We start from the raw sequence: 113,799 nt of genomic DNA, 5'->3' as shown, positions 1-113,799 counted from the left end.
CAACTGCCTGTACCTGGCCGGTCCTGATATCGCCTGCGGCATCGATATCCAGCACGCCGCCGGTCGATTGCGTGAGGGAAAGCGTATTTCCGTCGACGCCAAGCGTCGCCGTGCCACCACTGTCGATGTCGACTGCGACACCGCTTGATGCGCCAGTCACCTTCAGCGGTCCGTTGGTGCTGGTGAGCGTCAGGTTACCTGCACCGCTGTCATCGCTGTCCGCCGTGGCGCTTGTGAGCACCAGGCGACCGGAAGCGGTTGCGGTTACGTCGTTACCGGCCGTAACGGAATTGGCATCGATCGTCGTGGCAGCACTCAGGATCGCATCGTTCGCAGCCGTTATGTCTCCGGTCGAACGTACCGCGTCGGCGCTCGAGTTAAGGATCACGTTCGAACCCGTCAGGGCCTCGGCGAAACCGAATGTCGTCGTATTCGGGCCAGAAGCTCCCTGATATTCAAGGAACACGGAATCGTCGCCCGTACCGCGCGCGGTAGCCGACATGATGGAGATCGTGCCGGGCGCAGTCACGCGAACATCGTCACCGGCCGACAGGGCACCGCCGGAGAATGTGCTACCCGCCTCGGCGAAAAGATCGTCACCCGCGTTGACTGTCTGGACGTTGGTTGCGCCGCCGGACCGCAGGAGAACATGCCCCGATGCCGGGTCGCCGGCAAGCGACGTTGCGATCGTACCCGTCGCGGCAAGCGAGCCGCCAGCCAAAAGGAAAATGTTGCTGCCGTTTGATCGGGCATCGCCAATTGTAATATCGCCCGCAGCCGCAAGGCGTTGGAACGAACCCATCGAGAGGATGCTGCTGTCGCCGGTAATGTCACCGGCCAACGAAGTTACAAGTATGGTGCCGCCAGCAATACCGGTGCCGACAAGGTTGCCGAATGTGATGTCGCCCTGCGCCTGAATATCCAGCGCACCGCCAGTGGTGGTTACATCACCGAGGCTCGCCGTGCCGCCGCTGTCGATATCGGCAGAGACGCCGGACGATGCACCGGTGACGGTGAGCGGACCGTTGGTGCTGGTAAGCGTGAGATCACCGGTGCCGTTGTCATCGCTATCAGCCGTGGCGCTGGCGAGGGTGAGATCATCGGTCGCGGTGGCGGTGAGGTTGCCACCTGCACTGACCGCGCCTGCCGCAAGCGTCGTGGCGGAAGTGAGAGTCACGTCGAGGCTGGACGATACATCGCCCAGGTCGAGCACGCCGGTGGTCGAGGCAACGCTCGTGTTGCCCCCGGTCGCTGCAAGATTGCCGGTGTCGATATCGCCAGTGGCGTCGATGGCCAGCGCGCCGCCGGTGGTGGTGACATCACCGAGGCTCGCCGTGCCGCCGCTGTCGATATCGGCAGAGACGCCGCCCGATGCGCCGGTGACGGTGAGCGGACCGTTGGTGCTGGCAAGCGTAAGGTCGCCGGTGCCGTTGTCATCGCTGTCAGCCGTGGCGCTGGCGAGGGTGAGGGCATCGGTCGCAGTGGCGGTGAGGTTGCCACCTGCACTGACCGCGCCTGCCGCAAGCGCCGTGGCGGCGAGTGTGACGTCCATAAACGAGGACACATTGCCCAGGTCGAGCAGGCCAGTGGTCGAGGCAACGCTCGTGTCGCCGCCGGTCGCTGCAAGATTGCCGGTGTCGATGTCGCCTGCGGCATCGATGGCCAGTGCGCCGCCGGTGGTGGTCACATCGCCGAGGCTCGCCGTGCTGCCGCTGTCGATATCGGCGGAGACGCCGCTCGATGCACCGGTGACGGTGAGCGGACCGTTGGTGCTCGCAAGCGTGAGATCGCCGGTGTCTGCTGTGGCGCTGGCAAGGGTGAGGGCATTGGCCGCAGTTGCGGTGAGGTTGCCGCCCGCGCTGACTGCGCCGGCAGCAAGCGAGGTGGCGGAGGTGAGAGTCACGTCGAGGCTGGACGACACATCGCCCAGGCCGAGCAGGCCGGTGGTCGAGGCAACGCTCGTGTTGCCGCCGGTCGCTGCAAGATTGCCGGTGTCGATATCGCCCGCGGCATCAATGGCAAGCGAACCGCCGGTGGTGGTTACGTCGCCAAGGCTCGCCGTGCTGCCGCTGTCGATATCGGCGGAGACGCCGGACGATGCGCCGGTGACGGTGAGTGGACCGTTGGTGCTGGCAAGCGTGAGGTCGCCGGTGCCGTTGTCATCGCTGTCTGCCGTGGCGCTTGCCAGCGTCAGTACGTCGGTTGCGGTGGCGGTGAGGTTGCCGCCTGCACTGACTGCGCCGGCAGTAAGCGAGGTGGCGGAAGTGAGAGCCACGTCGAGGCTGGACGACACATCGCCCAGGTCGAGCAGGCCGGTAGTCGAGGCAACGCTCGTGTCGCCGCCGCTCGCTGCAAGATTGCCGGTGTCGATGTCGCTCGCGGCATCGATGGCCAGCGCGCCGCCGGTGGTGGTTACGTCGCCAAGGCTCGCCGTGCTGCCGCTGTCGATATCGGCGGAGACGCCGGACGATGCGCCGGTGACGGTGAGCGGACCGTTGGTGCTCGCAAGCGCGAGATCGCCGGTGCCGTTGTCATCGCTGTCAGCCGTGGCGCTGGCGAGGGTGAGGGCATCGGTCGCAGTGGCGATGAGGTTGCCACCTGCTTCGACCACTCCGGCATCGAGCGAAGTCGCCGCGGCGAGTGTGACGTCCATAGACGAGGACACATTGCCCAGGTCGAGCAGGCCAGTGGTCGAGGCAACGCTCGTGTTGCCGCCGGTCGCTGCAAGATTGCCGGTGTCGATGTCGCCAGTGGCGTCGATGGCCAGTGCGCCGCCGGTGGTGGTTACATCGCCAAGGCTCGCCGTGCCGCCGCTGTCGATATCGGCGGAGACGCCGGACGATGCACCGGTGACGGTGAGCGGACCGTTGGTGCTGGCAAGCGTGAGGTCGCCTGTGTCTGCTGTGGCGCTGGCGAGCGTCAGTTCGCCGGTCGAGGTGGCGGTGAGGTTGCCGCCCGCTTCGACCACTCCGGCATCGAGTGTCGTCGCCGCAGTTAGGGTGACGTCCAGTGAAGAAGATACATCGCCGAGGTCGAGCACGCCGGTGGTCGAGGCAACGCTCGTATCGCCGCCGATCGCTGCAAGATTGCCGGTGGAGACATCGCCCGCGCCGGTCACATCGATTGCCCCCGCCGTCGAAGTCAGGTCTGAAGTCTGCACCGTGCCGGCCGCGTCGATAGCGATCGCTCCGCCAATCGCGTTCTGAGCAAGGGCTACATCGCCATCGCTGTCGACATTGATCAGTCCGGTGGACTCGAGTGCACCGCCAGCAGCAATGGAGACCTCATCTGCACCATCGTTATCGCCGAACAGGATAATGCCATCAGGTGTGAAAGCTGCGTGCGTCGCGGTGACATCGGCATCGACCTGAAGCAGGCCATCGAGTACACCGCCAGCCGTCACCATGTGGAACGCGGCGAAGTCGCCTTCCACCGTGCCGCCCACGGTCTGCCCGGTGGCAATGGTACTGCCTGCGTTCACCGTGATGTTGAGCGGGCTTCCGGGCGTAAAGGCCACGTCGACGTCGCTGGCCGTGATGAAGGCGACAGTCTCGTTCGTGGAGGTGAAGGACGCGGTCAGATCGAGATTCTGCGAGACAAACCAGAGCGACCCGTCGGTGATGAACTGGGCGTTGGTGCCCGCAGACACGATACCGGCCGCCGACGGCCCGCTGAAGTTCGTAGACGCCAGTCCATCGAAGAAGTCGGCGTTGGAAATGTCCAGCGTGGAAGCGACGAAACTGTTGGCGGTGATCGAGGTGTTGTCGCCGAACAGGATGCCGTTCTGGTTGATGATCCAGAGATCGACATCGGTGGCCGTAATCGTGCCGCCAAGGTCGGACGGACTGCCGCCGATCACCCGGTTCAGCAAGGCAGCAATGCCGCCATTGCCGCTGCCGTTGACGACGGTCAGTTGCGTGGCATCGGGAACGTTGAACTGGTTCCAGTCCGCAACGACGACTTCGGCGAGAACCTCGATGTTCGCTTCGGTCGCGCTGGGGTTGGTGACATTGATGTGCGGGCCTGCGGTGGCGGCGGAATCGAACGTCGCGTTCAGATCCCCGGCCGAGACGAGCTGCGCATGGGCAGTGCCCGGGACTGCGATGATCCCCGCTGCGGCTGTTCCAAGGAGGAGGTTGAGGCGGAAATTTCCAGTGTTACGGTTCATCGTGTTATTTCCTCTTCCCCAGATCAGCGCAGCAGCGACGGAAAGCGCGTGCTTATCGAGAACAGTACCCTGGCCGGCGGCTCTGTGGTGTCATTGAACAGCGGGCGGTCGAGCGGTTCGGCATAGGCGATTTCCGCGCTCAGGCCCTTGGTCAGGTTCAGGCGAAGGCCACCGCCCCATGATTCCAGCGTGCGCAACGGATCGGGTGTGCCCTGGTCCAGGTTTTCGACCTGGACGATGTCGTAGAAGCCGAATGCCTGCAGTTTCAGGCCCTCGCGCAGGACGAAATCCTGGGTGACCTCCGCTGCAACACCGATCGCCCTGTCGCCGCTGTTCGCGCCGGGATCATAGCCGCGCCCTACCGTCAGGTTGCCGATGCTGAATTCGTCGAAATTGAGAAGCGGATCGTCGGTGTACTGCCCGGCAAGGGTTAGGTTGAGGCCCAGACCCACTGAAGAAACCACGCCTGCCGTCGCTTCTCCGCGCACGACGAAGGCGGTGGAATCGCCGAACGGGCGAGAGGCGGAGACACCATCGGTCTGCGCTGTTCCGAACGGGCCGAATTCTGTTGCGCCAAGGATGCCAAGCCCGTGGCGCAGTTCGAGGAACCCTTGCGAATAGGTCCTGAAAGAGCCCATGTTTGAGATCGCGGTGGCAAAGTCTCCGCGCAGGTAGACCGTGCGGGTCGCGTCCTTGCTCAGCGAAATCGCGCCAACCTTTGTCTCCTGGTCAGCGTATTCGAGCCCCAGCGTCAGGTCAGCCGAGGCGGCAACCCGTCGCAGGACCGGCATGGTGACGTTTACGTCAGCAAGCAGCGTATCGGTGCTCAGATCGAGGTTTTCGATAAACGGATTGGACCATGCATAGGTAAAAGCCGCCCCTGCGCGCAGGCCGCTTGCCCCGAGGGCAAAATCGTGACCCGCCTGGACCAGCACCTGTTCGTCGAAATCGTAGGTTGTCTGCGCTGCCACGAAGGTGCGGTCGGCAAGTCCGGTAAGGCCGTAATACTCGAACCGGCCATACAATGTCTCGCGACCGATACGGCGCGAGTTATAATTGCGGGTGTTCAGCAAGACCGCATAGGGCTCGAAATCGATCGCGAGATTGCCGACGACGTCGCCCGTGCCAGCCTGCCCCGGAGCGAGGGATAGTTGCAGGGTAATCCCCGGAACATCGTTGGCCAGCAGCAGGATGCGCTCAGCATCGCGTTCGTTAAGGGGGTATACGCCCTGCAGGGCCTCCACCTGGCTTGCGATCTGGTCGCGGAAAGGGCCGGCGTTGCCGACCACACGGATTTCCGAAATCCGCGCTGCAATCACGTTCAGTTGCAAGGTATCTGTCAGCGTCTGCTGGGGAACCTGAACCCGGGCAATCCATCCGTCCCTGCGAAGGGCGTTGTTCGCCGCGTCGCGGATGTCGCAGACACTCGCCAGTTCCTGCTCACCGCCCGGCGCAGTGATGGCGGAAAGGCTCTCCAGCAATTCTTCGGGCACGGCGCCGCCGGCCGGATTGACGAATTCGATGCGATCGATTCGCACACGCAGTTCATTTCCGACGAACGGACAATTCTGGCGGGCGAATTCGCCATCGAAGCGCACGTTCGCAGGCGGAAGGAGGCCGTCGTCCGGACCGTCCGGATCTAGTTCCTCCCTGGTGGGCGCGTCTGTGTCTTGCGCCAGGGCCGGTATCGACAAGGAAAGTAGCGGGAGTGAAAAGCACGCCGCAAGAAAGCTTTGCCGACGCAAACGATTGTTACTCATCAATGCCCCCCCGGGTTTCGTGCCTGCGCCAAGGGATCGGCGCTAACGGCACGAATCTTCAATGGCTTTTGGTTAAGCCACTGGTGCAGGGCATGTCAATCGGAGTAGTTTTCAACTATTGGCAGATTTTGCATTTGTAGAAATGCGACAATCAAAGGAAAATAGCGACATTTGTACTTACGATTCATACGTGTAGTCGTGACGGCAGGCTGAGAACCGACGAGATCGTCCCCTAAGGTCTGGCTCACGCATGACGCAGGCGGCGGAATGGCGATTGGAACGGCGTGGTCACTGCAAAAGCGCGCCTCCGTGGCGCGCGGGCCGAAGCGTTCGCGCGCGCACGGCAAATGCCGGTGCGAGAGCGGGGAGCAAGGCAGGCCACGAATGGCCGTGCGCGGGGGAAGGGGAGAAAAACCACTGGTCGGGAAGACAGGATTCGAACCTGCGACCCCCACACCCCCAGTGTGATGCGCTACCAGGCTGCGCTACTTCCCGAGACCAGTGGAGTGCGGCCCTATAGTTGGGCATTTCCGGTATGGCAACCACCTCGATTGCCTCAATATGCCAATGCTGCTAGGCGCGCCTCCAACGTCTCGGGGAGGGGCATGCCTTGAACCTTGCCGAGGCCTCCCCACTCTAGTGTTTCCAATGTTCGGGATGGACCTCGATTGATGCTTGATATTTTCTCTGCCGCGGCTGCTGGCGATGCCCCTCCGGGTTGGCTGCAGTTCCTTCCCATCGTCGGTATGATCCTGATTTTCTGGTTCCTGCTCTTCCGCCCGCAGATGAAGCGCGCCAAGGAACACCAAGCGAAAGTGGCCGGCCTTAAGAAGAACGACCAGGTCGTTACCGCGGGCGGCGTCGTGGGCAAGATCACCAAGGTCGATGAAACATACGCCGAAGTGGAAATCGCCCAGGGCACTCGCATCAAGGTGGTGAAAAGCACCATCGGCGACATCATCCAGCCGGGCGGCAAGCCCGCCAACGACTGATCCATTCCGGCGGATAGCTGACACATGCTCGATTTTCCCCTCTGGAAGCGTATTTCGCTCTGGGCCATAACAATTCTCGTGGCTCTGGCCGCGTTGCCTTCCATCGCCTCGCTCTCCGGCATAAATCTGCCCGACGCTCTCGAGGGACCTGAGGTCAACCTCGGCCTCGACCTTGCCGGCGGCAGTCATATCCTGCTGGAAGGCGACACCCAGGCCGTTCAGCGCGAGCGGCTGGAAACCATGGAAGAATCGGTCCGGCAGGCACTGGCTGATGCCGAGCCGGAGATTCGCATCGGCGATGTCTCCACTGCCAACGGCCGCCTTTCCTTCATGCTGGACGATCCCAGCGAGCTCGACCGCGCCCGCGAGGTACTGACGCCGCTGATGAACGGGCAGGGCCTCGTTCGCGAGTGGAACATGGCGGTGATGGACGGCAACCGCATGGTGCTGACGCAGACCGAGGAAGGCCTGGAAACGGCAGTTGACGATGCGATGGAAGCTACCGTCGACGTAATCCGTCGCCGTATCGACGAGCTTGGCACGCGCGAGCCCACGATCCTGCGCCAGGGCGACACCCGCATCGTGGTGCAGGTACCCGGCCTGGAAAATCCGGACCAGTTGAAGAGCCTGCTGGGTGAGACCGCGCAGCTGGAATTCAAGCTGGTCGATGCGAACGCGCTGCCCAGCGACGTTGCCCAGGGTATTGCCCGGCCGGGCAGCGAGATCGTCCCCTACGCCGAAGACAGCGGATTTGCCGGTCAGTCTGAAGCAGTCCGTCGTCTTGGCGGTATTCGCGGAGACAGCCTTACCGGGGCGCAACAAAGTTTCGACGCGCAGACGAACGAGCCGGTCGTTTCGATCCAGTTCGATCAGGAAGGGGGGCGGCGCTTTGCCACCCTTTCGACCGAGAACGTGGGCCGCCGTTTCGCCATCATTTTGGATGGTGCGGTAATTTCCGCACCGAACTTCAACGAGCCGATCCTCTCCGGCAGCGCGCAGATTTCTGGCGGCTTCACCACAGAAAGCGCCAATGAACTGGCGATCCAGCTCCGCTCCGGCGCGCTGCAGGTGCCGCTTACCATCATCGAGGAACGCACGGTCGGGCCGGATCTGGGCCGCGATTCAATTGTGGCAGGCGCCGTCGCAATGGGCATCGGCTCGCTTCTGGTGATCGGCCTCATGATCGCCACCTATGGCCGGTTCGGGGTCTATGCCACGATCGCGCTGGTCTTCAACGTGCTGATGGTGCTGGGCATCATGGCGATGATGAATACCACGCTGACGCTGCCCGGTATTGCTGGCTTCGTGCTGACGGTGGGCGCCGCAGTGGACGCCAACGTGCTCATCAACGAACGCATCCGCGAGGAACGAAGGCGAGGGCGGCGCGTGGTTGCCGCGGTGGAGAATGGCTACAAGGAAGCCAGCCGCGCCATCTACGACGCCAACGTCACCAACTTCATCGCCGGTGTGCTCCTGTTCCTGTTCGGCTCTGGCCCGGTACGCGGTTTCGCCGTGGTGCTGATCATTGGCCTGTTCACCAGCGTTTTCACCGCCGTGACCCTCACCCGCATGTGGGTGGCCGGTTGGCTGCGCGGCAAGCGCCCCAGCGAAATCCACATCTGAGGGGCGAGGATTAGATCATGAAACTGCTCAAGCTCGTTCCCGACAATACGAACATCGCGTTCCTAAAATGGCGCGTGCCGTTCTACATCGTCAGCCTGCTGCTGATCGCCGCAAGCTGGGGCCTGGTGATGACCAAGGGCCTGAATTACGGCGTGGACTTTGCCGGCGGCCAGGAAATCACCGGCACCTTCCAGGAAGAGGCCGAGGCTCCCGTCGGCGAACTTCGCGACACCCTCGGCACGCTCGGTCTGGGCGAACCGGTGATCCAGCGCTTCGGAGAGCCGAACCAGGTCTCGATCCGTGTGCGACTGCCCGAAAGCGCGGAAGGCGATCCTGCCGCCGCCAACCGGATTTCGGGCCAGATCATCGACACCGTAACCGCAGCCCATTCGGACTTCCGCGTGGACTCGAACAACACGGTTTCGGGCAAGGTTTCCGGCGAATTCCGAGAGACCGCGCTTTACGCCCTGCTGTTCGCCATGCTGGCGATCGCGGCCTACATCTGGATCCGCTTCGAATGGCAATTTGGCGTAGGCGCGCTGTTCGCGCTGTTCCACGACGTATCGCTGACGCTGGGCATGTTCGCGCTGTTGCAGCTTGAATTCTCGCTGCAGATCATCGCCGCCATCCTGGCGATCATCGGTTATTCGCTGAACGATACCATCGTGGTCTATGACCGTATCCGCGAAAACCTGAAGAAGTATCGCAAGATGCAGCTTCCGGAACTGCTCGACCTGTCGGTGAACGAGACGCTTGCGCGTACCGTCATGACCTCGCTGACGCTGCTCATCGCGCTTATCCCCCTGTTGTTCTTCGGCCCTGCCAGCCTTGTGGGCATGGTTGGCGCTATCGTGCTGGGTGTGTTCGTGGGTACCTATTCCTCGGTCTACATGGCCGCGCCGATCCTGGTGTGGCTGGGTGTGACCAGCGACAGCTTCGTGCCGGAAGAAGGCGTGGCCGAGCGACAGGAACGCAAGGCGCGCGGCGAGATGTGATACGGCGCTGATCTCTCCCGCAAGCCGGGAGGGGGCAGGTCAGCCGATCAGCGTCTCGTAGTACGCCGCCAGCGCGGCAGCATTGGCATCCCAGCTGAACCGTTCGGCCATCGTGGCAACGTCGTCCGGCGCATAATTCGCGCCAAGCACCTCGCGCACGCCCCTGACGATTGCGTCGGTCTCGCGAGCCACGATTCGTCCGGCCTCTGGCGCTGTGACCAGCTCCTTCGCTCCGCCGGCATCGGTGATGATCAGCGGCGTGCCGCAGGCGAGCGATTCCACCCAGGCGTTGGCCAGCCCCTCGCTAGCTGAGGGCAGCACCATCGCATCTGCGGCAGACAGCACCACCGGAAGCGCCCCGTGATCGAGGCTGCCGAGAAAATGCACCCGGTTCGCCAGGCCTAGTTCAAGAGCCAGTTCCGCCAGCGCCGCCCGGTCACCGCCGGTGCCCACCAGCGCGAGATGAGTATCTGGCAACTGGCGCAGGGCCCGGATGACGAAGTGCTGGCCTTTGCGCGGAATCAGCGCGCCGACGCAGGCCAGCAGTCGCTCATCATCATCAAGGTGAAGGTTGAATTCCGCCGCCAGTAGCTGGCGCGATGGAGAGCGTCCCCGGGGGTAGAACAGCTCCCGGTCGAGACCGGTGTAATGAACGGTGATCTTGCTTTCGGGCAGCCCGATTGCGCCCATGTCTCGTTTCAGCGCCTCGCTCACCGCCAGCAATCCGGCGGCCTGTTCGCTGGCCGCCTGCATTTTTTTCAGCGCATAGGACTTGTGTCCCCAGTGGGAAATGTCCGCCCCGCGCGCCTTGATGCTGAGCGGCAGGCGTAACGACCGCGCAATCTGGCAAGCGGCCGGGCCATCGGGATAGAAGAACTGGGCGTCTATCAGGTCGAATGGCTCGCGGTCGTGCAACTGTCGGGCGATCGGCAATGCGGCCTTGGCGATCATTGCCGGGTTGAACGGGCCGCCGACCGCCGGGATCAGCGTGAAACGCGGACGGCGAACGTCGACCCCGCCTTCCTCCCCCGAAATGGCGGCGGCGGCAAGCGCCTTGTACCGGCCCATCGGCACCGGCGGTACACCGATGGGGTTGATTACGGTTACATCCCAGTCGGCGCGCGCTGCCAGCGCTTCCATCTGCCGCGCGACAAAAGTGCCAAAACGCGGGACGTGCACGTTGGGATAAAGCGTGGCGATGGACAGGACGCGGGGCATTTCGGGCCTTGCCTCAGAGCTTCCTTACCAGCATTTCGGCAACCGCCAGCCATGCCGGGTTGTCGATAACGATTTGCCTTTGCCCGATCCCGGGCGGCAGCAGCCCCACCAGTGTTCCTTGCCGGTCGATCAGTCGTCCGAACGCGAAACGCCCGCCGGAACGGGGTGCCAGCACATCGCGGTTGACCAGATTGCTAGCATCTGCGGGCGAAACCTGCCGCATCCACAACTGGTCACCGCTGCGATATTCGCCCTGGCTGGTTTCGATGGATAGGCAAACGAGGGATCCGCCGTCCACCAGTTCCGTAGGCAGGATGGCATCGCGCGGGCTGGACAGGCTTTCAGCGCCCGCCTCGGTCAGGCGCGCTATGACCTGCGTGGGCCTTTGCGCATCTCCTTTCACCAGGGTTTCGGGATCGACGCCCAGTGCCCCGCCGATCCGGTTCATCCACGCGAGTGACAGGTTGCGCATGCCGGTTTCGAGCCGACCGATCGTTTGCGCCGTCGTTGCCGGCGAGCAGGCCGCTGCCACTTCGGCAAGCGTCATGCCCTTCTGCTTCCGGATGTCGCGAATGCGATTGATCATGCGAAAAAGGCCTCCAAACTAACCGATCTGGTTTCAATTTTCTCTTTCCTACACCCGATTCGTTTTTGCAAGGCGCTTCCCGGTCGAAGAAGGGGATAGCGCATGAACAATCGCAAGCTGGTGGAACGCGAACTTACCGAGGAAGGCCCGCGCCGCGGCGGAGGGGTGACGCGCAAGCGCCGCAGCGTGACGGTGAACGTGGCGGAAAGTCCGCTGACCTGGCTGCACGCGCATGGCCATCTGGAAGACAGGTTGTTTGACGCGGGCGAGCGACTGCGCGCCGATTACGAACGCGCGCAACTGGGCGCCAGCGTCACGATGCGCTGGGATCCGGTGCGGATAAAGGGAACGGGCGAACAGGGCCTGACGCAAACCGAACGGCAAATCGCGGCCCGCAGCCGTTTCGATGGTGCCTTGCGTGAAGCGGGCCGGGGGCTCGAAGATATCCTCTGGCGCGTGGTCTGCGCCGGGGAAACGCTGCCGGTGGCGGAAAAAGCCCTGGCCTGGCCCGCGCGCAGCGGGAAACTGGTGCTCAAGCTGGCGCTGGACCGGGTGGCCGATTACTACCGGATCAACTAGCCGAACAGGCCTCGTAGCCAATTGGCAAAGCGAACCGAGATCGAAGGACGACGCTCGGCAGCTTCGGCTTCGGCAGAGGCATCGGCGCGTTCCTTCAGCAGCTTGGCGCGCAGCGAATTGCTTTCGCCATCGGCAAGCGCCTGCAGTGTGCGGCCCCGAGGGCTGTTGGCATACATGAAGGCGTAGCCGTCGACCGGCTCGTCCTCGATTTCGGTGTAGCTGTCGTCTTCGACCGGGTTTGCAGCATCGTGCGGCTCAACCTCGTGCTCCTCCTCGGCAAGGCCGAGAGGGACATCCTCTTCCCACTCGTGGTCAAGTTCCAGTGCGAGGGGCGGTTCAGCATCGGCGTGAGGTTCGCTTTCCCCATCCAGGTCGGCAGGCGGGGGAGCCACGCGGTCTTCGGAAACAGCCTGCCGAGGTTCTTCTTCGTAGCGCAGCGGGCCAGCCGGAAAATCGAGGAAGGGCGCATCGCCGAAAGCGCGCCTCGCCCGTCCGCTTTCGATAGGCGCGACCGGAAGCTCCGGAGCTGCGGCCTGTTCGATCTCCGCCTCCGGTTCGGGCAATGGGTCAACCGGGAAAGCCATCGTGCGCCGAGGGGCAGGAGCAGGGGCAGGGGTGCGCTCGGGATCGTAGGCAATCTCGATGCTCGAGCTCGGGAGGTCGGCATCCCCGAGGTAATCGGCCGAAGGTTCCGCATCGTTTGCACGCGCAGCGATCCGTGCGAGCTCTGCCTCTTCCTCGGCAGCGATTTCCGCTTCGGATTTCAGCGGCAGGCTGGGGAAGATGCGATGACCGACATCCAGATTTTCCAGCTGACGGGAAATGAAGTCGTCTTCCATCCCGTCTTCGATATCCAGGTCAGGATCAACTGGCGTGCGCCCGGCCGTCATGCGCAGCACGTCTTCCGCGCTGGGGATGGCGTCGGTGTCGTCACCGGCTTCGGAATCGTCGCTTTCGCCCATGTCTTCGGGCGCGGCTTCGTCGTCGTCGATTGGGGCAAGGCCCAGGATCGACTTCGGCCGCTCGGGACGTTCGATTTCCTCGCCCAGCAATTCCGCCGAGGCTTCCTGAAACAGCATGTGCGCCTTTTCCAGTTCCTCGGGATCGAGGACGAGAACCGGCTTTTTCTTGAATTTGCGGGGGCCGCCAAGGTTCGCGAGGCTGCCGAAGGCAGGGCCATCGTCACCCGCCATTCGGGCGGGCGTCACCGTTTCATCGGTACGCAAAGCGGAGCTGGTCGCATTCCCCATGAGGAGGAGTTTTGACGCGGTTTGGTGCAAACGAAGTGTGCAAGCGTGGTTAACGCCAATTAACCTCGCTGTGCCGCGTCAGTCCTCTACCAGGGCGGCGAGGTCCAGCCAGCGTTCCTCGGCCTCGTCCTTTTCCTGCCGCGCCAGTTCGATGGATTTCGAGATGCGCGAAAACTTGTCCGGGTCGCGGCTGTAAAGATCGGGATCGGCAAGGGCCGTCTCGCCTTTGGCAATCAGTTGCTCGAGCTCCTCAATCCGCGCGGGCAGCTGCTCGTAATCGCGCTGGTCCTTGTAACTGAGTTTCGCCGGATCCCTGGGCGGCAGGGGAGGGGACGCGGCTGGCGTATCCGAAGCACCGGAATTCGTTGACGATTTTCGCGATGTTTGCTGCTTGCGCCTCGCCTGCCAGTCCTCGTAGCCGCCCGCCACGATATCCACCGTTCCACTGCCGTCGAGGCCGAGCGTCACGGTAACGGTGCGGTCCAGAAAATCGCGGTCGTGGCTGACGAGAAGAACCGTACCTTCGTAGTCCGCGATAACCTCCTGCAACAGGTCCAGCGTTTCCAGATCGAGGTCGTTCGTCGGCTCGTCCAGAACCAGCAGGTTCGATGTGCGGGAGAATTCGCGGGCCAGCAGCAACCGCGATCGCTCTCCGCCGGAGAAAGTGCCGATCTTGGCATCCACCAGCGAGGGATCGAACAGGAAGTCCTTCAGATAGGCCTGCACGTGCTTGCGCTGACCGCGCACATCGATCCAGTCACCGCCCTCTGCCAGCACCTGACGCACGGTCATGTCCGGTTTCAGCAGGGCGCGCTGCTGATCGATCATGACGCCCGCCAGGGTCTTTGCATGGGTGACGGTGCCGCTATCGGGCTCCATCTCCTTGGTCAGCATCTTCAGGAGCGTGGTCTTGCCAGCACCGTTTGCGCCGACGATGCCGATGCGGTCGCCGCGCTGGATGCGCAGGGAAAACGGCTTGATGATCTCCCGCTCGTCGAAGGACTTGGCGATGTCTTCCGCCACGATCACCGACTTCGACTTGAAGTCACTGTCGCTCGCCAGCTTCAACTTGGCGGTTCCGCCGGGCGTGATCATCGCTGCGCGAGCGGCGCGCATTTCCCACAGCTTCTCAAGCCGGCCCATGTTGCGCTTGCGCCGTGCGGTGACGCCGCGCTCCAGCCAATGCGCTTCGATCTTCAGCTTCGCGTCCATCTTTTCCGCGGCGCGCGCCTCTTCGGCGTAGACCTGTTCTTCCCATGCCTCGTACCCGCCGAAACCCACGTCCTTGCGGCGCAATTGTCCGCGGTCGAGCCACAGGGTCGAACGCGTCAGGCGCTTCAGGAATGTACGGTCGTGGCTGATGACGATGAAGGCGCCCTTGTAACGGGTCAGCCAGGCTTCCAGCCAGTCGATTGCGGCAAGGTCGAGGTGGTTGGTCGGCTCGTCCAGCAACAACAGATCCGGTTGCAGGGCTAGGGCGCGAGCGATGGCCGCGCGCCGACGCTCGCCCCCGCTGGCACCAGCCGTGCCGGTTGTCATGTCGATCCCCAGCTGTCCGGCAATCGCTTCCACTTCGTGTTCGGCGGGCGGACGTTCGCCCGAAAGCGCGTAATCCATCAGCGTGGCGAAGCCGGAGAAGTCCGGCTCCTGCTCAAGCCAGACGATATTCATGTGCGGCTTCACCTTGCGGGTGCCCCGGTCGGCCTCGATCTCACCGGTTATCAGCTTCAGCAGCGTGGTCTTGCCAACGCCGTTGCGGCCGATCAGCGCAAAGCGGTCGCGGGGGCCGATGTGGAGGTCCATGCCCGACCCTTCGGCGGGATCTCCGAACAGCCAGCGCCCGCCCTGTTGCAGGCCCAGTCCTTCCCAGCTCAAGATCGGTGGTTCTGCCATTGCGGTGCGCAGTTAGGGGCGATGCGGGCGAGTGGCAAGCTGAAGGAATTGGAACGGCCCCGTTCAGCCCGGCGTTATCGTGGGCAAGGCAGATGACGTGCCTGATAATCTAGGAGCCCCCCAATGATCCGTCCCATCCTTCCCGTTGCCGCAATCGCCATGATAGCCAGCCCCGCTGCCGCCGAAGTCGCCATCGAATCAAACGGTCCGGTGATCGCCCTTTCGGTGAGCGAAAGCGTTTCGATCGATCCGGACATCGCCAATCTCAGCGCGGGCGTCACGACAGTTGCGCCCACGGCAGTGGAAGCGATGCGCCAGAACGCGCGGCAGATGAATGCCGTGGTCGACCGGATCGAGGCACTCGGCATCGACGAGGACGATATCCAGACCAGCGGCGTGAACCTGAATGCCGAATACGAATATAACCAGCAGACCCGCGAGCAGGAGTTCCGCGGCTACCGCGTGATGAACCGGGTGAATATCGTGCTGCGCGATATCCAGCGTACCGGAGAGGTGTTGGATGCCCTGGTCGCAGCAGGGGCTACGGACCTTGGCGGCATCGGCTGGGCGGTGGACGACCCCGCCCCCGCGGTGGAGCAGGCGCGCCAGGCCGCTTTCGCCACTGCGCAGCGACGGGCGCAGACCTATGCGCAAATGTCGGGCTATTCGAATATCCGCCTGCTGGAGATCAGCGAAAACGTGACGTCCGATCGTCCCATGCCGATGATGCGTCAGGTGGCGACCATGGACGTTGCCGAAGAATCGACCCCGGTAAGGCCGGGCCAGGTAAGCGCCGGGATCACCGTGAATTTCAGTTTCGAGATGGTGCAGTAACCTGCAGGCAACAGGTTGCTGAACGCTTGGCACCAGCAACATTCACACCTTGTTCAATGCCTTGGCATTAGGCACAAACCCACCATGAAGACAATTTCCGCCCTGTTCGCTGCAATTGCACTTACCGCCTCGGTCGGCGCAGTGCCCGCGCATGCCCAGCAGGGACGCGGCGACCAGCAAAGCGCCAGGGCGGAAATGCAGGCGGGCCGCATTTTGCCCATTCGCGATATCGAACGCCGGATCATTCCGCGCATGGAGCCGGACGATGAATATATCGGTTTCGAATACGATGCGACGGCGCAGGCATACCGGCTGAAGTTCATTCGCAACGGGCGGATGATCTGGGTCGATGTAGATGCGCAGACCGCGCGGATCCTGCGCGTCTCGCGTTGAATCTCTCCACAATAACGCATTCGGGGAAACCAGCCCCTTGCTTGACGCGTTTATGGCAAAAGCCCACTTACCCGATATGATTTCGGGCATGATTGCAGGGGAGAATAAAGCACAATGCGCATCCTGATCGTCGAGGACGAGCCCACGCTCGGCCAGCAACTGAAATCGACGCTGGAACAGAATGGCTATGCGGTGGACCTTTCCACCGATGGCGAAGACGGTCATTTTCTCGGCAGCACCGAGGATTACGATGCCGTCGTGCTCGACCTTGGCCTGCCGGAAATCGACGGGCTGACCGTGCTCGGCATGTGGCGCAAGGAAGGTCGCAACTTTCCCGTGCTGGTGCTGACCGCACGCGATTCCTGGTCGGACAAGGTGGCCGGGCTGGATGCGGGCGCGGACGACTATCTTGCCAAGCCGTTCCAGACCGAGGAGCTTATTGCCCGCCTGCGCGCCCTGATCCGCCGGGCATCGGGCAACGCTTCCTCCGAACTGACGGCGGGCAAGGTGCGCCTCGATACGCGCTCGGGCCGTGTCACGCTGGATGGCGAGCCGGTGAAGCTGACGGCGCAGGAATACAAGCTGCTGAGCTACCTGATGCACCACAAGGGCAAGGTGGTCAGCCGGACCGAACTTATCGAGCATATCTACGACCAGGATTTCGACCGCGATTCCAACACCATCGAAGTCTTCGTCACCCGCATCCGCAAGAAGCTTGGCGCAGACGTAATCACGACAATCCGTGGCCTCGGTTACAGCCTCGACGACCCCGACGATCCCGCCCGCGAGTAACACCTCGCCAGCGGCTGACACGGCGACGCACAAGAAGGAGGGCGACACCGCCTCTCCTCTTGCGCCGCGTCATACGGGTAGCCTTGCACGGCGCATGATGCTGATCGCGGCGGGGTGGATCTTCGCCCTGCTGCTTGTCGGCGGCCTCGCGCTGGACCGGGCGCTTACCAATCTGATCGAACGCCAGTTTGACGAGCAGCTGGAAATCTCGCTCAACGCCATGGTCCTTTCGGCAGAGCTGGACCCTTTTGGCGAAGTGCGCTTCAACCGCATCCTTGGCGAACAACGCTTCCTGGAGCCCAACAGCGGCTTCTACTGGCAGATCAACGGGGAAGGGGTGCCGCCCTATCCCTCCCGCTCCCTGTGGGACGACCTGCTGGAAATCCGCGACGATGCGCAGGCTTACGAGCCGATCTTCTACAACTCCAGCCAGTTCGAGAACGAGGAACTGCGCATCGCCCAGCGCACCGTAGCCCTGCCGGGCAGCGAGGTTGAGTGGCAATTCGTCGTGGCGGGCAGCCGTGAGGAACTGGACGCGCAGATCGCGGATATTCGCTCGATCGTTGCATGGTCCTTCGCCGTCCTCGGGATAGGCCTGTTCCTGATGGCGATGGCACAGACATGGTACGGCCTTGGCCCGCTGCGCCGCGTGCGCAAGGCGATTGCGCATATCCGTTCTTCAGGCAGCAACCGCGTGACTGATCCGCTACCTTCCGAAGTGCAGCCCATGGTCGACGAGTTGAACGCGCTGCTCGAACATTCCGAACTGCAGGCAGAGGAAGCGCGCAGGCATGCTGGTAACCTTGCGCACGCCCTGAAGACACCGCTCACGGTGGTCACCAATGCGGCCAGCGCCGATGCTCCCGATCTTGGCGAAACCGTGCTGCGCGAGGCAGCGACGATGCGGCGGCAGGTCGACCATCACCTTGCCCGCGCGCGCGCTGTCGGCCGGCGGGCAGTCGGCCTCAGCCGCGCAAACGTGATGGACAGTGCCGTCGCGGTGGAGCGCGCGGTGGGCCGTCTCTATCCCGATGTGCGCTTCGATATCGACGGGAACAGCGGTGCCCATGTCGCGGTGGAGAAGCAGGATCTGGAAGAGCTGCTGGGCAACCTGATAGAGAACGCCGCGAAATATGGCGGGGGAAGTGTGTTCGTCACTGTCGATGCCGCACCCGACGCGCAGCAATGCGCGGTGATGGTGGAGGACGACGGCATGGGTATCCCTGAAGCCAAACGTGTCGAAATCTTCGGCCGGGGTGCGCGACTGGATACCGAGAAGCCAGGCACCGGACTTGGCCTGGCCATCGTTCGCGACGTTGCCGAGATTTACGGGGGCAGCGTGCAGCTTGGCGAAAGCGAGGACCTTGGCGGCTTGCTGATAACCTTGCGGCTGCCGCGCGCCAGCGAATAGCGCCCTGCGCGTAGCCTAGCTGTCCGCTGTCGCCTTTTCGCGCAGGATGCCCAGCGCGGTTTCGATCACCACGTCGCTGTCTGCAGGCTTGGGGAGGTGTTTCGCGCCCAGGTTGCGAACAGTCTCGTCCGCCCGGTTCAGGTCGCCCGAATGGAGCAGGTAGGGAATGCCCCGCCGGTCCAGTTCCTTCGCAACGGGTACGCAGTTTTCCTGGCCCTTCAGCGTCACATCCAGCACCGCAACGTCGATCCTGTTGTCGTTCAGGTGCCGCATGGCCGCATCTACGCCCGAGGCGCAGAACGCGCGGCAGCCCTGGTCTTCCGCGGCAAACTCCAGATCCATCAGGATGAGAGGTTCGTCCTCCAGCAGAAGGATGGAGTGTTCCGGCATTGGTCGTTTTTTCCTCGTTATCTAGCAGGAAATTCGATGGTCACTTCGAGACCGCCGGGCTTCCATTCGCGGGTAATATTGCCTTCGGCATGACGTATCAGCCGGTCGATAATGGCATTTCCCGAACCGCTGTCGCCCGAAGGACTGGAGGCATCGGGACCGCCGCTTTCGCGCCAAGTCACGACAAGATCGCCGTTGTTTTCGCCCGCTGCGCGCCAGCTGACTTCCACCCGGCCTTCATCTGTCGACCACGCGCCGTGTTTTTCGGCATTGGCGGCCAGTTCGTGCAAGGTCACACCCACGCCGGACACGACCGCAAAGGGCACCTTAAGCCCATTGCCCTGCATCTTCAGCCTGCCGGTGCCCAGGTCATAGGGCTCCAGGATGGCGCGGATCGCTTCGCCGATGGCAATGTCGCCCGACGAAGCCTCGTCCAGGGTTGTCTCGTAAGCGCGGCCCAGCGCCTGGACACGGCGATTGATCTCCCGCGCCTCCGCCTCGACACCGCGCATCCTGCCGGTGATGTTCACGATGCCGGAGATCACGGCGAACATGTTCTTCATGCGGTGAGAGAGTTCGCGCGCCATTTCCTTGGCGTAAAGCTCCTCAGCGCGCGCGGCGCGCACGTCGGAAACGTCCCACTGGCTGCCGAAAAAGTAAATGAGTTCGCCCGCGTTGTTGTAGATCGGGCCGATGTGCAGCGCGTTCCAGAACTTCTCGCCGTTCTTGCGATAGTTCAGGATTTCGACGACGGTGACATCCTCGTCCTCCAGCGCGGTGCGGATCTTGGCGACCTCGCGCGGGTCGGTATCGGGACCTTGCAGGAAGCGGCAATTGCGCCCGACGATCTCTTCCTGCGAATAGCCCGTCAGTTCGCGGAATGCCCTGTTCGCGAAGACGATCGGCATATCCTCGGCATGCGGATCGGACAGGCAGATCGCCATGCGCGTTTGCGCCATAGCCTGTTCGAAAAGCACGCCCGATGCGCCCGCAAATTCATTTTCCGGGTGCGCCTTGCGAAACTCTTCCGGACTCATGTCGAAGTCCGGACGGTTGTCATAAGCCTGGCCCGTCGGTGACGAGGGTCTCCCGGCCTTAGGTTTAACTGGCTTGTCCATTGGACACCCCAACGCTCAGATCGGTTTTCCGGTTCCAGCGCGCAGTAACAAATGTTTACGCGCTCAATCGCCCTGTGCGATGCGGTGGTGACGGATGACCTCGTCGATCACGAAGCGGATGAACTTTTCGCTGAACTCAGGGTCGAGGTCCGCCTCTGCCGCCAGCTTCCGCAGGCGTTCGATCTGGCGCGCTTCGCGGCTCGGATCGGCAGGGGGAAGCTGTGTCTTGGCCTTGTACTCGCCCACAGCCTGGGTGATGCGAAAGCGTTCGGCCAGCATGTGGATGAGGGCTGCATCGATGTTGTCGATGCTCTTGCGGTAAACGGCAAGGACGGGATCGGTCTTGGGGTCTTGCATGGCAGGCGTCGGATCTGGTTGCGGCGGCGAATTGGACATGGCTTCCCCTTGCGGGAGAAATGCGCGCTTGCCAACCGCCCAGTGCATCCCCATTGAGAGCCGCATGAACGACAACGTCGTCCCCATCAAGCGCGGCCCGGATGCGTCCCCTCCCACGCTGACACCGATCCTGTCGCTTACGGCGACGCCCATGAACGCGGTCAACGCCATCATCCTCGACCGGATGCAGAGCGAAATTCCCCTGATTCCCGCGCTCGCCGGGCACCTGATCGCAGGTGGCGGCAAGCGGATGCGCCCGATGCTGACGCTGGCGGGCGCAGAAGTCCTTGGTTACCAGGGCACGCGCCATCACAAGCTGGCCGCCGCGGTGGAATTCATCCACACCGCCACGCTGCTGCACGATGATGTCGTGGACGGCAGCGAGATGCGCCGTGGCAAGTCCGCCGCCAACATCGTCTATGGCAATCCGGCGACAGTTCTCGTCGGCGATTTCCTGTTCAGCCGCGCTTTCGAACTGATGGTGGAAGACGGCAGCCTGAGGGTGCTGAAGATCCTTTCCGGTGCCAGCGCCATCATCGCGCAGGGCGAAGTCGACCAGCTGACGGCGCAGCGCAAGATCGAGACGAGCGAGGACCGCTATCTCGACATCATCGGCGCAAAGACCGCAGCCCTTTTTGCCGCCGCCAGCCGCATTTCCGCCATCGTCGCCGAACGCGGCGAGGAAGAGGAGATGGCGCTCGATTCCTACGGCCGGAACCTCGGCATCGCGTTCCAGCTGGTAGACGATGCGATCGATTACGATTCCGACGCTGCCGAAATGGGTAAGGATCGGGGCGATGATTTCCGCGAGGGCAAGATGACCCTGCCCGTCATCCTGGCCTACGCCCGCGGCAATGACGAGGAACGCCGCTTCTGGCAGGATGCCATCGCGGGCTTCAGCACCGAAGATGAAGACCTGGCTCACGCGGTAACGCTGATCCGCAAGCACGATTGTGTCACAGAAACCCGTGAACGCGCCCGTCATTTTGCCCAACGGGCCTGCAATGCGCTGTCGATCTTCCCCGATTCCGCCGCCCGCCGCGCCATGGTGGAAGCCGCCCAGTTCGCCGTGGCGCGCGGCTACTGACCTGCGGGGCAGTGGCACAAAACCTTCCCATTCATGCGGTTCTGCCGGACTTGCTGTCCGCCCTGCGTGACGGCAACGGTGCGGTACTGGTCGCGCCGCCGGGCGCAGGCAAGACGACGGCTGTCGCACCGGCCCTGCTCGGTGAAGAATGGTGTACCGGCCAGATCATCCTCACATCACCGCGCCGCGTGGCCGCTCGCGCCGCCGCCGAACGCATTGCCCACCTGCTAGGTGAGAAACCCGGCGAGCGCGTGGGGTACCTGACGCGGCTCGATTCAAAGCAGTCCGCGGCCACCCGTATCCTGGTGGTGACAGAGGCCATCCTCGTGAACCGGTTGCTGGAGGATCAGGAACTGGAGGGCGTCTCCGCGATCCTGTTCGACGAGGCGCACGAGCGGCACCTCGACAGTGACCTCGGCCTCGCGCTGGCGCTGGAAAGCCAGCAGGTGCTGCGCGAAACCTTACGCATCTGCGTCATGTCCGCCACCATCGACGGCGCCCGGTTCGCGCGGCTTATGGGCGAGGGGACAACTGTCGTGGAGAGCGAAGGCAAGGCCCATCCCCTGCGGCTGGAATGGCTGGGGGCCTCGCCGGAAAAGCGGATCGAGAATGCGATGACGTCCGCCGTGTTGCAGGCATGGCGAGAGGAGGACGGCGATATCCTGGCGTTCCTGCCGGGCGTCGGCGAAATCGAGCGGACCCGCGAACGGCTGGCAGAGCGCCTTGCCGGGGTGCCTGTCCTGCCGCTCCACGGACAAGTCCAGCCTGCCGACCAGCGCGCCGCCATCCGCCGCGATAGCGAAGGCCGCCGTCGCATCGTCCTCGCCACCAGCATAGCCGAGACGTCGTTGACGCTGGAAGGCGTGTCCGTGGTGGTCGATTCCGGCCTTGCCCGGCGGGCGGAATTCGACCGGGCGGCAGGCACGACGCACCTGGTAACCCAGCGAGCCAGTCAAGCTGCCGCCGCGCAGAGGGCGGGGCGCGCGGCGCGGCAGGGGCCGGGCGTGGCCTATCGCCTGTGGGAAGAGGGCGGCCATGCCGGCAGGCCCGAGTTCGATGCGCCCGAAATGCTGACCGCAGACCTCGCCCCGCTGGTGATGAGCCTGGCGAAATGGGGCGTTACCGATCCGGCCAGCCTGCAATGGCTCGATGCGCCGCCAGAGGCGTCTGTCGCTTCCGCGAGGGACCGGTTGTGCGCGCTTGGGGCGCTGGACGATACCGGCGCGCTCACCCAATGGGGCGATAAGATCGCGGCGCTCCCGCTCGACCCCGAAGGCGCGGCTGCCGTCCTGTTCGGGGCCGTGCACGGTCAGGCGGAGGATACCGCGCGGCTCGTCCTGCTTTCGCAGGAGCGCGGCCTTGGTGGGAGGGGCGAAGACCTGCTGAGCCGCCTGCAGCGCTGGAACGGTGATCGCGGCAAGCGCGCCGACGCCTCACGCAAGCTGGCGCGGCGCTGGGCCACTCTGGCGGAAAAACTGATTGCCGGTTCACCGCGACGTGATGGCGGAAACCCTGCGGTTTTTCTCGCCATGGGCCGACCGGGCTTCCTTGCCCGTCGCCGCGATGCCTCTGGAGAGAACTGGGTGTCTGCCGGGGGCAGGGGCTTCATGCTCGATCCCGCCTCTCCGCTGGCCCGCGCCGAATGGCTGGCCATCGCGGATGCGCAAGGCCAGGCCAAGGGCGCGAGGATCACCGCGGCGGCAGAACTGTCGGCCGCAGAGGTCGAGAAACACTTCGCGGACAGGATCGAGAAACGTACGATAGCGCGCTGGAATTCCAGCGAAAAACGCGTCGAAGTGCGGCTGGAAAAGCGACTGGGTGCCATCACCCTGGCAAGTGGGCCCGATCCGGATCCGGACCCGCGGGCGATTGTGGATATGCTTGTGGAAAAAGCGGGGGAACAATTGGGGACATTGCTCCCCCGCAGCCTTCTCGCGCGAGCCCGTTTTGCCGGGGTAGAGGCTTTGTCGGAGATCGCGCTTGGCGCGCGGGCAGAAGAGTGGCTGGCTCCGCTTCTGCAGGGGCGCCGCGACCTGAACCTGCCCGCCTCTCGCTTTGCCGAAGCGGCCCTCAACTTGCTTTCATGGGAAGAGCGGCAGGCGCTCGATACGGCCGCTCCGCGCGAATTCACCAGTCCAGCAGGCACGACGCACGCCATCGACTACGCAGGCGACGATGCGCCCAGCGTCGAGGTTCGCGTCCAGGCGGTGTTCGGTCTGGACCGCCATCCGCAGATCGGCAGCACACCCTTGCTCCTGAAGCTCACCAGTCCCGCCGGTCGCCCGATCCAGTCGACCCGTGACCTGCCCGCGTTCTGGCGGGGCAGCTGGGAGGATGTGCGCAAGGACATGAAGGGCCGCTATCCCAAGCACCGCTGGCCGGACGAGCCGTGGACCGAAAAACCCAGCCTGAAGACCAAGAACGCCTTTAACCGCTAGTTCGTTTTGCGCTTCGACCTCCGTCGAAGCGTCCTCGCTAGATGCGCAGGCAAGCTGCGCCCGCTGCGGGCGGGCAGTTGCCCTTGCGACACGCGAGGCGCGTCGATGCTTGAGCAAAGACGAAACCTGCATTAAGGCCGCTTCATTATGGAAGCTCGCATCTACAAACGCCCGAAAACCGCCATGCAGTCCGGCAAGGCGCTTACCGACCAGTGGGTTCTGGATTTCGTGCCTGCGGAAGCGAAAAAGCCCGATCCGCTGATGGGCTGGGCGGGCAGCGGCGACACGCGCCAGCAGGTGCAGCTGAAGTTTCCGACCTGCGAGGCCGCGCAAGCCTATGCCGCGAAATACGGCATCGCCGCGCGCGTGCACTCGGTTCCGCCGAAGAAGCTGAAGATCCAAGCCTACGCCGATAATTTCAGGTAGGGTTTGTTCTTGTTAGCGCGCCTCCACGCGTTCGACTAAACTCTCCTGTTGAAATCCCGAGCCGTCCCCGCCATATGGCGCGCCGGGAGTCGGGTGGACGTTCGCGTTTGCTCACCGGGTCAGGACCGGAAGGTAGCAGCCCAGGTAAATGGCAGCGGGTCGCTCGGCTCCTTTTTCCACCACATTGTTGCAATGACATTCCGGCCGGCAGCGCCTACCTTTGCTGGCATGAGTGATTCCCCGGAAAACCCGGATACCCCGCCGTGGGCGAGTGACGAGCAGGACAAGAAGGCGCAGCCTTCGGCGGCAGAGCTGGAAGCGGCAGGCCAGAACTCCATGTTCGGCGATCCCGAACCCGCGCCGCCGCCAACCGCGCCCGAACCCCCGGTCCAGACCACCCCCGCGCCCGAAGAACCTGCTGCGGCAGAGCCGAGTGCCGCCGCGCCGCTGCCCGATCCCGCGCAGCCGTACCGCGTGCTGGCACGCAAGTACCGCCCGCAGACCTTCAGCGAACTGATCGGCCAGGAACCGATGGTGCGCACGCTGGGCAACGCGATAGAGCGGGACCGGCTGGCCCATGCCTTCCTGATGACCGGCGTGCGCGGGGTGGGCAAGACATCCACCGCGCGCCTGATCGCCAAGGCGCTCAACTGCGTGGGCCCCGACGGGCAGGGCGGCCCTACCATCGATCCGTGCGGCGTGTGCGAGCCGTGCCGGGCAATTGCCGAGGGGCGCCACATCGACGTGATCGAGATGGACGCCGCCAGCCATACGGGCGTGGACGACGTGCGCGAGATCATCGAGGCGGTGCGCTATTCCGCAGTCTCAGCCCGCTACAAGATCTACATCATCGACGAAGTTCACATGCTGTCGCGCAACGCGTTCAACGCGCTGCTGAAGACGCTGGAAGAACCGCCCGCGCATGTGAAATTCCTTTTCGCCACCACCGAAGTCGACAAGCTGCCGGTCACCGTACTCAGCCGCACGCAGCGTTTCGACCTGCGCCGCATCCCGCGCGAGATGCTGCAGGATCACTTTGCCACCATCTGCCGCAAGGAAGGCGTGGAGGCCGAGGACGAGGCGCTGGCAATGATCGCCGCGGCGGCCGAGGGTTCGGTGCGCGACGGCCTGTCGATCCTCGATCAGGCGATTGCCCATGCGGACATGGATGCAGGGTCATCCGGCACGACCGTGCGCGCTTCCAAGGTGCGCGACATGCTGGGCCTTGCCGACAAGAGCGCCCAGCGCCGCCTGTTCCAGCACCTGCTGGAAGGCGATGCCAAGGCGCTGCTGGCCGCGGTCGATCAGCAATATTCGCTGGGCGTCGAACCCATCGCCCTGATGCGCGCACTGATGGAATTCACGCACCGTATCGCCGTGGCCCAGGTGGCCGATGGCGAGGCGGATGCGCCCACCGCAGACGAGAGCGAGGCTCTGGGCGAGTGGTCGCAGAAGCTTTCCGCTGGGCAGGTCCATCGGCTCTGGCAATTGCTGCTGAAAGGCCATGACGAGGTGCGCACCGCGCCCGATCCGCTGGTCGCGGCGCAGATGGCGCTGCTGCGCGTGTTGCATGCCGCCGACATGCCCGACCCGGGCAAGCTGGCGAAGGAACTGAAGAACGCGGCCCTGGCAGGCGCCGTCGGCACCGGCGCGGCTGGCGGCGGCAGCACCGGCGGTCCGCAGGCCATAAGCTGGCACGACCTAGTGCAGCAGGTGGACAACAGCGGCGTGGAGAATGCCATGTCCGCCGCCTCCATCATGTCGCGGCAGGTTCGGGTGATCGAACTGGCACCCGGCAAGCTGGTCTATTCCCAGCCCCGCGGTTTCGACGACGACATCGCGCCTGCCATGCGGCAGGTGCTGAATGCCGTGACCGGACAGCGCTGGGAAATCACGAAGGGCGAGGGCGAAGGCGCGCCCAGCCTGTTCGAGCAGGTGGAGCTTGCAGAAAAGGCCGAAAAGGAGCGGATCGAGCAGCATCCGATGATGCAGGCCGTCCGCCAGCATTTTCCCGACGCGCGCCCAGTCGAAGACGTGGAACCCCCGCGCGGCCACAGGAATTGGTCTCGCAGCGCCTAGAACAACACTTGTCCTCCCGAGGAGCAGAACATGCAGAACATGGAAGAAATGATGAAGGCCGCACAGGAAGCGGCGCAGAAGATCCAGCAGCAGATGAACGATGCGCAGGTGAAGCTGGACCAGATCGAGGTGGAAGGCAGCGCCGGGGGCGGTCTGGTTAAGGTACGCGCCAGTGCGCGCGGCCGCATCATCGGCGTCAACATCGACGACAGCCTGTTCAAGGAAGAAGAGAAGGCGATCCTCGAAGACCTCGTCACAGCCGCCTTCAACGACGCGCGCGACAAGGCCGACCGCAAGGCGGGCGAGCACATGGCGGAAATGCAGCAGGGCATGGGCCTGCCTCCGGGGTTCAATCTGCCCGGTATGGGGTGATCCCAATGGCGCTCCGAAAGAGCTTTTTCGGGATGAGGCACTCAACCTCATCTGCCTTGATGCTTTCGGTCCTGACCATCCCGCTGCCCTCCGCCGCGCAGGAGGAAGCACTTTCGCCGTCGTCGCCGTGGAATCTCGATATGGCGGATGAGAACTGCGCTCTGAGCCGCACTTTTGGCGAGGGTACGGATTGGGTATTGCTGGAATTTCGCAGTTATGCGCCCAGCGACCTTATCGTTACGACCATCGTTTCCGCGATGGACGTGAGGGAGCGAGTGGATGGTCGTCTTTCTTTTGGATCTAATTTCCGTGATTCGCGAACGACTGAGTTTGAGCATTTCGAACTGGAAGATGGATTGAATGCGGTTCGGCTGTCTTTTTATCCGAACTTTCCCCGCAGCAGCGAAGCATGGCTGGCAATTGTGGATGAAGAGCGGGACGTAGCCGAAGCGGCGGCAGACCATTTATCGGTTGAACGGATTTTCTCCGACAATATCCGACTGGCAACCGGATCGATGCACGAACCCTTCAACGCCATGCGATCATGCCTCACCGATTTGATTGATCGTTGGGGCCTTGATGTGGAGGCTCACCAAGACCTGTCTCGGGTGGCGGACTGGCCAAGGCGCGGGTCGTGGATAGGCTCAGCGATTAGAAGGATGCCGAACAACATCGAGAGGATAGCTTTCCGCAAAGCGCATCACATGGTGATGACTGTCGAGCCGGATGGTAGCGTAAGCCAATGTCGCCCTATGGTATCAGTTGAACAAGCGGACTTCGCACGAGAGTTCTGCCCTCTTGCCATTGCAGATGGAAACTTCCTGCCGGCGCAGAATAGCGACGGCGACGAAATCCAGAGCATCTACCTTTTTTCGATAAGAGCCGACAGAAGCGTCACCCAATTGACCAAATAATCCTTGCCGTTTGCCATGATCGCCGAGCTTAGAATGCGCTAGGCACTCCCAGCATATGGCAATAAAAGTCGCGCCCATGTCCTTGATTCGCATGATCCCCGTGGCCGCAATGTCGGTCGTTCTCGTCTCCCAGCCTGCCGCTGCGCAGGATGGCCGCGTGCTCGCTCCAAGCTCTCACTGGGAGCTGAACTACGACGACGACAGTTGCGTGCTGCGCAGGGGGTTCGGCTCCGAAGGGGAGGGCGTGTTTTTCGAGCTGCGGCAGTTCGCGCCGGGTCTTTCCTATCAGATGCTGCTGGTAAGCCCCGATCTCGCAGTCGGCGATGAAAGCCCGACGATCCGCTATGGTAGCGACGGAGATAGCTGGAAGCCGCGCGATGCGGTGATCGTCGAATACGATGGCGGTCTCGAGGGAGTCTTGCTGGGCGACAGCATGCTTTCCACTGCGACAAAGGCCGAATTGCGAGACCTTGATGAGGATGAGCGAACGCTACGTTATCAGGCCTTGGCCATGGACATGGCCGCTCTTTCCGACCGTGAAAGCAGCGTCGAGACAATCACGGTTGGTGAGGTCTTCGGCGAGGATGTTACCCTGCGTACCGGCAGCATGAAGCCGCCGATGGATGCAATGCGCGAATGTACCGGCGAGATGGAGCGGCGCTGGGGGTTCGATCCGGCGGTGCAGCAGACGCTTTCCCGCCATGCCACGCCGCGCAACGGCCACCGCCTCGCGCGGCGGGTGCAGCAGGTTTACCCGCGTGCGATGCGGAATACCAACCAGAGCGCCCGCTTGCGTATACGGCTCGATATCGACGAGCAGGGCTCCGTAACCGGCTGCCATTTCCAGCTTCCCGTGGAGCAGGAAGCTTTCCGCGAGGATGCCTGCAACAGCCTGATGCCGGCGCAGTTCGAACCCGCGCTCGACGCCGATGGGAACCCGGTTGCCAGTTACTGGACAACGGCCATTTCCTACCTCATGTCGTGGTAGGTAACCGGGTGAGATGGTAACATCTCCCTCGCGCTGGACCGGCTATCGAAACGCCTTTCCCGAACGGTCCGGCTTTTGGCTTCAGGACACTGTTCCAGGTGTTCCAGGTTAGCTATCCACCCCTTAGCCTCACCGCGTCATTGCAGGGACGGGCCGTCGCCCCCATATTCGGCATCAAGCCAGAAACTTGGCCAGAATTATGGACATTGAAATGACTGCATTCCCCCTTCTTCCCTTGCGCGACATCGTCGTTTTTCCCGGCATGGTGGTGCCCCTGTTCGTGGGGCGCGAAAAGTCGGTGGCGGCGCTGGAAGCGGCGATGGAGAACGGCAAGGACATTTTCCTCGTCGCCCAGCTAGACCCGTCCTGCGACGATCCCGAGGCGGAAGACCTCTACGATCTCGGCGTGGTTGCCCAGGTGTTGCAGATGCTCAAGCTGCCCGACGGCACCGTGCGCGTGCTGGTGGAAGGCCAGTACCGGGCGAAGCTGGCCGAAATGCGCCTGTCCGACGACTACGTGATGGCGCAGACGGAGCAGGTGGAAGAAACCACCGCCAGCGGCACCGAAGTCTCCGCCATGATGCGCAGCGCGCTGGGCCAGTTCACCGAATATGCCAAGTCGAACAAGAAGATGTCCGACGAGCTTGAGGAAGAGCTGGAAGCCATCGATGATGCCGGCCGGCTGGCCGATGCCATCTCCGCCAACCTTGCCGCGAAAGTCGACACCAAGCAGCAGCTGCTGGGCGAAAGCGACGCGCTGAAGCGGCTGGAAATGGTCTTCTCCGTGATGGAAGGCGAACTTTCCGTCCTGCAGGTGGAGAAGAAGATCCGTGGCCGCGTGAAGCGGCAGATGGAGAAGACCCAGCGCGAATATTACCTCAACGAGCAGTTGAAGGCGATCCAGAGCGAACTGGGCGGCGAGGGCGAGGACGGCGACGAATTGGCCGCACTTGCCAAGCAGATCGAGGAAACCAAGCTTTCCAAGGAAGCCCGCGCCAAGGCCGAGGGTGAGCTGAAGAAGCTGCGCTCCATGCAGCCGATGAGCGCCGAGGCGACGGTCGTGCGCAATTACCTCGAGGTGCTGCTCGGCCTGCCGTGGGGCAAGAAGAGCAAGCTGAAGAAGGATATCGGCAAGGCGCAGAAAGTGCTGGATGCCGATCACTACGCGCTGGAAAAGGTGAAGGATCGCATCGTCGAATACCTCGCCGTGCAGGCGCGTACCAACAAGCTGAAGGGGCCGATCCTGTGCCTCGTCGGTCCTCCGGGCGTGGGCAAGACCTCGCTTGGCAAGTCCATCGCCAAGGCGACCGGGCGCGAGTTCATCCGCCAGTCGCTGGGCGGCGTGCGTGACGAGGCCGAAATCCGCGGCCATCGCCGCACCTACATCGGTTCGCTTCCGGGCAAGATCGTATCGAACCTGAAAAAGGCCGGCACCAGCAACCCGCTGTTCCTGCTCGACGAGATCGACAAGCTGGGACAGGATTTCCGCGGCGATCCGGCCTCAGCGCTGCTGGAAGTGCTTGATCCCGAGCAGAACAACAAGTTCCAGGATCACTACCTGGAGCTGGATATCGACTTGTCGGACATCATGTTCGTCACCACCGCGAACAGCCTCAACCTGCCGCAGCCGCTGCTGGACCGGATGGAGATCATCCGGCTGGAAGGCTACACGGAAGACGAGAAGGTCGAGATCGCCCAGCGCCACCTGATCGCCAAGCAGGTTAGCGACCACGGCCTGAAAGACGGCGAATTCGAGCTGACAGAAGACGGCCTGCGCGACTTGATCCGCTATTACACCCGCGAGGCTGGCGTGCGTACGTTGGAGCGCGAGATTGCCAAGCTGTGCCGCAAGTCCTTGCGCAAGATCCTCGAGAAAGAGGTGGAGAGCGTGACGATCACGCCCGAGAACCTCGGCGACTTCATGGGCGTGCGCAAGTTCAAGCACGGCATGTCCGAGGAAGAGGCGCAGGTGGGTGCCGTTACCGGCCTTGCCTGGACTTCTGTCGGCGGCGAACTGCTGACGATCGAAAGCGTCACCACGCCCGGCAAGGGCGAGGCCAAGACGACCGGCAAGCTGGGCGATGTGATGAACGAATCCGTCGCCGCCGCCTTCAGCTTCGTGAAGGCACGCGCACCGGCCTATGGCATCAAGCCGAGCATCTTCCAGCGCAAGAACATCCACATCCACCTGCCCGAAGGGGCGGTGCCCAAGGATGGGCCGAGTGCGGGCATCGGCATGGTGACCTCCATCGTTTCCACGCTGACCGGGATCACGGTACGTCCGGACGTGGCGATGACCGGCGAGGTCACGCTGCGTGGCCGCGTGCTCCCGATTGGCGGGCTGAAGGAAAAGCTGCTTGCGGCGCTGCGCGGCGGCATCAAGACCGTGCTGATCCCGGAAGAGAACGAGAAGGACCTCGCCGAGATACCCGACAACGTGAAGGAAGGGCTGGAAATCATCCCCGTCAGCCACGTCGACCAGGTGCTGGAACATGCGCTTACCGCTATCCCTGCGCCAATCGAGTGGACCGAGGCGGATGACCTTGCCAGCCAGCCCCACGGTGTGCCGGGCGGAGACCTGACGGCGACCACTGCCCATTGAGTCGCGGTGTCCCGGTAATCACGCGGGCAGGGGAGGTGGCCTCCATCTTCCTGCCCGCGGCCGGGCTGGTTGAGCAATTTTCATGGCCTTTCGTGAGATAAAGCTACGTGCTGCCTCAAAAATCCTGCCAGTTGAGCGGCTTTGCCTTTGACTCGGGCGGGAAAACTCGCTCAATTCCCGCCATCGCAAAGCGATTCAGAATTTGAATTTCTAGCACAGAACTAGTGAGGGGGTTCTCCAGAACATGAACAAGAATGAACTGATCGGCGCAGTCGCGGATTCCAGCGGCCTTTCGCGCAACGATGCGACGAAGGCCGTCGAAGCTGTTTTCGATACGATCACCAGCACCCTTTCCAAGGGCGATGAAGTGCGGCTTGTCGGGTTTGGCACCTTCTCGGTTGCCAAGCGCAAGGCTTCCACGGGTCGCAATCCGCGCACCGGTGAGCCGATGACCATCAAGGCATCCACCCAGCCCAAGTTCAAGGCTGGCAAGGGTCTCAAGGACGCGGTCAACTAAGACCAGGTTCCGCCGGGGTACCGGGGCGCCGACCCGCGCCGAACATACAGGGGAGAATGGGCCGTCCGAATGGGCGGCCCTTTTCTTTTGGTCAGTCGCCGAAAGCCAGCAGGGCCGTTGGCGCGGCGACGGTATTGCTGCCAATCTCCCACACCAGCATTTCCCCGCGCGGATTCGACACCGGCCCTTCATCGGTGTTGTTGGCCAGGATCCTGGCGTCGGTAACGATCCGGAACGTCCCCTCAGGCTGGCGCACATCCAACTGCGGGACCTCTTCGCCGCCCTCTGCCGCACCATCGGCAAATGCGCCCATCATGCCCATAATCATTGCGCCCATCGGATTGCCGCCGGTCGGTGCAAAGCCGGGTGCGGAAATGCGCGCACGTCCATCGTCGCGCATGCGCACCTGAACGAAGGAGTTGGACATCGGCACATCCTCGAACGTGGGGAAATGGAAATCGTGACCCAGCACGCTGGTAATGGAGAAATCGACGACGAAAACCCCGTCGCCCACGAATTCCACGCTGTTCCATCCGGCCTGGCGTTCGAGCATGGCTGCCATCTCGGCAACTTCCGCCTCGTCGGACATGTCGAGGCCGCCGAACATGCCTTCCATCATCTGCCGCCCCATGGCGTCCTCACGCGCGCGTTCGGCCAATTCCTCCTCGGTGCAGGGGCGTTCCTTGCCGGTATCCGTATGGCAGGGCTCCTGCTCCTCCGCCTCCTGCGCCATCTCCGCCAGGTCGCTCATTCCCGCCATCACGATTTCGCCCTGATAGGTGAAGGCGAACTGGCGATCCTGCGTGATGTGCAGCGTGGCATCGAAAGTGCCCGGCTGAAAAAGGCAGCCGGACAAAAGCGCGCTGGATGCCAGCAGCGTGGCTCCGGCAAACAGCCGCCTTGTGCGGAAAGCTAGGCCCATGATTTCAATCCCCCATGTTGCGTGTCGCCACCGCATATAGCGCAATCGCGCCCGCGTTGGATACGTTCAGGCTCTCCATGGCTTCGCTGATGGGCAGGCGGGCCAGCGCGTCGCAGTGCTGGGTGACGTTGTGCCGCATGCCTTCGCCCTCCGCGCCCAGTACCAGGGCGACCGGTCCGGTAGGCAGGGCTTCGGCCAGCGTCGCCTCTGCCTCTCCGGCAAGGCCGATGCGCCAGTAGCCAGCCTCGGCAATATCTTCCAGCGCGCGGGACAGGTTCACCACCCGCACCCAAGGCACGATTTCCAGAGCGCCCGATGCGGACTTGCCGATCACGCCGCCCTCCGGCGGGGCATGGCGATCCTGCGTGACGATGGCGGCAGCGTCGAACGCCGCGGCAGAGCGCAGCAGGGCGCCGACGTTGTGCGGGTCGGTAACCTGGTCGAGCACGATGATCGGCCGCGCCGGATCACCGTCGAGAACGTCGGACAGGTGCAGGTCGTCCAGCGGTTCGCATTCCAGCACCAGCCCCTGGTGCGGCGCATCCTTCGCCACCAGCCGGGCGAGGTCGGTGACCTCGGCATATTCCAGCGGGAAGTCGGCGGGCAATTCGCCATCGAGCGAATCGATTCCTTCGCGCGTCGCCCACAGCTTGCGGTGCTGGCGGCGCGGATTCATCAGCGCGGCTTCCACCGCATGGCGCCCCCAGAGGCGCACGGCACCCTTGGCGGCGCGACCCGAGCCGCGTCCACCTTGCATTCGACCGGCTCTTCCGCGCAGTCGTTTCTTGTCCTTGGCCATTTTGCCTCGCTTTGTTCAAACTTTGGCGCCTCCTGCCAGCACGCCCATTGACAGGCAAGCGGCGCTTCGCCATTGGGGCGCCTCTCGGCTGGAAAGCACTCTTTTGGAGTGCGGACCCATGCGGGCGAAAACCCGCTTCCGGCAACGGTGTGGACAGGTGGCCGAGTGGTTAAAGGCAGCAGACTGTAAATCTGCCCGCGCAAGCGTACGCTGGTTCGAATCCAGCCCTGTCCACCACCGCCGGACCGAACGCCCGGAACTCCGGGCTTGTGACAGGTAGCCTTTGCTGGCTACTAGTTAAGTGGTACACACGTTGTACCACAATCCGCCGGGGTGCTCATGCTTTGACCCGGCCCCGTGCTGCCGAGGGAATAATATCGGCGGGGACGGTCCAAGAGTGGGGCCGGAACCGGAGCTCGCCGCAATGAGCGGAAGCCGTGCTCCTCACCTAAAGCGACGGAATGGGATCTATCACCTGCGTATGCGGGTGCCAGATCGTCTGCGAGACCGTGTCGGTCGGCAGGAAGTCTGCAGGTCATTGCAGACCTACTCGCCAACTGTTGCGCGCCGTCTCGCAGCCTCCGTCTCAACCAGAGTGATGGAGACATTCAAAGTGATTGACGAAAATACGAACGTAACGCCGGAGCAAGCTCGAAAGCTTATTCAAGCCTGTTTTGCCGACATTCGGCGAGAGGTTGACGAACGACCTCCCTTTGTGCCCGAGACTCATCGCCCTGACCTTGAAATCGATGAACAGCTAAATCTAAGTGATGCTGAGATCGCACGGCTCCACGACGAACTTGAGTGTAGGGCTTTCTCCGCGAAGACTGAAAGTGCAGCGCGGGCCGCCTTCGCTCTGCACGGGATTGATTTGCAATTAATTGCACCAAATTCTCGAGACCGCTTGCTCGACGGCTTCACGAGACTGTTGGTTGAATATCGACGTCTGGAACAGACTAGGTTGGTTGACCCTCTGGCTGACTACCAGCCGAGCGATCCACTTTTTCGGGAGCTTCTTCCTAATCAGTTTGCGGAGGCACCTGTCGTTGGTCATGTGGGGCCTAAGGTTGGCGGAGCTATCGCGGACTATCTCGCAGCCAAGCAACCGTCTTGGGCCAAGAAAACATTCGTAGCTCGCTCGAAGCAGCTTGGATATCTGCGCGACTTCCTCGGCCACCAAAGGTCACTAACTGCAGTGAAGGCTGCGGATATTCGACAGTTTCGTAATGCCCTCACCATGCTTCGTGCCAATCGTGGTCGAGCTAGGGAAATGACATTTCACGAGCGATTGACCGAGAACACCGGGGCGAGGGTGAGCAATAAGTCGGCGTCCATCATCTTCGAGCCTGCAAAAGCCTTCTTTCGCTGGGCAAAAGAAGAGGAGGGGATCTTAACTGAAAACCCCGCTGCAGATGTAAGATGGCAGTCAATCCCCAATGCTAACACAACCATCAAACGTCGTCCGTTCAGCGAAATGGAATTGGCGACGCTCTTTGGTTCGCCACTGTTCACGGGGTCAAAATCAGCACACCGCAGATTCCAGCCGGGCGACGTTGTCGTAGCGGACGCCAAATATTGGATACCGATTCTAGGGTATTACAGCGGGATGCGTCTCGGGGAAATTGTTCAACTACACTTGTCTGATGTAGTGCTCAACACTCACATTCCCCATTTTGACCTAAATGAAGTGTCGGGTTCAGGTGATCCCAAACACATCAAGACGGCAGCCGGCATACGGAAGATCCCGATACATCCAGACATCTTGACGCTAGGTTTCTCCGAGTTCGTTGAGAAGCGACGGAAGTGGGACAAGCCCAGCAAGCGTTTGTTCTCTGAGGTTACGCTTGGAGCAGATGGTCAGGCTTCCACCCAATTTTCAAAGTTCTTCGCCCGTTTGCTGGACACCGTGGGGTTGACCGACCTCGCTCTGACTTTTCACAGTTTCCGACATGGAATTGAGGACGCTTTCCGGAACGCCAATAGTCAGCAATACACAATCGACAGCATAATGGGCCACAGTGACGGCAAAGTTAGTTCGCTGTATGGCGAGGGCCCCAGCCTGAGTGTAAAGTTCGAGGCGGTGAGAGCAATGGCGCTACCGATCTCTCTCATCGGGATCTTGAAAGGGAAGAATCCCGAAGAGAATACGGAGGCTGAATGATGTCAAAGCCTTCAAGAACTCGGATCGCTACCACACAGGAAATATTTCACGCGGCGATTGACTCAGGGATGGCCGCATCTCTGGCGCGCACGCTCGCCGAATGCCTGTACTGGTCTCAACATTCATCTCACAAAATTGATGGTAAGACCGCTTTCTACAAGACTGGCCCGGATCTATCCAAGGTGCTTGGTTTAAGTGCACGGACAATAAATGCGCATCTCAAGCGACTTAGGGACGAAGGATTTTGGCAGATCAAGTATCGGTCTAGGCCGACACATCCTTCGCCAGTTACCTGGCTGATCATCGCAGATCGTGCTGAGGCACTCCTATCTGAGGCAGGCGAAAGTCGAAAAAGAGGTGGTTCCTCTCGCGCATTGGAAGGTGTTCGTCAGGAACCCTCGGAGGACAGAGATTGCGACATTCGAAGGTTGCGATACGGTACTACTTACAGAAACACTTCAAACCAAGAAGACAGAGAGAGAGGTTCATTCGCTTCAGAACGAGAACTCCGCAGGAAGGAACTTAACTCATCGGGAGAAGAACGTATAAAGGCGCCTAAATACCTGCGTGCTTCCAAGGAACTCGAAGAGTTTGTCCGACTGATTGCCTCGCTCTTAGCAAAGAAGAGCCTTCCGCCATGGGATATGGCTAGCCGGTACACTTGGAGCCATGCTGATGAGCTATTCTACAAGCTTCATAATACCGGCATAGCCGACCTGAAGGCTCACATTGCTTTGTTGGAAGAGATTTTCGACCGGTGGCCTGATATCAGGCTTAGCATGGACGTTAGGTATCGAGACCACAAGGTAAACGCTCTTCGGCCGAGCCCCATGGCACTAAATGACCAGTTCCATATTCTCATCGAGGCATTGGAGGATAAATCGGAGCCAATTGTGGGCTCATTGGAAGCCGGTCACTCTAATCTCGACGGCGGGTTCGGATAACATTTTTCTTTCCTGTCGCTCAAACCTGAATAGCGTTTAACACACAAACCAACCTCTATCTGTATGAGTTAAATGCAAAAATTCGTTTCTTACCTCCGTGTCTCCACCACTCGCCAGGGCGTTTCCGGTCTAGGCCTCGATGCTCAACGGCAAAGTGTAGCAACTTACCTGGCCGGAAATTCCGGAGAGCTGTTGGAGGAGTTCGTCGAGGTCGAGTCTGGCGCGAAATATCGCCGACCAATCCTCGATGCCGCGCTGGAGGCTTGCCGACGAAATAAGGCGGTTCTTGTGATAGCGAAGCTCGATCGTCTAGCTCGCAATGTAGCCTTCATTTCGCAGCTGATGGAGACGCGGGTGGAGTTCGTCGCCTGCGACGCACCTTATGCTAACCGACTGATGCTGCACATTCTATCCGCCTTCGCCGAACACGAGCGTGAGCAAGTCTCCGTAAGGACTAAAGCAGCTCTCGCCGCTGCCAAGGCCAGAGGAGTGAAACTCGGCAAGAACGGTCCCGCCTTGGCTCGTCAAAACAAAAATGCTGCAATCGAATTTGCTCAGAGCCTTCGTTCCGAATTCGAGAGTTTGTTTTCCAGCCGAAATCGAACCTACACTTCGGCCGCAGAGGAACTGAACCGACGCGATGTTCGGACCCGCGAGGGAGCGCGATGGACGGCAACTCAGGTCTCTCGGGTGCTGAACTATCTCAAACTCTGAAGCCGCTCAAACAAGGTTTGGCCGGTTGTCACCAACTCGCGCGAAATCGTGCGGATTGGGCTGAAAGAACAGGCTTTCATCCTGGGTTGACTAACACTGTCGCAGTGTCACCGTCTGGGTGTTAAAGCAGCGTCCACAATGCCTGACAGCCATTTGACATCGGATGGGGAAAGTTTCGCCAGCCGAGACCGGAGGACAGCCAATTCCGGATTATCGTTGTCTGTGAGACCGACGGTATCGTCGAACAGCGCGGCAGCGGTCACGCCAAGGGCATCGGCGAGCTTTCCGATCGTTTTAAAACTTGCGCCCGTGCCTCCGGCTTCAATGCGCGCGATCATGTCTTCGCTAAGGTCAATTTGTTCTGCGAGAGCCGCTTGGGTCAGGCCGCAGCGTCGCCGGTGAGAAGCTACGAGATTTCCAAATTGTATTTGTAGCTTCGCCATGCCGAACTCCTCGGAACGGCATAGGATTGAGGTTGGGCGCGCGGCAGGGAATGAAATTGCGGAATTGCCAGTAGGCGTAATACCATTGATAATTTGTCCAATCGATTTAGCGTATGGATGTCACCAGCCCCCAAGGGAACTCGATCGTGTTCATATCTGCCCCTTTCGCCTTCATGCTCATGGCGTCGACTTTTCAAGTGAGTGAAGAGCCCTACGGACTTCGGGGAGCGGTTGTGGGTATGACGTTAGACGCCTTCGAATCTGTCACGATACCTACAGACTCGAATGATGCCCGCCGGCTCGCTCCCGAGACTGTTTGTGAAGAGAGTGGGGCTAAATTGATTTGCCAGTGGCATGCGGGGACAATTGGCTCAGTGTTGCCAGACCGAAAAAGCCAGATGTTCACTGCGATAGGCGATGGCGGCGGCTATGTAGATTTTGAGTTCATCACGCACAACGGCGAGAGAAAGCTGGCAAAAATAATCGTCCGATCCAACATGGAGTATCTTGACGGGATGCTCATCCCGATGAGCGATGTTTACGGCACGCCTACCATCGAAAGCGAAATTGTGCAGAATGCATATGGTGCACAGTTCGAGAAGCAAACTTTCTTCTGGGCCAACTCGGTTTCGTCAATCACGCTAGAGACTAGATGTGGCAGGCTTAATTTGCTCTGCTTGGCCATAAGTCATACTGATCTGATCTCGGAACAGGAACAGCGTGACGAAGAGGAAATGGGTAGTGCCGTCGAACGACTATAGCACCGTCACGGGCTGCAATTAATTTCACTTTTGAGCAGTGAGTCAATGAATACGCTTCTCCTTATAAGGAGATGCGCATGTTCGACGTTTGGGAATCAGTCCACCAGCTAAGCCAACCGTGTTTGACCAGGGCAGCGACGGAGCCAGCAATCAGCAGCGAAGGTGTCGTCAAAGACTCGAACTTAAGATCGATCGACACCTTTCTCTGGGAGGACGTTGAAAGGGCGGTGCTAGAAGGCGGGGTACGTCCCTTTCAGCACGAGTCACTCTACACCGCTGACAAATGGTTGACGACAAGCGCACTGCAAAAGTCCATCCGGCGTGGTCATAGTGAGTTGGCTGAGCGATACGCTCGCAGCAGTGTCCGAATTGATCCGGACCACGCATTTCGCCGCCTTGCTATCATTGCGCTTGAAGATGTGGGTCTCGGCGATCTGAAATTAGTCTCAGAGACCTTAGCCATTCTCGGCAATAAGCTGCGCCGCCGATCTCTCGGCGAAGAAAGGCTAGCGGTTCACCTCGCTGTCCGAATGAGCAGCGCCATGAAAAGCCGCCTCGCATGCGACCTGCTTAGCCTAATTGAATACGACAATGAGGCCAGCAAGAAAGCGGAGCGGGTTTCGTGCCTTGATACAGTAGCTCTGTCGAACTTTGTCCGAAGGGAGAACTTTGGATCGACAACGCAACTCGTTTCGCTTTGGATGCTTCATGGAACTGACCGACTGCGCAGCCGACAATTGAATTCGATTGAAGGGCAGGGACAGCGAGGGCTGATGAGGTTGATGACCAACCTGAGTGCGCCTCTGATCTTCCATTACATCGTTCGGATGGGTCTCAGCCGCTGTCGAGATAGTCTGGCGCTACCGTATGTCTTGCTAGCACAATTCGCCGACCAGAACCCCCTGTTACGCACGGTTCGGAGTGACATACCGCGACCGGAGCTGATCGGAAGTTATCCCTCCTTCGCCTACGACATGCACACGCGGATCGGTCGTCGCGCAATTAAGAAGTTTGAAGTTAATTGCACTGAGCAGCTTCGCGCGCTGGGAGTTCGAGACGTTGGGAACCTAATTTTTGCACTTGAGGGAGGCTGTCTCGATCGTCGCTTGAGTAGCGTCGGCATTGAGCCGATTCGTTCAAGTGCCTGCGCTCTTGAGGTCTTTGGCCACGAAAACTCGATCAACGAAGATATTCTGTTCGAACTAAACCTACTTCCAAAACTCGATGCAATCCGACGCCAAGCCGCTGTCAGCGTCTGACAATGGCCTACAGAGCGCGGTCGCTACCAATCACACCTGGAGCTAGCCCATCTGGCATGTCGCCCTCTGACTGCCTTCGCCCCGACGACGAGCATCTGCCGCAGGTAGCCGGTGCATTTGCTCTGACAGCGCCCGCATGGCACTTGGCCCGATCTGCCTTCCAACCTTCCAAAACCACGTCAAGCCTCGGAAAACCCGATGATTTTTCCCTTCCATTTCCCGGTTTACCGGCCTTCCATTGGAAGGGTGGGGGATGATTTTGCCGCCTCGCTTGACGCAATTGCGACCTGTGTCGCACATCTCGCCAATGAGCATTCTGAAGCCGGACAGTGACACGACCGAGCCGATCCATTTTTCGGAAGCTTATCGCCGCGCAAAGCGCAACGTGTTGTTCTGGGCGACAACTACGATCGTCGTCGCTGCTGGCGCGCGCGCCGAACGAGACATCGAGGTGACAGGTCTCGTCAACGGCCTGGCCTTCCCGCCTTGGATGATGTTGCTCGGTCTGCTGCTCATTTTGGTGTTCATGCTCACGGGATACATCCGCGCTGAGCAGGACTTGATCAACCTCAACACCGAGGAGGTCGTTCGGCATCGGATTCGTGGAGTTATTGAACTGGTCGCCGGCCTCCGAACGACGATACTCGAACTCAGACAGGAAGCAGAGCACGAGCGATATCGCACCGAAAACCTTTTCGCTGGATCTCGGAGCGCAATCGAGAAGCTCGACACTGATCTCCAAAGCGTTTTCAATAACGAGCGCGACTTCGTCCAACACAACGTCGACATGCAAAATGCCATCAAGAACTTGGGCGACGCTCCTCCCTGGCGAGAAGTGGGGAAAATCACCCATACCTTTGGAACACGCGTCGCGGTTCAGGCACGGCAGGTGCTCGATAATTATCGCACCATCCACCACGAGTTTATTGCCAACGCACCACCCTCGTACACCAGGGAGGATCTCGACGCCCATTTCACCCAATTGCTTACGCCCATCGATGAGTTGACCGCCCGCCTGACAGGTCTCGCCAGTGCGATAAGCAAAGCACATAAAAGCTGGTTCAGATGGCATGATCGGGGGCCGGTGTGGCTCGCCTTCGCCCTCGCAATGTTTTTGGCTATCGTGCGTCTCAGCGCCAGCGAAACGCTCGATGTCTGGCTCGGCATCGCCGATCCACCGACAGAGAGTCCGGCCGAGGAGTAGACGAACCAGCATCACCACCCCTCCGGCGCGTCGTCGGGGTCGAGCCCTGCATCACCCGCACCCTGCCCGAGGTTGCCGGCCGAACCGTCCAGATCGGGATTGTTCGGCAGGTTGCCCGCCTTCGCCCCCTCCACCGTCACGCCTTCGCGCAGCGCCACGCGCAGCCACTTCATCCCGTTCGAGGCTTTCAGCAGGAAAAGCTCCTAAGAGCGGACATTCAGCTTGCGACCCGATTGCGGACATTTAACGATAACCGGTTCGACCAGAAGAGATGTTATAGCGGGCCCATGTTGTCATGGAGTATCTCCCATATGCGGGAACTCCTTTCACGGCGGGTGGCACCTCCGCCAAAACTTCCTTTGCTAGTCTGTTCAGCATTGGATTCGACGCTGCCCCACATCCTATTGTAGATATCCTCGGTTGAATAGTTTCCGGTGGTCGTTTCTTGCCACACATTTGTTTCGACACTCTGAGGATAGGTCGCGTATCGACTAAATTGATTGTTGAGGTACATTGCGAAAAGATCATCGCAATAATCTTCTGCCACTGCCTGCGCTGCTGCCCGGTTCCCATAACGCTCTTGAACCTGCCAAACACCCGGGCTTGAATGCACGTATTCGACGCGGTCAGGATATTGAACCGCACACGTGAAATGCATCACCATGCGGTGCGGGTATCGGGAATCGCTGCTACCGCCTTGATAGTCACGACGAGCACCGCGTGACGAGTTGGCGCTGTCATAGAAGGCGCCATTGTTGGTGGCTACAACGTAATCATTCTCAGGGGGATCAAACCGCCCTTCATATGCCAGTTCGAAATTGTCATTGGGTCCGATAAAGCTGATCGTATAGCCTCTGCCTCGATCATCAATTTCAATTTCGTTGTCGTCATCTATGTCAAGTCGCTGGCTGCGGCCCCTTGTATGGAGCGTCACACGATAATCCGATAACAAACGCCGCAGCCGCGGTGTGAAATAGACTTCTTCGCGATCACCCACCGGATTGCCATTAGCGTCGACCAGATCGCGTGCCAGAGTCCATCGCAGGCGAGCTGCATTGCCTTCTGAATCATTGCCATCCCAAAAGCCCCCTGTTGGCTGCTGTTCAGCCGAACCGTCCCAGTAGTCACCCCGGTTGCCCGTATCGCTGCCTGCCCAGAAGTCTCCGCCACCGCCGGTCGATCCCGCCACATTGTTACGAGTCGCAATGTTCTGCGCATTTCCAGACCAGTACAAATCCGTGTCTGATTGGTCGGCCCTCGCGTTTCCGCCCACCCCGTCAGAACCCCCAGACCAAAAGTCGTCATCTGCACCAGCGTCCGCTAAGTCGCAGTCAGGGTGGGGCGTATAATGTTCATCCATCGCCACCTCGCTGCATGCCTCCGGCGTAACTGCAGCGGCTTCTTGCGCCTCAAGACCAGTCGGTGGCCCAGCCGCCACGAGCACCAATGTAGCTGCACCAACGAGTAACGGCTGACGGTGGCTGAGCTTTATCATGATTGCGCAGCCTATGCTCTGCATTTTATAATGCAAGTGTATCAAACAAATGTAATCCTTGGAGACTTGCTTCCGTGGCTGCATGGCGTAGACTGGTTCCTCAAGGGGAAAGCATGCACAAAATACTTATTGCTATCTTTGCAATGCTCGCGATTACGACCAGCGCGAAAGCTCAATCAGCGCAAGACAACCGTGCGCGCGCCCAGTACCTTGCGGCTGAAGCTTCGTATGATCGCGGTGACTATGAAGCGGCCTTGCGCTCAGAGGAGCAGGCGCGGGAAATCCTAGGTCAAGACAATGCGCTTTTAGCTGCGATGCGCGTGCGGATTTATTCGAGACAAGGTTGGGTGTTCAGTGCGCGCGACGCGCTCGAACAATTCTACCAATACGATGCATCGCCAGAGTTACTGCGCGAGATCGGCCAAGTGGAAAACAATCTACCCGCTCCGTCTGCTACGGCAGCGTTCGATGAAGCTGTCGCGGCCAACCGAAGGGCCGACTACACGCTTGCCGCTAGGGCGTACGAATTTGCCTGCGAAAGCGGAGAAGATCATGGCTGTTTCGGACTAGCTTATGCCTATAGCAATGGCCTCGGGGTCGAACAGAATGGCGAGCGATCAGTGCGGCTCTATGAACCACTTTGCGACGCCGGCAACGAATACGCGTGTGCAAATCTGGGTTCTGTTTATCTCAACGGCGGTACGATGCCGCCAAATTATGAACGTGCTGCGCATTTTTGGCGGAGAGCGTGCGATGGCGGATATTCGCTCATGTGTTGGCGAGCGGGAGACCTTTATTCAAATCCAGCTCATGGGTTTTACGATGCTACGCTTGCAACCTCGTTACTCGCGCAGGGATGCGAGTTGAGAAACTCAGAATCTTGTGAGGCTCTTGAAGCGATAAAGTGAGCCATTGCGGGCTTCAGAAGAAAGGGTGCGAAATTGAGGTTCCAAAAGCCTATCATCGGTATCTCTGCCACGAACTCTGCGCCCGGGCGGGCCCGCCCGTGAAAAAAATGCTCCTCGGCCGTTCGATTGCGACCGTATTTCACGACCTCCTTGGTGCATGAACTGGACCACCATTACAGTGTCGATTTGCTCGCCGCTGACGAGGCGGATTCAGAATCCGCCAAGGTAAACCAACCACCAATATTCGATTCAGCCTAAGCGTCAGGAGAATTACCGTGCGTCCCCTTGTCTTCCTTACATCGCTCGCCGCTCTGCCCGTGATGATGGCGGCACCAGCATCGCCGGTGGTTGCCCAGTCCGCCGCCGAAAATCGCGCCAGGGCGCACGTCTTCGCGGCAGAGGAAGCATTTGCGCGGGGTGACCTTGACGGGGCAGCGCAGTCGATCATTGCTGCCGAAGAAGCGCTTGGGTCGACCAACGCGTTGATCGAAAGCTGGAAGGCGAAGATCAGCTTTGAGCGTGGACAGGATGAGTTAGTACTGGCGGTGATCGAGCGTTTCTACGCGCACCAGTCTTCGCCGCAGCTCGCCGCCGAGATGGCTGGGCTTGAGCGCGAGGCGGCGACCCGGCTTGAGCAGCGGCGTGCTGCGGAGGCTGCCAGGGAGGCGGAAGAGAGAGAGGCGGAACGCCGCGCCGCCGCCGAGGCGGATGCGGCTCATGCGCGTGACGTTTCGATACTCTCCCGGATGGCAGACGAGGTCGATCCCTTCGAGATTAGAAGTAGCACGGCGCTCGAAATACCCCCTGAGCTGGAGGGCTCGGAGGGAAGGCCCTACGGCATCCCGTCGCCGGGAGGTGGGTACTTCATAGCCTATCAAGGAGACTATGGATCGTTCAGGCCATGGACCAGCGCTAGGTTAGTTCGCGCCTTCGCTCGTGACGGCACGTCGCGTTGGGATCACTATGTTGGCACGCAAAAGGCCCGGTTCGTACCTCTGGCCGAATTGGAAGCCATTATTGGCGGCCAACATATCAATTCACGTGGTGAGTTGCGTCCGGCCCCACATGCAAATTATTTTCGTGCAAATTACGCGGGCAAGCCACCATTTCCCATGTCGTCGGCGGGCGACTATATGTGGGCGCTCGGGCCCGACCTCGTGGTCGAGCAGACCGGCGGCGCGCGTCAGAATAGCGCAGGCAATCTGGTCCGTTACCACCATCGCGATGGACGGGTCACGAACGGTGTGCGCTGGAACGGGTGGATCGACATGGCCTGGCCTACACCCGAGGGGCCGCGGTTTCTGGTCGGTATAGGGCCGTATTACAGCGACGAAATGGTAATGTTTGATGCCCAGGGTAACAGGCTCATGGCCCTGCCCATGAAAGCGAGCGGCAAATCCGCCTGGAACTACTATCCGCTTCCCGGAGGCGATCTGTTGGCGGCGATATCTGTCCAGTATAACTCGTATACGCAACGCGACTGGCGACATTTCATCGTACGCTTGGATTACGACCGGCCGGGTCGGATCGCCTTCGTGCAGAAGCTCGAAGATAACTCTGGCATTCCTTACATTCTCGATGCGTCGGACGATCATTTCACAATCCTGCAGGCTCATGAAATCAAGACATTCTGGCGACCAGACTAATCGGCGTCAGACTCGGGCGAATGGCTCTGCCGCGCTTCCAGTGCTCGCCTAGCGATAGCAGAACTGTCAGATACCCTCTGTATGATAACCCGTGCTCCCGTCGCCTATGCCCAAGAGCAACCCTTCTAGATGGTTAAGCTCGACATCGAAGTTTCCAACGAAAAGCGCGATCCTGGTCAAGATCGTTTCGGCCGTATCTTCCATTGACCGAGACTACAGCGAGTTGATCAAAGATCATGGGGAGGGCGAGGTTTCGCAGGGCGCGGGGGCCGGCAGGGAAACAGTCAAGTCCTGAAAGCATATGTCAGGTTTCGGAGGGCAATAGGGCCGATATCACCGCGAATGGGCCGCGTAGCCATCCATCAAATGCTGAATAACGGCAGCTTTCGGGATCCGCTGACGACATCTCGAATAGTCATTATGAGGGCGCAAAGCCGACATTCGGAATCTCAACCGCGTGAAATTAACTTCACTTCCCAGCTGAGCCTAGACTGCTACGCTTTTGCTACACAACCTAGCTACACAAAGGTTCGGCAGCTTGCGGAAAACCGCCACCTATCAACGAATTTCGAACTCCGGTTCGAATCCAGCCCTGTCCACCACCGCTCTCACGAAACAGAAACGACCGCCGCAGCTTTCGCTGCGACAGCCGCTCCCGCTCTCCTACCCAGTGGTGTCAGTGGTTCTGCTTGGCCAGTGCCCGGGCGCGGTGCAGCACGGGTTCGGTATAGCCGGACGGCTGCTTCGTGCCTGAGACGATCAGTTCACGCGCGGCATTGAGGGCAATGGATTGGCGCGCGTTCCCTGCCATCGGACGGTAGGTCGGGTCACCGGCGTTCTGCGCGTCGACCTTTGCCGCCATGCGATGCAGCGCGTCATCGACCATCAGCCTGTCCACGATGCCGTGGTGCAGCCAGTTGGCGATGTGCTGGCTGGAAATGCGCAGCGTGGCGCGATCTTCCATCAGGCCCACATCGTTGATGTCCGGCACCTTGGAACACCCGATACCGGCATCGATCCAGCGAACCATGTAGCCGAGGATTCCCTGCACGTTGTTATCCAGTTCGGCGGACACTTCCTCGGCGGACCAGTCGGTGTCCTCCGCCAATGGCACGGTCAGCAGCTTTTCCACCGGCACGATGCGCTCCTCGGCACGCTCGCGCTGGCGTTCTGCCACGTCGCAGCGGTGATAATGCGTCGCGTGAAGCGTTGCGGCGGTGGGCGAGGGTACCCAGGCTGTGCTCGCCCCGCTCATCGGGTGCCCGATCTTTTCCGCCAGCATCGCCTGCATCCGGTCCGGCGCGGCCCACATGCCCTTGCCGATCTGCGCTCGTCCGGCAAAGCCGCAGGCAAGGCCGATCTGCACATTGCGATCCTCGTAAGCGGCGATCCACTCGGCCTGCTTGATTTCCGCCTTTGGCAACATGGGGCCCGCGAGCATCGAGGTGTGGATCTCGTCGCCCGTGCGGTCGAGGAAGCCGGTGTTGATGAAGAACACGCGGTCCTTCACCGCATGGATGCAGGCCGCAAGGTTGGCGCTGGTGCGCCGTTCCTCGTCCATGACGCCGATCTTCACCGTATTGCGTTCGAGGCCAAGCATATCCTCCACGGCAGCGAACACGCTGTTCGCAAAGGCGCATTCCTCGGGCCCGTGCATCTTGGGCTTCACGATATAGATCGAGCCGGTCCGGCTGTTGCGCAGGCGTCCAAGGCCCTTAAGGTCGTGCAGGCCGATCAGCGCGGTGATAGCAGCGTCCAGCAGTCCCTCGAAAATCTCGGAGCCATCGGGCAGGCGCACAGCCGGGTTGGTCATCAGGTGGCCCACGTTGCGCACCAGCAGCAGGCTGCGGGCGCGCAGTTCGTGCTCGTCACCTTCAAGGTCCCGCCAGGTGCGATCGGGATTGGCGGTGCGAACCACCTTGTTATCCCCCTTGGTAAAGCTGGCCACCAGATCGCCGCGGAGCGCACCCAGCCAGTTGCGATAGGCGGCAACCTTGTCTTCCGCATCGACGGCAGCGACCGAATCTTCCAGATCGACAATCGTGGAAAGCGCCGATTCCAGCCGCACATCGGCAATCCCGGCGGGATCGCTGCTGCCAATTTCGTGCGCAGGATCGATAACGATCTCGATATGCAGGCCGTTGTTGCGCAGCAGCAGGTTGTCACCGATGGTGCCGACCACCTGGGAGGGGTCTGCCAGTTCGGGCACACCGCCCATCCAGTCGCGCCAGCTACCGATTGCGAGAGGAGCGGCTTCGTCGAGGAAGTCCTTGGCCCAGGCGATCACCTTTGCGCCGCGCTGCGCGTCGTAACCGGCCCCGGCAGGCGTGGTGCCGTCCAGCGCATCGGTGCCATAGAGGGCATCGTAAAGGCTGCCCCAGCGCGCGTTCACGGCGTTGAGGACGAACCTGGCGTTGAGTACGGGCACCACCAGCTGCGGCCCGGCGATGCTGGCGATTTCGCTGTCGACCTTTGCCGTGCCGATCGTGAACGGCTCCGGCTCCGGTGTCAGGTAATTCATCTCGCGCAGCAGGCGAGGCGGGACGCCGGTACCGGTTTCGGGATTCTCACGGTGCCAGCTGTCGATCTCGTCTTGGAACATCCGGCGCTTGTCGAGCAGGTCCCGGTTCTGCCGGGTGAACCGCGCAGTCAGGTCGGCAAGGCCGCCCCAGAAACGATCGGCGTCGATCTCGGTACCGGGCAGGGCTTCGTTCTCGATGAAGTCTGCCAGCACCGGATCGACGGCCAATCCCGCGCGCTGGACGAAGGTATTCTCCGTTCCCGCGCGCGGTGAGGGGGCATCGCTTTGCAGTTTCTGGCCAAGCGATGCAGTGGTCATCGGCCGAACCGCCCCATGCGGTGGTGCAGGTTCACAAGCTTGCGCGTCTCGGCGTTGTCTTCTCCGTCGCGGATGGCCACTGCCAGCGCATTGCGGATGAGGGTGAAATCCTCGGTCGAGAAGACCGGGCGTGCCATTGTCGGTTCTGCCATTTTACTTCTCCTTCTTCTTCACGCTTGCGCGGTTGTCAGGCCGCAAACTGGTTCATGGTGTTGTTTTCGCCGCCGGCCTTCAGGGCCGCCTCTCCGGCAAAAGCTTCCTTGTGGTCGTCCCCGATGTCGGAACCGGCCATGTTCTGGTGCTTCACGCAGGCGATGCCCTGGCGGATCTCCTCGCGCTGCACCTGCTTGACGTAGCCGAGCATCCCTTCCTCGCCGAAATAGCGCTTGGCGAGGTTATCGGTGCTGAGCGCAGCCGTGTGATAGGTCGGCAGGGTGATCAGGTGGTGGAAGATGCCGGCCCTCGCGGCGCCATCGCGCTGGAAGGTGCGGATCTTTTCGTCGGCTTCCTTCGCCAGTTCGGTGTCGTCGTAGTGCTGGCTCATCAGCATGTCGCGTTCGTACATCGCCGTGTCCTTGCCCGCCGCTTCCCAGGCATCGTAGATTTGCTGACGGAAGCTCAGCGTCCAGTTGAAGCTGGGCGAGTTGTTGTAGACGAGCTTTGCATTGGGCACGACTTCACGGATGCGGTCCACCATGCCGGCGATCTGCTCCACGTGCGGCTTTTCGGTTTCGATCCAGAGCAGGTCGGCACCGTTCTGCAGCGCAGTAATGCAATCGAGAACGCAGCGATCCTCGCCCGTCCCGGGGCGGAACTGGAACAGGTTCGAGGGCAAGCGCTTGGGGCGCACCAGCTTGCCATCGCGGTTCATAAGCACGTCGCCCTGGTTCCCTGCGCCTTCCACGGGTTCACAGTCCAGGAAGCTGTTGTACTGGTCGCCAAGGTCGCCCGGTTCACGGGTGAAGGCGATCTGCTTGGTGAGGCCGGCACCCAGCGAATCGGTGCGCGCGACGATGATTCCGTCGGGCACGCCTAGTTCGAGGAAGGCGTAGCGGATCGCGCGGATCTTCTGCAGGAAGTCCTCGTGCGGAACGGTAACCTTGCCGTCCTGGTGGCCGCATTGCTTCTCGTCGGAAACCTGGTTCTCGATCTGCAGCGCGCAGGCACCAGCCTCAATCATCTTCTTCGCCAGCAGGTAGGTTGCCTCTGCATTGCCGAAGCCCGCATCGATATCGGCGATGATCGGCACCACGTGCGTTTCAAAGTTATCGATGGCCTGCTGCGCCTTGGCTGCGGCAGCTTCGTCGCCTGCCTTGCGGGCGCGGTCCAGATCGCGGAAAAGGCCGCCCAGTTCGCGAGCATCGGCCTGGCGCAGGAAGGTGTAGAGCTCTTCGATCAGCGCCGGAACGCTGGTTTTTTCGTGCATGGACTGGTCGGGGAGGGGGCCGAATTCGCTGCGCAGGGCGGCAACCATCCAGCCGGAGAGATAGAGATAGCGCCCCTTCGTCGTGCCGAAATGTTTCTTGATGGAGATCATCTTCTGCTGGCCGATGAATCCGTGCCAGCAACCGAGCGACTGGGTGTATTGCGCCGGATCCTTGTCATAGGCCTCCATGTCGGCACGCATGATCTTTGCCGTGTAGCGAGCAATGTCGAGGCCGGTCTGGAAGCTGTTCTGCGCACGCAGGCGGGCGGCGAATTCGGGGTCGATGCCCTGCCAGTCAGCGCCGTGCTTGTGCTTGATGCCGGTCTGGCGGTGAATTTCTTCGAAATATGTCATTGCGGTACGATCCTTGTAGAATTCTTGGCTTACCGCGCTTGTGCCAACTGGGATCGTCGCCGTCGTGTGTTTCGATGTAATGTTGTCGAACTTTACAAGATTTGCGTGTAAGGTTGTAAAGTTCGACACTTTCCACGGAACCACGCATGGCTGTCAAGACACTCTACCTCGGGCCCCGGCTGAAGAAATTGCGCCGCGAGCTTGGACTTACCCAGGCCAACATGGCGAGCGATCTCGATATCTCGGCCAGCTACATCGCCTTGATGGAGCGCAACCAGCGGCCGGTAACTGCAGAGATGCTACTGAAGCTCGCCACTACATATCGCATAGACGTGGCCGACCTGGCAGATGGCGACGCGGACGAGACTGCAGCACGGTTGCAATCGGTCCTGCGTGATCCGTTGTTCGCCGACATCGCGATAGAGCCGCTCGACATTGAAGACATTGCCACCAGCTATCCCGGCATGGCGGAAGCGATCCTTCGCCTCCATACCGCCTTTGGAGAAGAGCAGCTCGTGCTGGCCGAACGCCGCGATTTGTCGGAGGAACAGGGTAGCGGGGCTGTGGCGAGCGATCCGGTGGGAGAGGCCCGCGCATTCCTGGCGGCGCGCCGCAATTGCTTTCCGGAACTGGACGACAGCGCGGCGGCGCTTGCGCGCAAGCTCGATTCCTTCGCCGCCATGCAGGATCACCTTTTCGAGCAGCACCAGCTCGAACTGCGTCTTACCGACGATGGCCTGCTGCGCGGCGCGCTACGCTGGCACGATTACCACCGCCGCCGGATCCATATCTCGGAACGGATCGACCAGGCCGGGCGCCGTTTCCAGGCCGCCTTGCAGATCGCCATCATCGAGCAGGAGCAGCCGATTGCGCGGATCGTTTCGGAAAGTCGGCTGGGCAGCGACGATGGCAAGCGGCTGGTGCGCCGCGCCCTGCAATCCTACTGGGCCGCTGCCCTGCTGATGCCCTACCGCGCTTTTGCCAAGGCAGCGGCGGACATGCGCCATGACGTAGAGGCACTGTGCTCCCGCTTTGCTGTCAGTTTCGAACAGGCGGCCCACAGGCTCACCACCCTTCAGCGACCCGGAGAAGAAGGCGTGCCGTTCTTCTTCCTGCGGGTCGACCGCGCGGGCAACGTGTCGAAGCGCCTGGACGGGGCCGGCTTCCCCTTCGCGCGCCACGGGGGCGGATGCCCCTTATGGAACGTCCACACGGTTTTCGACCAGCCCAATACGGTGGACGCGCAGCTGATCGAGTTGCCCGACGGAGAACGTTACGTGTCCATCGCCCGCACCGTGCGGGGCGGGGGCGGGGCGTTCGGTGTGCCGCGGGTGGTGCGCTCCGTCGCGATTGCGTGTTCCGCCTCGCATATGGACAAGCTGGCCTATGGCGAAACGCTGGCAGCGGCGGAGCCGACCCCGATCGGCGTTGCCTGCCGGCTCTGTCACCGGCCCCGCTGCATCGCCCGTTCCGCGCCGCCGATGGGGCGCGAGATCGTGCCGGTCCGTTACCGCGAAAGCGGCGTGCCGTTCGACTTCTCGATGGAATAGCGCAAGCGGGTTTACGGCTTCGGGAGGCTCGCCAGCTTTTCGGTAACCAGTTCGCGCACGTTCACCTTCGCCTTCATGCGCGCGGCCAGCAATGCGGTGCCGCTGATCTTGCGCTGGGCGAAAAGGATTTCAGCGGGCGGCAAGTGCCATGCCGCGCGATCCTGGGCGATGGCGATCCCTTCCTCGCGAATGGTTTTGACAAAAGCCCGGTCGCCGAAATCGAACAGGCCCGGGCGCGAAAGTTCGGCGACGATCACCGAGATGATCCTGTCCAGTCCGTCGCGATGGGTATCCGCGGCGTGCCGGGACAGGAAGCCAGCCGCAATCGCGGCCTCCGCGATGGCTGCGTGATCCTCGGCAAGGCCAGCTTCCAGAAGCGTGCGATAATTCTCGGCTACGTGCGGGGGCACTTCTCGCGCCGCGCCGAAATCGAGCAGCACGAGCCGGGTGCCGTCTTCGGAGATACGGTAGTTCGCAAAATTGGGATCGGTCTGCATCAGGCGGAAGTCGAACAGTTCGCGCAGCACGAGGGAAATGAGCCTTTCCATCATGGCATTGCGGACATCGTGCGGCTCTTCCTCAAGGCTTTCGATCGGTCTGCCGGGGACGAAATCCATCGCCAGGACATTCGTCGTCGTCAGGTCCTCGTGAAAATCGGGCACGATATAATCGTCCTCACCGGCCAGCAGTTCGCGGAAGGCCCGCATCTGCCGTGCTTCGCGCTGGTAGTCCGCTTCTTCGTGCAGCTGCGTCTTGGCTTCTTCCAGCAGCGGGGCAATGTCCAGTTCCTTGGGCAGCAGGCCGGAAACGCGAAGCAGGGTGGCGACATTGTCGACATCGGCATCGATCGATTCGCGAACGCCGGGATATTGCACCTTGATCGCCAGGTCGCGTCCGTCGCGGGTCGTGGCCCGGTGAACCTGGCCGATCGACGCGGCCGCGAGTGGGCGCGGATTGAAATACTTGAAGTCTCGCCGCCAGCCCGTGCCCCAATCCTTCGCCAGCACGGCCTCAAGCTGCTTTGGCGGCATGGAATGGGCGTTTTCGCGCAGGCGCGCCATAATCTGCGCGAGTTCCGGTGGCAGGATATCGCCGGCGTCCATCGACACCATCTGGCCCAGCTTCATTGCCGCGCCGCGCAGTTCGGAGAGGCGATCGGCCACCCGGCCGACATTGCCTGGTGTCAGCAGCAATTCATTCAGGCGGGGGCGTTTCCCCTCGGCCAGGCGCCTTGCCCCCTCGGCCACGATGCCGCCTGCCAGTCCGCCCGCGAGCCGCCCGAATTGCCCCATGCGGGCGCGGCGGCTACCGGGAACGGCGCGTGTGTCGGCATCGTTATAGTCATCTGACATTGTGCCCAAATGGTGTGCATAATCGGCAAAGGCCAGCGGGTACAAAAGGCGGTATCGCTTGTGACCATCGTGGCAAGAGCATAGGTAGGGGCGATGGCTGGTGAACTTAGAGACAACCGCGGTCGCGGCGATGCCGAATGGGGGTTGCCCCCGATTCATCCCGAGGGCCGCAAGTTTGGAATGATTGCCGCCGGGGTGGCGCTGGCCTTCCTGCTGATCTTCGATTGGGACTGGCTGGGCTGGCCGCTGCTGCTGCTGTCTGTAGGCGTCTTCGCATTTTTCCGCGATCCGGAGCGGGTCGTGCCACAGGGCGAACGGCTGATGGTTTCCCCGGCAGACGGACTCGTGTCCCTGATCGCCCAGGTCGTTCCGCCGCCCGAATTGCAGAATTCCTCGGAGGATACCGGGCGCGGGCTGGGCAAGGATCCCGTCACCCGCATTTCCATCTTCATGTCGGTGTTCGACGTGCACATCAATCGCTCGCCGATCCCGGGCACCATCCGGCGCATCGTCTACATTCCCGGCGCCTTCATGAACGCCGACCTCGACAAGGCAAGCGAAGAGAACGAACGCCAGCACGTGCTTGTAGAGCGCGGAGACGGCACCACGGTCGGCTTTACGCAGATTGCCGGACTGATCGCGCGTCGCATCGTGCCTTTCGTGAAGCCGGGCGACACTGTCGCCGCAGGGCAACGGGTGGGGCTGATCCGCTTCGGTAGCCGGGTGGATGTCTATCTGCCTGCGGGAACGGAGCCAAAAGTGCTGCTGGGGCAGCGCGTAATTGCAGGTGAAACGGTGCTGGCCGAAATCGGCACGGCTGGTCTGCTGGAAGGAGTAAGCCAGTGAGGCCGGGTGAAGACGACAGTATCGCTTATGACGACGATGACACGGTAAGTGCAGGGCCCGCATGGCTGGGGCCCAAGGCCAGTGAGCACGAGCGGGTAACGCGCTCTCGCGCCGGCAAGGGCCTGTCCCTTCGGGCAGTGCTGCCCAATGCCATTACCGCCGCCGCGCTGTGTTCGGGCCTTACCAGCATTCTCTTTGCTATCGGAAACCAGTGGCCGCAGGCGGTATTCGCCATGATCCTGGCAGGTGTTCTTGATGCCATGGATGGCCGCATCGCACGGTTGCTGAAGGCGCAGTCGCGTTTCGGTGCGGAACTGGACAGCCTTTCCGATTCCGCCAGCTTCGGCATCGCCCCGGCTCTGGTGCTGTACCTGTGGGCGCTGGTGGACGCGCCGCGCCTAGGCTGGCTGGCGGCGCTCGCCTATGCCATCTGCTGTGCCTTGCGCCTGGCCCGCTTCAACGCGCAGATCGACGTGGATGACCAGCCGCACAAGTCCGCCGGATACCTGACGGGAGTCCCTGCACCGATGGGGGCAGGCTTTGCCTTCATGCCGGTCTACCTGTGGCTGGCCACGGGCGAAGCAATTTTCCGCGAGCCGTTGCTCGTCGGACCGTGGATCATACTGGTGGCAATTCTGATGGTCTCGAACATGGCCACGCCAAGCTGGAAATCCCTGGCCCCCTCAGGCGATTTCAAGCTGGCCTTCATAGCGCTGGCAGGCTTGCTGGTGGGTGGCCTGCTGATCGAAACGTGGTGGACGCTTGTGCTGATCGGCGTTGTCTACATGGCGCTGATCGTCTGGTCGGTTACCGGATACGCCAAGGTCAAGCGAGAACGCCGGGCCGAGGTATCCGACGATACGCCGGAAACCGGTGAAACGGCTATGCCGCCAGCATCGCGAAAGCCTCTTGCGGTCGACGAAGTAGACGCGGCTCTGTCGGGGAAGGGCGACCGATAGCGGCCAGTTCACGGCGGGTCTCACCCCAGCGGATCACGCCGTAACGGATGCAGGCGTGGCAGGAGAGGAGCGAAAGCGCCGCGACGAAGCCGAAGAAGATGGAGAGTGCGATGGCCGTGGTCATTGTTCCGGATCCTGCGTTTGTTCCTGTTGCGTTCTTTGTTCCACTTTTGTTCCGCAGGGTCAACACTTTTGTTCCGCTTGTGTTCCGTGACTGTGATTTACGGGTGGATTTCCTCGCAATGCTCCGCTAATGGCGCCCACGCCTGAAGGGCAGAAACGATTCCCGTTTCGGCCGAAGAGGGCAAATCCACATGGAAGGCACTGACATACCGGTGCCGCCCGCGGATAATGTCCGTGGGCCGGTTCCCCGTCTTCCAGAGGCTTAACCGGAAAGGAATTTACTTATGGCGGCTCCTACCGTCACGATGCAGGAATTGATCGAGGCCGGCGCACACTTCGGCCACCAGACCCACCGCTGGAACCCGCGGATGAAGCCGTACATCTTCGGCAGCCGCAACGGTGTTCACATCATCGACCTGTCGCAGACCGTTCCCCTGATGGCGCGTGCGCTGGACTTCGTGTCCTCCACCGTGCGTGCAGGCGGCAAGGTGCTGTTCGTCGGCACCAAGCGCCAGGCGCAGGAGCCGATTGCTCAGGCCGCACGCGCCTGTGGCCAGCACTTCGTCAACCACCGCTGGCTGGGCGGCATGCTCACCAACTGGAAGACGATTTCGGGCTCCATCCGCGAACTGAAGAACCTGGAAGAGCAGCTGGCCGGTGACACCAGCCTGCTGACGAAGAAGGAAGTCCTTCAGCTGACGCGCAAGAAGGACAAGCTGGAACTCTCCCTGGGCGGCATCCGCGACATGGGCGGCATTCCGGACGTGATGTTCGTGATCGACGCCAACAAGGAAGATCTCGCCATCAAGGAAGCCGGCGTGCTCGGCATACCCGTGATCGCCGTGCTCGACACCAATGTCGATCCCAGCGGCATCGCCTTCCCGATCCCCGGTAACGACGACGCCAGCCGCGCCGTGCGCCTGTATTGCGACGCCGTCGCCCAGGCCGCGACCACCGGCAAGACCGAAGGCGTGGTGGATTCGGGTGCCGACATCGGCGCCATGGATGCACCGCCTGCCGAAGCTGCCGTGGCCGAAGACGCCAAAGCCGACGCCTGATCCGGTCGTGATGCGCGCCGCGTAAGCTGCGCGTCACAATCTACGCACAATGGGCCGGTTCACGCATCGCCGTGAACCGGCACAAAACCAATCTGAAGGAATAGAAACATGGCTGCATTTTCCGCATCCGATGTGAAAGCCCTGCGCGAGAAGACCGGCGCGGGCATGATGGACGCCAAGAAGGCTCTGGAAGCCGCCGATGGCGATATCGAAGCCGCGATCGACGCGCTGCGCGCCAAGGGCCTTGCCACCGCGCAGAAGAAGTCCAGCCGCACCGCGGCCGAGGGCCTCGTTGGCGTTGCCGTGGAAGGCACCAAGGGCGTTGCCGTCGAAGTGAACTCCGAGACCGACTTCGTCGCCAAGAACGAGAAGTTCCAGGATTTCGTCCGCAAGACCACCGACGTGGCTCTGGGCATGGACACCGACGACGTGGAAACGCTGAAGTCCGCATCCTACCCCGACGGCGGCACCGTGGCCGAGAAGCTGACCGACAACGTCGCCACCATCGGTGAGAACCAGCAGGTTCGCCGCATGAAAAGCGTGTCTGTCTCCAACGGCCTGATCGTGCCTTACATGCACAACGCGCAGGCTCCGAACCTCGGCAAGATCGGCGTGCTCGTCGCTCTGGAATCCGAAGCCGGTACTGACGTTCTGGAACCGCTGGGCAAGCAGCTGGCCATGCACATCGCCGCCGCTTTCCCGCTGGCGCTGACCGCCGAAGACCTCGACCCCGAAGTGATCGAGCGCGAGCGCAAGATCGCTGCCGAGAAGGCTGCCGAAAGCGGCAAGCCCGAAAACGTGCAGGAAAAGATGGTCGACGGCGCAATCAAGAAATACGCCAAGGAGAACGCTCTCCTCAGCCAGGTCTACGTGATCGACAACAAGACCGCGATTGCTGATGTGGTCGCCGCTGCCGGCAAGGAAGCCGGCAAGGAAATCGTCCTCAAGGACTATGTCCGCTTCCAGCTGGGCGAAGGCATCGAGAAGGAAGAAAGCGACTTCGCCGCAGAAGTCGCCGCTGCCGTGGGCGGCTGATCGGACTTACATCCGAAAGCTTTTCAGGGGCCGCCGGACTTTCGGGTTCGGCGGCCTTTTTGCTTTCAGCCGAGCTGGTCTTCCAGCGAACGCGTGCGTTCGGTCACGACATCCCCGGTGTGTTTGGTGGCGGCAGGTTCGATCAGCAGGACCCAGCACTCCTCTTCGGCTACGGGGTTGTGCATCGTTCCTTTCGGCACTGTCAGTACATCGCCCTCTTCAAGAAGGACTTCGCCGTCCTCGAACTGCATCAGCAGCGATCCGCGAACGATATGGAACAGTTCGTCCTCGTTTTCGTGCGCGTGCCACACGAATTCACCTTTCAGCTTCGCAATCTTGAGTAACTGATCGTTCACTTGGCCAATCACCCTGGGTGACCAGTAGTCCGTCACGCGGTCGAACGCGGCAAGCAGATTGAACGGCTGGTGCAAGAGAGTCTCCGTTGGGTCTTCGGGCAGAGACAGAAAGGTGTGCGAGCTTGTTCGACTTGGCAAACGGAATTTCTTCCGATGAAGGCACGCAAGCATTCTCGCGCGGGCTTCGCCACTTGGCATCAAGCCATGTCCGCTCTAGAAGCCCGCAAACCCCGCTGCCCGATAGGAATCTGCCCCCATGCTCTTGCCCGACGCCAAACGCATCCTGCTCAAGCTTTCGGGCGAGGTGCTGATGGGAGAGCAGGAGTTCGGCATTGACCCGGCCTACGTGCTGCGCCTGGCTGAAGAGGTGAAGGCAGCCCGGGAGACAGGGCTGGAAATCTGTCTTGTCATCGGCGGCGGCAATATCTTCCGCGGCATGGCGGGCGCGGCTCAGGGGATGGACCGTGCGCAGGCCGATTACATGGGCATGCTGGCGACGGTGATGAATGCGCTGGCCATGCAAAGTGCGCTGGAGCAGCTGGGCGTCGACACCCGCGTGCAGAGCGCCATCCAGATGGACCAAGTTTGCGAACCGGTGATCCGCCGCCGGGCAGAACGTCATCTTGCCAAGGGCCGCATTGTCATTTTCGCAGCCGGCGTGGGCGCACCCTATTTCACTACTGACAGCGGTGCAGCCCTGCGCGCGGCGGAACTGCGCTGCGATGCGCTGCTGAAAGGCACCAGCGTCGACGGAGTGTACGATGCCGACCCCAAGCGCGACCCCGATGCCACCCGTTTCGAGACAGTCACCTATGACAAGGTGCTGGCAAATAACCTGAAAGTCATGGATGCTTCTGCTGTTGCCCTGTGCCGCGACAACGCCATTCCCATCGTGGTCTTCTCGATCCGCGAACGGGGCAATGTGGCGCGGGTGCTGGCGGGCGAGGGCGTGCAGACGATTGTAAAGAAGGATTGAGAGCGATGAAATACGACAAGGCCGATATCGAGCGCCGCATGGCTGGCGCCGTGGAGAGCCTGAAGGGGGATCTTTCAGGCCTGCGCACGGGCCGCGCCAATACCGCGCTGCTCGATCCCGTGGTGGTCGAAGTCTATGGCTCGATGATGCCGCTGAACCAGGTGGCGACCGTTTCCGCCCCCGAACCGCGCATGCTCAGCGTGCAGGTGTGGGACAAGGCAAACGTCAGCGCCGTGGAGAAGGGCATTTCCAAGGCCAATCTCGGCCTCAACCCCATGCAGGACGGCCAGACCATCCGCCTGCCGCTGCCGGACCTGAACGAGGAACGCCGCAAGGAACTGGCGAAGCTGGCTGCCGACTATGGCGAGAAGGCCAAGATCGCCATTCGCAACGTGCGCCGCGATGCCAACGATGCGCTGAAGGAAGACGAGAAGAAGAAGGAAATCTCGGAAGACGATCGCAAGCGGCTGGAAGACGAGGTCCAGAAACTCACCGACAAGTACGTGAGCGAAACCGATTCCACGGTCGAGAAGAAGGTGCAGGAAATCCTGACGCAGTAAAGCGCCAGGAGCATTCTTCTCGTGTCCGAAAGTTCTCAACCCCGCCACGTGGCGATCATCATGGACGGCAACGGACGCTGGGCCAAGAAGCGCGCCCTGCCGCGCGCGATGGGGCACAAGGCGGGCGGCGACGCGGTAAAGCGCACGGTCGAGGCGGCAAAGACGCTTGGGCTCGAATGCCTGACGCTCTATGCCTTCAGCAGCGAGAACTGGAAGCGCGAGGAAGGCGAAATTTCCGACCTGATGAACCTGATGCGCAGGTTCATCGAACGCGAGCTCGATGCCTTCGTGGCGAATGGCCTGCGCCTGAAGATTATCGGCGATTACAAGGCTTTTGCGCCCGACATTGTCGAAAAGCTTGAAGACGCGCTGGACCGCACGAAGAATGGCGAGCGTACGCTGGCCGTGGCGCTGAACTACGGTGCGCAGCAGGAGATCGCCCGCGCCGCGCGGCTGGCGGCAGAGGAGGGCGATATTACGCCCGAGGGCATCGAACGCCACCTCTACACCGCCGACCTTCCGCCGCTCGACCTGCTGATCCGAACCAGCGGCGAAGTGCGCCTGTCGAACTTCCTGCTGTGGCAGTCGGCCTATGCCGAGATGCTGTTCATGGACGTGCTCTGGCCCGATTTCGGCGAAGAACAACTGCGCGCGGCCTGCGAGGAATTCGCAAGGAGGGAGCGCCGATATGGAGGACGCTGACCTCGCAAACGAACGCAAGCGCGACCGGATAAAGCGCTACGCCAGGAAGGCTGTCACCGTTCCGATCTCGGTGCGCACCGGCGATTTGCCGAAACGTGCCGCCAGCGCGGTGGTGATGCTTGCCATCGTCGCGGGCGCTATCTGGGCCGGGGGCTGGATCTGGTCAATCTTTGCGGGTTTGCTCGGCCTGGGCGTGTTCTACGAATGGAGCGCGATCGTCTGGCGCATTACCAAGAGCCCGTTGTGGCGCGTGATCGCTCTTGTGCTGGGCGTCCTTTATATCGGGTTCGGAGCGGCCATCATCGGCGTGCTCGGGAACGGCGAAGCGATGGGCCTTTCCGAGGGGCAGCTCCCGTGGGCCCTGATCGGCATTGTCGCTATCGTTATCGCAACGGATACCGGCGCCTACTTCAGCGGGCGTACAATCGGCGGCCCGAAAATCGCCCCGGCCATCAGTCCATCGAAGACATGGGCCGGGTTGTTTGGCGGCATGATCTGCGCAGCGCTGGTCGTGGCCTATATTTCCATGCAGGATACCGGAATGCCGGTCCCGCTGGTCGGCGGCATGATCGCAGGCGCGCTGCTGGCGGTTGTCGCGCAGGCCGGAGACTTTCTCGAAAGCTGGATGAAACGCCGCGCGGGTCTCAAGGATTCCGGCAAGTTGATTCCAGGTCACGGCGGCTTGTTCGACCGGCTCGATGGATTGCTGGCGGTTGCAAATGTAACCGGAGCAGTGCTTATCTCGCATCTTATGACTGTAAGTGATTTATGAGCGAACCCCGCTCCATCTCTCTTCTCGGTGCGACCGGCTCCATCGGCGATTCCACGCTCGATCTTATCCGCAATGATCGCGCCAACTGGACCGTGCGCGCGCTGAGCGCCAATTGCTCGGCGGAGAAGCTGGCGAAGCTCGCCATCGAATTCGAGGCCGAGATCGCGGTGGTAGGGGACGAGGCCTGCCTGCCTGAACTCAAGCAGCACCTTGCTGGAACAGGGGTCGAGGCGGCCGGCGGGCGCGAAGCGCTGTGCGATGCCGCCGCGCGTCCTGTCGACATAACCGTCGCTGCCATCGTCGGCTGCGCAGGGCTGGCGCCCACCATGCGCGCGATAGAGCAGGGCAACACGGTCGCTCTCGCAAACAAGGAAGCGCTGGTTTCTGCGGGCGAGGTAATGACCCGACTGGTCGCGCAGCACGGCACCGCGCTGCTGCCGGTCGACAGCGAGCATAACGCTATTTTCCAGTGCCTTGCGGGTAATAACATCGACGATGTACGCTGGATCACTCTGACCGCCAGCGGCGGGCCGTTCCGTACGAAAACGTTGGAAGAACTGGACGCTGCGACCCCTTCCCAGGCCGTTGCCCACCCTAACTGGGACATGGGCGCAAAGATCAGCGTCGATTCCGCCACGATGATGAACAAGGGGCTGGAATTCATCGAGGCATTCCACCTGTTCCCCGTGGGGCTGGACCGGCTGCGCATCATCGTCCACCCGCAAAGCGTGATCCATTCGATGGTGGAATACCGCGACGGTTCCACGCTGGCTCAGCTTGGCCCCAGCGACATGCGCGTTCCGATCGCCTCGACGCTGGCATACCCGGCGCGAATGGATACCAATTGCAAGCCGCTGGATCTTGCAAAGATCGGCGAACTCAGCTTCTTCGCCCCCGACGAAGAGCGGTTTCCCGCGACGAAGCTGGCCCGCGAAGCCGCCCACGCAGGGGGCGGCACTCCCGCCGTTCTCAATGCCGCAAACGAAGTGGCGGTGGCCGCATTTCTTGCCGGTCAGATCAGGTTCACGCAAATTTCGGCATTATCTGCCAGAACTCTCGACAATTACGCGCCCCCTGCGCCACAAACGCTCGACGACGTACTCGCTGTCGATGCAGAGGCGAGGGCGCGCGCCGGGGAAATGCTGGAGATAGCCTGACGTGAATTTCGAAACGCTGCCATTCTGGGTCTATATCTTCGGCTTCCTGCTGATGCTTGGCCCGCTGGTCGTTCTGCACGAACTGGGCCACTACCTCGTCGGCCGCTGGTTTGGCGTTGGGGCGGAGGCGTTTTCGGTCGGGTTCGGCAAGGAAATCGCCGGATATACCGACAAGCGCGGTACCCGCTGGAAGCTCTCGGCGCTGCCCTTGGGCGGCTATGTCCAGTTCCAGGGTGACATGAACCCTGCCAGCGTGCCGGATGCAGATGCGCCCGTGCGAGAGGGCGATTTCCAGAATGCGGCCTTGTGGAAGCGCGCCTTGATAGTGGCAGCAGGTCCGGTGGCAAACGTGATCGTGGCGCTGGCCATCTTCGCGGCATTCTTCATGGTTTTCGGGCGGCCTGTTGCGACGGAACAGGCGCAGGAAACCGTCATCTCGAGCTTCTCCGAAAACTCGCCCGCGCAGCAGGCGGGCTTGCGCGTCGGCGACAGGATCGTCGCCGTAGATGGCGAAGCGGTGGGCTCTTACCGCGATCTGGTGATGGAGGTCATGCTCTATCCCGAGACCGAACTGGACGTAACCGTCGAGCGCGGAGGCGAGAATGTGACCATTCCCGTCACCACCTTGTCTGACGAGCGCGTGGACCAGTTCGGCAATGCCACCATCGTGGGGGTCATCGGTGTTTATGGCTCTGCGGTCGAACCCGTTTTCGAACCGGTTGGGCCGATCACCGCGGTAGGCATGGCGTGGCATCAGTCACTCGATACGGTGGACATGATGCTGGTCGGTATCAAGCAGATCGTAGTCGGCGATCGCTCCGTGAAGGAGCTTGGCGGGCCGATCACGATTGCGAAAGTTTCCGGAGAGCAGCTGAGCCTGGGATGGCTGGAGTTCACCAGCTTCGCCGCACTGATTTCACTTAATTTGGCATTCATCAACCTGCTGCCAATTCCCGCACTCGACGGCGGGCACCTGGCTTTCTACGCGGTCGAGGCGATCCGTCGGAAGCCAGCCAGCCCGCGTAGTCAGGAACTCGCATTCCGTACCGGCATGGCTCTCGTGCTGGGACTGATGCTGTTCGTGACCGTCATCGATATTGCCAAATTGCCGATTTTCGGCAGCTAGGCTTTGCAAGCCCGAGTGGGGATAGAAAGGCACTTATCGCGCGAAATGGGGCAACTTAACTTGATTGCCAGACTGGCATCGGGCAAGGGCGCTTTTCGCGATTGAGACAGGTAACTGATGCTCGCAGGGGGTGGGCGTACCAGTTTACCGCCTCGCCGATGCGATAGTGTCGACAAGAGTGGACGGATAATGGGTTCCAAGGCCAGGACGATAATTTCCCAGCATTACGCGGCGACCCTGCTGGGTTGCACGATGCTTGCAGGATTGCCCGCGCAGGCGCTGGCACAGGATGTCGATGCGCAGGCGCAGTCGACGGCCGCCACGCAGCAGGAGGATGCTGCCACTGCTCAGGCGGAGGTTCCGCAGGCGCAGCAGGACAACCTCATCCGGTCGATCGCCGTAGCTGGTGCCCAGCGGCTGGAGCCGGAAACGATCGTTTCCTACATCCAGCTGCGACCCGGCCAGACCTATACGGCTGCGGCCGGTGACCAGGCGCTGCTCGATCTCGCGCAGACCGAACTGTTCGCCGACTTCCAGATTGCCTTCAACGAAGATACCGGCGCGGTCGTTATCACGGTGGAGGAAAACCCGATCATCAACCGCATCATCCTGGAGGGCAACCGCAGGATCGATAACGATAAGATCGTACCCGAAATTAACCTGGCGCCCCGCCAGATCTTCACCCGCAGCCGCGTGCGTGCCGACGTTGCCCGCATTATCGAGCTGTACAAGCGGCAGGGCCGTTTTGCCGCAACGGTAGAGCCGCAGATGGTCATGCTGGACCAGAACCGCGTGGACGTGATCTTCGAGATTTCCGAAGGTCCCAAGTCCAAGGTTCGCCAGATCAACATCATCGGTAACGAGGTGTTCTCCGACGGTGACCTGCGCGACGAGATGGTGACGCGCGAAGACAGTCTGTTTGCCCTCTTCAGCTCCAACACCAGCTACGATCCTGATCGCCTTGCCTTCGACCAGCAGAAACTGCGCCAGTTTTACCTGACCGAAGGCTATGCCGATTTCCGCGTCGTTTCCGCAGTGGCCGAACTGACCCCGGACAAGCGCGACTTCATCATCACCTACGTCGTCGAAGAGGGCGAGCGTTACAAATTCGGCGATGTCGAAGTCGTCAGCCAGTTGCGCGACTTCTCTTCCGAGCAGCTTTCTGCCGGTCTCTCGATGGAGAACGGCGACTGGTATAATGCCGAACTCATCGACAACACCATAGAAGGTCTGACCGAGACCGCCGGTGCCTTTGGCTACGCCTTTGCCGACGTGCGCCCGCGTATCACGCGCAATCCCGAAACCCGCACGATGGACGTGACCTTCACCGTGGCCGACGCGCCGCGCGTCTATGTCGAGGCGATCGAGATCAACGGCAATACGCTCACGCAGGATAAGGTGATCCGTCGCGAGTTCCGTATCGCGGAGGGCGATGCCTTCAGCTCGCTGCAAGTTGCCCGTTCGTCCGCTCGCATAAATTCGCTGGGCTATTTCCAGGAAAACTTCGAGGTCGAGCAGGTCGAAGGTTCCAGCCCCGACCGCATCATCCTGCAGGCCAACGTGCAGGAAGAGCCGACCGGCGAACTTTCACTGTCGGCTGGCTTCTCCTCGCTCGAAAGCTTCATTTTCAACGGCTCGATCCGGCAGAACAACTTCCGTGGTCGCGGCCAGACCATCGGTCTTGGCGTCAACTATTCGCGCTATTCGCGATCGGCGAACATCAGCTTTACAGAGCCCAAGGTGTTCGACCGCGATATCGCGCTGGGCTTCGACATCTACCGCCAGGATTACAATAACGGGTACTTCAACCGCCGGAATGCGACGTACGAGCAGGCCACGACCGGCATCTCTCTGCGCATGGGTGTTCCGCTCACTGAATACATGAGCTTGCTGGGCAGCTATACGCTGAACTACCAGCAGGTGACCGTGGCGGAACAGCAGTTCTTCGCCGATTTCGACGGAGACGGGGTGTCGCAGTGCGAGCCGCTGCTGGCAGGACGCTACCTGTGCGACGCGCTGGGCGACCGTTTGCAGTCCATCCTCGGCCTCACGCTGAATTACAGCACGCTAGACAGCCGTATTCGCCCGACTCGCGGTGAGAACGTGCAGCTCCAGTTGCAGTTCGCCGGACTGGGCGGGGACACGCGCTATGTCCGCACTCGCGTAAATGCCGCCAAGTATTGGCCGCTGGGCGCGGGCTTCATCGGCTCGCTCCGCCTGGAAGGCGGCTACATCAATGGTCTTGGCGACGACGTGCTGCTTACGGACCGCTTCTTCCTTGGTGAAGGCCAGATCCGCGGTTTCGACATTCGCGGCGTAGGCCCGCGCGTGGTCCGCCGCTTCTACGAGCGTGACGAGAACAACAACCAGGTCCTGATTCCGCTGGGTGATCGCCGCAACCAGGATGATGCGCTGGGCGGCGAGGCCTATTACCTTGCCCGTGCGGAAATCGAGATTCCTCTGGGTTCTGGCGCGCGCGAATTGGGCTTGCGTCCGTCGGTTTTCGTCGATGTCGGCTCCGTGTTCAACGTGGACACGCCGCAGCTCACCCAGAGCCCGCTGCCGGACGGCCTGTTCATCCCGCAACGCGACGGGCAGGGCAATCCCCTATACGTGCAGACCATCCTTGGCGACAATGGCCAGATCATCGGGTCGTTGCTCACCACCAACCTCGTGGGACCTGATGGCCGCGTTAACGAACCTGCAGGCCAGCAGCTTCCGCCGTTTACCGAGGAATTCCTTGGTGACACGCCTTCGCCTCGCGTCACCGCGGGTATCGGCGTGAACTGGAACTCGCCCTTCGGTCCGTTCAGGATCGATGTAGCTTACGATGTGCTATCTGAGCGCGGGGACGAAACGAAAACCTTTTCCTTCAACGTAGGAACGCAATTCTAATGAATATTGTCATGAAATCGGCGCTCGGTGCCGTTCTCGCTGCCGCGACAGTTGTCGCGCCCGTTACCGTTGCACCCGCAGCTGCCCAGGAAAACCAGCGTGTCGGATTCGTCAACGTGACGGCCGTGGTTGCCAATTCCTCGGCTTACCAGACCGCGCAGCAACAGCGCCAGACGACTTATGCCGCGCAGTTCCAGCAGGCTGAGACCCGTCGCGCCGCCATTCAGGCGCAGCTCGATCCGCTGGTGCAGGCTTTCAACACCGCCCGTCAGCAGCCCAATGCAGACCAGGCAGCGTTGCAGCAGCAGGCCGCCCAGATCCAGCAGATACAGCAGAACGGCCAGAACGAACTGCAGCAGATTCTCGCACCGGTCGCACTGAGCCAGGCCTATGTCGAAGAACAGATTCGCGATCAGCTGGGCACGGCTATCCAGAATGCCGCGCGCGCGCAGGGTGTGACCCTCGTCATCTCGCCGGAAACCATTCTTCACGCAGAAGCCAGTCACAACCTGAACGAAGCCGTTCTGGCTCAGCTCAATTCGCTGATTCCCACCGCTCAGTTGGTTCCGCCCAACGGTTGGCTGCCGGCCGAATTGCGTGCCCAGCAGGAAGCCGCCGCAGCTGCCCAGGCCGCTGCACCGCAGCAGCCGGCTGCAACCGGCCGCTAAGTCAAGTTCGAAGGGGCAGGGTCATGAGCGAAACGCCGGATTACGACGTCGTAAGGATTCTCAAGGCTCTGCCCCATCGTTACCCCATGCTGCTCGTCGACCGGGTCGACGAGCTGGTGAAGGGGGAACGGATCAGCGCCACCAAGGCAGTGACCTTCAATGAAGGTTTCTTCCAGGGGCACTTTCCCGGCCGTCCGATCATGCCAGGCGTGTTGCAGATCGAGGCGCTGGCACAGGCCGCGGGTATTCTCGGGATTGAAACGCTCGATCTGGCCGACAGCGGCAAGCTCGTCTATTTCATGGCGATAGAGAACGCCAAGTTTCGCGCCCCGGTGTTGCCCGGCTGCCTGTTGAAGCTGGACGTTGCCTTCACCCAGCAACGCAGCAAGATCTGCAAGTTCGAAGGCAAGGCAAGCGTCGATGACAAGGTGACCTGCGATGTCAGCTTCACCGCGATGATCGCCGATCCGCCCGAATAAGGTTGCAATTGGCGTGCTTGGTCGCTAACCGCGCGCCTTCTCGAAATACCCATCTGCAGATCGGTCGGAACCGGTCGAACGCAAAGGACAATGCCATGAAGGCCGATACGCACCCCGATTACCATATGATCAACGTCAAGATGACCGATGGTACCGAATTCCAGACGCGCTCCACCTGGGGCAGCGAGGGCGATACGATGAATCTCGAAATCGACCCGACCAGCCACCCGGCCTGGACCGGCGGTCCGCAGCGCCTTCAGGACGGCGGCCGCGTTGCCCAGTTCAACAAGCGCTTCGGCGGTCTTTCGCTCAAGAAGAAGTAAGCTTCTTCGCGACGTGGCGACGAATTCATGAAAGGGCGGTCCTGCGGGGCCGCCCTTTTTGTTTCAGGTTAGCCCCACGGCCTTTCGCGATACCACTTGGTAATCACGTATTTCACCCCGGCGCGCACTTTCATGCCATGATGCAGAGTGGCGGCGTTACAGGTGCCGTCTGGCCGCTTGTTGTCCCAGCATAGCAGACGCCCGGTCTCGGGCTGGAATGTCTTGCCGATGACCTTGAAGCGGGTGGCACCGCCCGCTTCGACCTTGTTCAGATAGACCATGAAGGTCCAGGTCCGGTTTCCGGCAACGCCGCAGTATTTCTCGAAATCGGCACCTTGCGGTTCGAAATAGTCGGTATGCGCCTTGAACTCCTGGCCCACCGCGTAGCGCTGGCCCTGCACCGGTTCGCCATGGGCCGGGTCGATGCCGTTCAAAGCGAACAGCCTGTTCTCGAGGTCTTTGACCGCCGGCTCTCCAGAATCGAGATCGCAGGTTTCGCTCGTGCGAAAGTAGTCGTCCCCGTTGGCATCGGCGATAGTGGACGGGCGGCGGTCCTTGTCGATCAGCGCGATCAGCCCTTCACACAGGTCCGGCGGGAGGAACTCCGCAGCGGTGAGTAGTGTAAGCCGCGAGCTCGGCACGTGCCGCACGCGCTTGTCCTGCATCAGGATGGCGGGGGAGGTGTTGCCCGGAGTCGTCATGCTTGTAATCATTAGGGGAGGGCGACGGGCTTTCAAGCCCGCGAAATTTTCTTGCGTTTGGCGCGTTTCCGCGCACTTTTCACTTTGCACGAACAATGAATTGTGCAACAGGCTCGCGCCCGCGCCGAATGCGGGTTGACCGACCGGCGCAGACCCCTAACAGGCCGCCTCTCGGCATGTGTGCCTGGTTCTTGTGGCGATCGTAGCTCAGTTGGTTAGAGCGCCGGTTTGTGGTACCGGAGGTCGGGGGTTCGAGACCCCTCGATCGCCCCATTTTCTCAAGGGCTTGCTTGCCAGTCTTGTAACTAAAGAGGGCAAGGGCCATGCCGGCATTCTGGAGCGAACCCGACTGGGACGAGCACGAGCGCGTAGAGGTGGTGCATGACCGCGCCAGCGGTTTGACCGCGATTATCGCGCTGCATTCCACGCACCTCGGCCCCGCTGCCGGCGGCACGCGTTTCTGGCATTACGAAGACCCTGAGAAGGGCATGCGCGATGCGCTGCGCCTCTCGCGCGGCATGAGCTACAAGAATGCCATGGCCGGATTGCCCATCGGCGGCGGCAAGGCCGTGGTCCTGCTCGACAAGGATCGTACCAAGACCGAAGCGATGCTGCACGCGTTCGGTGACGCTGTTGAAGCGCTGGACGGCCGCTATGTAACGGCGGAGGATGTCGGCGCGACCGAGGCCGACATGGTCGCCATCCATACCCGGACCGAGCATGTCTGCGGCCTTCCAGCCGACGAAGGCGATGCAGGCGGTGATCCCGGTCCTTTTACTGCCATGGGCATCTATCACGGCATCAAGGCTGCTGTTGCTCACAAGCTCGGTACGGAATCGATGAAAGGCGTTCGCGTTGCCCTGCAGGGCTGCGGTTCCGTGGGCGGCGGCGTGGCGCGACTGTTGGCGAAAGACGGCGCGGAACTCACGCTGGCCGATATCGATGACAAGCGTGCGGCTGCGATGGCCCAGGAATTGGGCGGAACCGCCGTTTCCGCCGATCAGATTATGGGCGTTGCGTGTGACGTTTTCAGCCCCAATGCGCTCGGCGCCATTCTGGACGAGGAGGGCATTGCCCGGCTCGATTGCGCTATCGTTGCCGGCGGGGCGAACAACCAGCTGGCACGGCCTCTTCATGGCCAGCAGTTGCACGACCGAGGCATCCTTTACGCGCCGGACTATGTGATCAATGCAGGCGGCATCATCAACGTAAGCTACGAATACCTGTGCCGCCGCGAGGGAACGCCGTGCGACATCAACGAGGTTCGCAAGCGCATTGCCCGCATTCCGGGTCGCCTGGGCGAGATCTGGAGCGAGAGCGATGCCAGCGGCAAGCCGTCGAACGAAGTTGCTGACGCAATGGCCCAGGCCCTGATCGGTCGCTGATTGATCGCCCGGGCGACCGGGACAGGCCGATTGGGCGCACCCGGCGTTCCGGTTTTGCTTGTTCGCCGACACGCGCCCTGTAAAAGGACCGTCCAACGAGTGACTTTGTCCGGAATATGCACGGCTTCGCCAATCCTGCCCGCTTTCTGAAGATCGCCAAATGGCTGACAGTTCCGCTGTTGGTTGGCGGCCTGGTGATTTCCTCCGCTGCGGTGCTGTGGGGGCTCACCCAGGTTCCGCCCGACCGCCTAATGGGTGAAACGGTGCGCATCCTGTTCGTCCATGTGCCTGCCGCCTGGCTGGGGATGGGCGGGTGGACGACGATCGCCATCGCTAGCCTCGTGGAACTGGTCTGGCGTCATCCGCTGGCCGCGATCGCCGCCCGCGCAGCCGCAGTGCCGGGTGCTGTGTTTACCGCTATCTGCCTTGTGACTGGATCGATATGGGGTCGTCCCACCTGGGGTACCTGGTGGGTCTGGGATGGACGGCTTACGTCGATGCTGGTCCTGCTGTTCCTTTATTTCGGCTACATCGCGCTCTCTTCTTCGCTGGCGCGCGAGGGGCAATCGAGCCGGATCGCCGCCATTTTCGGACTGGTCGGCGCAATCAATATCCCGATCATCAACCGCTCGGTGGTGTGGTGGAACAGCCTGCATCAGCCGCCCAGCATTACCATGGGCCAAAGTTCCATTGATCCTGTGTTCCTGTGGCCGCTACTGATAGCTACCTTGGGTTTCTCGCTGTTGTTCGGCGGTGTGGTGCTGGCGCGGATGCGGGCCATTCTCGCCGATATCCAGGCCGAGGCACGCCTGCGCCGTAAGGCATTGCAGGCGGAGGAACTGGCCGCGTGAGAGAATCCCTCGATCAATGGCTGTTTGTCTATGCCGCGCTTGGCGTGACACTGGTTGGCATGCTTGCGCTGGTTATCACCAGCTGGATGGCCATGCGCCGGGCCGAGAAGCGGCGAGAGGAAACGCGCAGGAAATGAGCACCACCGGATCCCGCGGGCTGAAACCCAAGCACCAGAGGCTGGTGTTGCTGGTTATCGCACTGGTCGCGCTTGTGGGCGCGGGCCTGCTGGCGGCTTATGCGCTGCGCAACCAGGCCAGCTACTTCTACGTGCCCGCCGATATTGCGGCCGCACCGCCGCAACCGGGCCAGTCAATCCGTCTTGGCGGCATGGTGGAGAACGGCTCCATCACTACGGCTGCCGATGGTGTCACCGTGGAATTCGTAGTGCAGGACGGGCAGGCGCGCGTACCTGTAAGCTACACCGGCATCGTGCCTGCCCTGTTCGTGGAAGGCTCCGGCGTGGTGGCCGAAGGGGCGATGCGGGCAGACGGCGTGTTCATCGCCGACAACCTGCTGGCGAAGCACGACGAGAACTACATGCCGCGTGAACTCGAAGGCATGAGCAGCGCCGAACTGCGCGAGGAATTGCAGGAATCCATGTCGGGCCCGAGCGAATGATCGCCGAGCTCGGACTTGCAGCCCTCTGGCTTGCAGCCGCGCTTGCGGTCCTGCAATTGATCGGCGCATTATTCGGTGCTCGCCACGATGGCAACGAACTGGCTGCTCTCGTGCGCCCGGCAGCCGTGCTGCAGGGTCTCTTGTGCGCGGTATCGTTCCTGGCACTCGTCTATGCCTTTGCCGTTACCGACCTTTCAGTAAAGCTGGTTGCCGCCAATTCTCACTCCGTGAAGCCGCTGGCTTTCAAGCTCTCGGGCGCATGGGCGAACCATGAAGGCTCGATGCTGCTGTGGATTACCGTGATGGCGTTTGCCGGCGGACTGATCGCCTTTATCGAGCGGCGACTGCCCGAGCGCACGATGATGGCAACGCTCGGCACGCAGGCATTCGTCGGCATCGGCTTCTATCTCTTCATCCTCTTGTCTTCCAATCCGTTCGAGCGCCTTTCCCCCGTGCCTCCCGAAGGCAACGGCCTGAACCCGCTGCTGCAGGACATGGGCGTATCCTTCCACCCGCCCACGCTTTACATCGGCTATGTCGGGCTGTCGGTCGCGTTCAGTTTTGCGCTGGGTGCATTGCTGACGCGGCAGGTTACGCCAGAGTTTGCCCGGGTCATGCGGCCTTGGGTCCTCGGATCGTGGATCTTCCTCACCATCGGTATCACCGCAGGCTCCTACTGGGCCTATTACGAACTGGGCTGGGGTGGATGGTGGTTCTGGGACCCGGTCGAGAACGCATCGCTGATGCCCTGGCTGGCTGCTACCGCGCTGCTCCATTCGGCCAGCGTGCTGGCGGCGAGGGACGCGCTGCGTACCTGGACGATCATGCTGGGAGTCGTCGCCTTTTCCATGAGCATGGTGGGCACGTTCCTCGTGCGGTCCGGCATTCTTACCTCCGTCCACGCATTTGCCGTCGACCCGGAGCGCGGCAGCTTCATCCTGATGCTGCTGGCACTTTATATCGGCGGGGCGCTAGTGATTTTCGCGCTGCGCGCAAACACCATTGCAGAGGGGGAGCGGTTCTCCGTTCTCAGCCGGGAAGGTGCGCTGGTGGTGAACAACGTGGCGCTCACCGCGATACTCGGGATCGTCCTGCTGGGTACGCTTTACCCGCTGCTGACAGAGGCCTTCGACGTGCGCGTGTCGGTGGGGCCGCCCTACTTCGACCCAGTGAGCGCGATCTTCTTCTTGCCGATGCTGGCGATCATGGCTGTGGGACCGCTGCTGCGCTGGCGCAAGGACAGCTTTGACCGGATAAAAGTGCCGGTCCTTATCATAGCCCTGGTAACGGTCGCCGTCTTCGCGCTGGTATTGGTTCTGGCCGATGTCAGTTTCCTGTCATTGATGGGTATGGCCATGTCGATTGGTGTCGCCATCGCCAGTTTCATGCCACTGCGCGGTCGCAGCATCCGCCGCGTGCCCCTTGCGGTATGGGGCATGTGCATCGCCCATTTTGGAGTGGCGCTGGCGCTTTTCGGGGTGGCGGCAGACACGGCCTTCCAGAAAGAACGACTTGTGGCGGCCAGCCCCGGTGACACGGTAGAGGTTGGCCCCTGGGAGGCGAAGCTTGCCTCGATCAGTCCGGTCGCCGGGCCGAACTGGACCGCCATGCAGGGCGATATCTTCGTGTCCTATATGGGTGGGCCGCCGACTGAGACATTCCCGCAAGCGCGCAGCTTCTGGGCTCCGCAGGGTGAGACGAGCGAGGTTGCACTGGTCACCCGCTGGAACGGCCAGCTGTACGTCGCACTGGGCAACAGGGCCGAGGATGGGCGCTGGCAACTGCGGCTGTGGTGGAAGCCGTTCGTCACCTGGATCTGGTACGGCGGCCTGCTGATCGCGCTGGGCGGCGCAATGGCGCTTATCGGGCGCGTGATCGGCGATGTGCGTCGCCGCCATGCGACTGCACGCGGAGAAGAGCGCCGCGCAGAGGAAGCCGGTTTGCTGCCGGAGCCGGCAGAATGAAGCGGCTGCGCTATACGCTCTGGATAATCGTGGGATTTGCCGCAGCGCTGTTCGGCTTGTTCGCCTACCAGCTGAGCCAGCCGAAGGATGAATTCGTCGAATCGGCGATGGTCGGCCAGCCGATGCCCGAGTTCGACCTGCCGCCCGCTGTTGCCGAAAGGCCAGGCCTGTCGCGCGTCGACCTTGCCGATGGCCAGCCCAAGCTGTTGAATGTTTTCGCGAGCTGGTGTGTCCCCTGCGCGGCGGAGGCTCCGCAACTCGACGCGCTGGAGCGCAGCGGGGCGAACATCGTGGGCGTGGCCATTCGTGACCGGCCCGAGGATCTGGAGCGGTTCCTCGCCATTTACGGAAATCCCTTCAGCCGCATCGGGCGCGATGACATTTCCGAAGTACAGCTCGCCATAGGCTCCAGCGGAGTACCGGAGACGTTCGTGATCGACGGCAGCGGAACGATCACCTACCAGCACATAGGCGACATCCGCGAAGGCGACGTACCGACGTTGCTGGATGAACTGCAAAAGGCGGGTTCGTGATGCGGTTTCTGCTTCCGATTCTCGCCGCCTTCTTTCTGGTGCAGCCGGCCAGCGCGCAGGACCGCATGCCGCCGGCGCCCTATGCCTATACCCAGCTAGAAGATCCGGCACTCGAGGATCAGGCTCGCGAACTGATGCACACGCTGCGCTGCCTCAAATGCCAGAGCCAGTCGATTGCCGATAGCGACGCGCCCATGGCGGGCGACATGCGGCACCAGGTGCGCACGCGCATCGCCGCTGGGGAAAGCCCCGCAGAAGTGCGCGAGTGGCTGATTTCGCGCTACGGTGACTACGTGAGTTACGAGCCGCAGGTAAGCTCTACCACCTGGCCCCTGTTTGCCATTCCAGTTGTGCTGATACTGCTGGCCGCCGGGGTCCTCCTGCGCCGCGTGGGAAGGCGGGATGAGCCGGAAGCGGGCGAGGGGGAAGGTGCATGACCTGGATCCTCGTTATCGCTCTTGCCGTTGCCAGCTTTGCCGTTGCCGCATTGGGCTTCGGGCTTTCCAGGAGCCTGTGGACCAGCCTTGCCGCCGCGCTCGGCTTTGGCCTTGCAGGCTATGCCATGCAGGCCAGCCCGGACATGCCAGCCGCGCCTAGAGCCGCTGTCGCCAGCGAAGGCGAGCAGATGTTCAACGTGGTCGACGCGAGGCGCGAGTTTGTCCCGCAGGGCGACCGGTCCGGTAGCGATATGCTCATCCTGTCCGACGCCATGGCGCGGCGGGGGCGCTACGCCGATGCAGCGCAGATGCTGGAAGGTGTCACGCGCGAAAATCCGCGCGATTTTGAAGCCTGGCTGGCCCAGGCCATTGCCCTTGCAGAACACGCCGAGGGTAATCTCTCGCAAGCCTCGCTCTATGCCTTCCAGAAGGCAGCCGATGCGAATCCGGAAAGCCTTGCACCGGGCTATTTTCTCGGTGTCGCGCTGATTCAGCAAGGGCGGCTGGTGGAAGCGCAACAGGTATGGCGCGAGACTTTGGCAGCGAGCCCCGAGGGCGCCGAGGGCCGGGCAGGGATGCAGGAGCGCTTGACTCGACTCGAGACCATGTTGGGTGCCATGCAGGCGGCGCAGCAACCCTTACCCGCTCCGCAAGCCGCAGAGAACGGGGAGTAATGTTGCACCGCGTCATGTTGCGGTTGCTCTCGACTGCTGCTAACGCGCCCGCCTCTATGGCCCGATGGGGGCCAGATGGGCTGAATGGGCTGAAATCCATATGAGCGCTACCGGACATGACCGGGGATCTGCAAAGCTGAAGCTCGCCGCCGGTGCCGTTGGCATCGTGTTCGGCGATATCGGCACGTCTCCGCTTTACGCTTTCCGCGAAACCTTTCGCGGCGCGCACAGCCTTCCTATCGACGATCTCCACGTTCTGGGCGTAGTCAGCCTTATTTTCTGGTCGATGACGTTGGTCGTCGCGATCCAGTATGTGACCATTCTCATGCGCGCGGACAATAACGGACAGGGTGGCAGCCTTGCACTGGTCGCGCTGCTTTCCCGCACCATGGGAAAGACCAGCAACGGCTGGATAGTGGTGCTGCTTGGCGTGGCCGCGACTGCCCTGTTCTATGGCGACTCGATGATCACGCCTGCCATCTCGGTCCTGTCGTCTGTCGAGGGCCTTACAGTCGTGAACCCCCAGCTCGACAGGTTCGTCATTCCTATCGCCCTGGTTCTGCTGATCGGCCTCTTCGTTCTGCAGAAGCGCGGCACGGCAAAGGTCGGCGCGATGTTCGCGCCGGTGATGATCGTCTATTTCATCACCCTTGCTGGATTGGGCATCACCCAGCTTTTCAACACGCCGGAGATCCTCTGGGCCCTCAACCCCTGGTACGCCCTCCAGTTCTTCATCGTCGACAAGTGGTTCGCGTTTCTTGCGCTCGGCTCGGTCGTGCTGGCGGTGACGGGGGCAGAGGCGCTCTATTCCGACATGGGTCATTTCGGCCGCGGGCCGATGAAGCTGTCGTGGTTCGGCTTCGTCATGCCGTGTCTTCTGATCAACTATTTCGGGCAGGGCGCCATGATCATCGGGTTGCCCGATGCCGCTGCGGAAGAGGCGATCCTCAATCCCTTCTTCTTCCTTGCACCAGAGGCCTATCGCCTGCCGCTCGTGATCTTGGCCACTTGCGCCACCTTCATCGCCAGTCAGGCTGTCATCTCGGGCGCGTTCTCCATCACGCACCAGGCGATCCAGCTGGGCTTCGTTCCCCGCCTGTCGATCCGTCACACGAGCGACGAACATTCCGGCCAGATCTACATTCCGGTGGTGAACTGGGCGCTGATGTGCGCCGTTATCCTGCTGGTCCTCACGTTCCAGAACTCTTCCAATCTCGCCAGCGCATACGGTATCGCCGTAACCGGCGCGGTAACGATCGATACGCTGCTGATGGCCGTTCTGTTCGTCGGCGCGTGGAAATGGAAGATGTGGCTCGCCATCCCCGTGGTCCTGCTGTTCCTGATCGTGGACGGTGCCTACTTCGCGGCCAACCTGACGAAGGTGCCCGATGGTGGCTGGTTCCCGCTGCTGGTCGGCGGGATTGCCTTCACCTTGCTCACAACGTGGGCGAAGGGGCGCCAGTTGATGCGCCAGCGCATGACCGAGGCAGGGCTTCCGCTGGATATCTTCGCCAAGTCCGCCAGGGGCAGCACCGCGCGCGTGCCGGGAACTGCGATCTTCATGAATTCGGGCAGCAAGGGCACACCATCGGCGCTGCTGCACAACATCAAGCATAACAAGGTGCTGCACGAGCGGGTGATCGTGCTGACCGTGCAGATCGCCGATGTGCCCAATGTCGGCGAAGAGGATCGTTGCCGTATCGAGGAACTGGGCGATGGTTTCTTCCGCGTCATCCTGAGTTACGGATTCATGCAGGAAACGGACGTGCCTGCTGCGCTCAAGCGGCGTGAGATGTGCGGCGGGCCATTCGACATGATGCAGACCAGTTTCTTCCTCAGTCGCCAAACGCTGCTGTCCGCGGAAAATCCCGGCATGATGGTTTGGCGAGAGAAGCTGTTCGCGTGGATGATGCGCAACGCCGCGACACCGATGGAGTTCTTCCGTCTGCCTACCAACCGCGTGGTGGAACTGGGCAGCCAGGTAGAGATTTGACGGTTACCCTGCGCTGACATAGCTTGTCGTATCCGGCGCTGGCTTTCCTCGCCCCGGATGCCGGGGGGCAGCCATGAACATACCGACGTCCAGGAGACCGCTCGGCCTGATGATGAGCATGTCGCTCGTCATCGGCACGATGATAGGCAGCGGCATCTATTTCCTGCCATCGTCGCTGGCACCGCTGGGCTGGAACACCGCCTTGGGGTGGTTCATCAGCGGGGCAGGGGCCCTGTGCCTGGCGATGACGTTCCGCTTCCTCATGGATGGAACGGGCGAAGGCATCCAGCACAACGTCGAAAGGATTATCGGGGAAGTGCCCGGCTTCCTGGCGATCTTTGCCTACTGGGCGTCCGGGTTCACCTCCATTGCCGCGCTTAATATTGCTGGTGGATCGATCATCGCAACAATGGTCTTCCCCGAGGGCGGGGACAGGCCCGGAATTATCGTCGCTGTGGCGCTGGTCTGGCTGCTGACGGCGATCAATCTTTCGGGCACGCGGTCGGCCGGACGATTGCAGGTGCTTTCGGTGATCATCAAGGTCATCTCGCTGCTCCTGGTGATAGGCGCCTGCCTGTGGGTGATGGTGGGGCCGGAACCCTTGCAGGAGATGGCCCCGGCACCAGTCAGTTTCGACAACATATCCGGCGCAGTGGCGCTAACCCTGTTCGCTCTTCTGGGATTCGAGGCAGCGAGTATCCCAGTAAACAAGATCAGCGATCCCGGTCGCAATATCCCCCTGGCGCTTATCGGGGGAACCTTGCTCGTCGTCTCGCTCTACCTTTTGGTAAGCACTGGTCTGGTGCTGGTGATACCGTGGCAGGATATTGCCAGTTCCAGTTCCCCGGTTTCGGACGCGCTCACCCAGCTGCTGGGGCCAATAGCCGGAACGCTCGTGGCCCTGTGCATCATGGTGAGCGTGATTGGCTGCGCGAACGGCCTGCTGTTGATTGGTGCAGATTGCACCTATTCGATGGCGCTGCGCCGCGAAGTGCCGCAATTCTTCGCAAGGACGAACACCAGGGGCGTGCCGCACTGGGGCGTGGTCGCCCAGGCCATCGGCGTGAGTGTGCTGATCCTCGCGAACACTTCGCGCGGCCTTTCGGGCATGTTCACCTTCATGGCCCTGCTGACGACGGGCGGTGTTCTCGTATTCTACCTTCTGGGTGTGGTTGCCGCGATCCGCGAGAACCGGAAGGTCGGGCGCTGGCCCGTGCTGCTCCTCGGCCTCGCGTTCGCCGCCTTTGCCACTTATGGTTCCGGTCTCGAAACCTCACTCTGGGTGCTGGTTCTGCTCGGGATCGCGATGGTCGTTCGCTGGGCATGCAAGCGAAACGTGCCGACACCTGGCACTGTGCCTGCCTGATAGCGATCAACCGGGCGGCGGCGTATCGTCGCTGGGATCGTTATCCTCTACGCTCAGCCCGTGGCGCATCAGCATCGGCACCTGGGTAAAGGTAAAAAGGAAGGTGAGCGGCAGGAACAGCCACAGCTTCATGCCCAGCCAAGTCTCGAAACTGACCATGAATATCAGCGCTGTGTTCAGCGCGGCCAGCACGATGAAGAACAAGCCCCAGTTGCGCGACAGCTTCAGCCAGCCTTCGTCGTTGAGGCCTTCGAAGGCTGCTTCCAGCAAGACCTTCAATAGCGACTTGCCCTTGGCATATCCTGCCAGAAGCACGGCCGAGAACAGCACGTAGATGATTGTCGGCTTCCACTGGATGAACCGTTCATCCTGGAAATATATGGTCAGTGCGCCAAACCCCACGATCATGGCCGTCGATAGCCACAGCATCGGGCTGACCTTACCCAGCCTCCACTTGCTTATCACAAGCGCAAGGACGGCCGCGACGATGAAGGCCCCGGTGCCGCGTATGACAGCAAAAATCTCGCCCGCGGTGTCTTCCCCCGCATTCTCGGGCGAATAATATTTGTAGGCGAGGAAAAAAACGAGCAGAGGACCGTAATCGACCGCGACATTCAGCCAGCCTGACTTGGGTTTATCGGTTGCCGTCGCCTGCTTCGGCGCTTCGGTAGTCATCAGGCTACTCCTGCGATCACACGCGCCACCAGGTCGGGGTCGAACGGGCGCAGGTCGTCCAGTGTCTCGCCAACGCCGATGGCGTGGATTGGCAGACCGTATTGCTCTGCCGCCGCCACCAGCACGCCGCCGCGTGCCGTGCCATCCAGCTTGGTCATTATCAGGCCGGTAACGCCCGCCACTTCCTTGAATATCTCGATCTGGGAAAGGGCATTCTGGCCATTGGTGGCATCCAGCACCAGCACCACGTCATGCGGGGCTTCGGGATTCAGGCGGCCCAGTACCTTCCGGATCTTGGCCAGCTCGTCCATCAGTTCGCGCTTGTTCTGCAGCCGGCCCGCGGTGTCCACGATAAGGGCGTCGGTACCGATTTCCGTCGCCTTCTTCACCGCGTCGAAAACGATGCTGGCCGGATCGCCCCCTTCCGGCCCCGTGATGATAGGCGCACCGATGCGCTCGGCCCAGATCTTCAACTGGCCGATGGCAGCTGCGCGGAAGGTGTCGCCCGCCGCCAGCATCACCTCGTAATCCTCTTCCTGAAACCAGTGGCCCAGCTTGGCGATGGTGGTGGTCTTGCCACTGCCGTTGACCCCGATCACCAGGATGACTTGCGGGCGAGGGAAAGCAGTCACTTCCAGCGGCACGGCCACTGGACGCAGGATCGCGGCGATTTCTTCCGCTACCGCTTCTTTCAGTTCGCGTTCGGTAATCGTCAGCCCGAAACGCTTTTCCGCCAGCTTTGCGCGAATTCGCGCCGCGGCGCTGGGGCCGAGGTCTGAAAGGATCAGGGCATCTTCCACGTCGTCCAGCGTAGCATCGTCCAGCCTGGCCGTGCCCACAACGCCGGTGAGGTTTTCCGACAGGCGGTCGGAGGTCTTGCGGAAGCCTCCGAACAGTTTCTGGGACCAGCTTGTTTCGCTCACTTCAGCAGGCCTTCTTCAAGAACGTGGGGCGTGATGGACTGGATGGTGCCGGGCACGCTGCCCGCCGGTGCCTCCACCCGTGCGAAGTTCTCGGCATAGCCGGTGCCGTCGCGTTCGATAAGCACGCACTGGGATTCGCCCACAAGGCTCTGCAGCCACTCGCCGCGTACCTTCGCAACCACGGCGCGCAATTCGCTGGCGCGCCCCTTGATCGTGGCACGGTCGAGCTGCGGCATGCGGGCCGCAGGCGTGCCCGGACGAGGCGAGTAGGGGAAGATGTGGCCGTGAACAATCGACAGCTCCTCGATGATGGAGCAGTTCTCCGCGTGATGCGTATCGGTTTCCGTGGGAAAGCCGGCGATCAGGTCCGCGCCTATGGCGATGTCGGGCCGCACCTGCTTGAGGCGGCTTACCAGGTCGATGGCATCGCGGCGCAGGTGGCGACGCTTCATGCGCTTCAGGATCAGGTCCGAACCGTGCTGCAGGGACAGATGCAGGTGCGGCATAAGGCGCGGTTCGCCAGCGAAAAGGTCGAACAGGAGCGGGTCGATCTCCACGCCGTCAAGCGATGACATGCGCAGCCGCTGGAGTTGCGGAAATTCGTCGAGCAAGGCTTTCACGAGTTCACCCAACGGGGGTGTGCCGGGAAGGTCATGTCCCCAACTCGTTACGTCGACCCCGGTGAGTACCACTTCGGGTGCGCCCTGTTCGAGGTGGCGCTCAACCTCCCGCAGAACCTCTGCTACGCCAAGCGAGCGGCTCCGTCCGCGACCTTGCGGAATTACGCAAAAGGTACAGGCGTGGTCGCAGCCATTCTGAACGGCGATAAAGGCGCGGGTGCGCCGGGTGGGGGCGGGGGGAGGCCCGGCAGGGACGTTCCAGGCGCGCGCATCAAGCTTGCGGGTGTTGGGGATGAGGCCGTCGACTTCGGGCATGGCGGAAAGCTGGTCGCGCTCGATGTCCGCAGCGCAGCCAGTTACCAGCAGCCGCGCATCGGGACGTGCCCGGCGAGCGCGCCGGATTGCCTGCCGCGTCTGCCGCACGGCTTCCATGGTAACAGCGCAGCTGTTCACCACCACCACATCGCCTTCATCGGCAATCAGCGTGCGGATTTGCTCGCTCTCCGCAATGTTCAGGCGACAGCCCAGCGAGATTACCTCGGGCGCAATGGCTTCTGCGTGGCTCAAGTATAATCATCCAGCTCGAAACTGCCGCGAAAGGCCTGCGTTGCAGGGCCCGTCATGATGATGCGGTTGTCCTGATGCCAGGCGATAGATAGCGGGCCGCCCGGCAATTCGACGGAAACTTCACGATCGACGAGGCCGCGCCGCATGGCCGCAACCGCCGTTGCGCAGGCACCGGTGCCGCACGCGCGGGTAAGGCCGACACCGCGTTCCCAAACCCGCAAGCGCAGGGTCTTGCGGTCCACTACAGTGGCGACGTTCACATTCACGCGCTGCGGAAACAGCGGGTCATGCTCGATCTGCGGCCCTAGCTCGTCCAGCGGCACGGCATCGCAATCAGGCACGAAAAAGATCGCATGGGGATTGCCAACATTCACTGCCGATGGCTGCTCCAGCATGTCCCAGCCCACCGGCATGGCGTCCGTATCGACGGCATAGGCGAGGGGGATTGCTTCCCAGCCAAAGCGCGGCTCTCCCATATCCACCGCTATGCCGTTTTCTGCAGGGGTGGTGCTGATGAGACCGCCCCCGGTCGCAATCGTCGCCGGTTTGCCCAGCATCAGACCGATTGCGCGCGCGGCGTTGCCACAGGCTTCGACTTCACCGCCGTCTGCGTTGTAGATGCGCATCCGCACGCTGGCATCGGGATCGGGTTCCAGCACGATGAACTGGTCGCACCCGATACCGCGCGTCCTGTCGGACAAGGCGCGAATGGTTTCCGCTCCGAGATCGGGCAGGTCTTCCTCTCGCGCATCAAGCACGATGAAATCGTTGCCGAGACCATGCATCTTGGTGAAGTTGATGCGCATCAGCGCCACCTAGGGGCGCGGCGCGCTTATCGCAATGCCTCAGCTGGCCCTGCGCTGCGGGTGAAGCGCCTGCACGGCTTCGGCGGATACGGAGACGCTGGTGTCCTTCAGCATGCCAAGTCTCGCAAGCCGATCGCGGGTGGTGCTGGCATCTTCGGGCAGGCCATACAGATAACCCTGGCCCTTCATCTCGCCCATCCCCTTCAACTGGCCCAGCACCTCGTCGCTCTCGATACCTTCGGCGGTGACTGGAAGAGACAAGCCCTTGCCGAGCGAGATGATCGCTTCGACCAGAGTCCGGCCTTCACCACCAGCCGCCATTTCGGCCACGAAGCTGCGGTCTATCTTCAGCCTGTCGAACGGCAGCGAGCGGAGTTGGGAGAGGCTGGAATAGCCGGTACCAAAATCGTCGAGGCTGATCCGGATGCCCTGGTTCTTCAGGCTTGAGACGATCGAACGCACTGCACCTATGTTCTCGTGCAGGCAGCTTTCGGTGATTTCGATTTCCAGCCTAGCAGGCGGGAAGCCGCTCTCTACCAGCAGGTGCAGCAGTTTCTGCGCGAACCACGGATCGCGCAGCTGGACCGGAGAAATATTGACCGAAAGTGTAAGGCCGGGATCCCAGTCCTTGGCATCTTCCAGCGCCTGCCGGATCAGCCGTTCCGAAAGCTCGCTGATGAGATCGATCTCTTCCGCAATGGGAATGAAGATTTCCGGACTGACAATCCCGTATCGGGGACTCTTCCAGCGCGCCAGCATCTCGAAGCCCGACAGCTTGCCGGTTTCGAGGTCGATCTGCTGTTCATAGAACGGCACGAATTCGTCGGCTGCGATGCCCTGGCGAATGCCGGCTTCGAGCTCGTTGCGAAAGCGCAGCTCGTCCTCCATCTGCGGTTCGAACCAGTAATAGCGATTCCGGCCGCGCTTCTTCGCATGATACATGGCGATATCCGCGCGGTGTATCAGCGCCTCGGCATCGGCGACCTGCTGCGGTTCGTAGGCTCGTCCGGACTGGGCGACGCCAATCGATACCGTCGCTTCCACCGTCAGCCGGTTCGCCTCGATGGGGGCGGAAACTGTCCGGATGACTAGATCGACAATGTCGTCCACATCCTCCCGCGCATGATAGTCGAAGGGCAGTGCGCAGGCGAATTCGTCTCCGCCGATCCGGGCCAGGATCGCCTCGTCGGGCAGAACGTCTGCAATCCGGCGTGCGACCGTGCTCAGTACGGTGTCCCCCATCTGGTGCCCGTTAAGGTCGTTGATCTGCTTGAAGTTATCGAGATCGATCATCATCACCGCGATCTCTCGCTGAGTCTCGGCAACGGAGCGGCGCAGGTTCTCCATCGCTGGAGGGCCGCTGCGGCGGTTGAGGCAGCCTGTAAGTGGGTCACGCTCTGCCAGTTCGCGCGCGCGCTCTTCCGCACGGCGCCGCACTTCCACTTCGGCATGCAGGTCGCGGTAGCGACGCCAGCCGAAAAGCAGCAGGGCGATGTTGAGAAGCACGGCGTTTATCAGCAGCATGTCGGGTGCGCTGCCGCCCCAGAACCAGGCGCGCGCAATCTGCGGCATCAAGGTGCCGCCGGTTCCGACGAACATGATGACAGATGCAGTCGCGATGCCGAGCGCGATCATGTCGCGTTCCGCGCTGCGAATCTTCGTGTCCGCGGCTTTCGCCTTCTTTTGTAACGCCCGTTTCAACAAGCGATTTCCCCAGTTCAACGCAGGGCTTATCGCGCAACACCTTCAAGATAGGGTTAATTGCGCGTGAGAATTGCCCACGCTAGGGACGCGGCGCGTCAAAGGAGAGTGGATTGCCCCATTACTGGCTCATCAAATCGGAACCGTTCAAGTACGCCTGGGAACAGCTGGTGAAGGATGGCGAGACCATCTGGGACGGGGTCCGCAACCACCGTGCCGCGAATAACCTGCGTGCTATGGAAGTGGGCGACCAGTGTTTTTTCTACCATTCCAACAAGGGGCTGGAGATCGTCGGCATTGCCCGCGTGAGCGAGGCCGGATTGACCGACCCCACCGATCCAGAAGGCAAATGGCCAACGGTAAAGGTCGAACCTGTTCGCCCGCTGGACAACTTCGTGACACTGAAAGCGATCAAGGCAGAACCAACGCTTGAAGGGATCGAACTGGTTCGCCTTTCGCGCCTGTCCGTGGCCGAAATCAGACCAGAGGAATGGGAAATAATTCTTAAAATGTCAGAGAGTTAATTCGGAACATCGGCCGTCCGTTACCGTTGTTAAATTAAAGGGCGCGCGATGGTCGTGCTAGCCCGGCAGAACAATGGAGTAACGAACATGGGTGAATTTACAGAAAAGGTAAAAGGCAACGCCAACGAAGCCGTCGGTAACGTGAAGCAGGAGTCGAACAACCCTGAGACACGTGCCGAAGGTCGCAAGCAGGAAAAGAAGGGCGAAGCCCAGCAGCTGAAGGGCGAAGTCGAAGGCAAGCTCGGCAACGACATCTAAGCAGCCGTACAAGACAAAAAAGGGGCCGCTTCCGGAAGGAGGCGGCCCCTTTTTGTTGCGTACTACCGCGATCTAAGGCCGCTCACCGTGGCGCCTGCGGCGCTCAACTGCTCGATATCGGTGATACAGTGCAGCAGCCGGATGCCCTTTTTCTGCAATGCCGCTTCCAGCGCTTCGTCGAACTCGGCGTTGCTCTCAACCCGGGCGCCCCAGCCACCAAAGCTCTCGGCCAGTTTGGCAAAGTCGGGGTTTGCAAGGTGGGTGGAGGCTTCGCGCCCCGGGTATTCGCGTTCCTGGTGCATGCGAATGGTGCCGTAGGTCGAATTGTCGAACACGATGACCAGCAAATCCAGCCCATATTGCGCGGCTGTCGCCAGTTCCTGCGCGTTCATCAGGAAATCGCCATCGCCTGCCGCCGCGACTACGCAGCGATCAGGCTCGCGCATGGCCGCGGCCACAGCTGCGGGAACGCCATAACCCATAGCGCCAGCAGTGGGAGCGAGCTGCGACGGGTATCCCGCGTACGGCCAGTACCGATGCCACCAGCCAGCGAAGTTGCCTGCTCCGTTGCAGATGATGGCATCTGCGGGCAGCAGGCGCCGGCAGGTTGCCATGGCAAGCGCAAGGTCGAGATCGTAGCGCGCTTCCTCGTAAGGGGTGTTCCAGGCCTGCCACTCGGCATGGGCCTGGGCACCGCAGTCGAAATCGATCACGTCGCTCTCGTCCCACAGTGCTGCGCTTTCGGAAAACTCTGCCATGTCGGCGCAGACCGGAAGGTCCGTGCGATAGACGCGCCCCAGTTCCTGAGGATCGGGATGGACGTGTATCAGTACCTGGTCCGGATGATCCGGCGTGATGAGCGAATAGCCATCCGTCGTCGCTTCGCCCAGGCGAGCGCCCACGACCAGCAGCAGGTCTGCCGCTTTCACCCGCTCGGTCAACTTGGGGGAGGGACCGTAGCCAAGATTGCCGGCGTAGACCGAAGAGCTTGGCGAAATTGCATCCTGACGACGGAATGCGGTGGCGACGGGAAGGCCGATACGCTCCGCAAATTCTGTAAAGTAGTGCCTTGCCCGCGCGTTCCATCCGGCACCGCCGACTATGGCGAGGGGTGCCGCGGCATCGCCGATCATCTCCATCATTGTCGCCATGACATCGGGGCAGGGGGCCTGGGCGGGCTTGACGACAGACGGGCGCACGGGGCTCTCGATCCCATCCTCGTGCAGCATGTCTTCCGGCAGCGCGAGCACGACCGGGCCGGGCCTGCCACTGATCGCGGTGGACCAGGCACGCGCGATGTATTCCGGTATGCGGCTCGCATCATCGATGCGGGCGGACCACTTGGCGATCGGCGCGAAAAAGGCGGGAAAATCGACTTCCTGAAAACCCTCGCGGTCGCGCATGGAGCGGTCGACATCGCCGATGAACAGGATCATGGGCTGGCTGTCCTGCATGGCCACATGGACGCCGATACTCGCATTGGTTGCCCCGGGGCCGCGCGTGACGAATGCAATGCCCGGCTGCCCGGTCATCGTGGCGTCGGCGCAGGCCATGAACGTCACGCCGCCTTCCTGGCGGCAGGTCACGGTCTGGATCGCGTCGCAATCCGACAGGGCGTCGAGCACGGGGAGGAAGCTTTCGCCCGGAACGGTGAAAGCGCGCGAGGCCCCTTGTTCGACAAGGCAATCGACAAGCAGGCGGGCAGCGGTTCTGGTCATGCCACAGCGATTAGCCCCGCCGCGAAGGCGCGGCAACCAGTTGCGCGAGTTACCAACCGTCCCGCGATTGAACATTGCACGGGATGCGGGAGCCAAATCGTTACCAAGACGTTAACACGGCATCATGAGACGCTCACTTGTCCTGACCACTGAATCGGCCCGCCATCCGTTCCGGGCCTCCCTGCCGCCGCACGTTCTGGAACGCGCGAACGAGATCGAGCCGATGGCACCCTGGCGAAAGAGGCTGTCTCTGGGGCTGACGCGCCACGATTTCGAAACGGTTGCCGCCACCTATGCCGCGGGCTTCCTGGCCACCATTACTTTCATCGCCTGATTACTCGGCAATTGCTGGCTGCGCTTCGGCTGCGTCCTTCTCGGCGCGGTAGAGGCGCGCACCAAGCCATACCGAGAACAGGCACATCGCCGCGCTGAGCAGGACCTGCTCGGCCAGCGGAACGCCTACCGCGCTCAATCCCAGCGCCAGCAGCGAGCCGAATACCATCGCCCCGGAATTGACGATGTTGTTAGCGGCAACCGCGCGGCTGGCCTGCGAGGCCGGTACCTTCGTGGTGAGAAAGGCGTAGAGCGGCACCACGAACATGCCGCCGAAAATCGCGATGAACAACAGGCTCCCCAGCACCGCCCAGGCCAGCGGGTAGGAGAGGAAGGTCGCCACATCCATCAGTTGTGTATCGCGCAGGCCTGCATTCCATGCCTTGCATACAAAATAGAAGACCGCGACCATGCCCGCCATCAGCAGCACAGATACGGGGGAATAGCGCGCCGAAACCTTCCCCTTCAGCAGCAGGTTCACGGCGACCGATCCCACGGCCACACCGATCGAGAAGAACACCAGAAACAGGCTGGCGACCGTAGGGTCTGCCATTAGCACGTTCTTGGCCAGCGGCGGGAACTGGATGAACAGCACGCTGCCGATGGTCCAGAAGAAGCTGATTGCGATGATCGCGTAGAACACCTCGCGATTGTGGGTGCATTCGCGAATCATGCGCCAGGACGAGGTAAGAGGATTGAAGTCGATCTTCTCCGGCTCTCCCATCGGCGGGGCGGGGGGAACCTGACGACTGGTGAGATAGCCGATCACGGCAAAAACCAGGATCGCGAGGGCGGCGATCTCCACCTGGTCGGCCAGGAACCCGGCCAGGATCGTCCCTGTCATGATGGCGATGTAGGTGCCCGCCTCCACCAGGCCGGTGCCGGCCAGCACCTCTTCCTTTTCCAAATGCTGCGGCAGGATCGCGTACTTGATGGGGCCGAAGAAGGTAGAGTGCACCCCCATCGCAAACAGCGCCAGCATCAGGAGCGGAATGGCGAGCATCTCGACCGCGATGCCCTCCCAGGCGAGGAACAGGCCGAATGCGCCCACGCTCATGATACCGATCTCCGCCGCCTTCACGGTGCGGATGATCCTGGCCTTGTCAGTCAGGTCGGCCAGTTGCCCGGCAATGGCGGACAGCAGGAAGAACGGCAGGATGAAGACGGCCGAGGCCGCGCCCGAGAATACCGTTTCGGCGTCGGGCGAGTTGTAGACGCTGTAGACGACGAAAAGCACCATCGTTGTCTTGTAGAGGTTGTCGTTGAAGGCGTTCAGCAGCTGGGTGCAGAACAACGGCAGGAACCGGCGTTGCTTCAGCAGGTGGGTTGAGGTGAACATAAAGCCTGTTTGCAGCGCCCGGAGGGCAGGTCCGGAAGAGGGCTTAACGCGGTTTCTCCCAAATAGCAGCAGCAACCATGCTTTTTCCTGCGGCGAATTGCGGCTAGGGCTGCTGGCACCATGTGGACCCTGCCCAACATCCTCACCCTCAGCCGTATCCTGACGCTGCCATTGCTCGGCTTCCTGCTGTGGTGGCCGGGCTGGGCGCTGGGGTACCTGTTTGCCTTCGCGCTATACTGCCTGATGGGAATCACCGACTATTTTGACGGGTTGCTGGCCCGTTCCAGCGGCGCTGTGAGCAAGTTGGGCATCTTCCTCGATCCCATTGCCGACAAGATCATGGTGGCGACCGTGATCCTGGTCCTTGCTGCCCAAGGTATCCTGCGTGGCCCCTACGTGGGTGACGCGCACGTGATCGCGGGCCTCATCATCCTGATCCGCGAGATTGCCGTGTCGGGCCTGCGCGAGTTTCTGGGCGAACTGCAGGTGAGCGTACCGGTTTCCAAGCTGGCGAAGTGGAAGACGACTTTCCAGCTCGTCTCGCTCGGCGCGCTGATCCTGGGACAGGGCCTGCCCGGCTGGAATGTCATGCTGGCCGGGGTCGAGCACAACCTGCCGCACCTTGTGGGCCTCGTCACCTTGTGGGGCGCGGCGATCCTGACGCTGATTACCGGCTGGGACTACCTGCGGGTGGGCATCAAGTACATGGACTGAACCTGGGACGCCGACAGGGGTGCCGACCGGCACTCCCTCTCGAAATCAGTTCATGGCTGAAAAGCGCTCGATATCGGCAATCCTGCCCGACACCACGAGTTCGTCGTCTGGAAAGACCAGCGTGTCGGGTACTGCGTGGATAAAATCCTCGGACCCTCGCTTCACCCCCACGACCGTGACTGCAAATTTCTTGCGACAGTCGCTGGTCATGAGAGGCAGGCCGACAATCGCTTCGGGAGCCTTGAGTCTCGCAATCGCGAACTCGTCTCCGAAACCGATGAAATCGATCAGCCGCCCGTTCAGCAGGTGCGCAACGCGCTCGCCCATGCGCTGTTCGGGGAAAACGACATGGGTGGCACCCGTCCGCTCCAGAATGCGGGCGTGCTTGTCGTTCGTTGCCTTCGCCCAGATGTTCGTCATGCCCAGGTCAGACAGGGCAAGCACGGTCAGGACGCTTGCCTCGATGTCGGTGCCGATCGCCACCACCGCCGCCTCGAAATCCTCCACGCCTAGACCCTTCAGGCTGGCAGCATTCGTGCAATCGGCCTCTACCACCTTCGTCAACTGGGGGGCGAATTCGTGAACCAACTCCGGATCGGTATCGGCACCCAGCACCTCGTGTCCCATCCGCTCCAGCGTAAGGGCGACCGCTCCACCGAACCGGCCCAGGCCGATGACCAGCACGGGTTTGCGTTTCCTAGCCGACAATGACGTTCTCCTCCGGATAGCGATAGGTGCGGTCGCGCGCCTCAAGGGCAAGCGCGGTTGCAACGGTAATGGTTCCCACGCGCCCCACGAACATCAGGGCGATGATGACAAGCTGGCCGCTGGGCGGAATGTCGGCGGTGATGCCGGTCGAAAGGCCCACGGTCGCAAAGGCCGAGACCGTTTCGAACAGGATATCCTGAAGGGCAAGTTCGCTGATCGAGGCGATATAGGTTGTCGATGCAAGGATGAGTGCGGCGGCCATCACGGCCACGGACAACGCCTGGCGCTCCACGGCAGGACCGAACCGCCTATTGAAAATGCCTGCGTCGCGTCGCCCCCTTACTTCCGAAAGAACGATGGCGAAGATCACGAAGAAGGTCGTGACCTTGATCCCTCCCGCCGTACCCGCGCTTCCGCCGCCGATGAACATGAGCAGGTAATTCGCCATAAGCGTCTCATCGTGGAAACCGCCTACATCGAGGCTGTTGAATCCCGCCGTGCGCGGCATGACCGAATGGAACGCCGCGTTGAGCAATTTGGCCCCGATTGCCATCGGGCCCAGCGTCGCCGGATTGTTCCATTCGGCCACGAGAATGCTGACAAAACCGAACAGCAGCAGGGCAACCGTTCCCGATACCGTGATCTTGGTATGCAGAGACCATTTTCGCCAGTTGAAGCCATTGGCGCGAATGTCCTGCATCACGGGAAACCCCAGGGCGGTCAGGATCACTGCAAACATGATCGGCCCCAGGATCCAGGCATCGTTCTGGTAACCCATTACGCTGTCCGAATGGGTCGAAAAGCCTGCATTGTTGAAGGCGCTGACGGCATGAAACACGCCATGCCACACCGCTTCGCCGGGGCTCATCTCATGGGCGATCCACATCCGCGCTGCCAGGACCAGTGCCACAAGCCCTTCAACTATGATGGTGATGGCCAGGACCAGCTTCAGCACGGATGCTGCGTCTCCGCTTTCGAGGCGGCTGCGTTCAACCTGCGTCGCCATGCGCTGGCGCAGGCCGAAACCCCGCCCCGCCATTAGACCGAAGAGCGTCGCAGCTGTCATGATGCCGAAGCCCCCGACCTGGAAAAGTACGAGGATGGTGACCTGTCCGAACGCAGACCAGTAAGTTGGCGTGTCCACCACAATCAGGCCTGTGACTGCGACTGCCGACGTCGATGTGAATAGCGCGGTCAGGAACGGCGCACTCGTGCCTTCGGAAGTGGCAACCGGCAGGCTGAGAAGAAGAGTGCCAAGCGCAATAGCCCCCAGGAATAGTGCGGGAATGAGGCGAATCGGATTGCGAAACCCTGGCATGCCGCGGCTTTGCCTTTTCCATGCGCCGCGTAAAGCGGACTTGCGAGATCAGGTAGCAACCACGCAGGAAGCGATTTGCTCCCTATTCCCCAGCTTTTGCCTCATCTTTTGCCAGCGCCTCGTGAAACGCGATCACTGCGCGTGTGACTTGCTGCATCATCTGCATGCGCTCGATGGTGGGGCGCTTGGTCACGCCGATCATCACCGCCACGGCGTAGGCCGAGGAGTCCGGCGCAAACAGCACGCCCACATCGTTATAGCCCGATTGCTGGCCATCCCAGAACTGGCCGGTGCCGGTCTTGTGGCTGACCACCCAGCCATCGGCACGGCCACCCTTCAGGCGGCGAGGGCCGCTGCGGGTGTTGGACATGATGGTGAGCAGTTCCTCTGCCCGCTCTTTCGAAAGCACTTCGCCGCGTTCGACGGCGGCCAGGGCGCGGGCAATCCCGATGGGCTTTGCACCGTCCACCGGGTCGTCAAGGTAGCTTTCGAAAGCGCGCTTGCGCACCTGCTCGGGCACACGGTCGCGGGCGTCGAAGAAATTGTTCTCGTAGGAATAGCTATCGCGCCAGCGCACACCGGCAATAGCGCTTTGCATCGGCTTCTCGCCGGGGCCGAAGCGGATGCCGTCCAGGCCCTGTTCGCGCAGCATGGCGCGCACCGCGCGCGGGCCGCCCACGCGCTGCAGGATGGCATTGTTGGCAGTGTTATCGCTCTGCTGGATGGCGCGTTCGATCAGCTCGCCCACGGTCGTTTCCACTGCGCCATCGCGCAGGATTTCCTTGCGCATCGGCTGGTGGAACAGTGTCAGGTCTTCGCGGCTGACGCGGATCGGCGCATCGAGATCGAGCAGCCCCTTCTCCGCCATCGTAAGCGCGGTAAGGGTCACCCAGGTTTTGCTGACGCTTTGCTGAGGCAGCCAATCGTTCTCGTTGTAGCCGGTGCTCCAACCGGTATCGACATCGACCACGGCGATGCCCATCGTGCCGCCGAATTCCTCTGCGATGCCAGTGATCGTCTCGCTCAGTTCCTCGCGCGCCTGCAATACGGCGGGGTCTGGCTGCGGGGCAGGGGTGGGGGTGACTGCGGGAGTCGGCACCTCGGCCTCGTCCTGCGCCAGGCGAATGTCCTCTCCCCATTCCACGCCGTAGGGCGGGTTGGGGTTTTCGGCGGTGCCACAGGAAGCCAGTGCCAGGACGGCGGTGGCAGGCAGGAGAAATCGTTTCGTGTTCACATGAATCCAATGAATGGAGCGGGGTATCTATCCGAGAAAGCTGTTGATGCCCGGTCGGGTGGGCAACTGCGGAGGGTCAACCCGCGCGCAGTTCCTCTGCAAGCAGGCGGAATTCGTCACCGCGCGGGCTGTTGGCTCGCCAGACGAGCGCGATTTCCCGGCTGGTGTGGTCACCCTGCAGGGGGCGGGCCACGACGTCGGTCTCGTGCAGGATGCCCGCGTCGATCGCCATCTGCGGCAGCATGGTAAGGCCAAGGCCGTTGTCCACCATCTGCACCAGTGTGTGCAGCGACGTGCCGATCATCGTCGCGCTGGCATTGAGTTCGGGCCGGTTGCACGCGGCAAGCGCGTGCTCCTTCAGGCAATGCCCGTCCTCCAGTAGCAACAGGCGCCCTTCGTCGATCATCGCGGGGCTGATCTCGGCGGGCGGATCGCGCGGGTCATCCTTGGGAAAGGCAACAAACAGCTCGTCGTCGCAGATTTTCGCACGTTCCACTTCGCCGGTGGCGAAGGGAAGGGCGAGCAGCACGCAGTCGGCGCGACCATGGTGCAGCGATTCGAGAGCCTGGTCGCTGGTCTCCTCGCGCAGGAAAAGCTTCAATTGCGGGCGCTCCTTGCGCAGGCGCGGCAGGATGCGCGGCAGCAGGAACGGCGCGATGGTGGGGATCACGCTCATGCGCAGTTCGCCCGAAAGCGGCTTTCCGGCGGCCTGTACCAGTTCAGCCAGCTCCTCCGTCTCGCGAAGGACGCGGTGCGCCTTTGCCACAACCGAATTGCCCAGCGGGGTGAAGCGCACCACCCGGCGGCTGCGCTCCACCAGCGTCACGCCCAGCAGCGACTCCAGTTCGCGAATGCCTGCGGACAGCGTGCTCTGCGATACGAAGCTGGCCTCTGCCGCGCGGCCGAAGTGCTGCTGTTCGTGCAGGGCGACGAGGTATTGCAGCTGCTTGATGGTGGGCAGGTAGGTGCTCACTCGGCGGGAGCTTCCTCTAGTTCGGCCTTCGCATCGTCGATATGGGTCATCTTGAGGCGACCTTTCTCGACCGCGAAGGCGAGTTTGCCTTCCACCAGGTCCAGCGCATCCTTGCCGAACACCTCGAACCGCCAGCCTTCCAGCACCGGCAACTTGCGCACGCCGGCGGCCAGCGCTTCCAGTTCGTCGGATCGGGTAAGCAGGCGAGAAGCGACATCGATCTCGCGACTGCGGATCTTCAGCAGCAGCTTCAGGAGGTCCGCCACCAGCGCGCCTTCCTTGCCAAGCGGTGCGCCGCGCTTGGGCTTGTCTGGCATTTCGTCCTTGTCCATCGGCTCTGCATTGGACAGCACTTTCATCAGGCGGCGGCCGATGTCGTTTTCCTTCCAGGCGTTGGAAAGCCCGCGTACCTTGGCAAGGTCGGCCTGCTTCTTGGGCGGATGACTGGCGAGATCGGCCAGCGTCTCGTCACGGATGATGCGCCCGCGCGGGATGTCCTTGTCCTGCGCCTCCGTTTCGCGCCATGCGGCGAGTGCCTTCAGGCGGCCCAACACTGCGGGATTGCGACCGGGGGAGCGGATACGCTGCCACGCTACGTCGAGGTCGTTGGCGTAATTGGAGGGGTCTGCCAGCTTCTCCATTTCCGCATTCAGCCAGTGGCCGCGATCGGTCTTGATCAGCTTTTTCAGGATCTTGGGGAAAATCTTGGCGAGGTAAGTCACATCGCCGATGGCATATTCGATCTGCCGCTCGGTCAAGGGGCGGCGGCTCCAGTCGGTGAAGCGCGCACCTTTGTCGATGGTCTTGTTCAGCCAGCTTTCGACGAGGTTGGCATAACCGATTTGCTCGGACTGGCTGATCGCCATCATGGCGATCTGCGTGTCGAAGATGGGATGCGGCGTCTTGCCGGTCAGGTTGTAGATGATTTCCACGTCCTGCCCGCCCGCGTGGAAGATCTTCAGCACGTCCTCGTTGTCGGTCAGCAGGTCCAGCAGCGGCTGCAGGTCCAGCCCGTCCGCCAGCGGGTCCACTGCGGCGGCTTCATCCTCGTTGCCGATCTGGATCAGGCAGAGGAGGGGGTAATAGGTGTTCTCGCGCATGAACTCCGTGTCCACGCACACGAAATCGTGTTTCGCCAGCCGTTCGCACAGCTCGGCAAGGTCATTTGTCTTGGTAATCAGGGGATGGATTTGCATCTGTCTTCTTTTCGTCTGTGGCCGGTTCACCGACCTGCGGCGTCCACGAGGCGTGTCGTCCTTGACAAAACGCCCTGCTTCGCCTGTTAGCGCGCGCTTGATATACGGCGTATCGCCGCGCATCTCTCGCGCGCCCTTAGCGCCATAACCTGCCAAATGAAAAGAGTCCTCATGCACGCCTATCGTACCCACAACTGTGCCGCGCTGACGAAAGAGAACGTTGGCGAGACCGTCCGCCTGTCGGGCTGGATCCACCGCAAGCGTGACCACGGCGGCGTTCTGTTCGTGGACCTGCGCGACCATTACGGCATCACGCAGGTGGTTGCGGACGAGGACAGCCCGGCGCTGGACCTGCTCGATTCGCTGAAGCTGGAAAGTGTCATCACCATCGATGGCGAGGTGAAGGCGCGCGACGCGGCTGCGGTGAACCCGAACCTGCCGACCGGCGAGATCGAGGTGTTTGCCCGTTCCGTGACGGTGCAAAGCCATGCGAACGAATTGCCGCTGATCGTGAATTCGGCGGAGGACTATCCCGAAGATACGCGCCTCAAGTACCGGTTTATCGACCTGCGGCGCGAACGTGTTCACAACAACATCATGCTGCGCAACCGCGTGATCACCTCGCTACGTCGCCGTATGACAGACCAGGGCTTCAGCGAATTCCAGACGCCGATCCTGGGTGCCTCCAGCCCCGAGGGCGCGCGTGACTATCTGGTGCCCAGCCGCCTACACCCGGGCCGGTTCTATGCGCTGCCGCAGGCGCCGCAGATGTTCAAGCAGCTGCTGATGGTGGCGGGCTTCGACCGCTACTTCCAGATCGCCCCGTGCTTCCGCGATGAAGACCTGCGCGCCGACCGCTCGCCGGAATTCTACCAGCTCGACTTCGAGATGAGCTTCGTGACGCAGGAAGACGTGTTCCAGGCCATCGAGCCTGTTCTGGCGGGCGTGTTCGAAGAGTTTGGCGGCGGCAAGAGCGTTACGCCCGCAGGCGAGTTCCCGCGCATCCCCTACGCCGAATCGATGCTGAAGTACGGCACCGACAAGCCGGACCTGCGCAACCCGATCATCATCTCCGACGTGTCGCACCACTTCGAGAAGTCCGGCTTCGGCATCTTCGAGAAGATCGTGGGCGGCGGCGGCGTGGTGCGCGCGATTCCCGCTCCCGAAACGCACGAAAAGAGCCGCAAGTTCTTCGACGAGATGAACGACTGGGCGCGCAAGGAGGGTTTCTCCGGCCTTGGTTACGTTACCCGCAAGCAGGGCGAGTTCGGCGGCCCCATTGCCAAGAACCACGGTCCCGAGGAAATGGCCAAGCTGTATGACGAGCTGGGCCTGGGTGAGAACGACGGCCTGTTCTTCGCCGCCGGCAAGGAAAAGGACGCGGTGAAGCTGGCAGGCGCTGCGCGCACCCGCACGGCCGAAAACCTCGACCTTGTCGAGCAGGGCTGTTTCAAGTTCTGCTGGATCGTGGATTTCCCGATGTTCGAATACGACGAGGAACTGAAGAAGATCGATTTCAGCCACAACCCGTTCTCGATGCCGCAGGGCGAAATGGACGCGCTGGAAAACCAGGACCCACTGGAGATCAAGGCCTGGCAGTACGACATCGTTTGCAACGGCTACGAACTGTCGAGCGGCGCCATCCGTAACCACCGCCCGGATATTATGTACAGGGCGTTCGAAATCGCCGGTTATACCCAGGCCGATGTGGATGCGAACTTTGGCGGCATGATCGAAGCGTTCAAGCTGGGCGCGCCGCCGCACGGTGGCTCTGCCCCGGGTATCGATCGTATCGTGATGCTGCTGGCGGACGAGCCGAACATCCGCGAGGTGATCGCTTTCCCGCTGAACCAGCGTGCGCAGGACCTGATGATGGGCGCTCCCAGCGCGGTGAGTGCACGCCAGTTGCGCGATGTGCATATCCGGCTTTCGGGAGAGGCGCTGGACGCGAACAAGAACGCCAGTGCTGCAGAAAAGACCGACATGAACAGCAATGCCTCCGAACAGGACATCCCGCCGCAGGACAAGTAGACGAAAAGAGAAGGGGCGCGGCTTCCGAAAAAGCCGCGCCCCTATCTTAAAAGTCAGTTTAGGCGAGCTTAGTCGAACTGTTTGTCGATCATGTCGCCGAAGCGTTCGCCTTCGCTGATTTCGGCATAGCACTGCTGAATGACAGTGCGCGACTGCGGGTCGAGATCGTCATCATCCAGCGCGCTCTTGAACTTTCCCTTCAGATAGTCCTCGCCTTCTTCGACAAGTTCTGCGGCGGCTTCATCGCCGTTTTCGAACGCATCTGCGATGCTCATCCAGGTGCGATGGGCTGATCCAGTCATGGTGCCCTTAGTCACGAGTTCGCCGCCCTGACGCTCGATCTCCGCGTTCAGCTTCGAAACCGTCTTCTCACGTTCGACACGGCGGCGTTCGAGCGCCTGCTTGAGTTGCGGGTTGTTCGCCTTCTCGGCGGCCTGGCGATAACCCTCGACAGAATCGAAAGCGGTATCGGTGAGGGTCTTGAGTACGCTATTGGCAGACATTGAAATCTCCTTTTATCAATTCGTTGTCTGTCCAACGCCCCGACAGGCGAGACTTTCCCGGGCTTGGCGCTGGCCCGGCTCGCTCTGGCGCATTTCCGGCAGTGGGCACCCGATCGCGAGACGAATTCCGCTGGCCCGCAGACGGTCGGTAGCCAAGGCTTCGCGGCGAAACATGCCGGGGATGACATGACCAGGAGACCGAGTGTCTTGATTTTTCGGCGCTGCATATCGACCTATCGAACGAGAGCGACCGATGGTTTCTCGTCGCAAGGCGTGAAAAACGGGTCAATCCGGGCCGCTCCGGCACTTGCTTTGCCCGCCGCCGTTCATTAGGGCGAAAGCGTTATTTGAAACCCCAGAGTGAGAGGGATTACATGAGCGATATCGCTGCACGCGTTAAGAAGATCGTTGTCGAGCATCTCGGCGTCGAAGAGGACAAGGTGACTCCGGACGCCAGCTTCATTGACGATCTGGGTGCCGACAGCCTCGACATCGTCGAGCTGGTCATGGCGTTCGAGGAAGAGTTCGGCGTGGAAATCCCGGACGATGCCGCCGAGAAGATCAACACGGTCGGCGACGCCAACAAGTACATCGAAGAACATACTTCGTAAGCGACCACTGGCCTCGTTCGCGAATGGTCTCCCCGGACGCGGACGGGGTTGGAAGGCTCGGCCCGAAAGGCTGGGCCTTTCTTGATTGGAGAGATGAATATGCGGCGTGTCGTCGTTACCGGACTTGGCCTTGTTACCCCGCTGGGTGGTGACGTTGAAACCACCTGGAAAAACCTGATTGCAGGCGAGAGTGGGATCGGCACGATCACCCGCTTCGATACCGAGGGGCAGAAATGCACCATCGCGGGCGAGGTGAAGCCTGCGGATCATCCTTGGGGCTTCGATGCGAACAAGCGCGTGGATGGCAAGGTGCAGCGCCAAGTCGACCCGTTCATCATCTACGGCATCGACGCCGCGGGCCAAGCACTGGAAGATGCCGGTCTTACCGAAATGGACGAGGAAACGAAGCTGCGCGCGGGTTGCTCCATCGGTTCGGGTATCGGCGGCCTGCCGGGAATTGAACTCGAATCGGTCAACTTGCACGAGCGCGGTCCGGGCCGTGTCTCGCCGCATTTCGTCCACGGTCGCCTGATCAACCTGATCAGCGGTCAGGTGAGCATCAAGTACGGCCTGATGGGCCCGAACCACGCCGTGGTGACGGCATGCTCCACCGGGGCGCACTCGATCGGCGATGCCGCGCGCATGATCAAGGACGACGATGCCGACATCATGCTGGCAGGCGGCGCGGAAGGCACGATCAACCCACTGGGCGTTGCCGGTTTCGCACAGGCGCGCGCGCTCAACTGCTCGATGAATGATCGTCCTACCGAGGCGAGCCGCCCTTACGACAAGGACCGCGATGGCTTTGTAATGGGCGAGGGCGCGGGCGTTGTCGTGCTGGAAGAATACGAGCACGCAAAGGCGCGCGGTGCCAAGATCTACGCCGAAGTCGTCGGTTATGGCCTTTCGGGCGATGCCTATCACGTCACCGCGCCGCACCCCGAAGGCAAGGGTGCCGAAAACGCCATGCGCATGGCGCTGCGCAAGGCCGGGATGGACGGATCGGAAATCGACTACGTCAACGCTCACGGTACGTCGACGATGGCGGACACTATCGAACTCGCCGCGGTAAAGCGCGTGCTGGGCGACGATCTTGGCGGTGCCTCCATGAGCAGCACGAAGAGCGCCATCGGCCACCTGCTGGGCGGCGCTGGTGCGGTGGAGAGCATCTTCTGCATCCTCGCAATGCGCGACCAGGTCGTTCCGCCTACGCTCAACCTGCACAACCCCGACGATGGCACCGAAGGGGCCGATCTCGTCCCTCTCGAGGCGAAGAAGCGCGAAGTGAAGGCCGTGCTCAACAACAGCTTCGGCTTTGGCGGCACCAATGCGTCGCTGGTGATGAAAGCCGTCGAGGACTGATATGAAAAAGCTGCTGGCGGCTGTCGTCGCGCTGGGAATTCTGGCGGTCGCGGCCGTTGGCGGCTGGTTCGCACTCGGCTGGTACGGCGGGGCGGAGATCGACGAAGAAACAGCCTTCATCGTCCCTTCCGGGGCGACGCTTACCTCCGTTGCCGGAAAACTGGAGGAAGAGGGCCTTATCGGCTCTGCCAACGGCTTCCTGCTGCGCGCCAAAGTGTTGGGTAGCAGCGATCCAATCAAGGCTGGCGAGTTCCTGCTTACGCCTGGCATGAGCAACGCCGGGGTCCTTGATCACCTGCAGCATGGCGAGGTGATCCGCCGCTTCGTCACCATTCCCGAAGGCACGCCGTCGGCCATCGTGCATGACATCCTGATGGCTGAACCTTTACTGGAGGGCGATATCCCCGTGCCCGAGGAAGGCAGCGTCCTTCCAGAAAGTTACGATTTCGAGCGCGGTGAAGAACGCGTGGCGGTACTCGCCCGGATGCAACGCGCAATGGATGAGGCGATTGCCGAACTGTGGCCCCGCCGGACGGATCGCACTGTGGCGAAGACGCCGGAAGAGGCGGTCACTCTCGCCTCCATCGTGGAGAAAGAGACCGGGGTGCCCGAGGAACGGCGCATGGTTGCAGGGCTCTATTCCAACCGCATCCGGCAGGGTATCTTCCTGCAGGCCGATCCGACGATCATCTATCCGATCACGCGCGGGCGCCCGCTGGGTCGCCGCATCCGCCAGTCCGAGATCGCCGACATCAACGATTACAACACCTACCAAATGGCTGGCCTTCCCGCCGGGCCGATCACCAATCCGGGCCGCGCCAGCATAGAGGCGGTGCTGAACCCGGCGGAAACAGATGCGATCTTCATGGTCGCCGACGGCAGCGGCGGGCACGAGTTCAACGATACCCTGCAGGAGCATAACGAGGCGGTCGAACGCTGGTTCGCCCTGCGCCGCGAGCGGGGGGAAATGTGATCCCGGATCAGGGTCCGGGACAGGCCTTTGCGGACGGTCCTGCTCCGCTGATCGTCACTGCGGAAATGCCGCCGGACCTGTTCAGCTGGGCCAACCAGTTGAGGCAGGATCATTTCCCGCCAGAACGCAATTACCTGAAGGCGCATGTCACGCTGTTCCACGCCCTTCCGCCCAGCTGCGAGAGCGAACTGCGCGACTGCCTGAAGGAACTCGTGCGCGACAACCCGCCGGTGCCCGCACGCCTTGTCGGCGTGATGAAGCTGGGGAAGGGCACCGCCTTGCAGCTAGAGAGCGAGCGCATGATCGAGCTGTGGCGGCAGCTGGCGGACCGGTTCCACGGAATGCTGACCCCGCAGGACGAACACAAGCCGCGCCTGCATGTCACCGTGCAGAACAAGGTAAGCATCTAGGAGGCCAAGGCGCTGCAGGCGGAGTTGCTGCCGCGTGTCGAGCCGCGCGATTTCGCTTTCACCGGTCTGGCCTACCACTACTACCGCGGTGGCCCGTGGGAGGCGGCAGGGAAGTTTGCTTTTCGCGGCAACAAGCGGACATGATTGCCGCTGCCGCGGCCTCTGGTACGTTGATTTGCGCGCAGGCAAATTGGCAGGTTGACCGCAGGCAAAAGCAGACCTAAATGCGCGCCTCGCCTGCCGCCCGTTCGGTGTCCGCAGGCCAGCCGGATGGCGGAGTAGCTCAGGTGGTTAGAGCAGCGGAATCATAATCCGCGTGTCGGGGGTTCGAGTCCCTCCTCCGCTACCAATCTCGAATCCGCATGGGTTCGCTTGCTTCCGCATGCATCCGTAAAACTCAATTAAAACAGAATGATGTGAGTGATTCGCGTCCGCCTGCGTGCGCATGCATTCGCTTGAAGCCGGATTTGGTGTGGGGGTATTTTGGGGGTATTTTCCGGGGGTAGCGAAAAGGAGCGATACCCCCAATGGCCTTGAGTGAGATTCAGATCAAAAAAGCGAAGGCGGCTGAGCGTCCATACAAGCTTGCGGATGGGGAGGGATTATTCCTCCTCGTGCAAAAGAACGGCTCGAAGCTCTGGCGGCTGAAATACCGGTACCACGGGAAAGAGAAGCTGCTTTCTTTCGGTGCCTACCCCGAAGTCGGAATAGCGGCCGCAAGAGAACTCAAGAGAGCTGCCAAGGGTGTGCTGGCCGAAGGCAGGGACCCGATGGTTCACAAACCGGGTCGGGACTTCGAAGAGGCTAAGACCTTCAGGGCGATTGCCACCATGTGGCATGAGAACAGAGCAAGTAGTCTCAATCCCGCCCATGCGAAGCGCGTGTGGTCGCGGATGGAGCAGGACGTGCTTCCTGTCTTAGGCGAGCTCATGATGCATGAGATAACTCCACCAGAAGTCCTGAAGGTCATTCGGAAGATCGAGGAGCGCGGCGCGCTCGACATCAGTCGACGGGCCAAGCAATGTATTGGTCAGGTATTCCAGTTCGCGATTGCCAGCGGACTTTGCGATTCCGATCCAACGGCGCATCTTCGGGGGGCTTTGAAGCCACGTCCTCGGGTCAAGCATATGGCGAAGCTGCCTCTGGCACAGCTACCCGAACTCATCATCAAGATGGAGCGATACCAGGAAGAGGGTGAGAGACGATCCGAAATTACGCGGGCGGCATTGACCTTTGCTCTTCTTACATGGGTCCGGACCAAGGAACTCCGGTTCGCCAAGAAGCACGAGTTTGAAGGTCTAGTCGGAGATTCACCAGTTTGGCGCATTGGCGCTGATCGGATGAAAATGGGCCGCGAGCATATCGTGCCTTTGTCGCGACAAGCCGCTTCTCTTGCTCAAGATATGATCAGCAAGTCCGAAGGCGAATACGTCTTTCCAGGCCAGAAGCCCAAGATGCCGCTTTCCGAGAATACGATGATCTATGGCCTCTATCGGCTCGGTTACCACGGGCGACAAACTGTTCACGGCTTCAGGGGTCTGGCGAGCACCTGGGCGAATGAGCAGCTGGTCGAGGTCGGCGAACCACCGATGTGGATCCGCAGATATCATGAAGACTGGGTCGAACTGCAATTGGCACACAGCGAAGAGAACGAAGTTCGCGGAGCATACAATGCTGCCGAATATCTCGCTCCTCGGCGTGCAATGCTGCAGGATTGGGCAGACTTCCTCGATTCCATCGGCGGCAAAGCGCGAAACATTGCAGTTTTGAGAGCCGCGTGACCTGCTCCTAGGCGGGCACCTGCCCCAGCCATTCGACGCGAAGGCGGTCGAACCCGACAACGATACCCTCTGCGGTAACCTCAAATCCAAAGTCTTCGTTTGAGGGTTCGTAGTCTTCGAGAACCCAATGATCTCCGGCAACGGTTACAATTACAGCTCCCCGAGGAAGGTGCTCGAGCCGTCCGCTGATCCTTTTCCGATTCGTAGTCATATCGAACTGTATGCCATCCATCGGTCGATAACGCTCTTCACATATCCAGGTGTTTCCCGATTTGTCGGTATCCCGCCGGCTCGCGACACAGCGCCGGGTCCAGCATTGTATGCGGCCAGCGCGAGATGGATCGCACCGAAGCGCTCTAGCATCTGCTTCAGATACCGCGCGCCGCCATCGATGTTCTCAGCCGGATCGTGGCGATTGCTGACACCAAGTTCTCTTGCCGTTCCCGGCATGAGTTGAGCGAGCCCAGCGGCGCCAGCCGGACTGATTGCCATCGGGTTGAACCGCGATTCCTGCCAAATCAGGGCCTGAAGCAGTCGAGGCGGCAATTGATATCGCGCTTCAGCTTGCCGGATGAGTGGCTCATACAAGGCTTCCTTGAAGCTTCTATCGATATAAGCTGTGCTGCCGTCTGGCTTGCCCAAGTAGATTGCAGTTGGGTTGAAAGCGCGCCCTTCGTCGGTTGTAACCTCAACTCTGCTGAGGTCATGGTCGAATACCCGAGCCCGCGCCTCGGATCGTAAGCGAATGGTCCAGAGCCAGATCGCCGCGCGAGGTATTCGCGACGAGGCTATTTTGTCCGCATTTGCCGAGGTTCCGAGAGAGATCTTCGTCGATGAGGGAATGGAAGAATTTACCTATGAGGACACCGCGCTTCCAATTTCTTCCGAACAGACAATCAGTCAGCCTTTTATCGTCGCATGCATGTTCGACGCGGCGGAAGTAAGTACAGGCGACCGGGTACTCGAGGTCGGTGCGGGATCGGGATATGCCGCTGCGGTCCTCTCGCGCATCGTGGATCGCGTTCATGCAATCGAACGTTACGAAGTGTTGGCGCGTCAAGCTGCAGAGAGGATCGACAGGCTCGGCTATGAAAATTGCGAGATTATCGTCGGAGATGGTCTCAAGGGCCTGCGTCATGCAGCACCATTCGATGCGATCCTGGTTGCGGCCCGTTTAGAGACAGTCCCCGAAACCCTCAAGCGGCAACTCGCTATCGGCGGGAGGCTCGTAATACCAGTCGGCGATGAGGACATGCAGCAACTCATGGCCGTGACGCGCACGGGCGAGGACGAGTGGACCAGCCGGGATATCTCAATGGTGCGCTTCGTACCTCTGTTGGAAGGTGTCGTTGCCGAGGACGGTTCGCGTTCGGCCAGTGATCATCGCAGCATGAGTAGCGCAAGCCTCCCGGAAGCCATCGCCAGGGCGTGCGAACCTCTGCCCGAGATCGACGGCGATAGCTTTGCCGCGCATTTCGATGCTTACGCAGACAAGCGCGTTGTCATGCTGGGTGAATGCAGCCATGGCACGCACGAATTCTACGCCGCCCGCGCGGCAATCACGCGGCGTCTTGTCGAACGGCACGGCTTCACCATCGTCGCGGTAGAAGGCGACTGGCCCGATGCGGCCGCCTATCACCGCTTCATCATAGGACAGAAGCAGCCGGATGCTGCAAATCTGCCCTTCCAGCGCTTCCCGACCTGGATGTGGCGCAACACCGTCATGCCGCCGTTCCTGGACAATCTGCGCCGAATAAACGAAACTCTCCCGGAAGGCCGCCGCGCAGGCTTCTATGGCCTCGACATTTACAATATATCTGGCTCGATCGAAGCGATCCTCGCCTATCTTGACGAGAACGATCCCGAAGCTGCCGCTGTTGCACGTGAACGGTATGGCTGCCTCAACCCCTGGCAGTCCGATCCCGCTATCTACGGAAAGATGGCTCTGCGTAAAGGCTTTGCCGAATGCGAGGAGGAAGTTGTCAGACAATGCCGTGAGCTTCTCAATCAGGCTCTTGAAAACGATGGCGGAAGCTTTTCGGCCGCCATGAATGCACGCCTCGTCGCCTCTGCCGAGCGCTATTACCGAATCATGTATTACGGCGGCGCGGAGAGCTGGAACCTTCGCGACAGCCATATGGCCGACACGCTGGAACACCTGCTCGAACAAGGTGGACGAGACAGCAAGGCGATCGTCTGGGCTCATAACAGCCATATCGGCGATGCCCGCGCCACCGACATGGGCGCGGTGCGCGGCGAGCACAATCTGGGGCAGCTCGCGCGCGAACGCTGGGGCGATGAGGTCGCTCTGATCGGCTTCGGTACCCATACCGGGACCGTGAGCGCAGCCAGTGACTGGGACGGAGGTCGACAAGTGAAGTCAGTGATCCCCTCGCGCCGGGACAGTTATGAACGGCTGTTTCACGATTGCGGGGTCCCGCGTTTGCTCCTCGACTTCAATTCCCATCCCGCCCTCTCGCAACGCCTGTCCGAGCCGCGGCTTGAGCGATTCATCGGCGTCATCTATCGACCTGAGACCGAGCGGTGGAGCCATTATAGCGAAGCTGTGCTACCGCGCCAATTCGATGCCTATTGCTGGTTAGACACAACGAATGCGCTCGAGCCGCTCATGCCGCATGAAGATCACCAAGGCACGCCAGAAACCTTTCCGTTCGGACTGTAGCTTAACAATATCGGCGATGCCGGACGATCAACGTGGTGATGGCAGGTTATCTCCGCTTTTTCCGGCGCGTGCGCGCCGCTTTGGACTTCAATCAATGTCACGATGGATATCGTCGTACGGCTTCTTCTCCTACTCGCACCAATGGCCTAGCCTGCGGACACTCCTGCAAGGATTGCCGCCATGCCGACAGCATAGACAACCAGTACGGCAATGCTGTCATAGCCCATGCGCAGCTTTGATTTGTCGCGGCGTTCGACCAATCCGATAAGGATTAGGGCGGTGAGCAGCACGCCGATCAGCGCCGCTGTCATCGATGCGCGATCGACCTGCTCCAGCACCGGCGGCCCTGTGTCGAGCAGATCGATCAGCAGGATCAGCACCACGTCGAACATATTGCCCCCGAGGATATCTCCGATTGCAAGTTCGGCGCGTCGTAGACGGACCGCTGCAATGGCGGTGCTGAGTTCTGGAAGCGAGGTCGCGAAAGCCAACAATGTCAGCCCGACGATGCCGGTTTCGATCCCTGTCTGCTCGGCTAGCCCTTCCGCCCCGAGCGTGGCCATCGTCCCTCCGGCGAATATCGCAATCGCGGAGCCAAGTGTCGCCAACGCGAGGTGCGTATTCGACATCGAAAGCCTGGAAATCTCCTCGTGTCCGGTTTCGCTCGATTCGGCTGGTATCCACGCATCGACGGAAACTTCGCGGTTTAACTGGCGAAGGCATACGATATAGGTGGCCGCAATCAGGATCGGGAAGAACCCGACTCCGACGAGCGGCAGTTCCCAGTCCCCGATCATCACGCCGATGGTAGCAATCACCAAAAGGACGATGCTGACCAGTGCATTGAGTATGGTTCGGGTGCCCGGCACCATGCTTGTAAGGGCATCCCTGCCGATGAACAGGTCCGCAAGCGCAATCACCACCACCTGGAATGCAATCCCGCCGAGCAAATTATTGACCGCCATTGAGGGATTGCCGGTCAGTGTGGCTACCGTGGTGGTCGAGATTTCAGGAAGCGAAGTGACTGCTCCGAGTAGAAGAACGCCGACAATCGCCTGCCCAATTCCGCTACGTTCGGAAATCTCGTCGGCATAGCGCGCCAACCGCGTTCCTGCGGCCCAGACCAACGCTGCACCGGCGAGGAACAGAAGCACCAGAATAGGCAAGCCGAGGCTGGAGACCTGCGACATCGCTCAATTCCCCAGATAGGACGACATGAGCAGAAGCAGCACGAACCCTCCTGCGAAAGCAGGACTCGAAAGCTTGCGCGAGGTGCCAGGCGCATCCGCCTCGGGTATCAAATCCTCGATCGTCGCGGTCAGCAACAGTCCGGCGAACAGCGCCAGCACGAAACCGGTCGTAGCATCGCTGGCGCCGTCGAGAAGCAGGAAACCGGCCACTCCCCCTGCGATCGGCGCGAGCGGGAAGGACAATACGGCCATCAGCCGGGTTCGACGTGGCACGCCCGCCTCGCGAAAACCTGCCGTAATCGCAAATCCGCCCGGCAGATTTCCAAGCACTTGCGAAGCGGCAAGCAGCATGCCCAGGCTAGCGGTCACCGCGCTGCCGCCACCGGTCATGAGCCCGTCCGTGAATAGATCGATCACCACTGCCGTATAGGCACCCCAGAGCAGTTGATCGCCACCGCTTGAACCGCCACGGAGTCGGCGCGAAAGCGATACGAGCAATACTGAAAACAGCGCTCCAACGATGATTGCGACGGCGACGATACATGTCTCGCCCCGAGCCAAAGATCGGGGGACCAGTTCGATCGCGGCAACGCCAGTGGCAAGCCCTGCCGCCATGTGGAGCGAGGCGCCTGTGAGCCAGGCAGGCGGCTTGCGCCATTCGGCCAGTGCGACACCAAGGAGATTTCCTATCGCAGGAAGCAGCGCCAGCAGCAGCACCGTATCCAGATCGAGCGAGCCTCCCATCAGCGGATCAGCCGGTCGAGCGAACCGTATGTTTCGTTGATCTTCCCGCGGCGGAATGCCAGCGTGGAAATGGCGAACCCGCCCACGATGCTTACCGCAATATGTGCGAAGGTTGCTTCAAACAAGAAAGGCGTGGCTGCGATCGCAAGCCCCAAAGGAACAAGCAGGAGGCGCGCCGTACGGGTGACCTCGGCCGCCGCAACGGCAAGCACCGTAACGACCATTGCGCCGAGCAGATGATCGGCGTTTGCCAAGGATCCTTCCGCTCCGAGCGTCAGCCGCGAGAACATGAAGGAGAGGCCGATTGCGCCCGCCAACCACAGATTCCATGGCAGGGCAACTGCGCCGCCCCACATCGCCCTGAGGATCGCCCCGGGCCGTCGCTCGAACTCGCGGTGAGGTTCGCTCATCGCCGATCCTTCGTCACCATCGCCGAACAGAATTACGCGCAGCAGGCTCGCGCCCGCCTTGCGCCGCCGGTTGAGAAAGGACAGGCTGGCAGCCAGTTCGTCGAGCGAATAGGGAATCTGTATCAGCATAGCAGCGGCGCCAATCAGTGCGAGCGTGCTCCATGTTCCGATAACGATGGGCTGGATGATGATGAAGCCGATCGAGACGATGCCCAGAGGGACGATCATCAGGCCGAACAACAGTACCAACCAAGGCATTGTTCGCCAGCGTGCACGGCTGCCGACGATGCCGGTGAGAATCTCGAGCATGTAGGTGTAAGCGCCGAGCGCTGCGTCCGGCACGGGCCAGGCCTCACTCACGCTTGAGGTAATGATCTCCTCGGTCCCATTCTGCGGATCGGATACGCTTCCGGCGAAGAACGGCTCCCAGACGCTATCGAGATGTCCCATCTGATAGGCTGCGAGGTAACGGCTGAACAGCAATCCAACGATGGCGAGCAGGATTATCGGCAAGCGCTGTGTCCAAGCCGAAGGATTGAAGCTCCAACCGGGAGGGACTTCTGGGGCAGGCTTGCGGGCTAGAATACCCGGACCAACTTCGGGTGGTGTACCAACCGCGAATCCAAAAATGAGCGCGCCGACCAGCGTGTCGGAGAGATAGGCCGCCGCATTAGGGGTCACGAACAGCATCGGCAGGGCCATCACGAGCATGCCAATCCCTGCGGATAGCCAACGAGCCCAGCCCAATTTCCAACTTAGCGACAGCGTTGCAGCGACGAGCAGTGCCACGCCGAGACCGACCTCGGCCCATGCGTAGAACGGATTGTCGATTCCGATGAGAGGTGGCTGGGTGACAAGCCAGAGGCCCAGTGCGATGTTAACGAAATGTGCCCAGCGCGAAGAGCGATGCTGGACTATGCGCCGATCTTCTACTTCGGCACGTAACTCTTCCGGGTCGACGCCCTGCTTTTCTGCCCCCTCGAGCCACGGCGGGGGGGTGATACCGTTGCGCTCGTACCATGCAATGGGATCCGCCTTGAGTCTGGCGATGATCGCCGGCAATGAGTCCTCCAGTCGGTGGGCTGGAATCCAGTCGAGCCAACCTTCAGCGCGACTGATGTCGAGCGCGTAATGATCGTCTGCCATATCGATCATGTACGGCTGGATGAAAGGTTTTTCCCCCTGGTCGATACTGTCGGGGACTAACGGCTCGGCTCGGTTCTGAATTTCAGCGCCGACCTTGGCAAGAGATGCGGGAACCTTGATCGTCGTCCACTCCGCCTCGCCGTGGATCAGCTGTCCGATGCGGTCCTGCAAGTCGTCGTAACCGACCGCGAAACGTTCGCCGATCAGGATCTCCGCATCTATGGGGAGGCTCTTGCGACGCTCGACGACTCGCCTGAAAGCATCCACCATGTCCTTGCGATGCAACATGGCCTGTCCGGCATTCAGCGGCCCAGAGTAGAGATGCGCCTCGAGTTCGCGCTCGTAAATCCGAGCGATCTGATGCGACAGTGTGGGAACAGCCGACTCCTCGTCGTACACGCCCGCCAGGCGCAGGATGGCATAGGGCATCTGCGCTTCGTCGCGTATCAGGCTTTCCACCTTCGTCTTCGATTCCGGATAGGCCCATTGTGGATCCTGCGGTGTCGTTTCGTCGATACGCTGTCCGGGGTCTTTCGGCGCATGGACCAGCATGGTGCTAGCATAGACGAAGCGCTCGACTTGAAAGTCCGATAGCGCGCTGAGCAGATTGCGCGTGCCCTCTAGATTGACTTGGTCATAAAGCGGGCTGGGCTTGCCCGAAAAATCGAAGAAAGCGACGAGATGGATCACCGCAGCGATCTCACGCCCGCATTCCTTGCCGATTACATCTAGGGCGAGCCGAACAGATTGGGACGAAGTAATGTCAACTTCGACAAGCTCGACCGCCAATCCGTCGTCGGCATCGCGATCAAGCCCAACAACCCGGTAGTCTGCGGCAAAAGCCTCGGTCAGGGTCCGACCAAGATTGCCCGTAGCGCCAGTTATCAGCACAAGGGGTTTGGATTTGCCGCTATCGTCCGCCAGAAGGCAGCTCCTCGCTTGCTCTGTAATCGTTCAACAGATGACGGTTCGATAGGTTTCGAAATTGCCACATCCCATAGCGCTTACCTCGCTACCAATAGCAGTCTCGCTACTAGATTGACGCAAGACGCCGACGCTCACTCGGGAAACTCTATTTCGAAATTTAACAGATAGATATGCAATCAAAACGGAACGCGCCAGTAGCCATATAGGGCCTGTGCATAGGAGCTATCCCAGTCCGGAGCAGTTCCCCCCTCGATAAACGGGCTGTTCCGGAAGGTGTCATCATCTGCAGATACGACATATCCTCCCAAATCATTGCTATATTCCAGAGCGTCCCATGGTACCGGCCGGAGCTCATCACCTAGCCCAAGGAAACCACCGAAACTCATTACAGCAAATTCGGCCTTGCCCGATCGCTTGTTGACCATGAAGTGATTGATCCGGCCAATGCGCTCCCCGTCCGGACGGTAAACTCTGGTGCCTTCAACACGATCCGATGCGATGAAATTTCCGCTCGGGTCATCGAACGCCGCCCTTTCCTGTCTGCGCAATTCTTCGACGTTCGGGCTAACCACGTCGGCTTTCGTGGTCTTTGTCGACATCACTTTTTCCTATGTGTCACTATTAAGGCTGCAGCTGTCACCGCTCATATCGATCGAACGATTAGGCAGCGGGCGCAGTTCCGAATGCCAATTCTTGCCTCGATGTCTGTTGAGCTGAAGATGGCCGGCCCGCCGGATTTCGGACATTCGGCATTACCGAAGGCAGAATGGCACGATCTCTGCGCTCACTCGTTTACCTATCGAGGAGTTATCCTCTAGAATGAACGCGATAGCTCCTTAAACACTCTCTAATTTACAGGAGAAGGAGCATGTTAGACGAAAGAATGAGTGAGCAATCCGTTATAGGCAGTGACCGCGTCGAAGGCACATCGATCTATGGCACAAACGGCGATAAGATCGGATCGGTTCGCCGCATCATGATCGACAAAATAACTGGAGAAGCGCGCGATGTAGAAGTATCTGTCGGCGCCTTCCTGGGCATGGGCGGTGAGCTTCACAGTCTTCCGTGGGAAAAGCTAGAATACGATACGGAACTCGGCGGGTATAAGCTCGACGTTACCGAGGAACAATTGCGGGGCGCTCCGACTTATGGTGAAGCCGATCGCGATCGACAGCTTGATCGCGAGTATCAGACAAGAGTCTATTCGCACTGGACGGTTAGCCCTTATTGGTAATTGGTACGGTTGCCGAAATAAGCCTTAGCCGGCGTGCGCCGGCTGAGGCTCATATCATCTTGACTAGAAGTGAGACTGCATGAAACGCTCGGTGATTACTTCTGCCGCGGGAGCTATGCTCCTTGTCTCGTCGTGTGGCGAAGCAGATGAGGCCAACGTCGAGCCGAATATGGGAGCTGCGGAAACTAAAGAGGAAGCGGACATTCGCCCAACTTCGGACAATCCTGGGAGGGATGAAGATAGGCAGAGCCCCGTTTTGGAAGGTGAGATGGGCTTTTTCTTCAACCCGGGAGATCGGGGTCCTACGTTGAGTTACGGTGTTGCCAATACAGATAACATCGCCGTCAATCTTCGGTGCCCGGCCGGAGGCATGGGTGAGACTTTGCTGGTTTACTTCAACCGTCCGGCTGGCATTGTATCGCAACGGCCGGACACTCTTACGCTCGCCGCTGGCGAAGCTGAACTGCAACTCTCAATCGAACGGCGCTCGACGCAGCTCGGCACGACCGTCCAGGTCCAGACTGACCCGGCAAGCGCTCCGATACGGGCGTATCGGCGGGGAGCGTCGCTCAAAGTTCGCTATGGAGAAGAAACGATCGTGATCCCGTCGGAAAGCGAAGATGAGAACGTTCGAAGCTTCTTCGACGCTTGCGCCGTCTAAGAAGAACAATTCCTTAGAAAGCCCAGCGCCAAGACTACCTAGCTGCAGACGAATATGAGCGAGATAAATGGATGGCGCCCAGGGAAGGTCGAGCCAGCATTAAATCGAACCCACTAATTACCACTATCTGGCTTGGGTAGTCGGAGACCCACGCGACGCGACCTTGGGGGCAATCCGCCAAACGGTGTTCGAAACGTCGTCAGCAACCAGGAGTACTCGGCGTTCCGCATCGTATGTCACGCCTACCGGACGACCGCGCGCATGGCCATCTTTGAGAAAGCCCGTGACAAGGTCTACCGGTTCGCCTCTGGGGCGCCCTCCAGTGAAAGGAACGAAGACAACCTTGTAGCCAGAAGGGTCTGCACGGTTCCAGCTTCCGTGCTGGCCGACAAACGCGCCTACGCTAAACTGTCCGCCCAGGCCGCCATCACTCGCGAAATCGACGCCCAGAGCCGCGACATGTGACCCAAGCGCATAGTCTGGTACGATCGCTTGCCTTACCAAGTCCGGACGGGCCGGCTTGATCCGCGGATCGACGTTCCCGCCGTAATAGCTGTAAGGCCAGCCGTAGAAGCCTCCCTCGCGCACCGAAGTCAGGTAGTCCGGAACGAGTTGTGGTCCCAATTCGTCGCGTTCATTGACGACGGCCCAGAGGCGCTCGTTCCAAGGGTCGAATGCAAGCGCTGTTGGATTGCGCAGACCAGAAGCGAAAATCCGGCTCGCACCCGTTTCGCGGTCTATTTCCCAAATGACGGCGCGGTCTTCTTCGACATCCATCCCGCGCTCACCCACGTTGCTGTTGGAGCCGATACCGACATAGAGCTTCGAACCGTCCGGGCTGGCCGTCATCGCCTTGGTCCAGTGGTGGTTGATTTTGGCAGGGAGCTTGGTCAGTTCCCTCCCCGGCTCTGTAATGCGGATCGCCCCTTCGGTGTAGGGAAAACTCACCAGATTGTCTTGGTTCGCCACGTAAAGCGTGTTGTCAACGAAGGCCAAACCATAAGGCGCATCAAGGCCTTCGATAAAGGTCGTTTGCAGGTCGGTTTGCCCGTCGCCGTCCCTGTCGCGTAACAGGGTGATGCGATCGCCGCCCTCGACGGAACTCTTGCCGCGCTGCTTGATCCATCTTGCTATGATGTCCTTGGGCCGCAACTTGGGCGCATTACCGCCAGATCCCTCGGCAACGAGAATATCGCCGTTCGGAAGCACGAGCACCTGTCGCGGGATTTTGAGGTCCTTGGCGATAGCCGAAATCGTATAACCTTCGGGGACCGTAGGCAGGTCATCGCCCCATCCCTGGGGCGTCGGTATCTCCATTGCCGGAACGAGAGCGTCGTTCTGTTCGGGCAGTTCAGGACGCTCGCCGGTCTGGTCGAGATCGGGATCGCTATTTCCCTGACATCCGGTCAGGATAAGGATCAATGGTGCTGTGAGAATGGCTAGCCGGCTCATGTGCGATCCTCCACCGAATAGGTATTTCCATTAGCAATGAACGCCGCGCCGAAGGCGAGCAATGTGCAGAGAATGGAAAGCACTAGCCCCACTGTTCCGACTGAATGCCAGCCGTCTCGCGCATGCTGGAACGCGTTCACCACGCCCAAGATGAACATCACTGCGACCACAATGAGGTAAAGTATGCCTCGCCCCTGTGAGTGACGCGCTCGCCCAGAGAACAGGCCGATCAGCGCCCAGGCCACTACCAGACCCGCAAAAAGGTCAGCTCCGGCGATCAACCAAGACGAAAAGTTGGTCCATTGGATCTGGGCAGTGTTGAGATAGGTGATGTCTGTCAGCAGCGCCGCAGGGTATAAGGCCACTGGAAAGGCCAGCAGGATTGCGTGCAGCGGATGGGCGAATGATCGAGAACTATTGACGGTTCGGTCCATGCGGCCATCTCCTTTGCCAAACATGACATTGCAAACTAACCGATAAATGCAGGAAAAGTGCCGAAAGCTACGGCAGCGACAGCCAAACCCAGTGCGCCAAGTGCAACGGGAGGACGTGGGCGAGGTAATTGTTTACCCTTCCAAGCCAGCGCCGCCAGGCCGGCAATTCCCGCACCCACCGCGAGGAATTGGGCGATCGGCTTACCGGGAAAAATTAGCACCGCGCCGTAGCTCACAAGAAAATGAGCCGACCAAACACAAAAAGCGAAAACCAGCGTGCGGTAGATTGCAGGGCGATCGATCGCATCGCCGCTCTCGTCTTCGCGCCGTTCAAACACCGGGGAATACCCGCGGCAATGTAGTGAAGACAATGCCTTGAAGCGCGCAGAACATGATGAAGCGTGCAACGACGTCCATGGTGACATTGGTGGGTGTTGTCATGATTCCTCGTGCCTCGCGAAATGCGAGGTAGGCAGCCATTATTACGGCGACCAAGACCACCTGACCCTGAAGGACCGAAAGCATGAAGACTGTAGCGCCCATGCCGTTCGCGGTCGGCGCAAGTCCAGTAGCGAGCCACCCAGAGACATCCAGATAGAGAGCGCCCACCAGTAGCGCTGCGGCGAGAGCTTCGAGCATCCAGGGCAAGTCTTCGGCTAGACGCCCTTCCTTGCTCGCGAGAACGCGCCTCCCACCCCACGCGGCGAGCACAGCCAGCGCTTCGATGCCCACAATCAATGCTGTTTCGCCAAGCGGCGGCGGCGCACTCCAGACCTCCGGGTTGATACCATAGAGATAGAGATAAGCGAAGATCGCCATGAAACCGATCATGCCAATTACGACCATGAGCGTGTTCAGCGCCCACCAGCCATGACTCTTGGAGCCTGTGATCGCGATGGGCACCTCAATACCTCCCCCGATATCGGCCATTTCCTGCTTGATGGGACGGTCAGTTTCCCACAGCCAGCGCAGCGTGCTGAGCACCGCTACCATCCCGCAAAAAATTGAAAAGGGGTATGCCTGAACGGTCAGAGAGAGGAAAAACAGCGCCGTGAATATTGCTGCCGACAGCGGCCAAGGTGAAGGTCCGGGCATCAACTGGACATACTGGGGCTCGGCCATCACAGTGGAGGTGATCAGCGTCTCTCGCTGGCCGGTTGCCGAATTGGGCAGGAAATAACGGCCCTCCTCGACTTCTTTGGAAATCTGCGGTCGATCCCACAGAGGTTCGCGCGAAGTTACGAGCGGGATCGAACGTGTGGAGTATAGCCCAGTCGGCAGCCATTCGAGGGTTCCGCCTCCGTAAAGGTTCCCAGCGTCGTCATGGACCGTAAAACGGAACCTGCGCGCAACATCGAAAAGGAACAGGAGGATACCCGCCGCCATCACAAAGGCACCGATCGTCGAGACGAGGTTGAGCAGATCGAGGTCGCGTCCGGGCAAATAGGTATAGACTCGCCGCGGCATGCCCATAAGCCCGGTGAGGTGCATCGGGAAAAACGTGATGTGGAGCCCGGCGAACATCAGCCAAAACACCCATTTGCCAAGCTTCTCGGACAGCGCCCCGCTACTTGTCATACCGTGCCAGTGATAGAATGCGGCAAACATCGGAAAGACCATTCCGCCCATAAGGACGTAATGCAGGTGGGCGACGATGAAATAGGTGTCGTGCGCCTGCCAGTCGAACGGCACCATGCCGACCATTACACCCGTCAGACCGCCCATGGTGAAGATCACCACGCTCCCGACTACAAACAAAGCGGGTGTGGTCCACTTGATCTTGCCGCTTGCCAGCGTTGCGATCCAGCAGAACACCTGGATACCGGCCGGCAGGCTTACTGCCATGCTAGCGGCAGAGAAATACCCTGCCGAGACGCGAGGCATATCGGTGGTAAACATGTGATGCGCCCAAACACCGAAGCTGATGAAGCCGGTTGCCACCAGTGCCAGCACATTGAGCCGGTAACCAACCAGCGGAACCTTGGCCACTGCGGCGACCATCATGCTCATCAGCCCGGCCGCTGGGATGAAAATGATATAGACTTCGGGATGGCCGAAGAACCAGAATAGGTGCTGCCAAAGCATGGGATCACCGCCCCTTAAGGCATCGAAGAAGGGCCAGTTGAACGCTCGCTCGATCTCCAGCAACATCGTGCATAGGATGACGCTGGGGAAAGCCACCACGATCATCACCGCAAAGACGAGCATTGCCCAGGCGAACATCGGCATCTTGTCGAGTGTCATTCCCGGGGCACGTGTTCGCAGCACGCCCACAATGATCTCTATCGCTCCTGCGATGGCTGAAATCTCGATGAAACCAATTCCGAGTAACCAGAAATCGGTATTTATGCCGGGGCTGAACGCGATGCTCGTAAGCGGGGGATACATGAACCACCCGCCATCGGGCGCGAGACCGACGAACAAGGAGAGAAAGAACATCGTCCCGCCAACGAAATAGGCCCAGAAGGCAAAAGCGGAGAGGCG

At 61.2% G+C, this 113,799-nt stretch carries 106 protein-coding genes, 4 tRNA genes and 1 other RNA gene (2 of these 111 only partly in view); 67 read left to right on the top strand and 44 right to left on the bottom strand.

What is annotated here, in order from left to right:
• The 3 genes from D2V07_RS14160 to D2V07_RS14150 all read right to left on the bottom strand — a co-directional run.
• Positions 1-4,168 carry part of the coding region annotated (locus D2V07_RS14160) for a beta strand repeat-containing protein (protein ID WP_119587594.1) on the bottom strand (this coding region is incomplete at its 3' end). Its footprint begins 309 nt before the window's first position, so 4,168 of the 4,477 annotated nt are shown.
• A gap of 23 nt (positions 4,169-4,191) precedes the next feature.
• Positions 4,192-5,862, bottom strand: a complete 1,671-nt coding sequence (locus tag D2V07_RS14155; RefSeq protein ID WP_119587593.1) for a ShlB/FhaC/HecB family hemolysin secretion/activation protein — start codon at positions 5,860-5,862, stop codon at positions 4,192-4,194.
• A 484-nt stretch (positions 5,863-6,346) separates the two neighbouring features.
• A tRNA-Pro gene (locus tag D2V07_RS14150) sits at positions 6,347-6,423 on the bottom strand.
• Between the two features lie 176 nt (positions 6,424-6,599).
• On the opposite strand from D2V07_RS14150, the gene yajC reads away from it, so the two are divergent.
• From yajC to secF, 3 genes are read left to right on the top strand one after another with little or no spacing between them, the layout of a single operon-like run.
• Complete coding sequence (gene yajC, locus D2V07_RS14145) at positions 6,600-6,920, top strand: preprotein translocase subunit YajC (RefSeq protein ID WP_119587592.1); 321 nt, start codon at positions 6,600-6,602, stop codon at positions 6,918-6,920.
• 24 nt (positions 6,921-6,944) lie between these two features.
• Entirely contained in the window at positions 6,945-8,543 is a 1,599-nt protein-coding gene (gene secD / locus D2V07_RS14140) for a protein translocase subunit SecD (RefSeq protein ID WP_119587591.1), read from the top strand.
• Positions 8,544-8,560: 17 nt separating this feature from the next.
• Positions 8,561-9,538: a protein translocase subunit SecF gene (secF, locus tag D2V07_RS14135; protein ID WP_119587590.1), complete on the top strand. Its 978-nt coding sequence runs from the start codon at positions 8,561-8,563 to the stop codon at positions 9,536-9,538.
• A 39-nt stretch (positions 9,539-9,577) separates the two neighbouring features.
• On the opposite strand, the gene D2V07_RS14130 is transcribed toward secF, so the two are convergent.
• On the bottom strand, positions 9,578-10,756 hold the full coding sequence (locus D2V07_RS14130) for a glycosyltransferase (RefSeq protein ID WP_119587589.1): 1,179 nt from the start codon (positions 10,754-10,756) through the stop codon (positions 9,578-9,580).
• A 13-nt stretch (positions 10,757-10,769) separates the two neighbouring features.
• Positions 10,770-11,342 carry a helix-turn-helix domain-containing protein gene (locus D2V07_RS14125; RefSeq protein ID WP_119587588.1) on the bottom strand — a complete coding sequence of 191 codons (573 nt, stop codon included), beginning with the start codon at positions 11,340-11,342 and terminating at the stop codon, positions 10,770-10,772.
• Between the two features lie 102 nt (positions 11,343-11,444).
• Here D2V07_RS14125 and D2V07_RS14120 point away from each other — a divergent pair, with 102 nt between their 5' ends.
• Positions 11,445-11,921: a DUF6456 domain-containing protein gene (locus tag D2V07_RS14120; protein ID WP_119587587.1), complete on the top strand. Its 477-nt coding sequence runs from the start codon at positions 11,445-11,447 to the stop codon at positions 11,919-11,921.
• Here D2V07_RS14120 and D2V07_RS14115 read toward each other — a convergent pair.
• Together D2V07_RS14115 and D2V07_RS14110 are read right to left on the bottom strand one after the other, a co-directional pair.
• Entirely contained in the window at positions 11,918-13,129 is a 1,212-nt protein-coding gene (locus D2V07_RS14115) for a hypothetical protein (RefSeq protein ID WP_147366991.1), read from the bottom strand. The genes D2V07_RS14120 and D2V07_RS14115 overlap by 4 nt on opposite strands.
• Before the next feature lie 120 nt (positions 13,130-13,249).
• Positions 13,250-15,064: an ABC-F family ATP-binding cassette domain-containing protein gene (locus tag D2V07_RS14110; protein WP_119587585.1), complete on the bottom strand. Its 1,815-nt coding sequence runs from the start codon at positions 15,062-15,064 to the stop codon at positions 13,250-13,252.
• Positions 15,065-15,187: 123 nt separating this feature from the next.
• Here D2V07_RS14110 and D2V07_RS14105 point away from each other — a divergent pair, with 123 nt between their 5' ends.
• The 4 genes from D2V07_RS14105 (at position 15,188) to D2V07_RS14090 (ending at position 18,494) form a co-directional block, all read left to right on the top strand.
• Positions 15,188-15,898 (top strand): SIMPL domain-containing protein, encoded by a 711-nt coding sequence (locus D2V07_RS14105; protein ID WP_119587584.1) that lies wholly within the window; start codon positions 15,188-15,190, stop codon positions 15,896-15,898.
• Between the two features lie 84 nt (positions 15,899-15,982).
• Positions 15,983-16,291, top strand: coding sequence for a hypothetical protein (locus D2V07_RS14100; protein ID WP_119587583.1), 309 nt, complete (start codon positions 15,983-15,985; stop codon positions 16,289-16,291).
• 114 nt (positions 16,292-16,405) lie between these two features.
• A complete protein-coding gene (locus tag D2V07_RS14095; RefSeq protein ID WP_119587582.1) occupies positions 16,406-17,083 on the top strand; it encodes a response regulator transcription factor in 678 nt (225 codons plus the stop codon).
• Between the two features lie 94 nt (positions 17,084-17,177).
• On the top strand, positions 17,178-18,494 hold the full coding sequence (locus tag D2V07_RS14090; RefSeq protein ID WP_119587581.1) for a sensor histidine kinase: 1,317 nt from the start codon (positions 17,178-17,180) through the stop codon (positions 18,492-18,494).
• A gap of 15 nt (positions 18,495-18,509) precedes the next feature.
• On the opposite strand, the gene D2V07_RS14085 is transcribed toward D2V07_RS14090, so the two are convergent.
• The 3 genes from D2V07_RS14085 to D2V07_RS14075 all read right to left on the bottom strand — a co-directional run bounded on the left by D2V07_RS14085 (position 18,510) and on the right by D2V07_RS14075 (position 20,398).
• Positions 18,510-18,884, bottom strand: a complete 375-nt coding sequence (locus tag D2V07_RS14085) for a response regulator (RefSeq protein WP_119587580.1) — start codon at positions 18,882-18,884, stop codon at positions 18,510-18,512.
• 17 nt (positions 18,885-18,901) lie between these two features.
• The gene (locus D2V07_RS14080) at positions 18,902-20,002 is read right to left on the bottom strand and encodes a PAS domain-containing protein (protein WP_267899761.1); all 1,101 of its coding nucleotides are present in this window, start codon (positions 20,000-20,002) and stop codon (positions 18,902-18,904) included.
• A gap of 63 nt (positions 20,003-20,065) precedes the next feature.
• The gene (locus tag D2V07_RS14075; protein WP_233548416.1) at positions 20,066-20,398 is read right to left on the bottom strand and encodes a chorismate mutase; all 333 of its coding nucleotides are present in this window, start codon (positions 20,396-20,398) and stop codon (positions 20,066-20,068) included.
• Positions 20,399-20,462: 64 nt separating this feature from the next.
• Here D2V07_RS14075 and D2V07_RS14070 point away from each other — a divergent pair, with 64 nt between their 5' ends.
• The 10 genes from D2V07_RS14070 to D2V07_RS14025 all read left to right on the top strand — a co-directional run bounded on the left by D2V07_RS14070 (position 20,463) and on the right by D2V07_RS14025 (position 31,821).
• A complete protein-coding gene (locus D2V07_RS14070) occupies positions 20,463-21,485 on the top strand; it encodes a polyprenyl synthetase family protein (protein WP_119587578.1) in 1,023 nt (340 codons plus the stop codon).
• Positions 21,486-21,496: 11 nt separating this feature from the next.
• Entirely contained in the window at positions 21,497-23,923 is a 2,427-nt protein-coding gene (gene hrpB / locus D2V07_RS14065; RefSeq protein ID WP_119587577.1) for an ATP-dependent helicase HrpB, read from the top strand.
• A gap of 147 nt (positions 23,924-24,070) precedes the next feature.
• Complete coding sequence (locus D2V07_RS14060) at positions 24,071-24,349, top strand: ETC complex I subunit (RefSeq protein WP_119587576.1); 279 nt, start codon at positions 24,071-24,073, stop codon at positions 24,347-24,349.
• 82 nt (positions 24,350-24,431) lie between these two features.
• Positions 24,432-24,526: signal recognition particle sRNA small type (ffs, locus tag D2V07_RS14055), an RNA gene on the top strand.
• Positions 24,527-24,577: 51 nt separating this feature from the next.
• The gene (locus D2V07_RS14050; protein ID WP_119587575.1) at positions 24,578-26,428 is read left to right on the top strand and encodes a DNA polymerase III subunit gamma/tau; all 1,851 of its coding nucleotides are present in this window, start codon (positions 24,578-24,580) and stop codon (positions 26,426-26,428) included.
• A 30-nt stretch (positions 26,429-26,458) separates the two neighbouring features.
• Positions 26,459-26,800, top strand: coding sequence for a YbaB/EbfC family nucleoid-associated protein (locus D2V07_RS14045; protein ID WP_119587574.1), 342 nt, complete (start codon positions 26,459-26,461; stop codon positions 26,798-26,800).
• A gap of 5 nt (positions 26,801-26,805) precedes the next feature.
• Positions 26,806-27,714 carry a hypothetical protein gene (locus tag D2V07_RS14040; RefSeq protein WP_147366989.1) on the top strand — a complete coding sequence of 303 codons (909 nt, stop codon included), beginning with the start codon at positions 26,806-26,808 and terminating at the stop codon, positions 27,712-27,714.
• A 76-nt stretch (positions 27,715-27,790) separates the two neighbouring features.
• Entirely contained in the window at positions 27,791-28,702 is a 912-nt protein-coding gene (locus D2V07_RS14035; RefSeq protein WP_158586845.1) for an energy transducer TonB, read from the top strand.
• 211 nt (positions 28,703-28,913) lie between these two features.
• Positions 28,914-31,304 carry an endopeptidase La gene (gene lon / locus D2V07_RS14030; RefSeq protein WP_119587611.1) on the top strand — a complete coding sequence of 797 codons (2,391 nt, stop codon included), beginning with the start codon at positions 28,914-28,916 and terminating at the stop codon, positions 31,302-31,304.
• 244 nt (positions 31,305-31,548) lie between these two features.
• Positions 31,549-31,821 (top strand): HU family DNA-binding protein, encoded by a 273-nt coding sequence (locus D2V07_RS14025; RefSeq protein ID WP_119587571.1) that lies wholly within the window; start codon positions 31,549-31,551, stop codon positions 31,819-31,821.
• 91 nt (positions 31,822-31,912) lie between these two features.
• Here the strand turns inward: D2V07_RS14025 and D2V07_RS14020 are convergent, their stop codons facing one another.
• Together D2V07_RS14020 and D2V07_RS14015 are read right to left on the bottom strand one after the other, a co-directional pair.
• A complete protein-coding gene (locus D2V07_RS14020; protein WP_119587570.1) occupies positions 31,913-32,743 on the bottom strand; it encodes a hypothetical protein in 831 nt (276 codons plus the stop codon).
• A gap of 4 nt (positions 32,744-32,747) precedes the next feature.
• Positions 32,748-33,542: a TrmH family RNA methyltransferase gene (locus D2V07_RS14015; RefSeq protein ID WP_119587569.1), complete on the bottom strand. Its 795-nt coding sequence runs from the start codon at positions 33,540-33,542 to the stop codon at positions 32,748-32,750.
• A gap of 151 nt (positions 33,543-33,693) precedes the next feature.
• Between D2V07_RS14015 and D2V07_RS14010 the strand changes: the two genes are divergently transcribed.
• The 4 genes from D2V07_RS14010 (at position 33,694) to D2V07_RS13995 (ending at position 37,361) form a co-directional block, all read left to right on the top strand.
• Positions 33,694-33,779, top strand: a tRNA-Tyr gene (locus D2V07_RS14010).
• 187 nt (positions 33,780-33,966) lie between these two features.
• Positions 33,967-35,703, top strand: coding sequence for a DUF6538 domain-containing protein (locus tag D2V07_RS14005; protein WP_147366987.1), 1,737 nt, complete (start codon positions 33,967-33,969; stop codon positions 35,701-35,703).
• A 68-nt stretch (positions 35,704-35,771) separates the two neighbouring features.
• Positions 35,772-36,647 (top strand): winged helix-turn-helix domain-containing protein, encoded by an 876-nt coding sequence (locus D2V07_RS14000; RefSeq protein WP_158586843.1) that lies wholly within the window; start codon positions 35,772-35,774, stop codon positions 36,645-36,647.
• Positions 36,648-36,719: 72 nt separating this feature from the next.
• The gene (locus D2V07_RS13995; RefSeq protein ID WP_119587566.1) at positions 36,720-37,361 is read left to right on the top strand and encodes a recombinase family protein; all 642 of its coding nucleotides are present in this window, start codon (positions 36,720-36,722) and stop codon (positions 37,359-37,361) included.
• A gap of 107 nt (positions 37,362-37,468) precedes the next feature.
• Here the strand turns inward: D2V07_RS13995 and D2V07_RS13990 are convergent, their stop codons facing one another.
• Complete coding sequence (locus D2V07_RS13990) at positions 37,469-37,804, bottom strand: helix-turn-helix domain-containing protein (protein ID WP_119587565.1); 336 nt, start codon at positions 37,802-37,804, stop codon at positions 37,469-37,471.
• A 113-nt stretch (positions 37,805-37,917) separates the two neighbouring features.
• On the opposite strand from D2V07_RS13990, the gene D2V07_RS13985 reads away from it, so the two are divergent.
• From D2V07_RS13985 to D2V07_RS13975, 3 genes are all read left to right on the top strand, one after another.
• Complete coding sequence (locus tag D2V07_RS13985) at positions 37,918-38,565, top strand: hypothetical protein (protein ID WP_119587564.1); 648 nt, start codon at positions 37,918-37,920, stop codon at positions 38,563-38,565.
• 77 nt (positions 38,566-38,642) lie between these two features.
• Positions 38,643-39,824, top strand: a complete 1,182-nt coding sequence (locus D2V07_RS13980; protein WP_119587563.1) for a hypothetical protein — start codon at positions 38,643-38,645, stop codon at positions 39,822-39,824.
• Between the two features lie 307 nt (positions 39,825-40,131).
• Positions 40,132-41,028 carry a hypothetical protein gene (locus D2V07_RS13975; RefSeq protein WP_119587562.1) on the top strand — a complete coding sequence of 299 codons (897 nt, stop codon included), beginning with the start codon at positions 40,132-40,134 and terminating at the stop codon, positions 41,026-41,028.
• 11 nt (positions 41,029-41,039) lie between these two features.
• On the opposite strand, the gene D2V07_RS18595 is transcribed toward D2V07_RS13975, so the two are convergent.
• Both D2V07_RS18595 and D2V07_RS13970 read right to left on the bottom strand, forming a co-directional pair.
• A complete protein-coding gene (locus tag D2V07_RS18595; protein WP_158586842.1) occupies positions 41,040-41,201 on the bottom strand; it encodes a hypothetical protein in 162 nt (53 codons plus the stop codon).
• A gap of 101 nt (positions 41,202-41,302) precedes the next feature.
• Positions 41,303-42,523 carry a hypothetical protein gene (locus tag D2V07_RS13970; protein WP_147366985.1) on the bottom strand — a complete coding sequence of 407 codons (1,221 nt, stop codon included), beginning with the start codon at positions 42,521-42,523 and terminating at the stop codon, positions 41,303-41,305.
• Positions 42,524-42,636: 113 nt separating this feature from the next.
• On the opposite strand from D2V07_RS13970, the gene D2V07_RS13965 reads away from it, so the two are divergent.
• Entirely contained in the window at positions 42,637-43,431 is a 795-nt protein-coding gene (locus tag D2V07_RS13965; protein ID WP_119587560.1) for a tetratricopeptide repeat protein, read from the top strand.
• 275 nt (positions 43,432-43,706) lie between these two features.
• Positions 43,707-45,077: a hypothetical protein gene (locus D2V07_RS13960; RefSeq protein ID WP_147366983.1), complete on the top strand. Its 1,371-nt coding sequence runs from the start codon at positions 43,707-43,709 to the stop codon at positions 45,075-45,077.
• A gap of 676 nt (positions 45,078-45,753) precedes the next feature.
• Here the strand turns inward: D2V07_RS13960 and D2V07_RS13955 are convergent.
• Genes D2V07_RS13955 through D2V07_RS13950 form a run of 3 tightly spaced genes read right to left on the bottom strand, consistent with a single transcriptional unit; the run spans position 45,754 to position 49,696 of the window.
• Positions 45,754-47,916, bottom strand: coding sequence for a malate synthase G (locus D2V07_RS13955; RefSeq protein ID WP_119587558.1), 2,163 nt, complete (start codon positions 47,914-47,916; stop codon positions 45,754-45,756).
• Positions 47,913-48,068: a hypothetical protein gene (locus D2V07_RS18725; RefSeq protein ID WP_199698801.1), complete on the bottom strand. Its 156-nt coding sequence runs from the start codon at positions 48,066-48,068 to the stop codon at positions 47,913-47,915. The genes D2V07_RS13955 and D2V07_RS18725 overlap by 4 nt, the downstream gene beginning before the upstream one ends.
• 35 nt (positions 48,069-48,103) lie before the next feature.
• Positions 48,104-49,696 (bottom strand): isocitrate lyase, encoded by a 1,593-nt coding sequence (locus D2V07_RS13950; protein WP_119587557.1) that lies wholly within the window; start codon positions 49,694-49,696, stop codon positions 48,104-48,106.
• 146 nt (positions 49,697-49,842) lie between these two features.
• Between D2V07_RS13950 and D2V07_RS13945 the strand changes: the two genes are divergently transcribed.
• On the top strand, positions 49,843-51,246 hold the full coding sequence (locus D2V07_RS13945) for a helix-turn-helix domain-containing protein (protein ID WP_119587556.1): 1,404 nt from the start codon (positions 49,843-49,845) through the stop codon (positions 51,244-51,246).
• 11 nt (positions 51,247-51,257) lie between these two features.
• On the opposite strand, the gene D2V07_RS13940 is transcribed toward D2V07_RS13945, so the two are convergent.
• The gene (locus D2V07_RS13940; RefSeq protein ID WP_119587610.1) at positions 51,258-52,598 is read right to left on the bottom strand and encodes an ABC1 kinase family protein; all 1,341 of its coding nucleotides are present in this window, start codon (positions 52,596-52,598) and stop codon (positions 51,258-51,260) included.
• 93 nt (positions 52,599-52,691) lie between these two features.
• Between D2V07_RS13940 and D2V07_RS13935 the strand changes: the two genes are divergently transcribed.
• The 4 genes from D2V07_RS13935 to tsf all read left to right on the top strand — a co-directional run bounded on the left by D2V07_RS13935 (position 52,692) and on the right by tsf (position 56,619).
• Positions 52,692-53,444, top strand: coding sequence for a phosphatidylserine decarboxylase (locus D2V07_RS13935; protein WP_119587555.1), 753 nt, complete (start codon positions 52,692-52,694; stop codon positions 53,442-53,444).
• A gap of 65 nt (positions 53,445-53,509) precedes the next feature.
• Complete coding sequence (locus D2V07_RS13930; protein ID WP_233548419.1) at positions 53,510-54,403, top strand: CDP-alcohol phosphatidyltransferase family protein; 894 nt, start codon at positions 53,510-53,512, stop codon at positions 54,401-54,403.
• 407 nt (positions 54,404-54,810) lie between these two features.
• Entirely contained in the window at positions 54,811-55,584 is a 774-nt protein-coding gene (rpsB, locus tag D2V07_RS13920; protein ID WP_119587553.1) for a 30S ribosomal protein S2, read from the top strand.
• A 108-nt stretch (positions 55,585-55,692) separates the two neighbouring features.
• A complete protein-coding gene (gene tsf / locus D2V07_RS13915) occupies positions 55,693-56,619 on the top strand; it encodes a translation elongation factor Ts (protein ID WP_119587552.1) in 927 nt (308 codons plus the stop codon).
• 65 nt (positions 56,620-56,684) lie between these two features.
• On the opposite strand, the gene D2V07_RS13910 is transcribed toward tsf, so the two are convergent.
• Positions 56,685-57,050 (bottom strand): cupin domain-containing protein, encoded by a 366-nt coding sequence (locus tag D2V07_RS13910; protein WP_199698800.1) that lies wholly within the window; start codon positions 57,048-57,050, stop codon positions 56,685-56,687.
• 181 nt (positions 57,051-57,231) lie between these two features.
• Here D2V07_RS13910 and pyrH point away from each other — a divergent pair, with 181 nt between their 5' ends.
• The 10 genes from pyrH (at position 57,232) to rpmE (ending at position 66,633) form a co-directional block, all read left to right on the top strand.
• On the top strand, positions 57,232-57,951 hold the full coding sequence (gene pyrH, locus D2V07_RS13905) for a UMP kinase (protein ID WP_119587550.1): 720 nt from the start codon (positions 57,232-57,234) through the stop codon (positions 57,949-57,951).
• 5 nt (positions 57,952-57,956) lie between these two features.
• Positions 57,957-58,511 (top strand): ribosome recycling factor, encoded by a 555-nt coding sequence (gene frr / locus D2V07_RS13900; protein WP_119587549.1) that lies wholly within the window; start codon positions 57,957-57,959, stop codon positions 58,509-58,511.
• Positions 58,512-58,571: 60 nt separating this feature from the next.
• The gene (uppS, locus tag D2V07_RS13895; RefSeq protein WP_119587608.1) at positions 58,572-59,213 is read left to right on the top strand and encodes a polyprenyl diphosphate synthase; all 642 of its coding nucleotides are present in this window, start codon (positions 58,572-58,574) and stop codon (positions 59,211-59,213) included.
• Positions 59,200-59,985, top strand: a complete 786-nt coding sequence (locus D2V07_RS13890; RefSeq protein ID WP_119587548.1) for a phosphatidate cytidylyltransferase — start codon at positions 59,200-59,202, stop codon at positions 59,983-59,985. The genes uppS and D2V07_RS13890 overlap by 14 nt, the downstream gene beginning before the upstream one ends.
• On the top strand, positions 59,982-61,142 hold the full coding sequence (dxr, locus tag D2V07_RS13885; RefSeq protein WP_119587547.1) for a 1-deoxy-D-xylulose-5-phosphate reductoisomerase: 1,161 nt from the start codon (positions 59,982-59,984) through the stop codon (positions 61,140-61,142). The genes D2V07_RS13890 and dxr overlap by 4 nt, the downstream gene beginning before the upstream one ends.
• Before the next feature lie 52 nt (positions 61,143-61,194).
• The gene (gene rseP, locus D2V07_RS13880) at positions 61,195-62,268 is read left to right on the top strand and encodes an RIP metalloprotease RseP (protein ID WP_119587607.1); all 1,074 of its coding nucleotides are present in this window, start codon (positions 61,195-61,197) and stop codon (positions 62,266-62,268) included.
• 189 nt (positions 62,269-62,457) lie between these two features.
• Positions 62,458-65,163, top strand: coding sequence for an outer membrane protein assembly factor BamA (gene bamA, locus D2V07_RS13875; protein ID WP_119587546.1), 2,706 nt, complete (start codon positions 62,458-62,460; stop codon positions 65,161-65,163).
• A gap of 11 nt (positions 65,164-65,174) precedes the next feature.
• Entirely contained in the window at positions 65,175-65,831 is a 657-nt protein-coding gene (locus tag D2V07_RS13870) for an OmpH family outer membrane protein (protein ID WP_119587606.1), read from the top strand.
• Positions 65,832-65,854: 23 nt separating this feature from the next.
• A complete protein-coding gene (fabZ, locus tag D2V07_RS13865; protein ID WP_119587545.1) occupies positions 65,855-66,310 on the top strand; it encodes a 3-hydroxyacyl-ACP dehydratase FabZ in 456 nt (151 codons plus the stop codon).
• Between the two features lie 95 nt (positions 66,311-66,405).
• On the top strand, positions 66,406-66,633 hold the full coding sequence (rpmE, locus tag D2V07_RS13860; protein WP_119587544.1) for a 50S ribosomal protein L31: 228 nt from the start codon (positions 66,406-66,408) through the stop codon (positions 66,631-66,633).
• Positions 66,634-66,701: 68 nt separating this feature from the next.
• Here the strand turns inward: rpmE and D2V07_RS13855 are convergent, their stop codons facing one another.
• Entirely contained in the window at positions 66,702-67,334 is a 633-nt protein-coding gene (locus tag D2V07_RS13855) for a prolyl hydroxylase family protein (RefSeq protein WP_119587605.1), read from the bottom strand.
• Positions 67,335-67,530: 196 nt separating this feature from the next.
• Between D2V07_RS13855 and D2V07_RS13850 the strand changes: the two genes are divergently transcribed.
• From D2V07_RS13850 to D2V07_RS13805, 11 genes are all read left to right on the top strand, one after another.
• A tRNA-His gene (locus D2V07_RS13850) sits at positions 67,531-67,607 on the top strand.
• A gap of 50 nt (positions 67,608-67,657) precedes the next feature.
• The gene (locus D2V07_RS13845) at positions 67,658-68,719 is read left to right on the top strand and encodes a Leu/Phe/Val dehydrogenase (protein WP_119587543.1); all 1,062 of its coding nucleotides are present in this window, start codon (positions 67,658-67,660) and stop codon (positions 68,717-68,719) included.
• Positions 68,720-68,835: 116 nt separating this feature from the next.
• Complete coding sequence (gene ccmC / locus D2V07_RS13840) at positions 68,836-69,570, top strand: heme ABC transporter permease CcmC (protein WP_119587542.1); 735 nt, start codon at positions 68,836-68,838, stop codon at positions 69,568-69,570.
• The gene (locus tag D2V07_RS18720; protein WP_199698798.1) at positions 69,567-69,707 is read left to right on the top strand and encodes a hypothetical protein; all 141 of its coding nucleotides are present in this window, start codon (positions 69,567-69,569) and stop codon (positions 69,705-69,707) included. Before ccmC ends, D2V07_RS18720 begins: the two co-directional genes overlap by 4 nt.
• Positions 69,704-70,189 carry a cytochrome c maturation protein CcmE gene (gene ccmE, locus D2V07_RS13835; protein WP_119587541.1) on the top strand — a complete coding sequence of 162 codons (486 nt, stop codon included), beginning with the start codon at positions 69,704-69,706 and terminating at the stop codon, positions 70,187-70,189. The genes D2V07_RS18720 and ccmE overlap by 4 nt, the downstream gene beginning before the upstream one ends.
• Positions 70,186-72,153, top strand: coding sequence for a heme lyase CcmF/NrfE family subunit (locus tag D2V07_RS13830; protein WP_119587540.1), 1,968 nt, complete (start codon positions 70,186-70,188; stop codon positions 72,151-72,153). The genes ccmE and D2V07_RS13830 overlap by 4 nt, the downstream gene beginning before the upstream one ends.
• The gene (locus tag D2V07_RS13825; protein WP_119587539.1) at positions 72,150-72,686 is read left to right on the top strand and encodes a redoxin family protein; all 537 of its coding nucleotides are present in this window, start codon (positions 72,150-72,152) and stop codon (positions 72,684-72,686) included. The genes D2V07_RS13830 and D2V07_RS13825 overlap by 4 nt, the downstream gene beginning before the upstream one ends.
• Entirely contained in the window at positions 72,686-73,123 is a 438-nt protein-coding gene (locus D2V07_RS13820) for a cytochrome c-type biogenesis protein (RefSeq protein WP_119587538.1), read from the top strand. Before D2V07_RS13825 ends, D2V07_RS13820 begins: the two co-directional genes overlap by 1 nt.
• Complete coding sequence (locus tag D2V07_RS13815; protein WP_119587537.1) at positions 73,120-73,797, top strand: tetratricopeptide repeat protein; 678 nt, start codon at positions 73,120-73,122, stop codon at positions 73,795-73,797. The genes D2V07_RS13820 and D2V07_RS13815 overlap by 4 nt, the downstream gene beginning before the upstream one ends.
• Positions 73,798-73,897: 100 nt before the next feature.
• Complete coding sequence (locus D2V07_RS13810) at positions 73,898-75,790, top strand: potassium transporter Kup (protein WP_233548415.1); 1,893 nt, start codon at positions 73,898-73,900, stop codon at positions 75,788-75,790.
• A 73-nt stretch (positions 75,791-75,863) separates the two neighbouring features.
• A complete protein-coding gene (locus tag D2V07_RS13805; protein ID WP_119587535.1) occupies positions 75,864-77,156 on the top strand; it encodes an APC family permease in 1,293 nt (430 codons plus the stop codon).
• 6 nt (positions 77,157-77,162) lie between these two features.
• Here the strand turns inward: D2V07_RS13805 and D2V07_RS13800 are convergent, their stop codons facing one another.
• From D2V07_RS13800 to D2V07_RS13780, 5 genes are read right to left on the bottom strand one after another with little or no spacing between them, the layout of a single operon-like run.
• On the bottom strand, positions 77,163-77,831 hold the full coding sequence (locus D2V07_RS13800) for an inner membrane-spanning protein YciB (protein WP_119587534.1): 669 nt from the start codon (positions 77,829-77,831) through the stop codon (positions 77,163-77,165).
• The gene (ftsY, locus tag D2V07_RS13795; RefSeq protein WP_119587533.1) at positions 77,831-78,754 is read right to left on the bottom strand and encodes a signal recognition particle-docking protein FtsY; all 924 of its coding nucleotides are present in this window, start codon (positions 78,752-78,754) and stop codon (positions 77,831-77,833) included. The genes D2V07_RS13800 and ftsY overlap by 1 nt, the downstream gene beginning before the upstream one ends.
• The gene (locus D2V07_RS13790; RefSeq protein ID WP_233548414.1) at positions 78,751-79,941 is read right to left on the bottom strand and encodes a MiaB/RimO family radical SAM methylthiotransferase; all 1,191 of its coding nucleotides are present in this window, start codon (positions 79,939-79,941) and stop codon (positions 78,751-78,753) included. The genes ftsY and D2V07_RS13790 overlap by 4 nt, the downstream gene beginning before the upstream one ends.
• Positions 79,938-80,747, bottom strand: coding sequence for a diaminopimelate epimerase (gene dapF, locus D2V07_RS13785; protein ID WP_119587532.1), 810 nt, complete (start codon positions 80,745-80,747; stop codon positions 79,938-79,940). The genes D2V07_RS13790 and dapF overlap by 4 nt, the downstream gene beginning before the upstream one ends.
• A 39-nt stretch (positions 80,748-80,786) precedes the next feature.
• Positions 80,787-82,382 (bottom strand): putative bifunctional diguanylate cyclase/phosphodiesterase, encoded by a 1,596-nt coding sequence (locus D2V07_RS13780; RefSeq protein WP_119587531.1) that lies wholly within the window; start codon positions 82,380-82,382, stop codon positions 80,787-80,789.
• A 179-nt stretch (positions 82,383-82,561) separates the two neighbouring features.
• Here D2V07_RS13780 and D2V07_RS13775 point away from each other — a divergent pair, with 179 nt between their 5' ends.
• Together D2V07_RS13775 and D2V07_RS13770 are read left to right on the top strand one after the other, a co-directional pair.
• Complete coding sequence (locus D2V07_RS13775) at positions 82,562-82,972, top strand: EVE domain-containing protein (RefSeq protein WP_119587530.1); 411 nt, start codon at positions 82,562-82,564, stop codon at positions 82,970-82,972.
• Between the two features lie 87 nt (positions 82,973-83,059).
• Positions 83,060-83,230 carry a CsbD family protein gene (locus tag D2V07_RS13770; RefSeq protein ID WP_119587529.1) on the top strand — a complete coding sequence of 57 codons (171 nt, stop codon included), beginning with the start codon at positions 83,060-83,062 and terminating at the stop codon, positions 83,228-83,230.
• A gap of 62 nt (positions 83,231-83,292) precedes the next feature.
• Here the strand turns inward: D2V07_RS13770 and D2V07_RS13765 are convergent, their stop codons facing one another.
• Complete coding sequence (locus tag D2V07_RS13765; RefSeq protein ID WP_119587528.1) at positions 83,293-84,948, bottom strand: thiamine pyrophosphate-binding protein; 1,656 nt, start codon at positions 84,946-84,948, stop codon at positions 83,293-83,295.
• A gap of 124 nt (positions 84,949-85,072) precedes the next feature.
• Here D2V07_RS13765 and D2V07_RS13760 point away from each other — a divergent pair, with 124 nt between their 5' ends.
• Positions 85,073-85,282 (top strand): hypothetical protein, encoded by a 210-nt coding sequence (locus tag D2V07_RS13760; RefSeq protein ID WP_233548413.1) that lies wholly within the window; start codon positions 85,073-85,075, stop codon positions 85,280-85,282.
• On the opposite strand, the gene D2V07_RS13755 is transcribed toward D2V07_RS13760, so the two are convergent.
• Complete coding sequence (locus D2V07_RS13755) at positions 85,283-86,620, bottom strand: MFS transporter (RefSeq protein WP_119587526.1); 1,338 nt, start codon at positions 86,618-86,620, stop codon at positions 85,283-85,285.
• Between the two features lie 120 nt (positions 86,621-86,740).
• On the opposite strand from D2V07_RS13755, the gene pgsA reads away from it, so the two are divergent.
• Positions 86,741-87,334 carry a CDP-diacylglycerol--glycerol-3-phosphate 3-phosphatidyltransferase gene (gene pgsA / locus D2V07_RS13750; RefSeq protein ID WP_119587525.1) on the top strand — a complete coding sequence of 198 codons (594 nt, stop codon included), beginning with the start codon at positions 86,741-86,743 and terminating at the stop codon, positions 87,332-87,334.
• 45 nt (positions 87,335-87,379) lie between these two features.
• Here the strand turns inward: pgsA and D2V07_RS13745 are convergent, their stop codons facing one another.
• From D2V07_RS13745 to rnd, 5 genes are all read right to left on the bottom strand, one after another.
• Positions 87,380-88,042 carry a potassium channel family protein gene (locus tag D2V07_RS13745; protein WP_233548412.1) on the bottom strand — a complete coding sequence of 221 codons (663 nt, stop codon included), beginning with the start codon at positions 88,040-88,042 and terminating at the stop codon, positions 87,380-87,382.
• Positions 88,032-89,360, bottom strand: a complete 1,329-nt coding sequence (locus tag D2V07_RS13740; protein WP_119587524.1) for a TrkH family potassium uptake protein — start codon at positions 89,358-89,360, stop codon at positions 88,032-88,034. Before D2V07_RS13740 ends, D2V07_RS13745 begins: the two co-directional genes overlap by 11 nt.
• An 82-nt stretch (positions 89,361-89,442) precedes the next feature.
• Entirely contained in the window at positions 89,443-90,594 is a 1,152-nt protein-coding gene (locus D2V07_RS13735; protein WP_119587523.1) for a serine hydrolase, read from the bottom strand.
• Positions 90,595-90,670: 76 nt separating this feature from the next.
• The gene (locus tag D2V07_RS13730; protein ID WP_119587522.1) at positions 90,671-91,567 is read right to left on the bottom strand and encodes a hydrogen peroxide-inducible genes activator; all 897 of its coding nucleotides are present in this window, start codon (positions 91,565-91,567) and stop codon (positions 90,671-90,673) included.
• Positions 91,564-92,763: a ribonuclease D gene (rnd, locus tag D2V07_RS13725; protein WP_119587602.1), complete on the bottom strand. Its 1,200-nt coding sequence runs from the start codon at positions 92,761-92,763 to the stop codon at positions 91,564-91,566. Before rnd ends, D2V07_RS13730 begins: the two co-directional genes overlap by 4 nt.
• Positions 92,764-92,934: 171 nt before the next feature.
• On the opposite strand from rnd, the gene aspS reads away from it, so the two are divergent.
• Positions 92,935-94,794, top strand: a complete 1,860-nt coding sequence (gene aspS, locus D2V07_RS13720; RefSeq protein ID WP_119587521.1) for an aspartate--tRNA ligase — start codon at positions 92,935-92,937, stop codon at positions 94,792-94,794.
• A 68-nt stretch (positions 94,795-94,862) separates the two neighbouring features.
• Here the strand turns inward: aspS and D2V07_RS13715 are convergent, their stop codons facing one another.
• On the bottom strand, positions 94,863-95,297 hold the full coding sequence (locus tag D2V07_RS13715) for a ferritin-like domain-containing protein (protein WP_119587520.1): 435 nt from the start codon (positions 95,295-95,297) through the stop codon (positions 94,863-94,865).
• A gap of 374 nt (positions 95,298-95,671) precedes the next feature.
• On the opposite strand from D2V07_RS13715, the gene D2V07_RS13710 reads away from it, so the two are divergent.
• From D2V07_RS13710 to D2V07_RS13685, 6 genes are all read left to right on the top strand, one after another.
• The gene (locus D2V07_RS13710; protein WP_119587519.1) at positions 95,672-95,908 is read left to right on the top strand and encodes an acyl carrier protein; all 237 of its coding nucleotides are present in this window, start codon (positions 95,672-95,674) and stop codon (positions 95,906-95,908) included.
• Between the two features lie 99 nt (positions 95,909-96,007).
• Positions 96,008-97,270: a beta-ketoacyl-ACP synthase II gene (gene fabF / locus D2V07_RS13705; RefSeq protein WP_119587601.1), complete on the top strand. Its 1,263-nt coding sequence runs from the start codon at positions 96,008-96,010 to the stop codon at positions 97,268-97,270.
• 1 nt (position 97,271) lies between these two features.
• Positions 97,272-98,243, top strand: a complete 972-nt coding sequence (mltG, locus tag D2V07_RS13700) for an endolytic transglycosylase MltG (RefSeq protein WP_119587518.1) — start codon at positions 97,272-97,274, stop codon at positions 98,241-98,243.
• The gene (locus D2V07_RS13695; RefSeq protein WP_325049023.1) at positions 98,240-98,653 is read left to right on the top strand and encodes a 2'-5' RNA ligase family protein; all 414 of its coding nucleotides are present in this window, start codon (positions 98,240-98,242) and stop codon (positions 98,651-98,653) included. Before mltG ends, D2V07_RS13695 begins: the two co-directional genes overlap by 4 nt.
• A gap of 272 nt (positions 98,654-98,925) precedes the next feature.
• A tRNA-Met gene (locus D2V07_RS13690) sits at positions 98,926-99,002 on the top strand.
• A 178-nt stretch (positions 99,003-99,180) separates the two neighbouring features.
• Positions 99,181-100,434 carry a tyrosine-type recombinase/integrase gene (locus D2V07_RS13685; protein ID WP_066777467.1) on the top strand — a complete coding sequence of 418 codons (1,254 nt, stop codon included), beginning with the start codon at positions 99,181-99,183 and terminating at the stop codon, positions 100,432-100,434.
• Positions 100,435-100,441: 7 nt separating this feature from the next.
• Here the strand turns inward: D2V07_RS13685 and D2V07_RS18895 are convergent, their stop codons facing one another.
• Positions 100,442-100,645, bottom strand: a complete 204-nt coding sequence (locus D2V07_RS18895; RefSeq protein WP_082922580.1) for a DUF5818 domain-containing protein — start codon at positions 100,643-100,645, stop codon at positions 100,442-100,444.
• Positions 100,642-101,211, bottom strand: coding sequence for a lytic transglycosylase domain-containing protein (locus D2V07_RS13675; protein ID WP_233548417.1), 570 nt, complete (start codon positions 101,209-101,211; stop codon positions 100,642-100,644). Before D2V07_RS13675 ends, D2V07_RS18895 begins: the two co-directional genes overlap by 4 nt.
• Here D2V07_RS13675 and D2V07_RS13670 point away from each other — a divergent pair.
• On the top strand, positions 101,180-103,117 hold the full coding sequence (locus D2V07_RS13670) for a protein-L-isoaspartate(D-aspartate) O-methyltransferase (protein WP_119587516.1): 1,938 nt from the start codon (positions 101,180-101,182) through the stop codon (positions 103,115-103,117). The two genes, D2V07_RS13675 and D2V07_RS13670, sit on opposite strands and share 32 nt — an antisense overlap.
• 146 nt (positions 103,118-103,263) lie before the next feature.
• On the opposite strand, the gene D2V07_RS13665 is transcribed toward D2V07_RS13670, so the two are convergent.
• From D2V07_RS13665 to D2V07_RS13650, 4 genes are all read right to left on the bottom strand, one after another.
• Entirely contained in the window at positions 103,264-104,307 is a 1,044-nt protein-coding gene (locus tag D2V07_RS13665) for a sodium:calcium antiporter (protein WP_119587515.1), read from the bottom strand.
• Positions 104,308-104,310: 3 nt separating this feature from the next.
• Positions 104,311-105,051 carry a ZIP family metal transporter gene (locus tag D2V07_RS13660; RefSeq protein ID WP_119587514.1) on the bottom strand — a complete coding sequence of 247 codons (741 nt, stop codon included), beginning with the start codon at positions 105,049-105,051 and terminating at the stop codon, positions 104,311-104,313.
• On the bottom strand, positions 105,051-107,498 hold the full coding sequence (locus D2V07_RS13655; RefSeq protein WP_233548411.1) for an NAD-dependent epimerase/dehydratase family protein: 2,448 nt from the start codon (positions 107,496-107,498) through the stop codon (positions 105,051-105,053). Before D2V07_RS13655 ends, D2V07_RS13660 begins: the two co-directional genes overlap by 1 nt.
• Positions 107,499-107,710: 212 nt before the next feature.
• Positions 107,711-108,133, bottom strand: a complete 423-nt coding sequence (locus D2V07_RS13650) for a PRC-barrel domain-containing protein (RefSeq protein ID WP_119587512.1) — start codon at positions 108,131-108,133, stop codon at positions 107,711-107,713.
• A 269-nt stretch (positions 108,134-108,402) separates the two neighbouring features.
• On the opposite strand from D2V07_RS13650, the gene D2V07_RS13645 reads away from it, so the two are divergent.
• Both D2V07_RS13645 and D2V07_RS13640 read left to right on the top strand, forming a co-directional pair.
• Positions 108,403-108,768: a PRC-barrel domain-containing protein gene (locus D2V07_RS13645; protein WP_119587511.1), complete on the top strand. Its 366-nt coding sequence runs from the start codon at positions 108,403-108,405 to the stop codon at positions 108,766-108,768.
• Between the two features lie 79 nt (positions 108,769-108,847).
• The gene (locus tag D2V07_RS13640; RefSeq protein WP_119587510.1) at positions 108,848-109,429 is read left to right on the top strand and encodes a hypothetical protein; all 582 of its coding nucleotides are present in this window, start codon (positions 108,848-108,850) and stop codon (positions 109,427-109,429) included.
• 123 nt (positions 109,430-109,552) lie between these two features.
• Here the strand turns inward: D2V07_RS13640 and D2V07_RS13635 are convergent, their stop codons facing one another.
• The 4 genes in view from D2V07_RS13635 to D2V07_RS13620 are tightly spaced (at most 35 nt apart) and all read right to left on the bottom strand, a layout consistent with a single transcriptional unit that may run on beyond the window.
• Positions 109,553-110,881, bottom strand: a complete 1,329-nt coding sequence (locus D2V07_RS13635) for a PQQ-dependent sugar dehydrogenase (protein WP_119587509.1) — start codon at positions 110,879-110,881, stop codon at positions 109,553-109,555.
• Positions 110,878-111,315, bottom strand: a complete 438-nt coding sequence (locus tag D2V07_RS13630; RefSeq protein ID WP_119587600.1) for a DUF2231 domain-containing protein — start codon at positions 111,313-111,315, stop codon at positions 110,878-110,880. The genes D2V07_RS13635 and D2V07_RS13630 overlap by 4 nt, the downstream gene beginning before the upstream one ends.
• A gap of 35 nt (positions 111,316-111,350) precedes the next feature.
• A complete protein-coding gene (locus D2V07_RS13625; RefSeq protein WP_119587508.1) occupies positions 111,351-111,653 on the bottom strand; it encodes a hypothetical protein in 303 nt (100 codons plus the stop codon).
• Positions 111,646-113,799 carry the 3' portion of a cbb3-type cytochrome c oxidase subunit I gene (locus D2V07_RS13620; RefSeq protein ID WP_119587507.1) on the bottom strand. Its footprint extends 384 nt past the window's final position, so 2,154 of the gene's 2,538 nt are visible here — the last part of the coding sequence; its start codon lies beyond the right edge, outside the window; it ends in the stop codon at positions 111,646-111,648. Before D2V07_RS13620 ends, D2V07_RS13625 begins: the two co-directional genes overlap by 8 nt.

Origin of the sequence: Aurantiacibacter zhengii (assembly GCF_003584125.1) — a bacterium.
Lineage (GTDB): Bacteria > Pseudomonadota > Alphaproteobacteria > Sphingomonadales > Sphingomonadaceae > Alteraurantiacibacter > Alteraurantiacibacter zhengii.
The sequence above is the reverse complement of the archived record's forward strand: the minus strand, read 5'-3'. Positions and strand labels throughout refer to the sequence as shown.

Bases quoted from the DNA above. Each gene is read 5' to 3' on its own strand.
- yajC (WP_119587592.1), top strand. From the start codon at position 6,600: ATGCTTGATATTTTCTCTGCCGCGGCTGCTGGCGATGCCCCTCCGGGT.
- secD (WP_119587591.1), top strand. From the start codon at position 6,945: ATGCTCGATTTTCCCCTCTGGAAGCGTATTTCGCTCTGGGCCATAACA.
- secF (WP_119587590.1), top strand. From the start codon at position 8,561: ATGAAACTGCTCAAGCTCGTTCCCGACAATACGAACATCGCGTTCCTA.
- D2V07_RS14130 (WP_119587589.1), bottom strand. From the start codon at position 10,756: ATGCCCCGCGTCCTGTCCATCGCCACGCTTTATCCCAACGTGCACGTC.
- D2V07_RS14125 (WP_119587588.1), bottom strand. From the start codon at position 11,342: ATGATCAATCGCATTCGCGACATCCGGAAGCAGAAGGGCATGACGCTT.
- D2V07_RS14120 (WP_119587587.1), top strand. From the start codon at position 11,445: ATGAACAATCGCAAGCTGGTGGAACGCGAACTTACCGAGGAAGGCCCG.
- D2V07_RS14110 (WP_119587585.1), bottom strand. From the start codon at position 15,064: ATGGCAGAACCACCGATCTTGAGCTGGGAAGGACTGGGCCTGCAACAG.
- D2V07_RS14105 (WP_119587584.1), top strand. From the start codon at position 15,188: ATGATCCGTCCCATCCTTCCCGTTGCCGCAATCGCCATGATAGCCAGC.
- D2V07_RS14100 (WP_119587583.1), top strand. From the start codon at position 15,983: ATGAAGACAATTTCCGCCCTGTTCGCTGCAATTGCACTTACCGCCTCG.
- D2V07_RS14095 (WP_119587582.1), top strand. From the start codon at position 16,406: ATGCGCATCCTGATCGTCGAGGACGAGCCCACGCTCGGCCAGCAACTG.
- D2V07_RS14090 (WP_119587581.1), top strand. From the start codon at position 17,178: ATGATGCTGATCGCGGCGGGGTGGATCTTCGCCCTGCTGCTTGTCGGC.
- D2V07_RS14085 (WP_119587580.1), bottom strand. From the start codon at position 18,884: ATGCCGGAACACTCCATCCTTCTGCTGGAGGACGAACCTCTCATCCTG.
- D2V07_RS14080 (WP_267899761.1), bottom strand. From the start codon at position 20,002: ATGGACAAGCCAGTTAAACCTAAGGCCGGGAGACCCTCGTCACCGACG.
- D2V07_RS14075 (WP_233548416.1), bottom strand. From the start codon at position 20,398: ATGTCCAATTCGCCGCCGCAACCAGATCCGACGCCTGCCATGCAAGAC.
- D2V07_RS14070 (WP_119587578.1), top strand. From the start codon at position 20,463: ATGAACGACAACGTCGTCCCCATCAAGCGCGGCCCGGATGCGTCCCCT.
- D2V07_RS14060 (WP_119587576.1), top strand. From the start codon at position 24,071: ATGGAAGCTCGCATCTACAAACGCCCGAAAACCGCCATGCAGTCCGGC.
- D2V07_RS14050 (WP_119587575.1), top strand. From the start codon at position 24,578: ATGAGTGATTCCCCGGAAAACCCGGATACCCCGCCGTGGGCGAGTGAC.
- D2V07_RS14045 (WP_119587574.1), top strand. From the start codon at position 26,459: ATGCAGAACATGGAAGAAATGATGAAGGCCGCACAGGAAGCGGCGCAG.
- D2V07_RS14040 (WP_147366989.1), top strand. From the start codon at position 26,806: ATGGCGCTCCGAAAGAGCTTTTTCGGGATGAGGCACTCAACCTCATCT.
- D2V07_RS14035 (WP_158586845.1), top strand. From the start codon at position 27,791: ATGTCCTTGATTCGCATGATCCCCGTGGCCGCAATGTCGGTCGTTCTC.
- lon (WP_119587611.1), top strand. From the start codon at position 28,914: ATGACTGCATTCCCCCTTCTTCCCTTGCGCGACATCGTCGTTTTTCCC.
- D2V07_RS14025 (WP_119587571.1), top strand. From the start codon at position 31,549: ATGAACAAGAATGAACTGATCGGCGCAGTCGCGGATTCCAGCGGCCTT.
- D2V07_RS14020 (WP_119587570.1), bottom strand. From the start codon at position 32,743: ATGGGCCTAGCTTTCCGCACAAGGCGGCTGTTTGCCGGAGCCACGCTG.
- D2V07_RS14015 (WP_119587569.1), bottom strand. From the start codon at position 33,542: ATGGCCAAGGACAAGAAACGACTGCGCGGAAGAGCCGGTCGAATGCAA.
- D2V07_RS14005 (WP_147366987.1), top strand. From the start codon at position 33,967: ATGAGCGGAAGCCGTGCTCCTCACCTAAAGCGACGGAATGGGATCTAT.
- D2V07_RS14000 (WP_158586843.1), top strand. From the start codon at position 35,772: ATGGCCGCATCTCTGGCGCGCACGCTCGCCGAATGCCTGTACTGGTCT.
- D2V07_RS13995 (WP_119587566.1), top strand. From the start codon at position 36,720: ATGCAAAAATTCGTTTCTTACCTCCGTGTCTCCACCACTCGCCAGGGC.
- D2V07_RS13990 (WP_119587565.1), bottom strand. From the start codon at position 37,804: ATGGCGAAGCTACAAATACAATTTGGAAATCTCGTAGCTTCTCACCGG.
- D2V07_RS13985 (WP_119587564.1), top strand. From the start codon at position 37,918: ATGGATGTCACCAGCCCCCAAGGGAACTCGATCGTGTTCATATCTGCC.
- D2V07_RS13980 (WP_119587563.1), top strand. From the start codon at position 38,643: ATGTTCGACGTTTGGGAATCAGTCCACCAGCTAAGCCAACCGTGTTTG.
- D2V07_RS13975 (WP_119587562.1), top strand. From the start codon at position 40,132: ATGAGCATTCTGAAGCCGGACAGTGACACGACCGAGCCGATCCATTTT.
- D2V07_RS18595 (WP_158586842.1), bottom strand. From the start codon at position 41,201: ATGAAGTGGCTGCGCGTGGCGCTGCGCGAAGGCGTGACGGTGGAGGGG.
- D2V07_RS13970 (WP_147366985.1), bottom strand. From the start codon at position 42,523: ATGATAAAGCTCAGCCACCGTCAGCCGTTACTCGTTGGTGCAGCTACA.
- D2V07_RS13965 (WP_119587560.1), top strand. From the start codon at position 42,637: ATGCACAAAATACTTATTGCTATCTTTGCAATGCTCGCGATTACGACC.
- D2V07_RS13955 (WP_119587558.1), bottom strand. From the start codon at position 47,916: ATGACCACTGCATCGCTTGGCCAGAAACTGCAAAGCGATGCCCCCTCA.
- D2V07_RS18725 (WP_199698801.1), bottom strand. From the start codon at position 48,068: ATGGCAGAACCGACAATGGCACGCCCGGTCTTCTCGACCGAGGATTTC.
- D2V07_RS13950 (WP_119587557.1), bottom strand. From the start codon at position 49,696: ATGACATATTTCGAAGAAATTCACCGCCAGACCGGCATCAAGCACAAG.
- D2V07_RS13945 (WP_119587556.1), top strand. From the start codon at position 49,843: ATGGCTGTCAAGACACTCTACCTCGGGCCCCGGCTGAAGAAATTGCGC.
- D2V07_RS13940 (WP_119587610.1), bottom strand. From the start codon at position 52,598: ATGTCAGATGACTATAACGATGCCGACACACGCGCCGTTCCCGGTAGC.
- D2V07_RS13935 (WP_119587555.1), top strand. From the start codon at position 52,692: ATGGCTGGTGAACTTAGAGACAACCGCGGTCGCGGCGATGCCGAATGG.
- rpsB (WP_119587553.1), top strand. From the start codon at position 54,811: ATGGCGGCTCCTACCGTCACGATGCAGGAATTGATCGAGGCCGGCGCA.
- tsf (WP_119587552.1), top strand. From the start codon at position 55,693: ATGGCTGCATTTTCCGCATCCGATGTGAAAGCCCTGCGCGAGAAGACC.
- pyrH (WP_119587550.1), top strand. From the start codon at position 57,232: ATGCTCTTGCCCGACGCCAAACGCATCCTGCTCAAGCTTTCGGGCGAG.
- frr (WP_119587549.1), top strand. From the start codon at position 57,957: ATGAAATACGACAAGGCCGATATCGAGCGCCGCATGGCTGGCGCCGTG.
- uppS (WP_119587608.1), top strand. From the start codon at position 58,572: ATGGACGGCAACGGACGCTGGGCCAAGAAGCGCGCCCTGCCGCGCGCG.
- D2V07_RS13890 (WP_119587548.1), top strand. From the start codon at position 59,200: ATGGAGGACGCTGACCTCGCAAACGAACGCAAGCGCGACCGGATAAAG.
- dxr (WP_119587547.1), top strand. From the start codon at position 59,982: ATGAGCGAACCCCGCTCCATCTCTCTTCTCGGTGCGACCGGCTCCATC.
- rseP (WP_119587607.1), top strand. From the start codon at position 61,195: ATGCTTGGCCCGCTGGTCGTTCTGCACGAACTGGGCCACTACCTCGTC.
- bamA (WP_119587546.1), top strand. From the start codon at position 62,458: ATGGGTTCCAAGGCCAGGACGATAATTTCCCAGCATTACGCGGCGACC.
- D2V07_RS13870 (WP_119587606.1), top strand. From the start codon at position 65,175: ATGAAATCGGCGCTCGGTGCCGTTCTCGCTGCCGCGACAGTTGTCGCG.
- fabZ (WP_119587545.1), top strand. From the start codon at position 65,855: ATGAGCGAAACGCCGGATTACGACGTCGTAAGGATTCTCAAGGCTCTG.
- rpmE (WP_119587544.1), top strand. From the start codon at position 66,406: ATGAAGGCCGATACGCACCCCGATTACCATATGATCAACGTCAAGATG.
- D2V07_RS13855 (WP_119587605.1), bottom strand. From the start codon at position 67,334: ATGACGACTCCGGGCAACACCTCCCCCGCCATCCTGATGCAGGACAAG.
- D2V07_RS13845 (WP_119587543.1), top strand. From the start codon at position 67,658: ATGCCGGCATTCTGGAGCGAACCCGACTGGGACGAGCACGAGCGCGTA.
- ccmC (WP_119587542.1), top strand. From the start codon at position 68,836: ATGCACGGCTTCGCCAATCCTGCCCGCTTTCTGAAGATCGCCAAATGG.
- ccmE (WP_119587541.1), top strand. From the start codon at position 69,704: ATGAGCACCACCGGATCCCGCGGGCTGAAACCCAAGCACCAGAGGCTG.
- D2V07_RS13830 (WP_119587540.1), top strand. From the start codon at position 70,186: ATGATCGCCGAGCTCGGACTTGCAGCCCTCTGGCTTGCAGCCGCGCTT.
- D2V07_RS13825 (WP_119587539.1), top strand. From the start codon at position 72,150: ATGAAGCGGCTGCGCTATACGCTCTGGATAATCGTGGGATTTGCCGCA.
- D2V07_RS13820 (WP_119587538.1), top strand. From the start codon at position 72,686: ATGCGGTTTCTGCTTCCGATTCTCGCCGCCTTCTTTCTGGTGCAGCCG.
- D2V07_RS13815 (WP_119587537.1), top strand. From the start codon at position 73,120: ATGACCTGGATCCTCGTTATCGCTCTTGCCGTTGCCAGCTTTGCCGTT.
- D2V07_RS13810 (WP_233548415.1), top strand. From the start codon at position 73,898: ATGAGCGCTACCGGACATGACCGGGGATCTGCAAAGCTGAAGCTCGCC.
- D2V07_RS13805 (WP_119587535.1), top strand. From the start codon at position 75,864: ATGAACATACCGACGTCCAGGAGACCGCTCGGCCTGATGATGAGCATG.
- D2V07_RS13800 (WP_119587534.1), bottom strand. From the start codon at position 77,831: ATGACTACCGAAGCGCCGAAGCAGGCGACGGCAACCGATAAACCCAAG.
- dapF (WP_119587532.1), bottom strand. From the start codon at position 80,747: ATGCGCATCAACTTCACCAAGATGCATGGTCTCGGCAACGATTTCATC.
- D2V07_RS13780 (WP_119587531.1), bottom strand. From the start codon at position 82,382: ATGATCGCGCTCGGCATCGCGACTGCATCTGTCATCATGTTCGTCGGA.
- D2V07_RS13770 (WP_119587529.1), top strand. From the start codon at position 83,060: ATGGGTGAATTTACAGAAAAGGTAAAAGGCAACGCCAACGAAGCCGTC.
- D2V07_RS13765 (WP_119587528.1), bottom strand. From the start codon at position 84,948: ATGACCAGAACCGCTGCCCGCCTGCTTGTCGATTGCCTTGTCGAACAA.
- D2V07_RS13760 (WP_233548413.1), top strand. From the start codon at position 85,073: ATGAGACGCTCACTTGTCCTGACCACTGAATCGGCCCGCCATCCGTTC.
- D2V07_RS13755 (WP_119587526.1), bottom strand. From the start codon at position 86,620: ATGTTCACCTCAACCCACCTGCTGAAGCAACGCCGGTTCCTGCCGTTG.
- pgsA (WP_119587525.1), top strand. From the start codon at position 86,741: ATGTGGACCCTGCCCAACATCCTCACCCTCAGCCGTATCCTGACGCTG.
- D2V07_RS13740 (WP_119587524.1), bottom strand. From the start codon at position 89,360: ATGCCAGGGTTTCGCAATCCGATTCGCCTCATTCCCGCACTATTCCTG.
- rnd (WP_119587602.1), bottom strand. From the start codon at position 92,763: ATGCAAATCCATCCCCTGATTACCAAGACAAATGACCTTGCCGAGCTG.
- aspS (WP_119587521.1), top strand. From the start codon at position 92,935: ATGCACGCCTATCGTACCCACAACTGTGCCGCGCTGACGAAAGAGAAC.
- D2V07_RS13715 (WP_119587520.1), bottom strand. From the start codon at position 95,297: ATGTCTGCCAATAGCGTACTCAAGACCCTCACCGATACCGCTTTCGAT.
- D2V07_RS13710 (WP_119587519.1), top strand. From the start codon at position 95,672: ATGAGCGATATCGCTGCACGCGTTAAGAAGATCGTTGTCGAGCATCTC.
- fabF (WP_119587601.1), top strand. From the start codon at position 96,008: ATGCGGCGTGTCGTCGTTACCGGACTTGGCCTTGTTACCCCGCTGGGT.
- mltG (WP_119587518.1), top strand. From the start codon at position 97,272: ATGAAAAAGCTGCTGGCGGCTGTCGTCGCGCTGGGAATTCTGGCGGTC.
- D2V07_RS13685 (WP_066777467.1), top strand. From the start codon at position 99,181: ATGGCCTTGAGTGAGATTCAGATCAAAAAAGCGAAGGCGGCTGAGCGT.
- D2V07_RS18895 (WP_082922580.1), bottom strand. From the start codon at position 100,645: ATGACTACGAATCGGAAAAGGATCAGCGGACGGCTCGAGCACCTTCCT.
- D2V07_RS13670 (WP_119587516.1), top strand. From the start codon at position 101,180: ATGGTCCAGAGCCAGATCGCCGCGCGAGGTATTCGCGACGAGGCTATT.
- D2V07_RS13665 (WP_119587515.1), bottom strand. From the start codon at position 104,307: ATGTCGCAGGTCTCCAGCCTCGGCTTGCCTATTCTGGTGCTTCTGTTC.
- D2V07_RS13660 (WP_119587514.1), bottom strand. From the start codon at position 105,051: ATGGGAGGCTCGCTCGATCTGGATACGGTGCTGCTGCTGGCGCTGCTT.
- D2V07_RS13650 (WP_119587512.1), bottom strand. From the start codon at position 108,133: ATGTCGACAAAGACCACGAAAGCCGACGTGGTTAGCCCGAACGTCGAA.
- D2V07_RS13645 (WP_119587511.1), top strand. From the start codon at position 108,403: ATGTTAGACGAAAGAATGAGTGAGCAATCCGTTATAGGCAGTGACCGC.
- D2V07_RS13640 (WP_119587510.1), top strand. From the start codon at position 108,848: ATGAAACGCTCGGTGATTACTTCTGCCGCGGGAGCTATGCTCCTTGTC.
- D2V07_RS13635 (WP_119587509.1), bottom strand. From the start codon at position 110,881: ATGAGCCGGCTAGCCATTCTCACAGCACCATTGATCCTTATCCTGACC.
- D2V07_RS13630 (WP_119587600.1), bottom strand. From the start codon at position 111,315: ATGGACCGAACCGTCAATAGTTCTCGATCATTCGCCCATCCGCTGCAC.